Origin of the sequence: Streptomyces sp. NPDC126499, from assembly GCF_040302485.1 — a bacterium.
In the GTDB taxonomy this organism is placed as follows: domain Bacteria; phylum Actinomycetota; class Actinomycetes; order Streptomycetales; family Streptomycetaceae; genus Streptomyces.
This window is the reverse complement of sequence record NZ_JBEOUO010000028.1, coordinates 1-98806: the sequence shown is the minus strand read 5'-3', so window position 1 is coordinate 98806 and position 98806 is coordinate 1. Positions and strand designations below refer to the sequence as shown.

Genomic DNA, 98806 nt, shown 5'->3' with positions numbered 1-98806 from the left:
CCGGCCGGCCCGGCCGGCGTGGTCACGCCGTGCGCGGCGGCGCCGGCGGCCAGCGCGGGGCCCGCCGGCTCCTCGTCCTGCGCCCACCAGACGCCGCCCGCGACCAGGGACACGGTCACGACGACGGTTCTGGCGAGCCTGAGGAGCCGGCGCTGCCTGCGGGTGGTGCGGCCGCGCGGGCGGACGGGCCCGCGCGGGTGGGGCCGGCCCGGGCCCCGCTCGCCCGACGCGGACGCCGGGAGCGAGACGGGGACCCGGCCGGCGGTGGCCGTCCCGCGCGGGGAGTGGGACCTACGCGGCGCCATCGGCACGGCGGCGGCGCGAACGGCGGACGAGGATCAGACCCGCGGTGCCCGCGACACCCGCGGCGAGGGCCGATCCGATGCCGAACGCGGAACTCTCCTCGGCGGCGATGTTCTCCGCCACTCCGCCGCCGCCCGCTCCGACCGGGCCGTGCGGCGGCTTGTGGTGGCCGTTCCCGCCGCCGGGACCGCCGTTGCCGTTGCCGCCGTTGCCGTTCTCGCAGTCGACCCGGAAGACCTTGCTCTTCTTGGCGCCCAGCTGGCCCGTCCAGGTCACCTCGACCTTGTACTGGCCGTCGGGCATCGACATGTCGGGGCTGTAGCCGGTGCCGGCGCTGTTGAGCGCGATCGTGCCGGTGCGCAGCGACTCGGAGTTGGTGGGGGGCTGGTTGTAGATGTCCCACTGGATCTGCGAGCCCGGGATGTCGCGGAAGTTGAAGGCCGCGAAGTGGAACTCGCAGACCCTGGTGTGGTTGCTCTGGTCGGGCTCCTGGGTGCCCTTCCGGTGCACCTTGATGTCGCCGTCGTCGCCCGGGGCCGCGTACGCGGCGGGCGCCCCGGCCAGGGTGACGGCGCCCAGGGCGAGGCCGGCCACGAGGGTCGACAGCAGGGGACGGACGGACAGAGCGGTCATGAGGGTTCCTCCAGTCGTACAGCGATATCGGATCGATGAGGCCGATAATCTGACTATTGGTCATCACATGACTGCGGACGGTGGCACCGTGCCGTGCCACCGTCCCACTTCCACCCGTCCGGCCCTAGGGGGCCGGCTCACCCCCTAGACGATCCCGAAGAGGATCCCCGCCCCGAGCACCACCAGCGAGGTGAGGGCCGCCCACTTCACGACGAAGCGGGTGTGGTCGCCGAACTCCACCTTGGCCATGCCGACCAGCACGTACACCGCGGGAACCAGCGGGCTCGACATGTGCAGCGCCTGGCCGACGAGCGACGCGCGGGCGATCTCGAGCGGCGACACGCCGTGCGCCGCGCCGGCCTCCGCGAGGACGGGGAGCACGCCGAAGTAGAAGCCGTCGTTCGACATGAAGTAGGTGAGCGGAAGGCTCAGCAGGCCCGTGACCAGCGCCATGTGCGGGCCCATGCCCTCGGGGATGGCGCCGACGAGCCAGTCGGCCATGTGCTTGACCATGCCGGTGCCGGTGAGGACCCCGGTGAAGACGGCGGCGGCGAAGACCATGCCGGCGACGTTCAGGACGTTGTCGGCGTGGGCGGCGATGCGGGCCTTCTGGTCGGCCATCTGCGGGAAGTTGACGGTCAGCGCGAGCGCGGCGCCGAGCAGGAACAGCACCGGGATCGGCAGCAGTTCGAGGATCATCGCGGTGAGCAGGGCGACGGTCAGGCCGGCGTTGAACCAGTACAGCTTCGGCCGCAGGGTCGCGCGGTTCGGGTCGAGCCCCTGGAAGCCGTCCTCCTCGGCCGCCGGCGCGCCCTCCTCGGGCAGCCCGGCCGTGGCACCGGCACCCGAGCCGGAGCCGTCGGCGGCGCCCGTACCGGGTCCCCCGCCCGCCCCCGTACCGGCACCGCCGCCGCCCGTGGCGACCAGGACGGTCTCGGTCCGCGGCGCGAGGGCCTCGTCCAGGCTCAGATAGCCGATGCGCCGGCGCTCGCGGCGGCCGAGGACGTAGGAGAGCGCGAAGACGAAGAGCAGACCGGCCCCGAGCGCCGGGATCATCGGGACGAAGACGTCTCCCGCGTCCAGCTTGAGCGCGGTTGCGGCGCGGGCGGTGGGGCCGCCCCAGGGCAGGGTGTTCATGACGCCGTTGGCCATGGCGGCGACGCCGGTCATGACGACCAGGCTCATGCCGAGCCGCTTGTAGAGCGGGTACATCGCCGAGACCGTGATCATGAAGGTGGTCGAGCCGTCGCCGTCGAGGGACACGATCGCGGCGAGCACCGCCGTGCCGACCACCACCCGCACCGGGTCGGCCTTGCAGAAGCGCAGGATGCCGCGGACGATCGGGTCGAACAGGCCGACGTCGATCATCACGCCGAAGTAGACGATCGCGAACATCAGCATCGCGGCCGTGGGCGCCAGCTTGCCGACGCCCTCGATGACGTAGTCGCCCAGCTGGGCCCCTTGTCCGACGGCGACGCAGAACAGCGCGGGAATGAGGACGAGCGCCGCGATCGGCGACATCTTCTTCATCATGATCAGGACCAGGAAGGTCGCGATCATGGCGAAGCCGAGGACGGTCAGCATGGGAGGACACCTCACGTTCACCCTTGAACTCCCGCCAGAGCGGCGGTGCGGATGACGTTAGGTGGCCCCTTCCAGCGTCAACAAGATGTTCACGTGTGAGCAATACGAGCAAAACCCCAGGTCACAGCAGCGGTGATACGTGGACGGGGAAGCCGTTGAGGACGGCGGTGCCCGACAGGGGGTCGAGCCGCGAGCCGTCGAGCAGCTGGTTGACGTTCACTCCGGGACGGCGCGAGGCGGTCCGGAGCCGGGTGCCGGGGCGGTCGTGGCCCCAGCCGTGCGGAAGGCTGACGACGCCCGGGCGCACGGTGTCGGTGATCTCCACCTCGGCCTCCAGCTCGCCGCCCTCCCCCTTGACCCGGGCGGCGGCGCCCGCTTCGAGGCCGAGCCGGGCCGCGTCCTCCGGGTGGATCTGGAGGGTGCAGCGGTTGGTGCCGCCGGTGAGGGCGGGGATGTTGTGCAGCCAGCTGTTGTTGGAGCGCAGATGGCGCCGTCCGACGAGCCGGAGGGTGCCGGGGTCGGGTACGGAGCCGAGCGCGGCGCGCAGCCGGGGCAGGTCGGCGGCGATCGGGGCGGGCAGCAGCTCGATCCGGCCGCTGCGGGTCTTGAGGAGGCCGGGCAGGCGCGGCCGGAGGGGGCCGAGGTCGATGCCGTGCGGGGCGGCGCGCAGGGCGTCGAGGGTCAGGCCGTGGGAGCGCGCGTACGGGCCGAGGCGCAGCATCAGGTCGAGGCGCCGCTCGGGGCCGGTGGTGCCGGTGAGGCGGGCGGCGACGGCCTTGGGGTCCTCGCCGTACACGGGCGAGTGCTCCTGGGTCACGGCCTTGGCCAGGGTGCTGTCGATGGCGAGTTCGTCGACGGCCTCGGGCGGGGCGCCGTGCATGCCGGAGACGGCGAGGATCAGCCGGGCGTGGATCTCGCACTCGTCCATGCGGCCGGCGGCGAGCGGGACGGCGGGCGGGGTGTGGCGGACCTGGTTGCGGACGGCGAAGCCGTTGAAGGCGAAGTCGAAGTGGGCGCTCTGGGAGGGCGGCGGCGGGGGCAGGACGACGTCGGCGTGCCGGGTGGTCTCGCCCAGGTACGGATCGACGGCGACCATGAAGTCGAGGGAGGCGAGGGCCGCGTCGAGGCGCCGGCCGTCGGGGGCGGACAGGACGGGGTTGGCGGCGATGGTGATGACGGCCCGGATGCGCCCCTCCCCCGGGGTGTCGATCTCCTCGGCGAGGGCGGCGAGCGGCAGTTCGCCCTTGGCCTCGGGGTGACCGGAGACCCGGCTGCGCCAGCGGCCGAGGGCGAAGCCCTTGCCGGGGCCGGCCGGGCGGGGCGCGGGGGCGGTCGCGGAGAGGGGGAAGAGGGCGCCGCCGGGCCGGTCGAGGTTGCCGGTGAGGATGTTGAGGACGTCGACGAGCCAGTTGCCGAGGGTGCCGTACGCGACGGTGGAGGAGCCCATGCGTCCGTAGACGGCGGCGGTGGGGGCGGCGGCCAGTTCGCGGGCGGTGGTACGGATGGCCTCGGCGTCCAGGTCGCAGTCGGCGGCGACCGCCTCGGGGCTGAAGTCCCGTACCGCCTCGCGGACTTCGTCGACGCCCTGGACATGGGCGGCGAGGGGACCCGGGTCGGCCAGGTCCTCGGCGAAGAGGGTGTGGACGAGCGCGGCGAGGAAGAGGGCGTCGGTGCCGGGGCGCAGCGCGAGGTGGCGGTCGGCGAGCCGGGCGGTGCGGGTGCGGCGCGGGTCGACGACGGTGAGGGTGCCGCCGCGCCGGCGCAGTGCCCTCAGGCGGCCGGGGAAGTCGGGGGCGGTGCACAGACTGCCGTTGGAGTCGAGCGGGTTGGCGCCCAGCATCAGCAGGTGGTCGGTGCGGTCGAGGTCCGGCACGGGGATGGCGAAGGCGTCGCCGAAGAGCAGTCCGCTGGAGACGTGCTTGGGCATCTGGTCGACCGTGGAGGCGGTGAACAGGTTGCGGGTGCCCAGGGCACCGAGGAGCAGCGGCGGGTAGAGGGCGCCGGCGATGGTGTGGACGTTGGGGTTGCCGAGGACGACGCCGACGGCGTTCGGGCCGTGCTCCTCGATCAACGGCCGTATGCGGGCGGCGATGCGGTCGAATGCCTCGTCCCAGCCGGCCTCGCGCAGGACGCCGTTCTCGCGGACGAGCGGGCCGGTGAGCCGGTCGGGGTCGGCGTCGACCTCGGGGAAGGCGGCGCCCTTCGGGCAGATGAAGCCCTGACTGAAGACGTCGTCGCGGTCGCCGCGGGCGGCCGTGACCCGGCCGCCGTCGACGGTGAGGGTCAGTCCGCAGGTCGCTTCGCACAGGGGGCAGATGCGCAGGGCGGTGGACGGGGTGGAGGACATGCGGTCTCCCAGGGGCGGCGGCGGTGGCGCGCGGGCAAGCGCGAGCATACCGACCGGTAGGGAGGTGGGACAGGGGCTGCACGGAAGAGCCCGGCGGGGCTTACGGGAGGGGAGGGCGGGGTGCCGGGCGAGGAGGGCGGGACGGGAGGAGGCGGGCCGGGGCTTTACGAGAGCGACGCCGGGGGCTCGGGCGAGAAGGGCGAGGGCGGGGCTTACGGGACGGGACGGGACGGGAGGGCGGGGGCTCAGGCGAGGGAGGGTGCCAGGTAGGCGTGCAGGAGGGCGCGGGTCTCGGCGATGAGGGCGGGGTCGCCGGACGGGTCGGTGCGGAAGGCGAGGCGGAGCAGGGCGTCGGTGGCCTCGACGCAGACGAGGACCTTGCGGAGCAGGGTCTCGTCGACGGGCCGGCCCAGGGTCGCGGCGAGCAGGCCACAGATGCGTTCGGCGACCCGCCGGTTGGGGTCCTCCTCGCGGGTCTCGCCGGGCGGCGGGGCCTGGGCGGGGATGCCGAAGTCGACGAGGGCGAAGCCTGGCACGGTCCGCTTCATGGCGATGTACGCGTCGAGGACGGTGTCGATGGCGCCCGGGGCGTCGACGGCCGGCAGTGCGGCGAGCCCGGCGGTGATGCGGGCGGCGTAGCTGTCGAGGTTGCGGTGGGCGAGAGCGGCGGCCATGGCCCGCTTGTTGCCGAAGAAGCGGTAGACGGAGCCGATGGGTACGCCGGCGCGGGCGGCGACGGCGCGGGTGCTCAGCTGCTCGTAACCGGTCTCGTCGAGGAGTTCGGCGCAGGCGTCGAGGATGCGGGCGAGGCGTGCGGCGCTGCGCTGCTGGACGGGAGCGCGGCGGAGCAGCGGGGCCTGACCCGGGGCGGGCGAGTGCTTCGGGGTGGGCTTGGGCACGGGGCCATCATGCCGTTCCGGCGGGCGTCGGGCGACGGGCGGGCCGATGCCGCCGAGGGCGTACGCGCCGGTGAACCAGGAACGGCAGCCCGACGCTCACTTCCGGGAACCCCTCGGGCGCCGGTCCCGTCCAAGGTGCCCGGCGACGCGCGGGGTCCGGCCCCGTTGACGGGAGAGGGAGCGGAATCCTACGGTCATGCATAGGATTGTTGTGAGCGTCAGGACAGGAGCAGGCGATGAACGCGGAACAGGCGAGAAAGACGGCCGAAGCGCTGACCTACAGCACGGGTTTCGGCAACGAGCACAGCTCGGAGGCCGTCCCCGGAGCCCTCCCGGAGGGCCGCAACTCGCCGCAGCGCGCGCCGCTCGGCCTGTACGCGGAGCAGCTCAGCGGCAGTGCCTTCACGGAGCCACGGGCGCACAACCGGCGCTCGTGGCTCTACCGGATCCGCCCCTCGGCCGCGCACCCGCCGTTCGCGCGGATCGACAACGGCGCCCTGCGCGGCGCGCCTTTCACCGAGACCGTGCCCGACCCCAACCGGCTGCGCTGGAACCCGCTGCCGGAGCCGGCCCCCGGCACGGACTGGCTGGCCGGTCTGTGGACCCTCGGCGGCAACGGCGACGCCGCCCAGCGGGCCGGCATGGCCGTGCACCTCTACCACGCGAACGCGTCGATGGACCGGATCTTCAGCGACGCCGACGGCGAGCTGCTGATCGTCCCCGAGCACGGCGGCCTGCTGCTGCGCACCGAGCTCGGCAACCTGGCGGCGAACCCCGGTGACGTCGCGCTGATCCCCCGCGGTGTCCGCTTCCGCGTCGAGCTCCTGGACGAGACCGCGCGCGGCTACGTCTGCGAGAACTACGGAGCGCCGTTCCAGCTCCCCGACCTCGGCCCGATCGGCGCCAACGGTCTGGCCAACGCCCGTGACTTCCGGGCCCCCGTCGCCGCCTACGAGGACGTCGAGGGCCCGGTCGAGGTGGTCAACAAGTACTGCGGCAACCTCTGGGCGGCGATGTACGACCACTCGCCGCTGGACGTCGTGGCCTGGCACGGCAACCACACCCCGTACGTCTACGACCTGCGGCGCTTCAACGTCATCGGGACGATCTCCTACGACCACCCGGACCCGTCGATCTTCACCGTGCTCACCTCGCCGTCCGACACCCCCGGTCTCGCCGGCGTGGACTTCGTGGTCTTCGCCCCGCGCTGGCTGGTCGGCGAGGACACCTTCCGGCCGCCGTACTTCCACCGCAACGTGATGAGCGAGTACATGGGCCTGATCGAGGGCGCGTACGACGCCAAGGCGGAGGGCTTCGTGCCGGGCGGCGGCTCGCTGCACAACATGATGTCCGCGCACGGCCCCGACCGGGAGACCTTCGACAAGGCGAGCGCCGCCGAGCTGAAGCCGCAGAAGATCGACGACGGGCTGGCCTTCATGTTCGAGACCCGCTGGCCCGTCGCCGTCACCGCGCAGGCGGCGGAGGCGGACCACCTGCAGCGCGGCTACGACGACGTATGGCAGGGTCTGGAGCGCCACTTCCGGCCGTGAACAGCCGTACCATCCGGCCGGGTGTCTCATAGTCGTCGTTGGAGAGAGCCGTGACCGCCTTCGCTCCCGACTCGCTGGTCCTGAACCGGAAGCTGCCGCTCTGGTACCAGGTCTCGCAGTCGCTGCGCGCCTCCATACTGGGCCGCACCCCGGACGCCTCGCTGCGGCTGCCCACCGAGGAGCAGCTCGCCGCGCACTACGGCGTGAGCGTGCTGACCATGCGCCAGGCCCTCAAGGAGCTGGAGGAGGAGGGCCTGATCAGCAGGCACCGGCGGCGCGGCACCTTCATCGAACCGGGCGCCCGGCGCTCCACCCCGCGCCGGCTGCTGGGCTCGATCGACGCGATCGTGGCCCAGCAGTCCGGCGAGCGGACCACCGTGCTCGGCCACGGCACCGAGCCGGTCCCCGGCGAGCTCGCCGAGTACTTCCCCGGCACCGCCGAGGTCGCCGTCTTCCGCCGGCTGCGCGCCGACGGCGAGAGCGGCGAGCCGACCAACTGGGCCGAGAACGCGGTGCTCCCCGGCGTCGCGGCCGGCATCGACCCGGCCGACCTGGAGCGCTGGCCGATGACCAAGGTGCTGCGGGACGTGGTCGGGGTCCGCATCAGCCGCATCACCGACACGGTCGAAGCCCGCCTCGCCGACCCCGAGACCGCAGCCCTCCTCGACGTGCCGCTGCTGTCGCCGATCCTGCACTACACGGGCGTGACCTACGACGACGAGGGCCGCGTCGTGGACGTGGCCCGCATCCGCTACCGCGGCGACCGGTTCTCGTTCACGGTGACGGTGGAGGCGCAGTGACCGTGCGGGCGCAGTGACCGCGGGGGCGCGGAGACGGTGGAGGCGCGCTGACCGTGGAGGCACGGAGACGGCGGAGGCACGCTGACCGTGGAGGCGCGCTGACGGCGGAGCGCCACTGCCCCTGCCCCGCGAGGATGCGGGCCGGGCAGACCGGGGTCCCCGCCGGCGACAGGCGGGCGGAGCGAGAACGCTGGACCGCCGACGGCTCGCCCGGCCCCCTGCCCACCCCCGGTCGCCCGGGAGCACAGGGCGGTCCCGGGGCCGGGACAGGCCGGAACCTCATAGCATGCGGGGCATGACGGTAGCCCCCAGGCCGGATGCCCCGATGGACGACGTGCCCCTGCTGGACGACCTCATGCCCTGGTCCGTGGCGCCGCTGCGGCTGGGCCGTTCGTGGATCGTCGCCCCCGACCGGCGCACGCTCAGGGCGCGGTGGGAGCGGCTGGTGGCGGCGCGGGACGCCGAGCGGGAGGTGCTGTTCCGGTCCAGCCGGGCCCGGACGCCGTCGAGTTCGGTGGCCGCGCTGCCCGGGCAGCGCACCGGCACCGTGCGGTTCGCCCGGGAGGCCGGTCCCTGCCCCGAGCCGGTGCGGCTCGCGCACGGGCCGTTCGACGAGCAGTGGCTGCTGCCCGACCACCGGCTGATCGACACCGCGCGGCCCGAGCTGTGGCGGGTCGCCGACGGCCACCAGCTGTTCGCCGTCGAGCAGGGGTACGTGCCGGGCGCGGCCGGCCCCGCGCTGCTCGTGACGGCCGCGCTTCCCGAGGGGCGCTCCCCCGCGGGCCGTCCCGGCCGCATCCGGCCGCTGTTCCGGCGCCCCGGCGGGGTGGAGCCGAACCTCGCGCCCGGTCTGCTGCCTTTCCTGAGCCGCCGGTACGGACACGAGGTCGGCGCCCCGGACGTCCTGGCCTGGGCCGTGGCGGCGGCGCTGCCCTCCGCAGGGGGCTGCCGGGTGCCGCTGCCGGAGGATCCGGCGGTGTGGGCGCAGGGGGTGGCGCTCGGCCGGGAGCTCGTGGCGGTGCAGCTGCGCGGGGCCCGGGGCGGTGAGCGGCCCCGGCTGCCGGGCGGCCGCAGGCCCTATGTGCGGGCGGCGATCCCGGCGCGGCCGGCGACGCTCGCGTACGACCCCGAGGGCGAGGTGCTCGCGCTCGGCGAGGGCCGCGTCTCGCCGGTCCCGGCCGGGGCGTGGGAGTTCGAGGTCGGCGGGGTGCGGATCCTGGAGGAGTGGTTCGCGCGCCGGACGGCGGTCGCCGAGCCGGGCGGTCTGGAGGCGATCGGCCCGGCGGCCTGGCCGCAGGAGTGGACCTCGGAGCTGCTGGAGCTGATCACCGTCCTCGCGCTGCTCGCGGAGCGCGGCCCGGAGTGCGCGGCGCTCGCGGAGCGCGCCGGCGCGGCCGGGCTGACCCGTGCCGCGCTGCGGGAGGCGGGGGTGCTGCCGGTGCCGGACGGGGCGCGTCGGCCCGCGTCCGTACTGGACCATCAGGAGGAGGGCCCGGAGGGGCAGTTCGCCCTGCTGTAGCGGGGGCGGGGGTCAGCTCTTCACGAAGGAGTCGAGGACCCGGTCGACCGTGCGGGTGAAGACCTCCTGCGCGTCGGGCGGCGGGGCGGCCTCGGCGAAGACGGCGGTCAGGTGCGGGTAGGCGCCGGTGGCGAGGCGGCTCGCGAGATACGCCTGGCGCACGGCCTGTTCGCGCTCCTCGGACCACGGCAGGGAACGGGCCCGTTCGGCGAGGGCGAGTTCGTTGGCCACGAGCGTCATCACGGTGCCGTTGACCGTGGCGATCAGCTCCATCTTGGTGCCGCCGGGCAGGTCGAGTCCGTCGAGGCACGCCAGGCAGTGCTCCAGGAAGCGCAGGGCGTTGGGGCCGAAGGCATAGCCGGTGGTCATGAGGCGGATCACCCACGGGTGGCGGTGCAGGATCCCCCGGGCCTCGCGGGCCACGGCCCTCATGTCGGCCCGCCAGTCGCCGCTCGGACCGGCGCCGAGCTCGTACTCGCCGCTGACGCGGTCGACCATCAGCTCGTACAGGTCCTCCTTGCGCGGCACGTAGTTGTACAGCGACATGGTGCCGCAGCCGAGTTCGGCGGCGATCCGGCGCATGGAGACGGCGTCCAGGCCGTCGGCGTCGGCGATGCGGACGGCCGCGTCCGTGACGTCCCCCCGGCTGTAGGCCGGTTTCGGGCCTCGGCCCGTGCGCTCGGGGCGCGCCCAGATCACTTCGGGTTCGGCCGCTCGGCCCGCCATCTCATCACCTCGTCGTCCCCATCGTAGTGAGGACTCGGCACGGCACTCGGTTACGTACACCGTACGTAGTGCGCTAGGGTCACCGCATGACAACTACGTACGCTGTACTTAGTGAAGGTCTGCAGAAGCGGTACGGCGAGGTCCACGCGCTGCGCGGGCTCGACCTCGCCGTACCCGAGGGCACGGTCTGCGGCGTCCTCGGCCCCAACGGGGCCGGCAAGACCACCGCCGTCCGGGTGCTCACCACGCTCGTCTCCCCCGACGCGGGCAGCGCTCGGGTCGCCGGGTGCGACCTGGTCCGCGATCCGGCCGGGGTGCGCCGGCGGATCGCGGTCACCGGGCAGTACGCCTCCGTCGACGGCGACCTGACCGGCGCCGAGAACCTGCGGCTCTTCGCCCGCCTGCTGCGGGCCCCGCGCTCCCGCGCCGACGAGCTCCTCGAGCGTTTCGGGCTCACCGAGGCCGCCGGCCGGCCCGCCCGCACCTACTCCGGAGGGATGCGCCGCCGGCTCGACCTGGCCGCGAGCCTGATCGTCCGGCCGAGGGTGCTCTTCCTGGACGAGCCCACCACCGGGCTCGACCCGCGCAGCAGGAGCGAGATCTGGGACGCCGTACGGGGGTTGGCGTCCCAGGGCACCACCGTGCTGCTGACCACGCAGTACCTGGAGGAGGCCGACCAGCTCGCCGACGAGGTCGTCCTGGTCGACGAGGGCCGGGCCGCCCACCGGGGCTCTCCGGCCGAACTCAAGGCGCTGATCGGCGCTTACGCCGAGGTCGTGGTCGCCCACCCCTCGTTTCTCCCGGAGGCGGCCGCCGTGCTCGACCGGCTCACCGGCTCCGCGCCCGCCCTGGACACCGAGCGCCGCACGGTCGGCGCGGTCACCACGGACCCGGCTCTCACCCTGCCCCGGATCGTCCGGGAGGTCGACGCGGCCGGGGTCCCCCTGGTCGACGCCTCGCTGCGGCCACCCACCCTCGACGAGGTGTTCCTGCGCCTCACCGGCCGCACGCCCCGCCCCGCACCCACCCAGGAGGCCGCCGCATGAGCACCCTCGTCCACGACGGCACCGCGATCCTCGGCCGGCACCTGCGACGGATCCGGCACGCCCCGGCGATCACGGTCATGACGCAGACCATGCCGATCGTCTTCCTGCTGTTCTTCGGATACGTCTTCGGCAGCGCCCTCGCCATGCCGGGCGCCGACTACCGGGCCTTCCTGGTGCCGGGGATGCTGGTCGCTACGGCGGCGAACGGGGTGATGACGGGCATGTTCCAGGCGGCCCAGGACACCCACCGCGGCGTGACGGACCGGCTGCGGACGATGCCGGTGAGCAGGGCGGCCGTGCCACTCGGGCAGGCCCTCGCCGACCTGGTGACCAGCACGGCGGGAATGGTTCCGCTGCTGCTGGTGGGGCTCGCGATGGGCTGGCGGATCGAGGGCACGGCCCTGGAGGCGCTGGCCGCCGTGGGACTGCTGCTGCTGTTCCGCTTCGCGTGCACCTGGGTGGGCATCCTGCTGGGGCTCGCCTCGCGCAGCGAGGAGGCGGCGGGTCAGCTGGGCAGCGCCACCTTCATGCTGCCGCTGCTGTCCAACGCCTATCTCCCGGCTGACGGGCTGCCGGGCTGGCTGCGGACGGTCGCGGAGTGGAACCCGATCTCGGCGGTGACGACCGCCGTGCGGGTGCTGTTCGGGAACGCGTCCGTGCCGGCGGACGCGGCCTGGCCGGTGGCGCATCCGGTGGCGGGGGCGCTGCTGTGGTCGCTGGCGCTGATCGCGCTGTGCGCACCGGCGGCGGTGCGGCGCCACGCCCGCGCCTGACCGCTCGGCGGCGCTCCGGGCGGGCCGACAGCTCGGCGGCGGTCCGGGCGGACCGGGCAGGAAGAAGCGCCGGACGGGCGGGGACACGTCCGGCGGGCGGTCAGGAGCGGGCCGTGGGCCGATCGGGTGCGGGCGGGGGTGGTGCGTCGGGGTACGCGGGAGCCCGTCCCGGACGGCCTGTCAGCCGTGGCTGCCGAAGAGCGAGCGGCGCAGCCGGCGCAGCGGGGCGAAGAGCGAGACCCGCGAGCTGCGGCTGCGGTGGCCGTGCACCGGCACCTCGCGCGTACGCGTCGTCAGTTCGCGCATGAGCAGCGTCGCCTCGGCCGCCTCGCGCTGCGGCACGGCGGGACCGCCGAGCACCGCGAGATGGCGGTCGAGTCGCGAACTGCTCGCGCTGCTCCCGCAGGTGATGGCAGGCACACGCGGCCTGCTGCGCATCGTTATCTGTTCCATGTCACTCCCCACCCGTACGAGGGCACCCGGCCCGGGCAGGTTAACCCTATCGCTCCGCTACGACACCCGTGTATTCCGGCCGCAGGATTCACCGCTCCCGTACGGGGGTTGACGATCACTGTCCGAAACCGTCTGCTTCCACGGTGAGTTGGACAACGATCGAACACCTGTCGAACCGTCACGAACCATCCTGCACGGGCGGCCCCCACCTGCGGGGCTTCGGCCGGGTGTGATCTCCGCCACCAAAATTCCGTCGGCTCGGTTACCGTGGAGTGATGACGCTCATCGCGGGTCGTTACCGGCTGCTCGACGTGCTCGGCGAGGGCGGTATGGGCATCGTCTGGCGGGCCAGGGACGAGCTCCTGGGCCGGGACGTCGCCGTCAAGGAGGTCCGCGCCCCCGCCGGTCTGCCGGCCGAGGACCGCGAGCGGCTGTTCGCCCGGCTGGAGCGGGAGGCCAGGTCGGCCGCCCGGATCACCCACCGCAACGTCGTCACCGTCTACGACGTGGCGCTGGACGACGGCCGTCCCTGGATCGTGATGGAGCTCGTCCGGGGTCTGACCCTGGCCGAGACGCTGGAGGGGGAAGGCCCGCTGCCGCCGCGGCGGGCCGCGCAGGTGGGCGCCGAGGTGCTGGGGGCGCTGCGGGCCGCGCACGCGGCGGGGGTGCTGCACCGGGACGTCAAACCGGCCAACGTCCTGCTGTCCAACGACGGCCGGGCGGTCCTCACCGACTTCGGGATCGCGGCGGTCGCGGGGACCTCGCCGCTGACGATGACCGGCGAGCTGATCGGCTCCCCCGAGTACCTCGCGCCCGAGCGCGCGCTGGGGCGCACGCCGGGGCCCGCGGCCGACCTGTGGTCCCTCGGCGTGCTTCTGTACGCCGCCGTCGAGGGCGTCTCGCCGTTCCGCCGGGAGACCGCGCTCGACACCCTGCGGACGGTGGTGGACGAGGAGCCCGCGCCGCCGGCGCACGCCGGGCCGCTGGCCCCGGTGATCGAGGGGCTGCTGCGCAAGGATCCGGAGCAGCGGCTGCCGGCGGAGACGGCGGAGGAGCAGCTGCGGCTGATCGGAGCGGGCGGCACCCCGCGTACGGAGCGGCTGTCGGCCCCGGTCACCGCGCCCCTGCCGGCCGGCTCCTGGGACGAGGGCCCCGGCGAGCCCGTGGGTCATGGGGCGACCACCACTCCCCTGCACGGGCCGGAAACGGAGCCCGCCCGCCGGCCCCGGCGGAGGGCCGCGCTGTTCGCCGTGCTCGCCGCGCTGCTCCTGCTGGCGGGCGCTCTGACGTACGCGGCACTGCGGGACACCGGCCCGGACGGGACGCCGGTGGTGCCGCCGGCCACGACGAGCGCGACGCCGACGACGGTGCGGCCCACGACGGCCGCGCCGACGACGGCGACGACGACCGCCTCGCCGAGCCCCGCGACGACTCCGCCGGTGTCGGTGCTGCTGTTCGTGCGGGCGGTGCGGGACAGCTACGAGGGGCCGTGTCCGCCGCCGGAGGAGGAGGCGCCCGCGTTCACGGCGACGGTCACGGTGGACCGGACGCCGGCCACCGTCTCGTACCGCTGGGTCACCGAGAGCGGCGAGGGCCAGGATCCGCAGTGGCAGACGCTGGAGTTCCCCGAGGGCGGTCCGGCCGAGCAGCAGGTGCCGCGCACGCAGTCGGACTACACGGCGGGCGCGGAGGTGAGCGACCGGATCCGGATGGAGGTCCGGGAACCGGTCGGCCGGCAGTCCAACTGGGTGGCGTTCTCGCTGAGCTGTACGGAGACGGTCCCGCCGTCGACCCCGCCGTCGTCGGCGACGCCGTCGGACGGGACCGCCTCCCCGGGGGCGGGCGGTCCGGCTACGCCCCGTCGGCCGCGTTGAACGGCGGCAGGTAGCCGCCGGACTGGCCGGCCGCGGTGGGGTGGTAGGACTCGCCGATGTTGAGCCAGTTGACGCTGTGCAGCCACGCGGCGCCGGAGCAGATCTCGTGGCCGGTGAAGGCGGAGACGACGCTCGCGAAGGTGTAGCCGTGGTCGGCGGCGCGCTTGGCGGTGGCCGCGTTGAGGTAGTCGGCGGCGTCGTTGATGGCGCGCCGCTCGTTCTCGGTCATGCCGGCGACGCAGCTGCCGTCGAGCTTGTAGAAGCGGGGGTAGCCGAGGACGACGACACGGGCGTGGGGGGCCTTGGCGCGGATGGCCGAGTACACCGAGTCGAGCTTGCCGGGCAGGGTGGAGTCGACGTACGCCTTGGCCTGATTGATACGGCTGATGCAGGCGGATTCGGACTGGAGTACACAGGTGGTCATGACGTCCGCGAAACCGGCGTCGTTGCCGCCGACGGTGAGAGAGACCAGGTCGGTGGCGGTGGAGAGCGGTCCGAGCTGATTGGCCGTGACATCACCCGTTCGGGCGCCCGAGCAAGCGGTGAACGCGAAGGAGGAGGGGGCGTTCGCGTTCTTCCAGAGCACCGGGAAGGCCTTGGTGGAGCGCTTGCAGTTGCCGCTCGCGCTGTCGTAGCTGCCGGCGCCGACGCCCGACGAGTACGAGTCACCGAGCGCCACGTAGTCGAGGGCGGCGGCGTCGGCGGCCTGGGCGGCTCCCGCCCCGGTGAGGGCGAGGACGGCACCGAGGAGGAGCGAGGACGACAAGGCCGTGAATCGGGACAGTCTCATGGAACCTCCCTGTAGCAGGATCTCTGCGTTACCAGGTAGTAGCAGCGGATCCGGAGCTCTGGAAGTGTCCATGCCGAGAATCGCTTGCGTGTTCCCCTGAATTACCCTCAGAAACCGTCGAAATCAGGCCACTCGGGGCGCCACGCGTGCCGAGGTCGAAAAACCGTGCAGCCGACGGCCCCGTGCCGGATCATGGGCGCCATGTCAGCCACCCCAGAGGTACCGGCCGATCCCCTGCACGCGCTGCCGATCCGGCTCAACGTCGACGACAGCGACTCGCCGTCCGACGTCGTGGACGCGCTGTTCCTCGGCCGCTTCGCCACCGGCGAGCAGCCGCACGCGCACAGCACCAGCCTGGACCGGGTGAAGCCGTCCGCGACCCTGCTGCCCTCGGGCGCCCGGCTGGTGCGGGCCGCGAAGGACGACGACCGCAGCGCCCTCCTCGCCGAGGGCGAGGGCTGGACCCTGCTCGTCTCCCGCTGGAGCCGGGGCGCCGACGTCACCGTCACGGCCACCGACCCCGCACTCGCCGAACGGGTCCTGAAGGAGGCCACGGACGGCGCGAAGGACGAGCCGGAACCGCAGCCGGAGAACGTCACGATGGGCTTCTGGTACGTGTCGCCCCGGCGCGGCCCGCACCGCACCACCCGTCAGATCGGGGCCGGCACCTGGGAGGAGATCCGGCCCAACTACACGGCACCGGTCGCCGACGCGATGGACCGGCTGATGGCCGTCACCCCGGACGACATCACGGGCCGGCTGCTGCTGCTCCACGGCCCGCCCGGCACCGGCAAGACCTCGGCCCTGCGGACCCTCGCCCGCTCCTGGCGCGACTGGTGCCAGGTCGACTGCGTGCTCGACCCGGAGCGCCTCTTCAGCGACGTCGGCTACCTGATGGACATCGCGATCGGCGAGGACGAGGGCACGCCCCAGGGACGCTGGCGGCTGCTGCTCCTGGAGGACTGCGACGAGCTGATCCGGGGCGAGGCCAAGCACGCGGCCGGCCAGGCGCTGTCCCGGCTGCTCAACCTGACGGACGGTCTGCTCGGCCAGGGCCGCAACGTGCTCGTCGCCGTCACCACCAACGAGGACCTCGAACGCCTCCACCCCGCCGTGGTCCGCCCCGGCCGCTGCCTGGCCCGCGTCGAGGTGGGGCGGCTGACCCGGGCCGAGGCGGTGACGTGGCTGGGCCGCGAGGAGGGGGTGGGCCACGACGGCGCCACGCTGGCGGAGCTGTTCGCGCTGCGCCGCGGGACGCCGGGCGTCGAGATGCCGCACCCCCGGGCGACGGACGCGGGCCTCTACCTGTAGGGCTCTCCTTCCGGCACCTGCCGTCAGGTCTCGTACGTCGCTCTCAGCGCCTGCGCCACCGCCGCCTCCGCCGCCTCCCGCGTCAGGCCGAGCCGGCGGGCCTCCGTCGCGTACGTGGCGGCGGCGGTCGCCGCCAGACGGGAGGCGGCGTCCGAGGCGGCGGCGACGAAGGTGCCGTTGCGGCCACGGGTCTCGATCACGCCGTCCGCCTCCAGGGCCTTGTACGCCTTGGCGACCGTGTTCGCCGCGAGACCGAGCTCCTCCGCGAGGCCGCGGACCGTCGGCAGCTTGTAGCCGACGGGCAGCTCACCGGAGCGGGCGCTCTTCGAGATCTGGGCACGCAGTTGTTCGTAGGGAGCGGTGGTGGAACGGGCATCCACGCTGATTCGAAGCGTCACCGCCCGATTGTGCACCCGGCCCACGGGAAAATGGGAGGCGGTCGCGCCCGCCCGCCGCATAGCGTGCGGGCCCATGACTGTGATCGTCCGCGATGTACGGCCCGACGACCTCCGGGACGCCGAGGGCTACGCCCGGGTACGGCGCGCCGCACTGCCCTGGATGCTCGCGACCGCCCGGCAGGTCGCCCACGACTGGGCGCACGCCCATCCCGACGCGCGGGACCGGCCGCTGGTCGCCGAGGTCGGCGGCGAGATCGTCGGCACCGCCGAGGTGTCGCTCGCCCACGAGTCCCCCGAGCCGGGCAGCGGCCTCGTCAACGTCTTCGTCCACCCGGACCACACGCGCCTCGGCGCCGGCGCGCTGCTGTTGCGCGCGGCCGAGGAGCACCTCGCGCGGGCCGGGGCGACGACCTTGTACAGCTGGGTCCTGGACGAGCCGGGCTGTCGCGCCTTCGCCGAGCGGCACGGCTACCGGGGCAGCCGCTCGGCCCACTTCCTGCGGCTGGACCTGACGACGGCCGAGCTGCCGCCGCTCCAGGAGCTGCCCGCGGGGGTCGAGCTGCGTACGGCGGCCGACTTCGCCGCCGACCCGCGCCCGCTGTTCGAGCTGGACGCGGTGACCACGGCCGACGAGCCCGGTGACGTGGACGCCGTGCTCGACGACTACGCGCACTGGCTGGCGACGACCTGGAACCATCCGCTGAACGACCACGCGCTGACGACGGTCGCCGTCGCCGACGGCCGTCCGGTCGCGTTCAGCGCGGCCCGCACGGACGGCCTGGGCCGCTACGGCTCGGGCATGACCGGCACCCACCCGGCCTACCGGGGCCGTGGGCTCGCCAAGCTCGTGAAGAACGACTCGCTGCACCGGGCCCGCGCGGCAGGCTGCACCGAGGCGCTGACCGGGAACGACGCCGGGAACGGGCCGATGCTGGCCGTCAACCGGTGGTTCGGCTACGAGATCCGCGCGACGGAGGTGCGCCATGTCCGCGCCCTCGGCTGAGCCGACGCTCTGGATCAGGCTCGTCAAGGCGGGCCGGACGAAGATCCGCTATCCGGCGGAGCGCGTCGCCGACGACGGGGTGCGGCTGACGGTCCGCGCCCCGTGGGCGGCGGACGGCGTACGGGACTTCGGCTTCGTGCGCTTCGAGCCGGGCGACGTCTTCACCGAGCACTACTGGCGCGACCGGTGGTACGCGGTGAAGGAGGTCCGCTCCGGTGACGGCACGCTCAAGGGCTGGTACTGCGACGTGACCCGGCCGGCCGCCGTCGACGACACCGAGGTCGTGGTGGAGGACCTGGACCTCGACCTGTGGGTGTCGGCGGACGGCGGCGAGGTGCTGCGGCTCGACGAGGACGAGTTCGCGGCGAGCGGGCTCGCGGCGGCCGACCCGGAGGCGGCCGAGCGGGCCCGGCTCGCCCTCGACGAGCTGGCGGGCCTCGGCCGGGACGGGATCGTCCGGCTGCTCAGCCGAGCGTGACGTCCGACTCCTCGACGGCGAGGAATCCCGGCAGCGGCAGGCCCAGCGCGCCCTGGGGGGTGAGCTGCATCAGGGTGGCCTCCACCCGGGCCGCGCCGCTCCGGTAGCCCGGCTCCTTCACGACGGCGCTGTTGGTCCACCCGTGGACCACTCCGTCACAGACGGCCCGGGTGCCGCCGATGCCGGTGGAGCGGTTCCCCTGGATCAGCGTGGAGCTGACGAAGACCGGGCCGGCGCTGTCGTCCATGCAGCGGTAGGAGCCGGAGAGGGTGACCGTGCCGTCCTCGGCGACGGTGCCCTGCGGGTCGACGGACAGGCCGTCGCCCGCCCCGGCGTGGGCGGTCGGGGCGGTGGCGGCGGCGGTGGCCAGCAGGGCGCCGGCGAGGGCGAGACGAACACGCATGGCGGGGGTTCCCTTCGGGGTGGGGGTGGGGTGCTGCCCGCCAGGGATACCGGATCCGCTTGCCTTATGTCCGAAACTCACCCCCTCGGGGGCGAGTTGAGTATTTTGCGGTAATGAATACGGTCGTACGGGCCGTCCTGCCGGCGCTCGGTGACCTCGTACCCGTACCGCTCGTACAGCTTCTGGTTCTCCCACATCATCGCGTTGGTGAGCAGCCGCACCTCGGGCAGGCCGAGTGCGCGGGCCCGGGACTCCACGAAGGCCAGCAGGCGGCGGCCGAGGCCGGTGCCCTGGGCGTCGGGGTGGACGGCGATGCTGTCGAGGTACAGGTGGTCGGCCTCGGTCCTGACCACGACGAGGCCGGCCACCGGGTCCCCGGCGACGAAGACCCGGCCCGCGGCCACGTCCGCCGCGTGGTCCGCCTCCATCGGGGCCGGCACGAGGCCGATCCGTTCGATGTAGTGGTGATAGGCCGTGTCGGTCACGGCCTTCACCCGCGGGACGTCGGTGGTCACGGCGAGACGGATGTCGTGTGTCATCTCCCCACGGTACGACGGCGCTTGATCATCCTGCCGAGCAGTGGCCAGGCCAGCAGGAGCACGACCACCGCGTACACCGTCACCGAGAACGGGGTGTCGACCAGGCCCGCCGGCGAGCCGTCGCTGATCTGGAGGGCGCGGCGCAGCTGCTGCTCGGCGGCCGGGCCGAGGATGACGCCGATGACGGCGGGCAGGACGGGCAGTCCGTAGCGCCGCATGCCGAACCCGATGAGGCCGATGACCAGCAGGATCACCAGGTCGAGGGCCTCGCCGCCGACCGCGTACGCGCCCACGGCGGCGAAGAACAGGATGCCGGCGTAGAGGTACGGGCGGGGGATGCGGAGCAGCTTGGCCCACAGCGGCGCGAGCGGCAGGTTGAGCGCGAGCAGCAGCACCATGCCGACGAAGAGCGAGGCGATCAGGCCCCAGACCAGCTCGGGTTCGCGCTCGAAGAGGAGCGGGCCCGGCTGGATGCCGTACTGCTGGAAGGCGGCCAGCATCACGGCGGCGACGGCGGTCGTCGGCAGGCCGAGGGTCAGCATGGAGACGAGGGTGCCGGCGGCGGAGGCGGACGCGGCGGACTCGGGGCCCGCGACGCCTTCGATGGCGCCCTTGCCGAACTGGTCCTTGTGCTTCGACAGGCGCTTCTCGGTGACGTACGACAGGAAGGTCGGGATCTCGGCGCCGCCCGCCGGGATGGCGCCGAACGGGAACCCGATGAGCGGTCCGCGCAGCCAGGCCTTCCAGGTGCGCCGGACGTCGTCCCGGCCGAGCCAGGGCCGGCCGACCGGGATGGGCCGGGCGGCGGTGCGGCGCAGATGGGCGGCGACCCACAGGGCCTCGCCGATCGCGAACAGGCCGACCGCGACGATGACGACGTCGATGCCGTCGGCGAGCTGGAGCGAGCCGAAGGTGAGGCGCTGCTGGCCGGTCATCTGGTCGAGCCCGACGAGGCCGAGGGTGAGGCCGATGAGCAGTGAGGCGAGGCCGCGGATCCGGGAGGAGCCGAGGACCGAGGTCACCGCGATGAAGGCGAGGACCATCAGGGCGAGGTAGTCCGGCGCGCCGATGCCGACGGCGAGCGCGGCGACGGTCGGGGCGAGCGCGACGAGCAGGATCGTGCCGGCCAGGCCGCCGGCGAAGTGGCCGATGGCGGCGGCGGCGAGCGCCTGGGCGCCACGGCCGGCCTTGGCCATGGGGTTGCCCTCGAGGGCGGCGACGACCGCCGCGCTCTCGCCGGGGGTGTTGAGCAGGATGGAGGTGGTGGAGCCTCCGAACATGGCGCCGTAGTAGATGCCGGCGAACATGATGAAGGCGCCGGTCGGCTCCAGTCCGTAGGTGACGGGGAGCAGCAGGGCGACGGCCATGGCGGGGCCGATGCCGGGCAGCACGCCGATGGCGGTGCCGAGGAGGACGCCGACGGCGGCCCACAGCAGGTTCATCGGGGTGAGCGCGGTGCCGAAGCCGTCGAGCAGGGAGTTCAGCGAGTCCATGGGTCAGAGCACTCCCATCAGCGGGCCGCCGGGCAGCGGGACCCCGAGGAGGTGGTCGAAGACGACGTAGGTGACGAGGGAGAGCGCGGCGGCGATCAGCGGGTCGCGGTGGAGCCGGCGGCTGCCGAGGGCGTAGGCCGCGCCCCAGAAGAGCAGGGCGCCGGCGACGGGGAAGCCGACGGGGCCGATGAGGACGGCGAAGCCGAGGAAGACGCCGGTGAGGAGGAGGACGGTGCGCCAGTCGCCCGGCTCGGACAGGTCGACGTCCTCGCCGCCCTCGGCCTCGCCCCGGCCGCCGCGCAGCACGTCGACGGCGAGGAGGACGGCGACGACGAGCAGGCCGGAGCCGACGACGAGGGGGACGGTGCGGGGGCCGACGGGGCCGCGCTGGCCGATGTCCACGGCCATGGTGAGGGCGTCGGTGATCACGAGGACGCCGAGGAGCAGGAGGGCGGCGCTGACGCCGAGCTCGGAGTGTTCGCGCGGCCAGGACCTGCGGGTGCGGGTTTCCGCGGTGGGCGGCGTGGGCGGGGTGTGCGTGGTCACAGTCCGAGCTCCTTCAGGACGGAGGCGACCTGCTCGTTCTGCGCGGTGAGGAAGGTGCCGAACTCCTCGCCGGGCAGGAAGGCGTCGTTCCAGCCGTTCTTCTTCAGCGACTCGCGCCACTGCGGGGTGTCGTGCAGTTCGGTGACGAGGCCGACGAGCTTGTCGCGTTCGGCGTCGGTGAGGCCGGGCGGGGCGACGATGCCGCGCCAGTTGATGAACTCGGTGTCGAGTCCGGCCTCGCGCAGGGTGGGCGCGTCGAGGCCGGGGACGCGCTCGGCGCCGGTGACGGCGAGCAGCCGCAGCTCGCCGGACCTGATCTGGTCGAGGTACTCGCCGACGCCCGAGACGCCGAAGGCCACCTTGTTGCCGAGGATGGAGGCGAGCAGCTCGCCGCCGCCGTCGAACGGCACGTAGTTGACGTCCTTCGGCGCGATGCCGGCGGCGCGGGCCATCAGCATCGGGGCCAGGTGGTCGGGCCCGCCGGGCGAGGAGCCGCCGCCCACCGGCAGCTTGCCGGGGTTCTTCCGCCAGGCCGCGAGGAGGTCCTGGATGGTCTTGTACGGGGAGTCCTTGCCGACCACGACGATGTCCTGCTCCATGGTGAGCCGGGCGATCGGAGTGGTGTCGGCGAGGGTCCTCGGGGACTTGTTGGTGTGGACGGCTCCGACGACGCCGAGGCCCATGGACATCGCCAGCCTGCCGTTGCCGCGTTCGCCGACGAGCCGGGTGAGGCCGACGGTGCCGCCGGCGCCGGGCAGGTTGAAGACCTCGATGCCGGAGGTGAGCCCGGCGTCCTCGGCGTTCTTGGCGGCGGTGCGGGCGGTGATGTCGTAACCGCCGCCGGGGGTGTTGGGGACCATGAAGCGCAGGCCGGGTATCCGGGTGCCGGTGTCGGAGCCGCTGCCGGGGGTGAGCAGCGGCGGCCCCACGAGCACGAGGAGAGCCGCCCCGAGCAGGGCGAGTGGGGTGCGCAGACGCAACGGTGCCGCCTCTCGGAGGGAGGATGGGGACGGATGTGTGAAGTGGCCCACATGTTGCCTGCGCGTTAAGAAGCTGTCTCGCTTCCGCAATCAACGGACGTTGTGGTCGTTGTGGTCACGCCCTACGTTGTCGGCGTGACGAAGGTGCTGGTGGTCGACGACGACTTCATGGTGGCCAGGCTGCACTGCCGCTATGTGTCGGCGGTGCCGGGCTTCGACGTGGCCGGGGTCGCGCACAGCGGCGCCGAGGCGCTGCGGGCCGCGCACCGGCTGCGGCCGGACCTGGTGCTGCTCGACATCTTCCTGCCCGACATGGACGGGATCGCGGTGCTGCGCGAGCTGCGGGCGGCGGGGCTGTCGACGGACGCGCTGTTCATCACGGCGGCGCGGGACGTCGAGACGATCCGCTCGGCGCTGCGGGCCGGGGCCCTGCACTATCTGATCAAGCCCTTCAGCCAGGCCGCGCTGCAGGAGCAGCTGCGGCACGTGGCGTCGCTGCAGGGCCGTCTGGACGAGCTGGCGCGGACGGAGGCCCGCCAGGAGGACGTCGACCAGATCTTCGGCACCCGTCCGCGCGGCTCCCGCGAGCTCCCCAAGGGCCTGGCCGCGCACACGGCGGAGCTGGTCGACTCGGTCCTGCGGTCGCACCCGGAGGGCCTGTCGGCGACCGAGTGCGCCGAGGCCGGTTCGCTGTCCCGGGTCAGCGCGCGGCGCTATCTGGAGTACTTCGCGCAGACGGGCCGCGCGGAGGTGACGCTGCGGTACGGGGGCACGGGGCGGCCGGAGCGGCGCTACCGGCGGGTGGGCTGACGGGCGAACGGAACCGGGCCGGCGGCCCTGTCTGTGGTGCCGCTTAGAGGCTCCTTAACGCGACCATAAGGATCGCCCGGAGCCGGTCACGGGTCCCGAATGCGCCTGTTCCGAGGGCTAGTTTGCTGGGCAACCCCCCACACCCCACCCTCGTGAAGGAGTCGTTCCCCCATGACCGCACGCCGTACGACCGCCGCCGTGGCCACCGCCGGTGCCACCGCCGCCGTGCTCCTGTCCGGACTCGCCCTGGCGCCCGCCGCCGTCGCCCACGGGTCGATGACCGACCCCGTCAGCCGGGTCGCGGGCTGTTTCGCGGAGGGCCCGGAGAGCCCGGATTCGGCGGCGTGCAAGGCGGCGGTGGCGGCGAGCGGGACGCAGGCGTTCTACGACTGGAACGGGGTGAACATCGCGAACGCCGCCGGGCGGCACCGCGAGCTGATCCCGGACGGCGAGCTGTGCAGCGCCGGCAACGAGAAGTACCGGGGGCTCGACCTGGCCCGCGCGGACTGGCCGGCGAGCCGGATGAACTCCGGCCCGCGCACCTTCCGTTACAAGGGGACCGCTCCGCACCGGGGCTCGTTCGCGTTGTACGTGACGAAGGACGGCTACGACCCGTCGAAGCCGCTGGCCTGGTCGGACCTGGAGGACAAGCCGTTCGCCACGGTGACCGACCCCCGGATGGAACGGGGCGACTACGTGTTCACGGGCACGGTGCCGAAGAAGTCGGGGCGCCATCTGATCTACTCGGTCTGGCAGCGCTCCGACTCCCCCGAGGCCTTCTACACCTGCTCCGACGTGGTCTTCGGGCAGGACGGCTCGCCGACGAGGGCCCCGGAGCCGAGCGCGCCGACCCAGGCACCGTCCGGGGCCCCGGCCGCGAGCCCCGCCGAGGAGCATGCCGGGCACGGCGGCCACGGCGGGCACACCACCCCGAGCGGCGCGCCCTCCACGCCGACGACGACCGCGCCGCCGACGCCGACGACGACCGCGCCGGCCCCGGGGGTCCAGGGGGCGGGCGGCGAGGAGAAGCTGGCGGAGACCGGTGGCGACGCCGCCACGCCGTATCTGGCGATGGGCGGCGCCGCCGTGCTCGGGATCGGCGCCACCGTGCTGTTCGCGACGGCGCGCCGCAGGTCCCGCTAGCCGAGGACCGACAGGCAGGTGGTCGGGGTCGCGTGGGCCGGGTCGAGGGCGTTGGCCACCTCGTGGAAGGTGACCCGGTCCACCGTGCCGATCGCCACGTGCTCGGACAGGTCGAGCGCGCACTTGTCCTGGATGAGGACGTTGGTGACGTCCGGGCCGGACAGGAACTGCGAGCGGTACGGGGTGACGACCTGGTCGTACCGGGTCGCGATGACGTGGTAGCGGACGCCGGGCACGGTGTCGCCGCCCTCGTTGAGCCGGGTGAGGAACGCCGATCCGGCGATCTGGTCGGCGAGACCCGGGGTGTTGGCGCTGATCAGGTCCTCGACGCCGGGGAAGTGCGGCAGCAGCGCGGTGAGTCCGAGCAGGGTGGTGCCGTGGTTGTCGGGGGCGATCCCGACGAGGGTGTTCACCTTCTCGGCGCCGCCGAGGAACTTCAGGTAGTGACGGGGCATCATGCCGCCCTGCGAGTGGCCGACGAGGTCCGCCTCGCGGGCGCCGGTGGCGGCGAGGACCCGGTCGACGTAGGCGTCGAGCTGTGCGGCGGAGTCGGCGAGGGGGCCGAGGCCGTGGAAGAACGGCACGTTCGGCAACTGCCCGTAGTCCAGGGAGAAGACGCAGTAGCCCCGGTCGACCAGGTAGGGGGCGAGGCCCAGCCAGTTGTCGACGGAGTTGCCGAAGGTGCCGTGGACGAGGACCACGGGGCGGGGGTGCGCGGCGGAGGGCTTGCAGGAGAAGTCGTTCCAGCCACGGCTGGGGGCTGAACCGGCGGTGGCGGTGGTGTCGGCCTGGGCGGCGGTGGTGGGGGCGAGGGTGGCGGCGGCGGTCAGCAGGAGTACGGACAGCGCTCTGACGACGTGCTTCCAGGGGCTCCGGGGCAGCATCGGGCGATCTCCTTGCGGCTCAAGGGAATCTCAGGGGGATTCGAGGAGAGGTGCTGTACGCCCTGCGGTCCGGACCACAAGTGGGGATGCGCTTCCCGCCAAGCTACGCACGGGTAGCGTGCGGTGGGAAGTTACGCGTCGGTAAAAAGTGCCGTGCCGGGCCGACGGGCGCCCGGCGTGCGGTTCAGGCCGCCAGCGAGCCCGGCAGCACTGCCCGCGGGCCGAACTTCGCCCGTGCCCGGTCCGCGACCTCCTCGATCCGCCGGGCCTTGTCGTCCGCCGGGTCGAAGGTCAGCTGGTGCGCGGCGCCCTCGGCGGGCCCGAGCCCCTCGGCGCGCAGCGCGATCCCCCGGACCCGGGCCCGCTGGAGCCCGAAGGAGGCGTGGATCGCGTACGCGAGCGCGGTGAGTTCCGCCGTGTGGGCGGTCGGTTCGCCGAGCGTACGGGTCCGGCTGGAGGTGCTCCGGTCCGCGTAGCGCACGGTCACGGTCAGGGAGCGGCAGATCTGCCCCTCGGCGCGCATCCGGGCGCCCAGTTCCCCGGTGAGCGAGAGCAGTGCCCTGCGGTGCGCGCCGGTGTCCAGTTCGTCGTGCGGGAAGGAGCGTTCGGCGGCCAGGGACCGGGAGACCTCGCCGGGGACGACGGGGGTGCGGTCGATGCCCCGCGCCCGCTCCCACAGCTCGCGGCCGGCCTTGGCGCCGACCAGCCGCTGGAGCACGGCGAGCGGCGCGTCCGCGACCCGGCCGACGGAGTCGAGGCCGTAGCCGCAGAGGGTGCGGGCGGTGGCGCGGCCGACGCCGTCGAGGGCGACGACGGGGCGGTCGCGCAGGAAGGCCGCCGGGTCCTCGACGACCAGGGTGGCGCCGGGCCGGGCCTCGCGGGCCGCCATCCGGGCCAGCATCGGGTTGGGGCCCGCGCCGATCACGCAGTCGACCCCGTACAGGGCGAGCGCTCTGATCCGTATGACCGAGGCGAGTCCGGCCGGGCTCCAGCCGAAGTAGCGCAGCGCGCCGCGCACGTCGGCGAGCGCCTCGCCGGGCGGGGCGGCCTCGACGACCGGGGTGAACTCCCGCAGCAGGTCGAGGAGCTGAGGGAGCATCACCTCGCCCACGGGCTCCAGCCTGAACCGTACACAGAGGATCATCCCGCGCTCCCCGGACTGCTGTGCCACAGCTTCCGCGACGGTGTCGCGGCGCCTTCCCCGGCCGGCCGGAGGTCGGCCCAGGGGTTCATGGTGTAGCCGGTGGGCAGGGTGATCCGCCGTCCGGAGTCGCCCTCTTCCGGCGTCTCGTTCCCGGGCCGTTCGGCCAGTCGCTCCGAGGCCGCCTCCAGGCCGCCCTTGGCCCGCAGTTCGGCCAGTTCGGCGAGGTTCCAGGCGGCGGAGCCGACCACGCTGAGGCTGCGCGGTCCGCGCCGCTGCACCACGCCCCGGACGAGCAGCAGCCAGGAGTGGAAGACGGTGTGGGCGCAGGCCTCGTGGGAGTCGTCGAAGAAGGCGAGGTCGACCAGGCCGGTGCCGTCGTCGAGGGTGGTGAAGATGACCCGCTTGCCGGAGCGGATCGGCGGGGTCTGGGTGGCCGCCTTGGCGCCGGCGACCAGGACGGTCTGGCCGTGCCGGGCCGAGCGCAGCCGCTCGGCGGAGATCACGCCGAGTTCGCGCAGGAAGGTCTGGTGGTCGCCCATGAGGTGGCGGGAGGCGTCCATGCCGAGGATGCCGAGTTCGGCGCTGAGCCGTTCGGTCTCGTCGAGGTCGGGCAGGCCGACGGGGGCGGTCTTCCTGCCCTGGGCGAGGGGGAGCTGGCCGCCGTGGGAGGCGGCTCCGCGCTGGAGGCGGTGGAGTTCGGTCAGATGGAGCAGCAGGTCGCGCCGGTTGGCGCCGAACGCGTCGAGCGCGCCGACCTGGGCGAGCCGTTCGGCGACGGGTTTGCGCGGGCGGGCCCGCTCCCAGAAGTCGAGCAGGGAGGCGTAGGGCTGTCCGGCCTCGATGCGGACGCTCTCGGTCTCGCTGATGCCGTGGACGTCGGCGAGGCCGAGCCGGAGGCCCCATTTCTCCGCACCACCGTCGGACACCAGTTCGATACGGTGGGCGACCGCCGACCGGTTCACGTCCAGCGGCAGCACGGGCACCCCGCGCCGCCGGGCGTCCGCGAGCAGCAGCCGCTTCGGGTACATGCCGGGGTCGTGGGTGAGCAGCCCCGCGTAGAAGGCGGCCGGGTGGTGGGCCTTGAGCCAGGCCGACTGGTAGGTCGGCACGGCGAAGGCCACCGCGTGCGCCTTGCAGAAGCCGTACGAGCCGAAGGCCTCGACGATCTCCCAGGTGCGGGCGACGACCTCGTCCTCGTACCCCTTCCGCTTCGCCAGCTCGGCGAACCAGGCCTTGATCCGCCCCTGCGCCTCGGGGTGGGACAGCCCGCGGCGGGCCTGGTCGGCCTCGTCGCGTCCGCAGCCGGTCATGATGCGCACGATCTCGATGATCTGCTCGTGGAAGACCACGACGCCGTACGTCTCCTTCAGGGCCTCCTCCAGGTCGGGGTGCGGATAGCGGGCCGGGGCGCGGCCGTGCCGGGCGGCGATGAACGGGCGGACCATGTCGGCGGCGACCGGTCCCGGCCTGAAGAGCGAGATGTCGACGACGAGGTCGTGGAAGGTCTCCGGCTGGAGCCGGCCCACCAGGTCGCGCTGGCCGGGCGACTCGATCTGGAAGCAGCCGAGCGTCTCGGTGGAGCGGATGAGCCGGTAGGTGTCGGGGTCGCCCGGCGGGATGGCGTCGATGTCCGGGCGGACGCCGGTGGCGCGCCCGACCTCGGCGACGGCGTGCGCCATCGCGGACTGCATCCGCACCCCGAGGACGTCGAGCTTGAGCAGCCCGAGGTCCTCCACGTCGTCCTTGTCGAACTGCGCCATGGGAAGCCCTTCGCCGCTGGTGGGCACGACGGGGGTACGGGTGAGCAGCGAGGCGTCGGAGAGGAGCACGCCGCAGGGGTGCATGGCGATGCCGCGGGGCAGCGCGTCGAGGGCCTCGACCAGCTCCCAGAACCTCTCGCGGCCCCGGGTCTCCTCCGCGATCCCGCGCAGCTCGGGCAGTTCGGCGAGGGCGGCGCGGGCGTCCCGGGCGCGGATGTGCGGGAAGGCCTTGGCGATCCGGTCGATCTCGGCCGGGTCCATGGACAGGGCGGCGCCCACGTCCCGTACGGCGTGGCGGACCCGGTAGGTCTCGGGCATGGCGACGGTGGCGACCCGCTCGGTGCCGAAGCGGTCGATGATCGCCCGGTAGACCTCGAGGCGGCGGGCGGACTCCACGTCGATGTCGATGTCGGGCAGCTCGGTGCGGCGCTTGGACAGGAAGCGCTCCATCAGCAGGCCGTGCTCGACCGGGTCGGCGTGGGCGATGCCGAGGAGGTGGTTGACGAGGGAGCCGGCGCCGGAGCCGCGGGCGGCCACCCGGATGCCCATCTCCCGTACGTCGTCCACGACCTGGGCGACGGTGAGGAAGTAGCTGGCGAAGCCGTGGTGGGCGATGATGTCCAGCTCGTGGTGCATCCGGTCCCAGTAGGCGCGCCGGTCGGGGCGGCGGTCGTAGCCCTTCAGGACCATGCCGGCGGCGGCGCGGGAGGCCAGCACGCGCTGGGCGGTGCGGTGGGCGGCGCCGACCAGGTACGGCTCGGGGAAGTGGGCGGAGCCCATGCCGAGGTCGTCCTCGGGGTCGACCAGACAGGCGGCGGCGACGTCCTCGGTCCGCTCCAGGAGCCGGTGGGCCGCGTCCCGGCGGAAGCCCGCGGCCTCGACGACCCGCTCGGCGGCGGCCAGCATGTCGCCGGGCCCCTTGAGCCACGCCTCGCCGCTGTCGAGCCCCGCACGGGGGTCGACCGGGACGAGGCGGCGGGCGGAGTCGAGCACGTCGGCGACGGGGCCCTGGCCGGGGTCGGCGTACCGGACCTCGTTGCCGAGCACCGGGCGGACGCCCTGCTCGACGGCGAAGCCGACGGTGCGGGCGGCGAGCCGCAGCGAGCCGGGCCCGGTGCCGGTGCGCCCGTGGTGCACGACCTCCAGGCACAGGGCGTCGCCGTAGCGCTCGCGCCAGGGGGCCAGCAGCCGCGCGGCCCGGTCGGGGCGGCCGGCGGCGAGGGCGCGCCCGACGTCGGAGCCGGGCCCGAGCAGCACGAAGAGCCCCTCGCCGCGGTGGGCGTCCCAGGGCAGCACGGGCTGTCCCTCGCCGGCGTGGGCGTGGGCTGCGGTGACGAGGGCGCAGAGCTCGGCCCAGCCGGTGCGGGAGCGGGCGAGGAGGACGGCGCGGGGCGCGGACTCGTCGACGAAAGCGCCGCCGCGCACGGGCGAGCGCCGGGCGGAGGTCCGCGGGTCGCCGGAGGGGCCGGCCGCCGGCACATAGGCCAGGTCCACGCCGAACAGGGGACGGACGCCGTGGCCGGCGCACGCCTTGGCGAAGCGGACCGTGCCGGCGAGGGTGTCGCGGTCGGTCAGGGCGAGGGCGTCCATGCCGCGCTCGGCGGCGCGCTCGGCCAGGCGGGCGGGGTGGGAGGCGCCGTAGCGCAGGGAGAAGCCCGACGCGGTGTGCAGATGCGTGAACCCCGACATGCGCACCTCCCGCACTCCCGCTCGAAATCGTACGTACGTTCCACCCCCTCGGATCCAGCGTAACGCATTTCGAACGCCCGTACGATAACCGCGGCTGGTCAGCCATACGGCCCTGTCCCGCCTGCGCGGAGGGCGGCCGCCCCCGAGCGTGGGGGCATGAGTCTCGTCGACGAACTGAAGAGCGCCGTCACGCCCCGAGCAGCCCTCCTGGTCGTGGGCGTCCTCGCCCTCCAGCTGTTGTTCATCGCCTCCTACGTCGGGGCCCTGCACGCCCCGAAGCCCAAGGACGTCCCCTTCGGCGTGGTCGCGCCCCAGCAGGCCTCGGCCGCCCTCATGGGACGGCTGGAGAAGCTGCCCGGCGAGCCGCTCGCCCCCCGGACGGTCGCGGACGAGGCCGAGGCGACGCGGCAGATCAGGAACCGGGACATCGACGGGGCCCTGGTCGTCGACCCGAGGGGCCGCACCGACACCCTGCTCGTCGCCTCCGGCGGCGGCAAGGTGCTCGCCGCGACCCTGGAGACGATGTTCACCCGGCTGGAGGCGGCCGAGCGGCGCGAGCTGCGGACCGTGGACGTGGCCCCCTCCTCCGCCCATGACTTCAACGGCCTGTCCGCCTTCTACCTGGTCATCGGCTGGTGCGTGGGCGGCTACATCTGCGCCGCGATCCTCGCGATCAGCGCCGGTTCCCGGCCCGCCAACCGCGAGCGGGCGGTCATCCGGCTCGGCACGCTCGCGCTCTACTCGGTGCTCGGCGGCCTCGGCGGCGCGGTGATCGTCGGCCCGGTCCTCGGCGCCCTGCCCGGCAGCGTCGCCGCGCTGTGGGGCCTGGGCACCCTGGTGGTCTTCGCGGTCGGCGCCACCACCCTCGCCCTGCAGTCGCTCTTCGGGGTCGTCGGCATCGGCCTGGCGATCCTGATCGTCGTGGTCGCCGGCAACCCCAGCGCCGGCGGCGCCTTCCCGCTGCCGATGCTGCCACCGTTCTGGCAGGCGATCGGCCCGGCCCTGCCGCCGGGCGCGGGCACCTGGGCGGCGCGCTCGATCGCGTACTTCCGGGGCAACGACCTGACCGCCTCGCTGCTGGTCCTCTCCGCGTGGGCGGTCGTCGGCACGGCCGTCACCGTGGTGATGTCCTCGCTCCGGCGCGCGCCGGAGCCGGAGCGCGTCGCCTCCGAGGTCTGAGCCCTCCGCGGCGCGCGAAAGGTCCCCCCGGCCGGGCGACGGCCGGGGGGACCCTCACGTCAAGGGGAGTCTCCCGCCCCTCAGTGCACGCTGAGGCCGTAGGCGCGCAGCGCCTCCGTCACGGGCTGGAAGAACGTCGTGCCGCCCGAGGAGCAGTTGCCGCTGCCGCCCGAGGTGAGGCCGAGGGCCGTGCTGCCCGAGTAGAGGGCGCCGCCGGAGTCACCGGGCTCGGCGCAGATGTTCGTGCGGATCATGCCGTAGACGATGTCGCCGCCGCCGTAGTTCACGGTCGCGTTGAGGCCGGTGACGCTGCCGCAGTGGGTGCCCGTGGTGGAGCCGCGACGGCAGGCGGACTGGCCGACGGTGGGGTCGGCGGCGCGGGTGATGTCCACGGAACCCACGGTGCCGGGCTTGGCGATCGACGTGTTGGTGTAGCGGACGATGCCGTAGTCGTTGGTGGGGAAGCTGGAGCCCGAGGTGGAGCCGAGCACGGTGGTGCGGCCGGAGTTGGCGTACCAGGTGCCCGCGCCGTCGGTGCAGTGGCCGGCGGTGAGGAAGTAGTCGGCGCCCGCGCTGTTGCGGACGTTGAAGCCGAGGGAGCAGCGCCAGCTGGAGGCGTAGATGGCGTCGCCACCGGAGATGAGCTTGCTGATCCTGCCGGGCGTGCGCTCGATCTTCAGCGCGCCGGCGTGGGCACCGGCCTGGCGCTTGATCGTGGCGATCTCGGCCTGGGAGACGGTGGAGTCGACGGCGACGACCACCTTCCCGGTGGCGGCGTCGGTGTGCCAGGCGGTGCCCGGCACGTCGGCGGCGAGGACGGCGTCGCTCGCGGCGGCGAGCTGGGAGGCGCCGAACGTCCCTGTGCTCTCGGCGTTCGCGGCGGGGACGGCGAGCCCGACCGCGGCGGCGAGGCCGGCGGCGATCGCGAGCAGACGGATGTTTCTCGTGGGGGTGGTGCGCTTGGTCCTCACTTTTTCGTTCCTCCAGAGGGGAATCGGGGGCCCGCAGTGGGGTGCCGGACCCGTGAGGCGCGGCCAGGGGCCGGCGCTGTGGGGGAGTCTCGGGCCGTACGGCTTCGCGCCGCAAGGGTGCCTTTCGGCCGTACAGCCTTCAACCGAGGGGAGATACGAGGGAGTTGCGCGGACGTGCGGGCTCGCTGGACCAGGGCTTGCCGGAGCAGGCTCGCGGGACCAGGGCTCGCCGGTGCGGGGCTCGCTAGAGGAGGGTCGCCCGGTACTTGGCGAGCGCCTCGGGCACCGGCTGGTAGAAGGTGGTGCCGCCGCGCGAGCAGTCGCCGCTGCCGCCGGAGGTGATGCCGAGCGCCTTGTTGCCGTCGTAGAGGGCGCCACCGGAGTCGCCGGGCTCGGCGCAGACGTTGGTCTGGATCATGCCGCGCACGGTGCCGCCCCCGGAGTAGTGGACGGTGGCGTTCAGGCCGGTCACCGTGCCGCTGTGGGTGCCGGTGGTGGAGCCGGAGCGCTTGACCGGCTCGCCGACGTAGGCGTCGGCGGCGGTGAAGCCCCCGGTGCGGCTGAGCGAGGTGTTGTCGTAGCGGACCAGGGCGTAGTCGTTGCCGGGGAAGCTGGACCCGACGGTCGGGCCGATCAGCGTGGACTGGGCCGAGTTGGCGTACCAGGTCTTCACGACGTTGCCGCAGTGGCCGGCGGTCAGGAAGTGGGGCGTGCCGCCGCTGACCACGTTGAAGCCGAGCGAGCAGCGGTAGCCGCTGCCGTAGATGGCGTCGCCGGGGCCGAGCAGGGGCTTGAAGACGCCCGGGGTGCGCTCGACGCGCAGCGCTCCGGCGTCGGCGCCGGCGGCCTGGCGGATCTTGGCGAGACCGGCCTCGGACACGGTGGAGTCGACGGTGACGACGACTCTGCCGGCGGCCTTGTCGACGTACCAGGCGGTGCCGCCGACGTCCGCCTTCAGGACGGCGGCGTCGACTCGGGCGAGCGCCTCGGCGCTCGCCGGTCCGGGGGTGGGGGCGGCCTGGGCGCCGGGCAGACCGAGGGCGGTGGCTGCCGCGACGGCGGCGGCGACGGCGAGCAGTCGGATGCGCGTGGTCCTCACTGTTCTCCTTCGGGGTACGGCCAAGTGGCCCGTGGGTGCGGGCTCATGAGGCACCGTCAGGTGACGTGTTCCTGACATGCACCGCGAGCGATACTGGCCCCCGTGACCGGAACGCACAAGACCGCCCGCACGCACCGGTCCGCCCGCGGAGCCACTCCCGGCACCCGCGCGGGACGGTGCGGCCCTTCGCCGGCCCGCACCGTCCCCGCCCGTACTCCCGCCCGGGCTCCCGTCCGTACTCCACCCTTCCGCTCCGAGCGGAAATCCCGGCCGGACGCCCCCAGCGGACTCCCGCTCAGCCCTCGACCAGCCGCCGCTCCCCCGCCGCGACCGCCGTGTCCAGCGTGTTCCCCGGCGGTGGGAACGGGCAGATGAAGTGCGGCGCGAACGCGCACGGCGGCAGCAGCGCCCGGTTGAAGTCCACCGTCACCGTGCCGTCCGCCGCCGGCGCGGCCGGCCGCAGGAAACGGAAGCGGTAGCTGTCCCGGCCGCTGGTGGCGTCCGCGAAGACCGCCCACAGGGTGCCGTCGTCCTCCACCGCCACCTGCAGGCTGCGCTCGGCGCCGTGCAGGTCGAAGACCAGCTCCCCGGAGAGACCGAGTCCGCGCTCCCTGCCGTCCGCGTTCTCCACCCGTACGTGACGGTCCTCGGCGTACGGGCGGAACACGCCGGGCCGCACCCACTCCTCGTCGTACGGCGTGGCCACGATGCCCCGGAAGGCGCGCCGCGCCTCCGACTCGGGGTCGAAGTCCCGTACCGCCCACTCCCCTTCACGACGCAGCACGACCAGCCGCCGGCCGGCCGACTCGACCCGCGACTCGTGGATCGGCGCGTGGTCCGCGGTCAGCCGCACCGTGCCGATCAGCGGCTTGCCGTCGACCGTGATCGCGTCCTCGGCCCCCGCGGTCAGGACGACCTCGCCGCCGTCCGCCCGCCACTCCCCCGGAACGGCCGGAATTCGCCCCTCCGGGAAGTCCGAGAGCCAGTACGTGCCGGTCAGCGAGAGCGGTCCGTACGACGACGCCACCGCCGCCGTGCGCTGCTCGTGCCACTGCTGCCACTCCTCCCGGGGATCGCCGCCGCGCGCGCCCCGCTTCACGTCATCCGTGCTCATGCCGGTCACCTTTCCACACGTCGGTTCTCGGTACGGGGCAGGCCCGTCGAACGGTGCTTCGGCCAGAGCACGTGGGATCACAGCACCTTGGATCAAAGGACATCGGATCGGAGGAGCTTGGAGAGGAAGGCACGGGTGCCTTCGTGCCGCGGGCTGTCTTCTCCGCGATCTTGGACTGTGCAAGGGTGGCGGTCATGAGCGAGTGGACAGTGCACGGGTCACGCCCCGTCTACACCAGCCCCTGGGTCGGCCTCGACCTCGTCGACGTCGAGCCGCCAGGGCGCGACCGCTACGAGCACCACCTGATCAAGCTGGCCCCGGTCGCAGCCGTCGTTCTTCTCAACGACACCGACGACGTCCTGCTCATGTGGCGTCACCGCTTCGCCACCGGCAGCTGGTCCTGGGAGATCCCCAGCGGCATCGTCGACGAGGGCGAGACACCAGCCGAGGCGGCCGTCCGTGAGGTGCTGGAGGAGACCGGCTACGAGATCAAGCCCGAGAACCTGACCCCCCTCGCCTACAACGAACCGATCGGCGGCATGTGCAACGCGCGGCACCACGTCTTCCTCGGCCGAGGCGCCCAGAGGGTCGCTGACCCGGTCGACACCCACGAGGCCGACCGGATCGAGTGGCATCCCCTCGACGACGTTCAAGAGCTCCTCGACACGCGGAAGGTCGTCGCCGGTGTCGCCGTTACGGGCCTGCTACAGCTTCTGGCGCGGCGTCCGCGGTGAGCGCCGGCACCGAGCTCACCAGCTCGTGCAGCTCTCGCACGGGAGCTGAGCCGGCTGCCCGCCCGGGGATCGCCGCGAGCACTTCACGCGCCCGCGAGACCACGATGCCGGTGAGGTGCTCCCGGGGCAGCCCGAGAAGCAGACTCTCCGCCGCCCGGCAGGCGACCGACACCTCGCCGACCGCCACAAGACTCTGCGCCTCGTCCATCGCGATCAGCGCCCGGTCGAGATACTCGGTGGGTGCGTACATGTCCCGGGCCTGATGCAGCGCCGCCTGGGCACGGCGAGTGTCGCCGAGCGTGGTCCACATACTGCCGCTGTGCCAGACGAGCTGACGTTCGGTATAGCCGTAGGCGGTATCGGAGGTGTCGGCCGCACTGAGCCGGGCGAACGCCGTCTGGGCCAGCTTGAGCGCGTCCTGCGCTTCCCGGGCACGGCCCATCCGGGCCAGCGCCCGGGCCTCCAGCGCCGGGGCCCACGCCGCCGTCGCGCACACGGCCGACCCGGCGACGAGCCGGGCCCGCTCCGCCAACGCAAGCGCCGCAGCCGGCGCCCCGAAGTACAACGGGATCACCGCTTCCCTGGCGAGCAGCCACGCGCGGAGGGCGCGGTCGCCGGTCTCCTCGGCGAGGAGCTGCCCGAGGTGATACCAGGAGCGCGCCTCCCGGTGCTCGCCGAGCGCCACCAGCGCTATCCCGGTGGTGCCGGCCAACTGCGCTGCGATCCGGCAGAGGCGTACGCGGATGTCCGCGGGCTGACGTGCCGCGAGCAGCCCCTTGACGGCCTGGAAGTCGGTGACACTGCCGACCAGCAGATCGGCGGGCGGGAGGATCTGGTACTCGTGACCGTGTTCTGTGGCCCGCCGTTCCAGCTGGTCGAGTGTGGTCTCGGACACGCTGCCCGTGAGCAGGGCGGTGGTGCCGGCGCGCAGGGCTGCCAGGGATGCGGGCGGCCTGCTGGTGTCCACCGTCATGGCTTCCGGATCCGGACGGGACGGGGGCAGCTCCGCGAGCGGCTCCACCGCCGCTTCGTGGCTGGGTGTGTAGTCGTGGCCGTAACCGAGCCGGTCGGGGCGGGTGGCGTAGACGCGGCACAGCCGGTCGAGGTTCTCATCGCCAGGGCGGCTCTTCCCGTTCTCCCAGCCGGAGAGTTGTTGTACGGTGACGCGCGCCCCGACGGCCAAGAGACGGCGGCGGGCGTCATCAAGCGTCCAGCCGCGGGCCAGCCGATGCGCCTGGAGCAGGCCGCAGCCGATCTCCGCTGTGATGGTGACTGCTGTCTGCCAGGACGTCCAGCCGGCCGCTTCGGCCCTGGCCGCGATCGCTCGGGCCGCAGCCCGCTTTCCGTCACTCCGCGGCATGGGCACCTCCCCCGCCAAGGTAGTTGGAGGCGGCTGAGGAACTGAGCCGTTTTCTCATCCGCGCGACGAACAGCACGCAGGGTTCATGGTCCGGCCGTGACGGATCGCCGTTTTCATCACGAGGCGGGCATGGCACCGGAGAGCGGGCCGACGCCATGGTGCCGCCATGCGGACTCGACCGGAGAGACACTGCACGTACTGCACCCACCCCAACCCGGACTGTTGCGTGCGCGTGCAGCCGCCCGCCCACGGGGGCCGTCACATCTACGCTCACCTCGACTGCGCAGCGGTGCGCGGGGTCTGGCCGCCGCTGTACGTGTTCCTCTCCGAGGCCGAGTCGGCCGTCGCGCGGGCGGCACGATGACGGCCCCCATGGAGCCGCGGCCGCTGCCGCGCTACCAGGACCTGACTCACGGTCAGCACATGGGCTGGCACTGCATCTGGTGCGACAAGCGCATCACCACCGGCGGTACCGAAGCGGGCCGGGTCGGTACCCGCTACGGCGCACACGTCATGAGCGTCCCCGTGTACGCCGGCCCTTGCTGCACGAGGAGTCGAGCATGACCGTGAAGGCTCATCGGCCACACCGAGCTGCCGCCGGTCCGGGCAGACGCCCCGTGACCGAACCTGGCGGAAGATCCTGTACGTCCTGATCCTGCTGGCCACGCTCGCCTGCATCACCTTCGGCATCACACACAGACTCCCGCACTGAGCGGGCCGAAACGCACCGTCGGAATCCCCAGGAGGAACCATGGCCGCCTGCAAGACCGGGCCGATGAAACCGCCACCGCCCCGCCACGGCGGAGCCCCCACCACCTCGCGAGCCCTGCTCAACGACAACCAGTTCATCAACGTCCGCGCAACGATCCTCGACAACAACCCCGGCATGGACCCCGAGCTGGCCAGCCGGATCCTGGAGCAGGCTCTCGCGTTCCTCGCCGCGGCCGCGGCGAGCCCGGGGGACGGCCTCGTGCCCTCCCGCGTGGTCGACGAAGGATGGCACGCCCTCATCCTCCACACGAGCCTGTACGCCAACCTGTGCGCGGCCCTCGGCGGGTTCGTGCACCACGTACCCGAGCGCCCGGACCCCGCCCGCCGCGGCGAGGCCAGCCTCCGCCGCACGATCGCCGCCATGGAGGCCGCCGGCTACGAGGTCGACGAGCAGCTGTGGCGCGGCCCGGACGACTCCCTCGTTTCCGTGGCGGCGTCGTGCCAGCACTCGGACGACTCCGGGCCGATCGTCCTGATCCCGAAGAAGCCCACGTAGGTGCCCGTAGGCTGCCGGTCAGGAAGGAGGCCCACATGACAGAGTGGATCGATCCGCGGTACGCGGACGTGGTTGCCAGGGTGCGGAGCGCGCAGCGGCCGCCGGAGGATCCTGACCGGCGCGGGCCCAGGCCGGTACGCGGTTTCGTGGTTCAGAAGCGGCAGGCCTGAGCAAGGCCCCGACCGGCCACCCGATCCCCCTGACCGGCCGGGGCTACCGCACCACGCCCGTGGGGTAGTGACGGCGTCGGCGCCCCCGTCACGGATCTCCCCACCCGAGGTCCGGCGCCTTGGCGATGACGTCGGTCGCGGCGGTCGTCCGACGGCGGGTCAGCCGTCGCAGGGGCAGCAGCAGCCGTCACAGGGGCAGTCGCAGTGGCTGTCGCACTCCCGGCAGCAGCCCTCGCGCTTCTTCCGCGACCAGGGGCCCTCGTACTCCTTCGCACAGCAGATCTGGCAGGTGCAGAACAGCCAGGTGAACATGGCGCAGCCCGCGAGGAAGCCGCGCGGCTTGGGCCGCTGCGGACCGCCGGCGCCGAACTGCGGCGGCTGCCCGCCGGGACCACCCGGTCCGCCGGGTCCGCCCGCTCCTCCGCCGCCGTGGCCGCCCGCCCCGCCGCCGTACGCGCCTCCGCCGTGCGGACCGTACGGATTGCCGCCGCCGTACACGCCCCCGCCGTGCGGCCCGTACGGATTGCCGCCGCCGTACGGGCCGGGCGCCCCGCCCCCGTACGGGTTCCCCGGCACCGGTCCACGGCCCGGCCCCGGCGTGCCGTGGGCGCAGGTCGTCGTGCCGAAGGCGCGGTCGACCGAGGTGCGCAGCTCGTGGGCGAGGAGCAGGTGGGCGAGGCGGCCGTCGGCGAACTCGACGTCCTTCAGGGCCAGGCGGATGCCGTGCAGCGCGTCGTCGGCGAGCCGGCGGGCCTCCTCACGGGAGGTGCCGGTCGCGGTGAGCGGGTTCCAGGAGCCGGCGGCGGCGTCGGCGGCCTGGTCCTCGACGGCGTCCAGGAGGTGGGCGAGGCGGCCGAAGAGCCGGCCCGCCTCGGCGAGGGGCGCGGCGTTGCCGGGGCGGCCGGCGAGGACCGCGGTGTGGGCGAAGGCGGCCGCGGTGGCCGTCTCCGTCGGCTCGGTGACGGCGAGCAGCGGGGTGCCGGGCCCGGCGAGGGACTCGATGCCGGTCTGCCGGTCGACCGCGTCGACGAGCACCGCGGTGTCGAAGCCGAGCGCCCGCCCGGTGCGCGCGCCCGCCCGGTCCCAGGAGCGGGCGACCCGGCGGGCCGCGGCGGCGACCGGCCGCCGGGCGAGCAGGCCGTCGCGGTCGGCGACGTGGTCGCGGATCTTCGCCGAGGCGAGGACCAGCGAGACGGCGGCGGCGAGCCGGGCGCCCTCGCCGCGTGCGACGGGCGCCGTCCGCATCGCGCGGAGCGGACAGGGCCCCGCCGTGCGGCGCCCGGCCTCGGTCGGTCCGGTCTGAGCCTCCGTCAGGACCGAGACGATCAGGCCGTCGTAGTTGGTGACCACCCTGGCGAGCTGGCCGTGGTCCGAGCGAAGTGCCAGGCAGAGGCCGCAGAGATGGGCCATCCACTCCGTCTTGAGACCTTCGGTGAGCCGGTGTGTGCACGGCCGGACGATTCCGAACAAGACATTCCCCCCGTACGTTCCCCCCGTGATCGCGCGCGTCCGCTGCGCGACCCCCTCGGGCATCGTACCCAGGCGGTGGAGGAGGAATCGGTTCACCCGTACGCCCGGATCGTCACCCTTACGGCCCGACGTTCGTCATTTAAGTTGCATGGCCGGATCCGAGCCCCTGTCAGGCGCCGCATACCGCAAGATCTCTGACGAATCGCCAGTTTTCGAACCTCACGTTCTGCACCAGTACCGTCACGAATCCCCTGCGCGCCGACTATCCACTTGGCGCGCGATCCGCATCATGGACGACGATAGGGATATGCGGAACCACAAGTGACCGCGCTGAAAGGAGGCGTCCATGGGATCGGTGCGCAAGGCCAGTGCCTGGCTGGGACTCGTCGAGGACAACGACGAGCGTTACTACGACGACGAGTACGCCGACGGTGCCGAGAGCGGCGACGCCTGGGTGACGGACCCGCGGGTGCGGGTGGCGTCCGACACGGCGCAGGAGCACGGCCGTCGGATCGCCACCGTCTCCCCGGACGGCTTCCGGGACGCCCGGGGGATCGGCGAGCTGTTCCGGGACGGCGTCCCGGTGATCGTGAACCTCACGGCGATGGAGCCGAACGACGCCAAGCGCGTGGTCGACTTCGCCGCCGGCCTCGCCTTCGGCCTGCGCGGCTCGATCGAGCGGGTGGCGACGCGGGTCTTCCTGCTGACGCCGGCCGACACCCAGATCGTCAGCGGTGAGTCCGCCGGACGCTCCCAGGACGGCTTCTTCAACCAGAGCTGAGGGGGCACGCGCCCGACCGTCCGCGCGTCAGCGCCCCGGTCGCGCCGAGCCCGCCCGCTCGGCCGGGACGCGGGTGGCGGGGACGCGGACGGTGTCCTTCCCGGTCTCGGCCACCGGCAGCTCCCGGCCCGCGGACCCGGCGCCGGCGGTCTCCCGGTCGCCGTCGAGACCCCGGCCGCCCCGCCCCTCGTCGAGACCCTGACCGCCCCGCCCGTCGTCGACACCCCGCTCGTCGTCGAGGTCCTCGCGCGGCACCGGCGGGCACTCCATCACGCGCGGCAGGCGCAGCGCCATCAGCGCGCCGAGGAGCAGCAGGCCCGCGCTCACGAACAGGGTCACGTGCAGGCCGTTGACGAAGGCGTGCCGGGCCGTGTGGCGCAGCGCATCGCCGGCCGTGCCGCCGAGCTGTTCGGCGACCTTGTACGCCTCGCCGAGGGAGTTCGCGGCGGCCCGGGCCGCGCTGTCCGGCACCCCGGGGACGCCGCTCAGGCCGGGCCCGTACGCCGCGTTCATCACGCTGCCGAGGAACGCGATGCCCATGCCCGCGCCGAGCTGGTACGAGGTCTCGCCGATCGCCGCCGCCCCGCCCGCACTCTGCGGCGGGGCCTCGCTCAGCATCGACTCGTACGCCGAGAAGAGGGTGGTCTGCAGTCCGAAGCCGAGCAGCACGAAGCCGACGGTCAGCAGCAGCGGGCGGTCGTGCTGGCCCATGAGGACGAGCAGCAGCACCGCCGAGGCGGTCAGGACGAAGCCCCAGCCGACCATGCGGCGCGGGCCGAGCCTGCGCAGGGTGTACGAGCCGGTGGCGCCGGCGGCCATGGCGGCGAAGGTCAGCGGGAGGAGCCGCAGCCCGGTCTCCAGGGGGCTGAGGCCCAGGATCAGCTGGAGGTACTGGACGGCGATCAGCTGGAGGCCGACCAGGGCCAGCATGGCGAGCACGATGCAGCCGACCGAGGTGGTGAAGGCCGCCCGGGCGAACAGGCTCATGTCGATCAGCGGGTGCGCGCGCCGCTTCTGCCGCCGGACGAAGAGGACGATGAGTGCCGCTCCGGCGAGGAGCGGGCCTGCCGTGGGCAGAGCGAGCAGCGGTTCGCCGGCGCCGAGCCGCTTGACGCCGAGGACGGCGCCGAGTACTCCGGCGGCGGCCATCAGCGCGCCGAGCACGTCCCAGGGGCCGTCGCCGCCGCCCCGGGACTCGGGGAGCAGCCAGCGGCCGGCGGGCAGGATCAGCGCCATCAGCGGGATGTTGATCAGGAAGACCGAGCCCCACCAGTAGTGCTCGACCAGGAAGCCGCCGAGCACGGGCCCGGTGGCGGCGCCTATGGCGGCGGTGGCCGTCCAGATGCCGATGGCGGTGGCCCGCTCGCGCCGGTCGGGGAAGACGGCGCGGAGGATGGAGAGCGTGGCGGGCATGATCATGGCGCCGCCGACGCCGAGCAGGGCGCGGGCGCCGATCAGCACCTCGGGGACGGTGGCGAGCGCGGCGACCGCCGACGCGACGCCGAACAGCACGTAGCCGAGCAGCAGCACCCGTCTGCGGCCGACCCGGTCACCGAGGGTGCCGAAGAGGATGAGGAGCGAGGCGCAGATCAGCGGATAGGCGTCGACGATCCACAGCAGCGCGGTGGAGCTCGGGCGCAGGTCCTCGGTGAGGGAGGGGACGGCGACGTGCAGCACGGTCGCGTCCAGCGCGACCAGCAGCAGGCTGACGCACAGGACGACGAGGACGACCCAGCGGTTGGCACCGGCGTCGGTGCGGCGGCCCAGGGGACGCGGCCGTGTTCCGGCCGTGATCGTCCGCGCCATGTACGTACCTCCCAGTGAAGCCCTCGCGCTCGGCGGGCACCGGCCGGGGAGCGGCCCCGGGGCGGCCCGGCATCGACGGGCGAGTGAGCCGTCAGCGTACGCGAGTTCAAGGCCCGAGCGCGTGGTGCAGCTCTCACCCCGGCGGGCCGCGGGGTGTGGCGTACGCCACTCGGGCCGGGCCGCGCGCGGGGGGGAATTCGCCGCTCGTCGCCGTCCGTGGAATTCTCCGGACCGTCAAACACACTTACGGAATGGCCGCTCCGGCATTAGGGCGGAAGGTCATCCGATTTTCCGACGGGTGACGGGAACAAACGCCCGGCCGAGAGCGACTCCACATCACATCGTCATCACGAAGAGACCGGAACGACCAAGGTCGCTACTCACTCCCTGTAACGTCGATTGGGTGCGTACCGACATCTTTGCCCGGCTGGACCGGGAGCCGGAACCGCCGAAGATAGAGGTCCCGCGGATGACCCGCACGCGTCTCGCCCTCTTCGGCGGGACGTCGGCGTTCTATCTGGCCATCGTCGTCGCCGTACTGCTGTCGACGTGGCTGGTGACCCTCGACTGGAAGATCATGCTCTTCCGGCCCTATCAGCAGTGGCCGGAGCTGCACGCCTTCCTCGACTACTACGTCGTCCTCGGCCAGCGCGGCCCCACGGCCGTCATGGTGGCGGCCTGGCTGGGCTGGCGCTCCTGGCGCCAGCACACCCTGCGGCCGCTGCTCTCCCTCGGAGCGGCGCTGCTGCTGCTCAATGTCACGGTCGGCTCGGTCAAACTCGGTCTCGGCCGGCTCGGCCCCCACTACGCGACGCAGGTCGGCTCCGCCGAGCTCTTCGCGGGCGGCGATATATTCCCGTCCGGTCACACGGCGAACGCGGTGGTGACCTGGGGCATCCTGGCCTATCTGGCGACCACGCCGAGGGCCCGCCGCTATCTGTCGGCCCTGTCGGCCGTGGTCGCGCTCGGCGTCGGCCTGACCACCGTCTACCTCGGTACGCACTGGCTGAGCGATGTGCTGCTCGGCTGGGCCGCGGGCCTGCTGATCCTGCTCGCGCTGCCCTGGTGCGAGCCGGTCATCGCGGTGGCGGAGGCCCGGATCCTGGGCGTGCGCGACCGGCTGCGCGAGCAGCTGCGGGCCCGCCGCAGGCTCGTTCCCTCGCTGCCCGTGGCGTCCGGCGGTCCGGTGCCCGGCCTGTTCCCGCCGCGCCCCGCGGGGGCCGAGGAGCCGGTGCGGGAGACCGTGGGTGCCGGTTCCGGCCGGGGCGCCACCGGCCGGGCCCCGGGACGCCCGGCCGCCCCGCTGGCGGCTCCGCGCGCGCCCCATCCGGCGCATCACGCGCACGCCGGCCATCACGCGGTGCGTTCGGAGCGCGGCCCGGTCGGACCGGCCGGCAGCCGTCGTCCGCCGCACTCCCGCCCGGCGACGGGCGGCTGAGCCGGCAGCCCCGGCACGACGACGCACGCGAGCGGGGAGGGCCCCGGCCGGTCATCGGCCGGGGCCCTCCCCCGTATCGCGCCGCACGCCCCCAAGGCCCCGGAGTGTCCGTCCGCCGTCAGCCGAGCCAGACGCGGGTGACGACGCCGTCCTCGACCTCGAAGTTGATGCGCCCATCCAGGTACTCCATGGTGATGATCGAGCCCGGGGGCAGGGAACGGACGACGCTCCAGCCCCGGATCCGGGCGAGCCGTTCGGCGTCGTCGGCGGCGAGACCCACATACGTATCGGGTGCGTGTTCGGGTGTCATACAGCTCACGTTAGTACCCCGCCGGTCACGCTTGTGTCACAGGTTCTCGACATATGGCCGGCCCGGGCCCGGTCGCCGACAGTGGCGGTTTCCAGCCGTTTCCCCGGTAATTCCCGGCCTTCCGCGCGGGAGACCCGAAGGCCCCGGCGGAGTCCTTACGGAATTCCGTCACGGTGCCTGCGGAGGGGAATTCCGGGGACCGGGCCCCTCCGCGCGGCATTCACGATTTCCCCGCATCCCGACCACATCATCAGCCGACCGTACGATCAGTCGGCCGGCCCCGCGCGGCTCACGAGTCCGCCGCCGAAGCGGCGCCGCCCGGCCGGTCGAGGGCCCGGGACAGCAGGTCCCTGAGCGCCCGTACGCGGTCCGTCAGCTCCGGCGGGTCGATCACCTCGAACTCGAGGCCGAGCATCGACACGTGGATCACGAGCAGATCGAGGCTGTGCGCCCCGGTCGCAAGGAGGCAGGAGGCGTCGCCCTCGGCGGTCAGCACGCCGTCGGCGATGCCGACCGCGGCGGCGGCCTCGGCGAGCGGGACGTGCAGCCGGATCGTCGCCTCGGTCGCGTACGCCGCCGTGGACACGCCCTTCGCCACATAGGCGGCCAGGTCCTCGGCGGGCGGCTCGCGGGGCGGGAAGCGGGGGCCGTGCGGCGGTGTCGGCACGATCCGGTCGGCCCGGAAGGTCCGCCAGTCGGCCCGGTCCACGTCCCAGGCCACCAGGTACCAGCGGCGCTCGCTGCACACCAGCCGGTGCGGTTCGACGGTCCTGCGGGTGGCGGCCCCCTCGTGGTCGCGGTACGCGAAGCGCAGCCGCTCGGCGTCCCGGCAGGCGTTCGCCAGCTCGGTCAGCACGGCCGGGTCGACGCGGTCCAGCGGGGTGCGCAGCATCGGCACGGTGAAGGCGTTGAGGGCGCCCACCCGGCGCCGCAGCCGCCCGGGGAGCACCTGCTCCAGCTTCGCCAGGGCGCGTACGGAGCTCTCGCCGATGCCCTCGACGCCCTGCCCGGCCGCGGCCCGCAGCCCGACGGCGACCGCGACCGCCTCCTCGTCGTCGAGGAGCAGCGGCGGCAGCTCGGCGCCCGCGCCCAGCTGGTAGCCGCCGCCGGTGCCGGGCGTGGCGTTCACCGGATAGCCCAGCCGCCGCAGCCGCTCGACGTCCCGCCGCACGGTCCGGGCCGTCACGCCCAGCCGGTCGGCGAGGGCGGCCCCGGACCACTCGCGGTGGGCCTGGAGCAGGGACAGCAGACGCAGCAGCCGTGCGGAGGTCTCCCACATGGGCGCGAGTCTGCCAGGGGTCGCGGACAGCCACGGTCCTCGATCGGCCCCGAGGCGTCAGCGGAAGCGGCGGACCAGGGCTCCGGCGCGCGCCTTCGCCGAGTAGACCGCGTCGACGACCGTGCCGACGGTGCGGTGGAGGGCGGCGCGGGCGGGCGGGTGGCTGCGGGAGCGCGCGGTGCCCCGGGCGGCGAGCTCGGTCCAGATCGCCTCGTGGCGGGCGGCGATCCGGACCGGGTCGAAGCGCTCGGAGGCGGCGAGGGCCGCCTTGGCGGCGCGGGCCCGGGCCTCGTCGTCGTTGATGAGGGCGAGCAGGGCGGCGGCGACCGCCGCCGTGTCGTCGACCGGGACGAGCCGGCCGTCGACACCGTCCTCGATGATCTCGGCGGGGCCGTACGGGCAGTCGGTGGAGACCACCGGCAGCCCGCAGCGCATCGCCTCGACGATGGTCATCCCGAAGGACTCGCGCCGGGAGGTGACGGCCGCCAGCGAGCCCTTCGCCCACTCCGGCTCCATGGGGTGGGCGGTCCCCATGAGGAAGACGTGCTCGCCGAGGCCCTGCCGCTCGATCTGCCGGGCGAGCGTCTTCCTCAGGTTGTCGGAGGCGTCGCCGGTGCCGTAGATCCGCAGCTTCCAGTCGGGGCGGGCGGCGGCCACGTCGGCGAAGGCGTCGATCAGCAGGTCGTACCGCTTGACCGGGGTGAGCCGGCCGGCCGCGACGACGATCTTGGAGGCGGGGTCGGCGGGCGGCACGCCGGGCGCGGGCACGCTGTTGGGCACGGCGTCGATCCGCACCCCGGGCAGGGCGAGCTTCCGGTACGCGCGGGCGTCGGCCTCGGTGACGGTGGTGACGGCGTCCAGGAGCGCGTACTCGTGGGCGATGTCGCGGCGCAGCCGGTAGCTGTGCCCGTCGAGGATCAGATGCTCCTGGCCGACGAGGACCGGTCCGCGCGGTGCCTGCCGGGCGAGCTGCACGTTGAGACCGGGGCGGGTGGCGACCACGACGTCCGCCTCGACCGACGCCAAGTACGCCCCGATGCGGGCGTCGGTGAGGGCGCTGTACTGCTTCCAGCGGCCGTCGCCGCGCGGAAAGACCCGGGCCGGGCGGTGGAAGTCGGGGTGCTCCCCGTCGTAACCGGGGCTGTTCTTCCGGATGTCGACGAGGTGGCGCAGGGTCACTCCGGCGGGGACGCCGAGGATCGGCTCGTCGCGGTGGCGGAAGACCGAGACGATCTCGACCTCGTGACGTTCCGCCAGCTCGGCGGCGAGCGTGAAGGTCGTCCGGATGGTGCCGCCGATGTGGTAGCCGTTGTGGAGCAGGAAGGAGATGCGCATGGGCCGTTCCGGTTCCCCCCGGTGAGTTGCGTGGTCGGGGCGACTGTACTGCCCGCCTGGGCGGGGTCGTTCACGGCCGGTATCCCAGTTGCGGCACGGTGGCGCAGTTCCGCGTCATCTCGCCCTGCGAGACCCAGCCCCGGCCGTCCTGCCAGCGGGCCACGGACAGGCAGGTGAAGCGGGTCGTCGGCGGCTCGGCCAGGTGCTCGAAGCGGACGGGCAGCAGCAGTCCGCGCGCGGTGTACGGCTCCGGCCGGCCGAGGTACGCCTCGACGCAGGCCCGGGTGAGCCGGTCGCCGCAGGACCGGGCCGCGTCGGTGAACCACATGGCCGCCGCCCAGCCCTCCAGCTGCCACTGGGACAGCGGCCGGTCGCCCATCGCCGCCCGGAACTCCCGTACCGCCGGGTGCCCGGTGTCCTCGTGGTTCCGGCTGGCTCCGGTCGCGAAGAGGGCGGCCCGGCAGCCGGGCGAGCGCGCGTAGTCGCGCGGCACGGACGAGGACCAGTTCTGCACGTTGGTCACCTTGGCGGCGACCCGCACGCCCGACGTCTCCATCGCTTCGCACAGCCGGGCGTTGCCGTGGGTGTCCATCGCGTCGAAGAGGAGGTCGGCCTTCCGCGCCCGCAGGTCGGCCGCCACCGCGCGGAAGTTGGGCAGCGCGAAGTCGACCTGCTCCTCCACCACCCGGTAGCCCTCGGCCCGCAGCCCCTGGGCGACAAGGCGGGCGTACGCGGCGGAGGCGGCCTGGTTGTACGAGACGACGGCGGCGGTGCGGGCGCCGAGGTGCTCCCGGAACCAGCGGTAGACCTCGGTGCCGCCGTAGAGCACGCCGTTCCAGCCGGGTGCGTGCCCGGTGCGCGGGGCGGAGCTGCCGTAGATCCCGTAGAGATGGGGGTACGTGTCGTAGGCCGGGGTCAGCGGCTGTCCGCCGACGTCGGGGACGCCGGCCCGGGCGACGCGCGGGGCGCCCGCGTAGTCGAGGGCGGTGGTGGCGACCAGGGCGAAGACCTTGCGCTCGTCGACCAGACGGTGCACGCAGGCGTTGTTGCCGACGCCGCTGCCGCCGTCGTCGCAGGTGACGACCTCGACGCGGCGGCCGTCGAGGCCGCCGCGGGCGTTGAGCGCGTCGAAGTAGGCGCGGGCTCCGTCGCGCGGGCCGGTGAGGGCCGCTCCGCCGACGGGGCTGGTGGCGCTGGTGATGATGCCGACGCGGAGCGGCTCACCGCCGGAGGGGGTGACGGTGGGCCGCGTCTCGAAGGCGCGCTCCGGGAGCCGGCTGCCGCAGCCGGTCGCGAGCAGGGCCAGGACGGCGAGGACGGCGGTCAGGAGCAGTGCCCCGGCCGCGTCAGCAGCCCGGGACCTGTGTCGCACCGCTGAGCTGGACGAGGCCGCAGAGGGTCCGCACGGAGACCTTCCAGGTGTCGTCCTGCAGGACGGAGGTGCCCTTGGCGTCGGGCAGGGCGGGCTTGCCGCCGACGAGCAGGTCGTAGGTGACGTTGGCGTCCGAGGGCGAGGTGAACTCGATCCCCTTGACCTTCGCGGAGCTCGCGGCGGCGTTCTTGTCACCGGCGAAGGCGGCGAGGACCGGGGCCATCCGCGCGCCGTTCTCCAGGAGCCTGATCCGCTCGGCGTTCGGCGTCTTCGGATCGAAGAAGGCCGTCCAGTTCTTGGTGATCTCCGCCTTGGCCGCCGCCGGGTCCACGGGCTGGGCCGCCATGGTGGGCAGGGTCGTCGAAGGGGGCTCCGTCCTGCCTCCGTTGCCGCCGTTGTCGTCCCCGCAGCTCGCGAGGGTCGGTGTCAGGACCAGTACCGCGGCTGCCGCGAGCGCGGCGGCACGTCTCTTCAGAACCATCTGGCTCACCACCGGATGTCCGTGCAGGCCGGGCGGCCTGATGATTCCAGGGTGTGCCGGTTCGGGGCATAGTGCAAGAAAGCGAATGAAGATGACATAAAGACCGGATGGTGGTCTGGAGGCCCAGGGAGGCGCCGTGCCGTCGACACCCCGGATCCTGCTGTGGGGAGGGCTCGCCGCGGCCGCCGCGGGCGCGGTGCTGTGCGTACTGGGCTGGTACGGGATCTCGGGCGAGCGGTTCGCGGAACGGCAACTGCCCTATCTGGCCTCGTGCACCGTGCCGGGGGCGGCGCTGGTGGTGGCGGGCGCGGTGCTGTGCGCGGCGGCCGTCCTCGGGCCCGTACCGCCGTCGTCGGCACGGCCGGACGAAGGACGGGACGCGCCGGAAGAGCCGACCGTGCCCTCCTCGGAGGGGCCGGTGCTCCGGGTCCCCGGCGGGACGCTCGCGCACCGGCCGGACTGCCCGCTGGTGGCCGGACGCCCGGAGGCGAGGCCGGCGGGCGACGCCGAACTCGCCCCCTGCCCGGTGTGTGAGCCGTGGCCTCGCTGACCTACGACCTGGTCCTCGCCGGCCTCGCCGTCGGCAGCGCGGCGGCGCTCACCGGCATCGGACTGATCGTCACCTACCGGGCGACCGGCGTCCTCAACCTCGCGCACGGCGCGATCGCCATGCTCTGCGCGTACGTGCTGCGGCAGCTCGTGGTGGAGTGGGGCTGGCCGCTGCCGCTCGGGGCCGCCGTCACCCTGCTCGTCGTCGCACCGGCCGTCGGCCTGGCCCTCGACCGGGCGGTGTTCCGGCCGCTGGCCCGCGCCGGGGCGGGGCCGGCCCAGACGCTGGTGGCCTCGATCGGCGTCTTCGTGCTGCTCGTCGGCGCGGCGGCGCTGGCCTGGGGCGGCGGGGCGCGCGACGACGCGCCCGTGGTGCTCGGCGACGACCCGTGGGCGCAGCTCGCGGCGGTGGTGGCACTGGCCTGCCTGGTGGGGGCGGTGACCCGGTGGACGCGGTTCGGACGCGAGCTGCGGGCGGTGGTGGACAACCGTCCGCTGGCCGTCCTCTCCGGCATCCCCGCGGACCGGGTGGCGGCGGCGGGCTGGGCGTTCGGCGCGGTCACGGCGGGCCTGACAGGTGTACTGCTCGCGCCGTACGTACGGCTCGACCCGTACGGGATGCCGCTCCTCGTGGTCGAGGTGATCGTGGTCGCGGTGGTGGCCCGGATGCGGAGCCTGCCGGTGGCGGTCCTGACCGCGCTCGCGCTGGGCGTGACACAGGCGCAGCTGACCCGGCTGCACCCGGAGGGATGGTCGGGCGAGCTGCTGCAGGCGGTCGCGGCGAACCTCTTCGTGGTGGCGCTGCTCGTGGCGGCCCTGGTGCTGCCGGGGGTCGGCGACGGGGACGCGCTGCCGCCGCCGAGCGTCGCGCCGCGGGTGCCGGCGGGCGTGTGGCCGGTGGTGGCGGTGCTCTTCGCGCTGCCCCTGGGCTTCGCGGGCGAGGACCTTTCGACGGCGGTGCAGGTGCCGGCGCTCGCGGTGGTCCTGCTGTCGTTGGTGGTGGTCTCGGGGCGGGGCGGCCAGATCGCGCTGGGGCAGGCGGCGTACGCGGGGCTCGGCGCGCTCTTCACGGGCCTGCTCGCGGGGGCCGGCCTCCCGGAACTGGTGGCGCTCGCGGTGGCGGTGCTGTGCGTGGCGCCGCTGGGCCTGCTGACCGGCTGGCCCGCGATCCGCCGGCACGGACTCGCGCTGGCCCTGGCGACGCTCGCGGTGGGGGTGGCGGTGAGCCGCTTCGTCTTCGCGCAGCCGTACGCGACGGCGGGCGTGACCCTGGAGCGCCCGGCCGGCTTCGAACCGGACCGCCGCTACTACCTGCTCGAACTGCTCGTCCTCACCTGCTGCCTGCTCCTGGTCGGCGCCCTGCGCCGGGGCCGCACGGGCCGTGCGCTGGCCGCGCTGCGCGACCACGAGCGGGGCGCGGAGGCCGCGGGGGTCCGCGTGGCCGGCCTCAAGCTCCTCGCCTTCGTCCTGGGCGCGTCCCTGGCGGCCCTGGGCGGCGGCCTCCTCGGCATGGGCGTCCGCGCCTTCGACCCCGACGCCTTCGACCCGGTCCGCGGCCTCCTCTGGTTCGCCGCCGTCCTGGCCCTCGGCGCCGACACCCTCCTCACCCCCCTCCTCGCCGCCACCCTCCTCATCGCCCTCGACGCCGGCACCCACGCGGGCGTGGCCGCCGCCGTGATCGGCCTCCTGGCCACCTTCACGGGGCGCGTGCCGCCGCTGCTGACGGCCCTGCTGCCGGGGGGCGGTGCGGGGGCGGGTGGCGGGGGTGAGCGTGGCGGCCGGCGGCGGTGGGGCGGGGGCGGGTCTGCTGGCCGGCGGCGGTGGGGCGGGGGCGGGTCTGCGGGCCGGCGGCCGTGGCGTGGGGGCGGGTCTGCGGGCCGGCGGCCGTGGCGTGGGGGCGGGGGCGGGTCTGCCGCGGGGGCCGGGCCAGCCGACGGCCCGCCGTCCACGGCGGGACCGGGGGACGACGTCTCCTCCGCACCGGTGGTGCGGGCGGGGACTCCCGCCTCGGCGGCCGAAGGCCGGGCGCGCCCCCGGCCGCCGGGGGCCGGGGCGGTGGGCGGCCCGCCCGCGGCGCGGGCGCGGCTGGACCCGCCCGGCGGTGCGCGGCTCGTCGCGCAAGGGCTCCGGCTCACCTATCCCGGGGGGCTCACCGCTCTCGACCGGGTCGACCTCGTGCTGCGGCCGGGTGGCGTGACCGCGGTCGTCGGGCCGAACGGGGCGGGGAAGAGCACGTTGTTCGACTGTCTCGCCGGGACGGTGCGGCCCACCGCCGGGCGGGTGCTGCTCGACGGGGTGGACATCACCCGGCGGCCCGCGCACGTCCGGCACCGGCTCGGGATCGGCCGGACGTTCCAGCAGCTCGCCGTGTTCCCGTCGCTCAGCGTCGAGGAGAACGTCCGTGTCGGCGCCCGGCCCGGGACCGGGGAGGACCCGGCGGTCGAGCGGGCGCTGCGGCTCGCCGGTCTCGGCGGCGGCGTGCGGCACCGGGCGGCCGCCGGTCTGCCGACCGGGACGCTCCGCAGGGTCGAGCTCGCCCGGGCGCTCGCGGGCGACCCGCACACCCTGCTGCTCGACGAGCCCGCCGCGGGCCTCGACGCTGACGAGACCGCCGCCCTCGCCCGGGTCCTCGCCGCCCTCGCCGCCGACGGCCTCGCCGTGCTCGTGGTCGAGCACGACCCGGACCTCGTCGCCGGCATCGCCCGTACCGTCCACACCATGGAAGGCGGCCGGATCGTGTCATGACCGTCGAGATCGCCCTGCGCCGCGCCCGGGTCCGCTACGGCCCGCTGGAGGCCCTGCACGGCCTCGACCTGCTCCTGCCCGCCGCCACCGTCACGGTCCTGCTCGGCCGCAACGGCGCCGGCCGCACCACCGCCCTGCGCGCCCTCGCCGGGACGGTGCCGCTCGCCGCCGGGCGGGTGGAGTGGCGCGGTACGGACGTCACCCGGCTGCCCGCCCACGAACGGGCCCGCCGCGGCCTGTGCTTCGTACCGGACCTGCGGGCCGTGTACGCGACCCTCACCGTCGCCGAGAACCTGGACCTGTCGGCGCCCGGTCGCCGGGACGAGGCCCTCGCCGCCTACCCGGAGCTCGCGTCCCTGCTCGGCCACCGCGCCGGGACCCTCTCCGGTGGCGAGCGCCGGATGCTCGCCCTGACCCGCGCCCTGCTCTCCCCGCTTTCCCCCGTCTCCCCCGCACGCGCGCGCGTGGTCCTGGTCGACGAGCCGTCCCTCGGCATGGCGCCGGCCGTGGCCTCCCGTACGTACGGGCTGCTCGCCGCCCTCGCCCGACCGCCCCGCTCGGCCGCCGTGGTCCTGGCCGAGCAGCGCGTCCCGGACGGCCTGCCGCCCGGCTCGGTCGTGTACGAGCTGCGCCGCGGCTCCCTCGCGGGGGGCCGCGAGATCACCGCTTCGGGAACGTGAGCCTCAGCATCGTGCCGATCATCAGCCGGTTCGGGTCCGGCCCGATCGCCGCCCGGTTCGCCTCGTACAGCGCCTGCCAGCCACCCTGGATCTTGAAGCGCCGGGCGATCGAGCTGAGCGTGTCGCCGGCCTGGACGACATGGGCGCGCCCGCTCAGGCCGTACCGCCGCGAGCACACCGGCCACGCCTCCCAGCCCTGAACCCGCAGCACGTCCTCGGCGACCGTGATCTGCTGCGCCCGGGTCGCCAGGTCGGCGCGGCGGGCGTGGCGGAGCCCGCCGAACTCCTCCCAGGTGGGCTGCCAGAACTGCAGCCCGCCGTAGAAGCCGTTGCCGGTGTTGGCGTGCCAGTCGCCGCCGCTCTCGCACTCGGCGACGCAACCCCACGGCCACTGGTCCTTCACGCACGCCTCGACGGGCGTGGGAGCGGTGGCGGGGCCCGACGCCTCGGCGACCGCTGCCGGGGACAGCAGCGACGCCGCCAGGACGGCGGCGGCCGTCGCATATCGGATCTTCGACATCGGGGCAGGCTAGGCAGCCGTTCCCGCCGCCGGCGCCGTGCCGCGCGGAACAGCGTTCACATGCCACCCGGTCGGAGTCACCGGCGCCGGGCGGGTCCCCGGCCCAACTTGGCGCCGCTCCGCGCGTGACCCCGGCCGTTCGTTCCCCGTTGAACTCGGCATGAGACGACCGGGATCCGCCCGTCGTCGCACGCGAAGAGTCCAGGGAGTCCCCCGTGCCGCGCATGCTCGACGTCAGCGAGGACGTACGCGCCGAGATCGGCGACGAAGAAGCCGACCGGCTGCTCGCCGGCGACAACGCCCCGGGCAGCTACGACTGCACCTCCTGCCGCACGCCCGGCGACTCCGAGCAGGAGCGCACCAGCACGGTGCTGTTCGTCGGCGAGGAGACCGCCGTCCTCGCCTTCGCCCACGCCAGCTGCATCCCGTCCCAGGTCGTCCGGGTCGCCGAGGAGCAGCTCCAGGGGGCCGTCGCCTCCATCACCGCCGCCGACGCCGCCGACTCCCTGTCCGCCGCGCACCCCCGGCAGGCGGTCCTCGGCGTCACCAGCGGCCTGGTCCTGATCGAGGGCGAGCTGCACCCGGCGCTCGTGGTGGAGCCGACCGCGCCGGTCGCCCGCCCCGGCTCGGACGGTCTGACCGACGAGTTCCTGCCGCTCCTGGTCGAGCAGGGCTTCCAGCCGGTCGCCGACGTCAACGTCAAGCCGGCCCCGCTGCCCGGCTGGTCGGTCCTGGTCGCCATGGGCCAGCTGCACTCCGTCCTCCAGCCCGGCGCGGGCGGCGTGGGGCAGGCCGCCTGGTGGCAGGCGCACCAGCCGCTCCAGGTGACCGAGGGCTGGCGGGCCGCGGCCAACAAGTCGCACACGGTGCTGGTCTTCGCCGCCCCGGTCGGCTCGATCGGCCAGCAGCCGCGCGAGGACCTGCTGCGCGACGCCCTGGAGAAGGCCGCGGCCAACGGGCGCCTGGTGGCCGCCGCGATGCCGCTGGCCGGTACGTGATGGAGGACGCGCGACCGGGCATAGGGCCGGCCCGCGTCCCGGGGGTGCCGACGGTCCCCCGGCCCCGGCGGGCTCCTCTTTCCGAGGGCCGCCCGCATCTCACGGACGCCGGGGTCGTTGGCAGATACGTGCACCCATACGACCCCTTCCGCGAGCAGTATCCGAGTCCGATCCCGTCCATGCGTCCGGCGCAGGACCTTCCGGCGGGCCGATCGTCGACGCCGATCTACGACGCCCTGTACTCCGAGTACCGCCGGACCTTCCGTACGCTGCCGGGTGACCGCAGCGGCGAGGAGGAGCTGAGCTTCCGGGCCTTCGGCACGGGGGCGGCGACCGGGCACCGGCAGCATGCGGGCTGGTCGGCGTACGCGCTCCCGCCGGGCCCACGGAGCGGCGTGTAGCGGCGCAGCGGACGCGAACGCGCGTACGGACGCGGACACGGACCCCCGTAGGGACCCGCATACGGACGCGGACACGGACCCGCACAGGGACCCGCATACGGCTGAGGGCCGGGGCTCATCGCCCCGGCCCTCAGCCGTTCGTCACGTGACTCGGTGACTCCGTGACTCCGTCACTCGGTCACTTCTTCTTGCCGCGCTTTTCGCGCACCCGCACCGAGATGTGGATCGGGGTGCCCTCGAAACCGAACTCCTCGCGCAGCCGGCGCTCGACGAAGCGGCGGTAGCCGGCCTCCAGGAAGCCGGAGGCGAAGAGCACGAACCGCGGCGGCTTGGTGCCCGCCTGCGTGCCGAAGAGGATGCGGGGCTGCTTGCCGCCGCGGATCGGGTGCGGGTGGGCGGCCACGAGCTCGCCGAGGAAGGCGTTGAGCCGGCCGGTGGGGACGCGGGTCTCCCAGCCGGCGAGGGCCGTCTCGATGGCCGGGACCAGCTTCTCCATGTGGCGGCCGGTCTTGGCGGAGACGTTGACCCGCGGCGCCCAGGAGACCTGCTGCATCTCGGTCTCGATCTCGCGCTCCAGGTAGTAGCGGCGCTCCTGGTCGAGCTCGTCCCACTTGTTGTAGGCGATGACGATGGCGCGGCCGGACTCGACCGCCATCGTGATGATGCGCTGGTCCTGGACCGAGATGTGGTCGGTGGTGTCGATGAGGATGACGGCCACCTCCGCCTTCTCGACGGCGGCCGCGGTCCGCAGGGAGGCGTAGTAGTCCGCGCCCTCCTGGAGGTGGACCTTCTTGCGGATGCCCGCGGTGTCGACGAACTTCCAGGTCTTGCCGCCCAGCTCGATCAGCTCGTCGACCGGGTCGCGGGTGGTGCCGGCCAGCTCGTTGACGACGACCCGCTCCTCGCCGGCGACCTTGTTGAGGAGGGAGGACTTGCCGACGTTCGGGCGGCCGATGAGGGCGATGCGGCGCGGGCCGCCGACGGCGTTGCCGAAGCGCTGCTCGGGGGCGTCGGGCAGCGCCTTGAGGACCTCGTCGAGGAGGTCGCCGGTGCCGCGGCCGTGCAGGGAGGAGACGGGGAACGGCTCGCCGAGGCCGAGGGACCACAGCGTGGCGGCGTCGGCCTCGCCGGAGGGGCCGTCGACCTTGTTGGCGGCGAGGACGACCGGCTTGCCGGCCCGGCGCAGCAGCTTGACGACGGCCTCGTCGGTGTCGGTGGCGCCGACGGTCGCGTCCACGACGAAGAGGCAGGCGTCGGCGGCTTCGATGGCGTACTCGGCCTGGGCGGCGACGGAGGCGTCGATGCCGAGGACGTCCTGCTCCCAGCCGCCGGTGTCGACGACCTTGAAGCGGCGGCCGGCCCACTCCGCCTCGTAGGTGACGCGGTCACGGGTGACGCCCGGCCGGTCCTCGACGACGGCCTCGCGGCGGCCGATGATCCGGTTCACCAGGGTCGACTTGCCGACATTGGGACGGCCGACGACGGCGAGGACGGGGAGCGGGCCGTGCCCGGCCTCCTCGATCGCGCCTTCGACGTCCTCGATGTCGAAGCCCTCTTCCGCGGCGAGCTCCATGAACTCCGCGTACTCGGCGTCGCCAAGTGCCCCGTGGTCGTGCTGGTCGTTCATGAAGTCCGTTCCTTGATCATTCGTGGTCGGTGGGTCCCGTCACCGGGCCCACTACTGAGAGTGTCGCTCAGCGCCCGGTGAGACGCCTGGCGTTTTCGAGGTGATCGGTGAGCCGTTCCTGGATGCGGAAGGTCGCCTCGTCCAGTGCCTTGCGGGTGCGCCGGCCGCTGCCGTCGCCCGCGTCGAAGGGATCGCCGAAGACGATGTCGACGCGGCTGCGCAGCGGGGGCAGCGCCTTGATCAACCGTCCGGGCCGCTCGGAACTTCCCAGTACGGCGACGGGGACGATCGGCGCGCCGCTGCGGACCGCGAAGTAGGCGAGACCGGCCCGCAGGGAGGCGAAGTCGCCCTCGCCGCGGGTGCCCTCCGGGAAGATCCCGAGGACGCCGCCGTGGTCCAGGACCGCGAGGGCGTTGGATATCGCCGTGCGGTCGGTGCTGTCGCGGTCGACCTTGAGCTGCCCGATGCCGGTGAGGAAGCCGCCGAGCGGGCCGACGAACGCTTCCTTCTTGACGAGGAAGTGCACGGGCCGCGGGGCGGTGCCCATGAGCATGGGGCCGTCGATGTTGTGCGCGTGGTTGACGGCGAGGATGACGGGGCCGGAGGCCGGCACCCGCCAGGCGCCGAGGACGCGCGGCTTCCACAGGCCGTACATCAGCCCGATGCCGATGCCCCGGCCGACGGCGGCGCCCTTCTGGGAGGGCTGGGTCACAGGGCGGCCGCCCGCTTCTGGCCCCGCTTCTCCTCCACCAGGGTCACCACGCACTCGATGACCTGGTCGAGGGTGAGGTCGGTGGTGTCCACCTCGACGGCGTCGTCGGCCTTGGCGAGCGGGGAGGTCTTACGGCTGGAGTCGGCCGCGTCCCGCTTGATCAGGGCCTGCTTGGTGGCGTGCACGTCGGCGCCCTTGAGCTCGCCGGAGCGGCGGGCGGCGCGGGCCTCGGGCGAGGCGGTGAGGAAGATCTTGAGGTCGGCGTCGGGCAGGACGGTGGTGCCGATGTCCCGGCCCTCGACGACGATGCCGCCCTCGGCGCCCTTGGCGATGGAGCGCTGGAGCTCGGTGATCAGGGTGCGCACCTCGGGGACGGCGCTGACGGCGCTGACCTTGGAGGTGACCTCCTCGGTGCGGATGGGTCCGGCGGCGTCCACCCCGTCGACGGTGATGGTGGGCTTGGCCGGGTCGGTGCCGGAGACGATGACGGGCTTGCCGGCGGCGTTGGCGATCGCGTCGGCGTCGTGGACGTCGACGCCGTTGCTGATCATCCACCAGGTGATGGCCCGGTACTGGGCCCCGGTGTCGAGATAGCTCAGGCCCAGCTTGGCGGCAACCGCCTTCGAGGTGCTCGACTTGCCCGTGCCGGAGGGGCCGTCGATGGCGACGATCACGCTTTCCACGGTGGGGAACGCCTTCCTGGGTGAGCGACTGCCCCCGTCGTACGTGCGGGGGACCCCCACAAGGTTACCGAGTCCCCCGCACCCGTTCGGCCCAGCGGGCGGGCGGACGGTCCTCAGCCCGTCCGCAGCGCCCAGCCCCGTTCCTGCAGCGCGGCTCCCAGGACCGGGGCCGCGGAAGGGGTCACCATCAGCTGGACCAGGCCGGCCTGCTGGCCCGTCGCGTGTTCGATGCGGACGTCCTCGATGTTGACTCCCGCCCGGCCCGCGTCGGCGAAGATGCGGGCGAGTTCGCCGGGCTGGTCGCTGATGAGGACGGCGACGGTCTCGTAGACGGCGGGGGCGGCGCCGTGCTTGCCGGGGACGCGGGCGCGGCCGGCGTTGCCGCGGCGCAGGACGTCCTCCACGCCCGAGGCGCCGGCGCGGCGCTTGGCCTCGTCGCCGGATTCGAGGGCGCGCAGGGCTCGTACCGTCTCGTCGAGGTCCGCCGCGACGCCCGCGAGGACGTCGGCGACGGGCCCGGGGTTAGCGGAGAGGATCTCGACCCACATGCGGGGGTCGGAGGCGGCGATCCGGGTCACGTCACGGATGCCCTGCCCGCACAGCCGTACCGCCGTCTCGTCGGCCTCCTCCAGGCGGGCCGCCACCATCGACGACACCAGCTGCGGGGTGTGCGAGACCAGCGCGACGGCGCGGTCGTGGGCGTCGGCGTCCATGACGACGGGGACGGCCCGGCACAGGGCGACCAGTTCGAGGGCGAGGTTGAGGACCTCGGTGTCGGTGTCGCGGGTGGGCGTGAGCACCCAGGGCCGGCCCTCGAAGAGGTCGGCGGTGGCGGCCAGCGGCCCGGAGCGCTCCTTGCCGGACATCGGGTGGGTTCCGATGTACGCGGTCAGGTCCAGGCCCAGTTCCTCCAGCTCCCGCTTGGGCCCGCCCTTCACGCTCGCCACGTCGAGGTAGCCGCGGCCGAGACCGGCCCGGATCGCGTCGGCGAGGGTGCCGGCGACGTGCGCGGGCGGTACGGCGACCAGGACCAGGTCCACCGGCCCCTCGGGCGCCTCGTCGGTGCCGGCGCCGAGCGCGGCGGCCGTACGGGCCCTGGCCGGGTCGTGGTCGCGCAGGTGGACGGTGACGCCCCGGCCGGCGAGGGCCAGCGCGGCGGAGGTGCCGATCAGGCCGGTTCCGATGACGAGCGCGGTTCTCACTGGGCGATGTCCTTGCGCAGGGCGGCCGCGGCGCCGAGGTAGACGTGCGCGATCCGGGACTTGGGCAGATCCGACTCGACGTGCGCGAGGAGCCGGACGACCCTCGGCATCGCGCCCTCGATGTCGAGCTCCTGGGCGCAGATGAGGGGGACGTCCACGATGCCGATGCGGCGGGCCGCCGCGGCCGGGAAGTCGCTGTGCAGGTCGGGGGTGGCGGTGAACCAGATGCTGATCAGGTCGTCCGCGGTCAGGCCGTTGCGTTCGAGCACGGCGGTGAGCAGCTCCTCGACCTGCTCGTGCATGTGTCCGGCCTCGTCCCGCTCCAGCTGGACGGCGCCTCGGACGGCTCGTACCGCCACCTCGTACTCCTTCGCCTGCGTCAGTGCTCCGACCAGCCTAGTCAGCCGGGCGGAGGGGCGGTCGCGGCGCCCGCCCTCCGAGACGGCGGGCCGTGCGGGCGATGCCCGCGGGGCAGAGCGAGCCGTGCGGGCGATGTCCGCAGGGTAGAACTGTCGGCATGCTGCTGCACGTCGTCCCGCTGGACGCATGGTCCGCCCGCCCCGACCTCCCCTACGCCCCGGCGTCCCTCGCCGCCGAGGGTTTCGTCCACTGCTCCCCGGACGAGACCTCCGCCCTCGCGATCGCCGACGCCCACTACCGGGACGTGGCCGGGCCGCTGCTGGTCCTGGTGATCGACGAGACCCGGCTGGGCGGCGAGGTCCGCTGGGAGGGAGCGGGGGGTGCCGAGGGCTCGAAGGGCACGCTCTTCCCGCATGTGTACGGGCCGGTCGAGCGGTCCGCGGTCACGGCGGTCCTGGAGGTGCGGCGGGACGCGGACGGCCGTGCGAGGGAGCTGGCACCCCGGGCGTAGGCGTGTTGCGGCACGCGCGCGGGGCGCACGGCCAAGCTGGTCGGCATGACGACTGCTGACGCCCTGCCCCGCCGTACGGCACTCCTCGCCGGTGCGGTCCTGGTGACCGGCTGCGGATCGAACGGATCGGACGGATCGGACGGTCCGAAGGAGGAGCCCGCGGCCTCGACGCCGGCCGGGCCCACGTCACCCGCCTCCCCCGGCCGCGCCCTCGCCCGCACGTCGGAGATCCCGGTCGGCGGCGGCAAGGTCTTCAAGGAGGAGAAGGTGGTGGTCACCCAGCCGTCGGCGGGCGACTTCAAGGCCTTCTCGGCGGTCTGCACCCATCAGGGCTGCATCGTGGGCAAGGTCGCCGACGGCACGATCGACTGCCCCTGCCACGGCTCGCGGTTCCGTGTGGCGGACGGTTCGGTCGCCGCCGGTCCGGCGACCCGGCCGCTGCCCACCGAGACGATCAATGTGTCGGCGGACACGATCACTCTGGCCTAGCCTGTCGCGCATGACTCCCGAGGAACTGGTGCGCGACCACACGATCTACTCCTGTGTCATGGGGTCGCGCGCGTTCGGTCTGGCCACCGAGGACAGCGACACCGACCGCAGGGGCGTGTACCTCGCCCCCACCCCGCTGTTCTGGCGCTTCGACAAGCCGCCCGCCCATGTGGAGGGCCCGGCCCCCGAGCAGTTCAGCTGGGAGCTGGAACGCTTCTGCGAGCTCGCCCTGCGCAACAACCCGAACGTCCTGGAGTGCCTGCACTCCCCCGTCGTCGAGCACGCCGACGCGACCGGCGGCGAACTGCTGTCCCTGCGCGGGGCGTTCCTCTCCCGCCGGTCGCACGCCACCTTCGTGCGGTACGCGGCCGGCCAGCGCCGCAAGCTCGACGCCGACGTCCGCCAGTACGGCGCCCCGCGCTGGAAGCACGCCATGCATCTGCTGCGCCTGCTCACCAGCTGCCGTGACCTGCTGCGCAGCGGTGAACTCCGGGTCGACGTGGGCGAGGACCGCGAGCGTCTGCTCGCGGTCAAGCGGGGCGAGGTGTCCTGGCCGGAGGTGGAGTCCTGGATGAACCGCCTCCAGGACGAGGCCGACCACGCCCACACCACCAGCCCCCTCCCCGAGGCCCCGGACACCGCCCGCGTCGAGGACTTCCTGACCCGCGCCCGCCGCGCCTCAGCCCTGCGCGTGCTCGACGCGCACCCGCACGACGAGCTCGTGCAGCGCGCCGAGGGCGCCGGACTCGCCTCGGAGACCTGAGTCGGCCTGCGCGGCGTCGAGTACGGCGTGCAGCCGTTCCACCTCGGCCCGTACGTCCTCCGTCGCGACCGGCGCCGCCCCGTGCTCGGCGGCCGCCTTGACCTCGACGAGGTCGGGCAGCCGTGCGGGCGCCTCGGGTACCTCGGCGACGAGCGTGGGCAGGTGCGCCTGGATCTCGCCCGACCGCATGAGGTGGATGCCGGTCAGCAGCGCCCGGTAGGTGTAGAGCAGTAGAGGTGGGCGCCGGACACGGTGGCGAAGAGCAGCGGGTCGGGCTGCTCGGCCACGACCGCGGACAGGCCCAGACCGGGCAGCCGGGCGCGGGCCAGACCGGCCTCGGCCGTGCGGACCTTCGAGTGCGTCATGGGCTCAAGCGTCCCAGAGCGCGCCGAACGCCAGCAGCTCGTCCCGGTACTCCACCCGCTCCGCCCATTCCCTCGGCCACGCGTCCGCGCCCAGGTGCGCGCCGGCGAAGGCGCCCGTGAGGGCGGCGATGGAGTCGGAGTCGCCGCGGGTGCAGGCGGCCCGGCGCAGGGCGGTGAGGGGCTCGTCGGGGAAGAGCAGGAAGCAGAGCAGGCCGGTGGCCAGCGCCTCTTCGGCGATCCAGGCGTCACCGGTGTACGTGCAGGGGTCGATCTCCGGGTCGGCGGTGCGCTGGACGGCGTCCAGCCGCTCCAGGACGGCCAGGCACTCGTCCCAGCCGCGCCGGATGAAGTGCAGGGCGCTGGGGTCCTGGGAGCGGGTCCACAGGTCGCCGAGCCAGCGCTCGTCGTAGCGGGAGCGGTTCTCCAAGGCGTACGAACGGAGCTGCCCGACGAGGCCGGTGGGGTCCACGCCCCGCGCGAGCAGGTGCACGGCCCGTGCGGTCAGGTCGGAGGCGGCCAGGGCGGTGGGGTGACCGTGGGTGAGGGCGGACTGGAGCTGGGCGGCGCCGGCCCGCTGCTCGTCGCTCAGGCCCGGCACGAGCCCGATGGGCGCGACCCGCATGTTGGCGCCGCAGCCCTTGGAGCCGACCTGGCTGGCGTCCTGCCAGAGCCGGTCGGTGGACAGCAACTGGCAGGCGACCATGCAGGTGCGGCCGGGGGCCCGGTTGTTCTCGGGCGACCTGTGCCACTCGACGTACTCCTCACGGAGCGGGCGGGTGAGGCGCAGCGGCGTGAGCGGTCCCCGCTCCATGGCGGTGCGGATGCCCCGCGCGAAGGCGAGGGTCATCTGGGTGTCGTCGGTGACCCTGCCCTTCTCGGGGAGCGCGAGCTCCCGCCAGGGCCCGTACCAGCTCATGATCCTGGGTACGTCGATGAACTCCGTGGGCAGCCCCAGCGCGTCCCCCAGCGCCAGCCCGATCAGCGCCCCCGTCGCCGCCCGCTTCGTCGTCGTCATGCCGTCCGTCCTTCCGGTCGCAGCAAGGGCGGGTGGAGCGCCGTGGCCTCTCCCGCCCGGTAGAGAGCGGCCGGTTTCCCCCGTCCGCCGGTGCGGCGCGGCGGTGCCTCGACGGGCCGGACGAAGCCGGGGGTGGCGAGGACCTTGCGCCGGAAGTTGGGGCGGTCGAGTGGGACGCCCCAGACCGTCTCGTACACCTGCCGCAGCTCGCCGAGGGTGAACTCGGCCGGGCAGAAGGCGGTGGCGAGACAGGTGTACTCGAGTTTGGCGCCGACCCGTTCGCGGGCGTCGGCGAGGATGCGGTCGTGGTCGAAGGCGAGGTCGTGGACGTCCTCGTAGGGCAGCCAGCGGGCCTGTGCCGCGTCGCCGCCGCCGCGTGGTTCGGGCAGGTCGGGGACGAGCGCGGTGAAGGCGACGGAGACCACCCGCATCCTGGGGTCGCGGTCGGGCTCGCTGTAGGTGCGCAGCTGTTCCAGGTGGAGCCGGGCGGCGTTGGCCTCGGACAGGCCGGTCTCCTCGGCCAGTTCGCGGCGCGCGGCCTGCTCGGCGGACTCGTCGGGCAGGACGAAGCCGCCGGGCAGGGCCCAGGCTCCGGCGTAGGGCTCCTGGCCACGCTGGACGAGCAGGACGTGCAGGCGTTCCTGGCGGACGGTGAAGACGGCGAGGTCGGCGGTGAGGGCGAACGGTTCGAAGGCGTACTTGTCGTAGGCCCCGGGTGCGGAGGGGCGTTCTGTGGTCATCGGCGTTCCGGGAGCGGGTCGGTGAAGTGCCAGCCCTCGGCGAGCAGCGCGTCCACGGCGGCGACGGCGGTCGCGAGGCGTTCCTCGTGGGGGCCGGTGAGCAGGACGGTGCGGCGGCCGGTGTGGGCGAGCTGGGCGAGGAAGCGCGCGGTCATCCAGGGCCGGAGGTGTTCGCCGTCGCGCAGCCCGTCGTCCTCGAAGTCGACGCCCCGGTGGTCGGTGAGCAGCCACAGGTGCTGCCGGCCGCGGGCGGCGATCTCGCCGGTGCCGGGGCTGGTGGTGCCCATGTACCGCTCGTGCCAGATGGTGGTGGCGAAGGCGTCGGTGTCGCAGAAGAGGACGGGCGAGCCGTCGCGGGCGGCCTCCTCCTCCAGTTCGGCCTGGCGCAGGGCGATGACGGGGAAGTCGGCGGAGTGGAAGGTGACGTCGGACCAGCCGGCGCCCGGCCGCTCGGCGCGCAGTTCGGCGAGTTTGAGCTCGCTGTAGGCGCGTCCGTACTCGGGGACGCACCGGGTGCGGGCCCATACGCCGCCGCGCCGCCGGTAGTGGTCGGCGAGGGCGAGCGCCATGGTGGTGGTGCCGGTGGACTCGGCGCCGAGGACGACGACCCGGCGGGTGAGGGCGGCCCGTACGGGGGCCTCCAGCTGGTCCCAGTGGGCGACCGGGTCGGCGCGCACGGCGGTGCCGGAGACGGGGTGGCGGAGCCGTTCGGGGTCGACGCAGACGGCGGCGGCGCCGAAGCGGCGGCCGAGCTCCTCCCCGTACGGCTCCGAGGTGAAGACGGCGTCGACGGTCTCGGGCACCGCGGTCCGGAAGACCGCCATGTGGGCGTCCCACACATCGGGGTCGTGGAGGTCGACGGGGTGGTCGTCCATGGCCCCCACGACGAGCGCGTCGGGGTGGATCTCGCGCATCCAGGCGACCCGCTCGGCGAGGGGGACGGACTCGACCGAGGAGGCGCAGACGAGCACGGTCAGGCGCTCGCAGCTCTCGCGCGCGGTGCGGACGAGGTGGTGGTGGCCGGCGTGCGGCGGATAGAACTTGCCGAGGACGAGGCCGTGGCCGTAGCGCTTCATGCCGCCGCCTCCACGGGGAGGGCGCGCCGGGCGGTGAGGTCGCGCCGCCAGTCGCGCAGGCCGAGCACGCAGAGCGTCATGAAGCCGACGTACAGCACCGAGGTGAGGTAGAGCTCCTTGTACGCGTACAGGGGCACGTAGACGACGTCGGCGGCGATCCAGAGCCACCAGGACTCCAGTCGCTTTCGGCACTGGCCGTAGGTGGCCATCAGGGACAGCGCGGTCGTCAGGGCGTCCCAGAAGGGGACGGTCGAGTCGGTGGCCCGGTCGAGGAGCAGGGTGAGGGCGAGGGTCCCCACCGCCCCCGCCGCGACGAGCCAGGTCCACTCGGTGCGGCTGGTGCGCCGTACCGGGAGGGTCCGGGTGACGGAGCCTGGTCCACCCCCGTGGGTCCAGGTCCACCAGCCGTACGCGGCGAGGGCGATGAAGACGATCTGGAGGCCGGCGTCGGCGTACAGCCCGCTCTGGGAGAAGAGCAGGACGAAGAAGACGTTGTTGGCCATGCCGATGGGCCAGTTGGCGATGTGCTGACGGGCGACGAGCCAGACGCAGAGCGCCCCGCTCCCGAAGCCCAGCACCTCGGTCCAGGAGACCGGGGTGTCGAGGAGCGTGAAGAGCGGCTGCTGGAGCGGGTCCAGGACGTGTCCGAGACTCATGCTCGCCTCCCGTTGAGCCCTTAAAAGTCAGCCTGACTATAAATGGTGGCCGCACTCGACCACAAGTACGAAAAGGGCCCGTGACCGCCGGGATGGCGGTCACGGGCCCTTCCCCGTGGTCAGAAGGTGGCTCCGTCAGAAGCGGCTTACAGGCCGACTTCCTTCATCAGCATGCCGACCTCGGTGTTGCTCAGGCGGCGCAGCCAGCCCGACTTCTGGTCGCCCAGGGTGATCGGGCCGAAGGCGGTGCGGACCAGCTTCTCGACCGGGAAGCCCGCCTCGGCGAGCATGCGGCGCACGATGTGCTTGCGGCCCTCGTGCAGCACGACCTCGACGAGGTAGTTCTTGCCGGTCTGCTCGACGACCCGGAAGTGGTCGGCGCGGGCGTAGCCGTCCTCCAGCTGGATGCCGTCCTTGAGCCGCTTGCCGACCTCGCGGGGCAGCGGGCCGGTGATGGCGGCCAGGTAGGTCTTCTTCACGCCGTACTTGGGGTGGGTGAGACGGTGGGCCAGCTCGCCGTGGTTGGTGAGCAGGATGATGCCCTCGGTCTCGGTGTCGAGACGGCCGACGTGGAAGAGCCGGGTCTCGCGGTTGGTGACGTAGTCGCCGAGGCACTGGCGGCCGTCCGGGTCCTCCATGGTGGACACGACACCGGCCGGCTTGTTCAGCGCGAAGAACTGGTACGACTGGGTGGCGACGGTCAGGCCGTCCACCTTGATCTCGTCCTTCTCCGGGTCGACGCGCAGGCCCTGCTCGACCACGATGCTGCCGTTGACCTCGACGCGGGACTGCTCGATGAGCTCCTCGCAGGCGCGGCGCGAGCCGTAACCGGCGCGCGCGAGCACCTTCTGCAGGCGCTCGCCCTCCTGCTCGGCGCCCGGGAAGGTCTTCGGGGTCTTGATCTCGGGCTTGTTGGCGTACCGCTCCCGGTTGCGCTCCTCCGCGCGGGCGTCGTACTCGCGCGAGCGGGCCGGGGCCGTACGGCCGCCGCCGCGCTTGGGCGACTGCTTGGGGCCGCCCTTCGCGCCGCCGCGGGCCGCGTCGCCGCGCCCCCGCTTCGGGCCGTCGGAGGGACGCCCGGCCCGCCCGTCGACGTCGTAGGAGCGCTCCTCGGGCCGGGGCCGGCGCGGGCGGCCGGCGCTCTGGCCCCGGTCGTCGCGGTTGTTCCCGGCTCCCCGGTAGTTGCCGCGGCCGCCGCTCTTGGCACCACGGCTCCCGCCGTTGTTTCCGCTGTTCCTGCCGCTGCTGCTTCGCATCAAACTTCCGTCGTCTACTCGTTCTCGTCCGCGTCCGGCTCTCTTGCGTCCGGATCGAACGACGGAACACCCTCCAGGGAGTCCGGCTCGACCGCTTCCGCCTCGGGCAGGAAGGGGGCGAGCTCGGGGAGCTCGTCCAGGCCGCGCAGGCCCATGCGCTCCAGGAAGTAGTTCGTCGTCCTGTACAGGATCGCACCTGTTTCGGGTTCCGCGCCCGCCTCCTCCACCAGACCGCGCTGGAGGAGGGTGCGCATGACCCCGTCGCAGTTCACTCCGCGCACGGCGGAGACCCGGGAGCGGCTGACCGGCTGGCGGTACGCGACGACCGCCAGGGTCTCCAGGGCCGCCTGGGTGAGCCGGGCCTGCTGGCCGTCCAGGACGAAGGCCTCGACGGCGGGGGCGTACTCGGCGCGGGTGTAGAACCGCCAGCCGCCGGCGACCAGGCGGAGCTCGAAGCCGCGGCCCTGGGCGGTGTACTCGCCGGCGAGCTCGCGCAGGGCGTCGCCCACCTCGCGCGGGGTGCGGTCGAGGACCTTGGCGAGGTGGGCCTCGGTGGCGGGCTCGTCGACGACCATGAGGACGGCTTCGAGGGCGGGCTTGAGATCGCTCACGGGGCGGCCTCCTCGGGCGCTCGGGGTTCCTGGTCGAACTCGTCGGTGACGGCGGTGGCCGCGGCGTCGGTCTCGCCGCCCGTCCAGGAGACGGTGAGGTCTCCGAGCGGGGTCTCCTGGTCGAGGGCGACGGCCTTCTCGCGGTAGAGCTCCAGGAGGGCGAGGAAGCGGGCGACGACGGTGAGGGTGTCGTCGGCGTCCGCCACGAGCTCCCGGAAGCCGAGGGTGCCGCGCTCGCGCAGCAGGGCGACCACGACGGCGGCCTGTTCGCGCACGCTGACCAGCGGGGCGTGGATGTGGTCGACGTACACCTGCGGCTTGGCCCTCGGCTGCATGGCCTTGACGGCGAGCTTCGCGAAGCCCTCGGCGCCGATGGAGATGACGACCTCGGGGAGCAGCTCGGCGTGGTGCGGTTCGAGGCCGACGGTCCGGGGATGGCGGCGGCCCTCCGCCTCCCAGCGCTCGCCGAAGATCTCGGCGACCTGCTTGTACGCGCGGTACTGCAGCAGCCGCGCGAACAGCAGGTCCCGTGCCTCGAGCAGGGCCAGGTCCGCCTCGTCCTCCACCTCGGCGGCCGGCAGCAGCCGCGCGGCCTTCAGGTCGAGCAGCGTCGCCGCGACCACCAGGAACTCGGTGGTCTGATCGAGGTCCCACTCGGGCCCCATGGCCCGGATGTGCCCCATGAACTCGTCGGTGACCTTGGAGAGGGCGACTTCGGTGACGTCCAGCTTGTGCTTGGAGATCAGCTGCAACAGCAGATCGAACGGCCCCTCGAAGTTCGCCAGCCGCACGGTGAACCGCCCGTCGCGGGCGTCACCCGGTCGCTCGGCCCCGCCCTCGGCCCCGCCCTCGGCGGACCCGCCCGCGGCGCCGCCGAGGCTCGCCGGAGTGCCGGACCCGTCCGCGGGCGGCACAGACCCGTCCGTAGGCGGCACGGAGCCGTCCCTGGGCGGCACAGACCCGTCCATAGGCCGCACCGACCCGTCCCGTACGGTCCGGGGCCGGCTCGTCGGCTCGTCGGCCTCCACCCGCCCCGCAGGCCGGTCGGGCGCCTCCGAGGCGTCCGGGGTCTGCTCCGCGTCTACGGCCTGCTCCGCTTCCGGACCGCGGGCCCGGATCGCCTCGTCGGGGCCCTCCGGCTCCGCCCGGCCGTCGTCCGGCACCGCCTCGCCCATCCGGGCCGCCGGCGCGGCCCCCACGGCCTCCCGCCGCTCCCCCGCCTCCCCCGCCTCCTCCGGCGTGGGCTGCGGCGACGTCCCCGGGCCGCGGCCCAGGGGGCGGCGGCGGGGGGACGTTTCGGCAGGGGGTGGGGGCATGGGGGTGGTCCTGGTGGAGCGGGGGTGCGGGAGCCCGCAGGGTACCGTCAGCGGCCGCGCAGGCGGCGTACGAGGATGCTCGCGTCGCCGCGGGACTCCAGGTCCGCCAGGACCACGGCGACCGCCTCGCGGACGATCCGGCCGCGGTCGACGGCGAGGCCGTGCTCGCCGCGCAGCACCAGGCGGGCGTGCTCCAGGTCCATCAGCTCCTCGGCGGAGACGTAGACCGTGATCTTCTCGTCGTGGCGCTCGCGCCCGCTGGGGCGCCGGTTGGTGGTGCGGCCGCCCCGTCGCCGGGCGGCGGCGGCCGGGGCCGCGGCCTTGGCGGCCTCCGGCTCCGGCGTCCGGGCGCGCGGCTCCGCCGCCTCCGAGTCCGCCGCGGCGTGCTCGGCCGTGCCCGTGCCCTCCGCTCCCGCCGCCGCGGCCGAGTCGCTCTCCCCCGCGGGTGCCGGAACGGTCCGGCGCGGCGAGGACGCCTGGAGCGGCGTCCCACCGGTCGTACGGAACAGTTCGTCGGCGCCGGGGAGACTCACTCGGCGTGACACCGGGCGAGCACCTCCCTGGCGAGCTGACGGTAGGCGGCGGCGCCCACGGAGTTGGAGGCGTACGTGGTGATGGGCTCGCCGGCGACCGTGGTCTCCGGGAAGCGCACGGTCCGGCCGATCACCGTGTGGTAGACGTGGTCGTCGAAGGCCTCGACGACGCGCGCGAGCACCTCGCGCGAGTGCACCGTCCGCGAGTCGTACATCGTGGCGAGGATGCCGTCGAGCTCCAGCTCGGGGTTGAGCCGCTCCTGGACCTTCTCGATGGTCTCCGTCAGCAGGGCCACTCCGCGCAGCGCGAAGAACTCGCATTCCAGCGGCACGATGACCTTGTGAGCGGCCGTCAGGGCGTTCACGGTCAGCAGGCCGAGCGAGGGCTGACAGTCGATCACGATGTAGTCGTAGTCGTTCATCAGCGGCTTCAGCGCCCGCTGCAGCGTGGACTCGCGCGCGACCTCGCTGACCAGCTGCACCTCGGCGGCCGAGAGGTCGATGTTGCTCGGCAGCAGGTCCATGTTGGGCACGGCGGTCTTGAGCAGCACCTCGTCGGCCGACATGCCCCGCTCCATGAGCAGGTTGTAGACGGTGAGGTCGAGCTCCATCGGGTTCACGCCGAGACCGACCGACAGGGCGCCCTGCGGGTCGAAGTCGACGAGCAGCACCCTTCGTCCGTACTCCGCGAGCGCCGCGCCCAGGTTGATGGTCGACGTGGTCTTGCCGACGCCGCCCTTCTGGTTGCACATCGCGATGATCTTCGCGGGGCCGTGGTCGGTCAGCGGGCCCGGGATCGGGAAGTACGGCAGGGGCCGTCCCGTGGGGCCGATCCGCTCGCGACGCTGGCGGGCGGCGTCGGGGGCGAGGGTGGCCGCGTACTCGGGGTCGGGCTCGTACTCGGCGTCAGGGTCGTAGAAGTGCCCCTCGGGCACCTCGTCATAGGCGGCGAAGTGGGTGGACTCTCGGCCCATCTCGTTGCCGGCCGTGGCGTTCACGTGTAGGCCGTCCGTCATCTTCATCGTATGGGCTGGCGTCATGGGCTGGTGCGTCGCGAAGGTCCGCACCGCGACGGAGCCGATCGGGGCTCCTGGCTCCCCACCCCCGGGAGTAAATGTCGACTCATTCACAAGTCGTCTTACCTCCTTGGATGTGACCAGGAACATTTATCGATAGGTCAGCGTGGCACCATGCCGACGGTTGGCGACTCTATGGCGTGTCACCGCTCCGCAGCAACACAATCCGCCGTACCCGGCCCGATGTGTCGGCAACCGAACACCTCTCTGTCAAGGGTGCACCGGCGGGTAACCGCACGTTTCACGGGGGCGCGAAACGGTTAAAGAGTTACGTTCGAGGCGAGTTGACCAGGCGTCGGAACGTGGCCGGACACACATCGGGCCGGACCTTGCGTGACAAGGTCCGGCCCGGTGCGTGAGGTTGACGGTGCGGGTTGACCGACCGTTTCTGCGGCCGTGCCGCAAGCCTCGTGAGGTCAGCCCAGCAGGCTGTTCAGCTCGACGTGGTCGTAGCCGTGAGCCTCGGCGACCTCCTTGTAGACGACCTTGCCGTCATGGGTGTTGAGACCCTTGGCGAGGGCGGCGTCGCGGCGCAGCGCCTCGGCCCAGCCGTTGTTCGCCAGCGACACGATGTAGGGCAGCGTGGCGTTGGTGAGGGCGTAGGTGGAGGTGTTCGGGACCGCGCCCGGCATGTTGGCGACGCAGTAGAAGACCGAGTTGTGGACCTGGAAGGTCGGCTCGGCGTGGGTGGTCGGGTGGGAGTCCTCGAAGCAGCCGCCCTGGTCGATGGCAATGTCGACAAGGACACTTCCGGGCTTCATCTTGGCGACGAGCTCGTTGGTGACCAGCTTCGGGGCCTTGGCACCCGGGATGAGGACGGCGCCGATGACGAGGTCGGCCTCGACGACGGCCTTCTCCAGCTCGAAGGCGTTGGAGACGATCGTCTTCACCTTGGTGCCGAAGATCTTGTCGGCCTCGCGGAGCTTGTTGATGTCACGGTCGAGCAGGGTCACGTGGAAGCCCATGCCGACGGCGATCTGGGTGGCGTTCCAGCCGGAGACGCCGCCGCCGATGACGACGCACTCGCCGGCGTGGGTGCCGGGGACGCCGCCGGGGAGCACGCCGCGGCCGCCGACCGAGCGCATCAGGTGGTAGGCGCCGACCTGCGGGGCCAGGCGGCCCGCGACCTCGGACATCGGGGCGAGCAGCGGGAGCGCGCGGTTCGCGGTCTCGACGGTCTCGTACGCGATGGCGGTGGTGCCGGACTCCAGGAGGGCGTCCGTGCACTCCTTCGAAGCGGCGAGGTGCAGGTAGGTGAAGAGCGTCTGGTCCTTGCGGAGGCGGTGGTACTCCTCCGCGATCGGCTCCTTGACCTTCAGGAGCAGGTCGGCGGTGGCCCAGACCTCGTCCGCGGTGGGGAGGATCTCGGCACCGGCGGCGACGTACTCCTCGTCGGTGATCGAGGATCCGACACCGGCGTTCTGCTCGATGAAGACCTGGTGGCCGTTGCGGACGAGCTCGTGGACACCGGCAGGGGTGATGGCCACGCGGTACTCGTTGTTCTTGACCTCGCGGGGGATGCCGACCTTCATCGTCGATCACGGTCCTTGATTCAGGGGGGACAAACGGGGGGTGCTGCGGTGTGGCGGTGCCAGAAGCCCTGACAAAGCCATACATACCCGGAAGCACTGCGGCGCACCGGGACAGACCGCGATCGAACGCGGCGCACCCAGTCTAATGAAGGAGTTCCCCCTGTCTAGCCTTTCAAAGTATTAATCTTCGGCGAACCCACTGCGGATTTCGTAGGCGGAGGGGTCGCTTCCGAGGAGCCTTTCCGCAGCGGACCGGTGCAGCCGCGCGGCCGCCGGGTCGCCGAGCCGGTCCAGCGTGTCGGCGAGCCTGAGCTGCAGCGCCGCCTGGAGCCGTACGTCCCCGGCCCTGCGGGCCCATTCCACCGCTTCCTCGCAGGTCCGCAGGCACTCGTCGGGCCGGCCCGCGTACTCCTGGACCCGGGCCGCCTCGCTCAACGCCCGTGCGTAGCCCGGGAGATCGGCGAGCCGCCGGTAGCCCGCGGCGGCGGCCCGCCAGTTGCGCAGCGCCTCTCCGTAGCGGCCGGCATAGGTGTGCACCGCTCCGAGCCGGCCGTAGAGCCGGGCCTGGTCGGCGCGCTCGTCACGGGCGAGGCGCTGGGCCAGGGCGCGTCCGTACCAGTCGCCGGCCCGGTGCCAGTCCCCGAGCTCCTGATAGGTCCCGCCTACGGATTCCATCGCCCGACCGATGGCGTACGGATCATTTGCTTCCCTCCCGGCGTCCAAGGCCGACCGATATCGCAGCAAAGCGTCCTGAGTGCGACCGGTCCGCGCGTCGAGGTCGGCCAGGTTGAGCAGGGCCGCGGCCCGCTCCCGGTGCAGCCCGCGCCGCTCGGCGACGTCCAGGACCAGCCGGTGCAGCCCGTAGAGGTCCGGGGCGGCGGCCTCGGCGCCCCGGTGCGCGGCAAGGGCCCGGACCAGGGCCGCGATCAGCCGGCGGGCCAGGGTGTCGAGTTCCCCGTCGGCGACGGCGAGCCGGGCCGAGGCGAGCAGTACGGGCCTGCGGCTGTCGAGCCAGGCGCCGGCGGTGGCGGCGTCGGGGAAGCGCAGGGCGCGGGGCAGCCCGGCGAGGCGGCGCCGGGCCGGCGAGCCCTCCGGTTCGGTGACCGCACGCCCGGACTGCAGCAGCCGTACGGTCCGCTCCAGCATCCGGGCCCGGGCCAGCTGCACCTCGGCGGGCCGGTCGCGCTCCTCCAGCTCGGCCCGCAGCAGCGGCATCAGATGCCCCGGCACCTCGTACTGACCGTCGCCGCCGGGGACCTCCCGTACGAGACGGAGCGCGGCGAAGTCGGCGAGGGTGGTCGCCGCGGCGGAGACGGAGCAGCCGGCCAGGGCGGAGGCGGTGTGGGCGTCGGCCCGGCCGAGGGGGGCCAGGGCGAGGTGGCGCAGTATCCGGGCGGCGGGCTGCGGCAGGGACGCGTGGACGAGGGCGAAGGCGCGGGTGAGCGGGTCGCCGGTCAGGGCGCGCAGCCGTTTGGTGAGGTCGGCCACCGAGGCCTTGGGGTGGGCGGCCAGCCATCCGCCGGCGAGGACGAGCGCGCCGGGCAGTCCGCCGCACTCCTCTGCCAGGCTCTCGGCGGCCTGCGGGTCGACGGTGACGCGGACGGAGCCGGTGAAGCCGGTGAGCAGTTCGATGGCCGACTTGGGGTCGAGGCCGCCGACGGTGCAGGGCCGCACGTCCGGGATGCCGGTGAGCGGGCCGCGGGCGACGCCGACGACCAGTGTCTCGGGGTTGTCGGGCAGCAGCGGGTCGACCTGCTCGGCGTCGACGGCGTCGTCGAGGAGCAGCAGCGCCTTGCGGTCGGCGAAGGCCTCGCGGACCAGGGCGGTGAGCTCGTCCTCCGCGGCGCCGGGCGGCTCGGCGACGCCGAGCGCGGCGAGGAGGTCCTGGGCGGCGCGGGCGGTGGGGACCGGCTCGCCGCCGGGCTCGGTGAGCCGGGTGCGGAAGACTCCGCCGCGGTAGCCGTCGGCGAGCGCGGCGATCAGCTCCTCGGCGAGCGCGGTCCGGCCGGAGCCGGGCTTGCCCGCGATGAGCAGGACCCGGGCGCGGGGGGCCTTGCGGCCGGTCAGGGTGTCGAGACCGGTGCGCGCGATGTCCGCCCGCAGGGCCTTCAGTTCCCGCTGGCGGCCGTAGAACTGCGAGGCGCCGACTGCTGCCACCGCCTGATCCGTCACGGGCCACGCTCCCGTCCACCTGCGCACGACGATCCCGCGGGGGGCTCCGCACGGGCGATCACGAGCGTAGTTCAGCGGGCGGCGCGGACCCGGCGGAGCGCGGCGGACAGATCGCCCGATCGGATCAGTGGATTGTCGGACCGGCCGTGCCCGGTGCCGGTCCCGCGCCGGTCCCGCACCGGTCCTGCGCCGGCGGGGCTCGGCCCGGTGCCGGTCCCGCGCCGGTCCCGCGCCGGCCCTGCGTCGGCGGGGCTCGGCCCCGCGCCGGTCCCGCGCCTGTCCCGCACCGGCCTTGCGTCGGCGGGGCTCGGCCCGGTGCCGGGGCCCGCCTCGAAGGCGGGGACCCTACGCCTCGAAGGGCCGCGCCGGCCAGGGCGCCTCCGCCGGGCGCAGCGCGTCCAGACCGTCGCCGGTGCGCGCGGCCATCAGCGACAGCACGCCCACCACCAGGCAGTTGTTGTGCAGCTCGCCGGCGAGGACCCCGCGGACCAGGTCCGTGAGCGGCACCCGGGCCAGCTCCATGTCGGCCTCCTCCTCGGCGACCTCGAACCGGTCGCCCTCCGCCTCGGACAGCTCGCGGGCCAGGAAGATCCGTACGGCCTCGTCGCAGCCGCCGGGCGTGGTGTACACGTCGGTGAGCACCCGCCAGTCCTCGGCCTTGACGTGCGCCTCCTCGTACAGCTCGCGCTGCGCGGCGTGCAGCGGGTTCTCGCCGGGCACGTCGAGCAGACCGGCCGGGATCTCCCAGAGCTTCTGCCGCACCGGGTGGCGGTACTGCTTGAGCAGCACGACCCGGTCCTGCTCGTCGAGGGCGACGACGGCGACCGAGCCGGGGTGGACCTGGTAGTCGCGGCGGACGACCGAGCCGTCCGGCATCACCACGTCGTCCGTGCGGACACTCGTCTTGTTGCCCGTGAAGGGGGTGGTGGTGGCGACGACCCGCCACTCCTCCGGGGTGTCCTGCACCTGCATCGCTCGTCCTCCCACACACGAAACCGGGGTACGCGTCCCGGACGGGACCCGTACCCCGGCAACGTTAACAAGGAGCGTTACTTGGCGAGCTTGCGCTCGACGGCGGCCTTCACCAGGCCCGCGAACAGCGGGTGCGGGCGGGTCGGGCGGGACTTGAGCTCCGGGTGCGCCTGGGTGGCGACCAGGTAGGGGTGGACCTCGCGCGGGTACTCGACGAACTCGACGAGCTTGTTGTCCGGGGAGGTGCCGGAGAAGACCAGGCCGGCCTTCTTCTCCAGCTCGGCGCGGTAGGCGTTGTTCACCTCGTAGCGGTGACGGTGGCGCTCCTCGACGTACGGCTGGTCGCCGTAGACCTCGCGGACGACCGAGCCCTCGGCGAGCTTGGCCGGGTAGAGGCCGAGGCGCATCGTTCCGCCCAGGTCGCCGGCGCCCTCGACGTACGCCAGCTGCTCCTCCATCGTCGAGACGACGGGGTGCGCGGTGGCGGGGTCGAACTCGGTGGAGTTGGCCTCGGGGATGTCGGCCAGGTTGCGGGCGGCCTCGATCACGATGCACTGCAGGCCGAGGCAGATGCCGAGCAGCGGCACCTTGTTCTCGCGGGCGTAGCGGATCGCGCCGACCTTGCCGGAGACACCGCGGTCGCCGAAGCCGCCGGGGATCAGGATCGCGTCGCAGTCACCGAGCTGCTTCTCGGCGCCGGCCGGGGTCTTGCAGTCGTCGGAGGTGACCCACTTGACCTTGACCCGGGCCTTGTTCGCGAAGCCGCCGGCGCGCATGGCCTCGGTCACCGACAGGTAGGCGTCGGGCAGGTCGATGTACTTGCCGACCAGCGCGACGGTGACCTCGTGCTCGGGGTTGTGGACGCGGTCCAGGAGGTCCTCCCAGACGGTCCAGTCCACGTCGCGGAAGGGCAGGTCGAGCTTGCGGACGACGTAGGCGTCCAGGCCCTCGGTGTGCAGCACCTTCGGGATGTCGTAGATCGACTTGGCGTCGATGGCGGCCACGACGGCGGCCTCGTCCACGTCGCACATCAGCGAGATCTTGCGCTTGATGGCGGTGGGGACGTCACGGTCGGCGCGCAGCACGATGGCGTCCGGCTGGATGCCGATGTTGCGCAGGGCGGCGACCGAGTGCTGGGTCGGCTTGGTCTTCAGCTCGCCGGAGGGGCCGATGTAGGGCAGCAGCGAGATGTGCACGACGAAGACGTTGTCGCGGCCGACCTCGTGGCGGACCTGGCGGACGGTCTCCAGGAAGGGCAGCGACTCGATGTCGCCGACGGTGCCGCCGACCTCGGTGATGACGACGTCGACGTCGTCGGTGGCCATGCGGCGGATGCGGGACTTGATCTCGTTGGTGATGTGCGGGATGACCTGGACGGTGTCGCCGAGGTACTCGCCGCGCCGCTCCTTGGCGATCACCTGGGAGTAGACCTGGCCGGTGGTGACGTTGGCCGAGCCGTCGAGGTCGACGTCGAGGAAGCGCTCGTAGTGGCCGATGTCCAGGTCGGTCTCGGCGCCGTCGTTGGTGACGAACACCTCGCCGTGCTGGAAGGGGTTCATGGTGCCGGGGTCGACGTTCAGGTACGGGTCGAGCTTCTGCATCGTGACCCGAAGACCCCGGGCCTTGAGGAGCGCACCCAGGCTGGAGGCGGTCAGGCCCTTGCCGAGGGAGGAGGCGACACCCCCGGTGACGAAGATGTGCTTGGTCGTCGTGGTGTTGGGCGGCATCGCCAAGAGGGGGCTCCCGTGGTCGCGTTCTGGAGGTGCGTTCCGGCTGCCCCTCGGCAAGAATCGGGGGGTGCCGTCGCTGCGGTTGCGGGGTCCTCGGCTCTCGCCGTTTCCCACCGGTCCACGGGGTACCAGGGTATCAGCGACAACGGGAGACCGCTTCCGGCCACACGGGGCAGTCGGGTGCGTACGCACCGCGACACGCCGGGTCGGGAACGCCTCCCGCGGGGACCGTGACCGGGGCGCCGGCCGGCACCGAGGCCGGTGCCGGCGCCACGGCCTGGGCTCCGTGCCGCGCAGGTCAAGACCCGTTCACCCGAAAGGGGCAGCGTCGTTACAAGATCGGCTCCACCGGTCCCCGGGGTGCGTCGTATCCTGCTCGGACACACGCGCTGCCGAGCCGGACCGGCACGGCACCACCCCCGCCCGTCAACCGGACCAAGAGCTCGTCAACGATCCCTTGACCGCTGACCTGTAGGAAACGCCCCGCGGGGCGGACGTGGCCGTTCGATCTGGAGTGAAGCACGTGGCCGGGCGCATCGAGGATTACGCACTCATCGGAGACATGCAGACCGCTGCCCTGGTCTGCCGGGACGGCAGTGTCGACTGGCTCTGCCTGCCCCGCTTCGATTCGCACGCCGTCTTCGCCGGACTGCTCGGCACCGAGGAGCACGGCTTCTGGAGAGTCGGACCGGCCGGACCCGACGGCGCCCCGGCGGCCCCGGCCGACCGGCGCCGCTACCTGGGCGACTCGCTCGTCCTGGAATCCGAGTGGGACACCCCGCGCGGCACGGTCCGGGTGACCGACTTCATGCCGCCGCGCGACGGGGCGCCGCAGCTGATCCGCATCGTGGAAGGCGTCAGCGGCCGGGTGCCGATGCGCTCCGCGCTGCGGATGCGCTTCAGCTACGGCCGGATCGTGCCCTGGGTGCACAAGGTCGGCGACCGCACGGTCGCCGTCGCCGGGCCGGACTCGGTGTGGCTGGACACCGACGCCGAGACGCACGGTGAGCACCTGACCACGTACTCCGAGTTCACCGTCTCCCCCGGCGACCGGATCACCTTCACGCTGTCCTGGCAGCCCTCGCACAAGGAGCCGCCGCCGCTGCCGGACCCGGAGGGCTCCCTGGTGGCGACCACCGACTTCTGGCGCGACTGGGTCGAGCACTGCACGTACCACGGCCCCTACCGCGAGGCGGTGGTCCGCTCCCTGATCACCCTGAAGGCGCTCACCTACGCGCCGACCGGCGGCATCGTGGCCGCGCCCACGACCTCGCTGCCGGAGGAGATCGGCGGCGTCCGCAACTGGGACTACCGTTACACCTGGCTCCGCGACGCGGCGATCACCCTGTCCTCGATGCTGCGCACCGGCTACCGCGAGGAGGCCCGCGCCTGGCGGGACTGGCTGCTGCGCGCGGTCGCCGGCGACCCGGAGAACCTGCAGATCATGTACGGCATCGCCGGCGAGCGCGAGCTCGGCGAGGCGGAGCTGGACTGGCTGCCGGGTTACGAGAACTCCGGCCCCGTCCGGGTCGGCAACGGGGCCGCCAACCAGCTCCAGCTGGACGTGTACGGCGAGGTCACCGAGGCCCTGCACCTGGCCCACATGACGGGCCTGTCCCGCAACGACTACGCCTCGCTGCTCCAGATCAAGCTGATCAACTACCTGGAGACCCACTGGGACCAGCCCGACGAGGGCATCTGGGAGGTCCGCGGTCCGCGCCGGCACTTCGTGCACTCCAAGGTGATGGCCTGGGTGGCGGTCGACCGCACGATCAAGCTGATCGAGTCCGGGGACGCCGACGGCCCGCTGGAGCGCTGGAAGGACCTCCGCGACCAGATCCACCGGGACGTCTGCGAGAAGGGGTACGACAAGGAGCGCAACACCTTCACGCAGTCCTACGGCTCCCAGGAGCTGGACGCCTCGCTGCTGCTGATCCCGCAGATGGGCTTCCTGCCGCCGGACGACAAGCGGGTGATCGGCACGATCGAGGCGATCCAGCGGGAGCTGTCCACGGAGGACGGCTTCGTGCTGCGCTACCCGACCGCCGGCGAGGAGGCGGGCGTGGACGGCCTGGAGGGCGACGAGGGCGCGTTCCTGGCCTGCTCGTTCTGGCTGGCGGACGACCTGGCGATGATCGGCCGGGTCGACGAGGCCCGTCGGCTCTTCGAGAAGCTGCTCTCCCTCCGCAACGACCTGGGGCTGCTCGCGGAGGAGTGGGACCCGAGGCTCCAGCGGCAGGTGGGCAACTTCCCGCAGGCGTTCAGCCACGTTCCGCTGATCGACACGGCGCTGCGGCTGACCGCCTCGGGCGCGTACGGCGGCTGACGCTCCGGGCGGCGGGGCCGGGGGGCCGGACCTAGGATGAAGGTGTCCGTTCCCCCCTGGCGTACGAAAGGGGGGCACCGCCATGGCTCCCCCGACCACCACCGTTCCGGACGACGCCCTGGCCGGTCTGCGCGAGGACCTGGCGGGCGAGGTGTTCGTGCCGGGAGATCCCGGGTACGAGGACGCGCGGGCGATCCACAACGGCATGATCGACCGCCGTCCCGCCGTGATCGCCCAGTGCGCGACCCCGGCCGACGTGTCCAACGCGATCCTGTTCGGCCGTGGGGCGGGGCTGCCGATCGCCGTGCGCGGCGGCGGCCACAGCGTGGCCGGGACCTGTGTGATCGACGGCGCCCTCGTCGTCGACCTGCGCCGGATGCACGCCGTCGTCGCCGATCCGGAGAACATGACCGTACGGGTCGAGGGCGGGGCGACGATGGGGCACCTGGACCACGCCTGTCAGCCGTTCCACGTGGCGACCACGGGCGGACGGGTCTCCACCACCGGCGTGGGCGGCTTCGTCCTGGGCGGCGGCTCCGGCTGGCTGGAGCGGAAGTTCGGGCTCGCCAGCGACAATCTGCTCGCCGCCGACCTGATCACCGCCGAGGGCAAGCACGTCCGCGCGGACGCGGACGAGAACCCGGACCTGTTCTGGGCGCTGCACGGCGGCGGCGGCAACTTCGGGGTGGCGACCTCCCTCACTCTGCGGCTGCACGCGCTGCCGCGCATGAGCATGGCGATGCTGTTCTTCCCGCCGGACGGCGCACCGGAGGTCGTGCGCGCCTTCCGGGAGATCGCGGCGGACGCGCCGGACGAGGTGGGCGGCGGCGCGATCTACATGCCGGCGCCGCCGGAGCCGTTCGTTCCTAAGGAGCTGGTCGGCAGGCTGCTGTGCGGGACGCTGTTCACGTACGCCGGTCCGGTCACGGAGCTCCGCGAGCTGGCCGCGCCGCTGCTGGCGCGGAAGCCGGTGATCGAGGTCGTCACGGACATCGCCTACGCGGACCTCCAGTCGATGATGGACGACCCGCCGGGGCTGCGGAACTACTGGTCGGCCGAGTATCTGACGGAGCTTCCGGACGAGGCCGTGGACGCCTTCTGCGAGCGTGGCGCGCTGATCCCGGAGGGGACGGCCATCCAGCAGGTGCTGTTCATGATGGGCGGGGCGGTGGCGGCGGGGCCGGGCACGTACCCGCAGCCGTGGCGCACCGCGCCCTGGGTGATGCACCCGTTTGCGACCTGGGAGGACCCGGCGGACGACGAGCGCGCGCAGAGCTGGGTCAGGGACGTGCGGGCGGACGCGCGGCCGTGGGCCCTCGACGCCACGTATCTGAACTTCGTGGGCGCCGAGGGCCGGCAGCGGATCGTCTCCTCGTTCGGTGAGGAGAACTACCGGCGGCTGGCCGCCGTCAAGGCCGCGTACGACCCCGACAACGTCTTCCGCTTCAACCACAACATCGAGCCGGCCGCCTGACCGCGCGGGTCAGCGGAGGGCGGATCAGCGGAGGGCGGATCAGCGGAGGGCGGATCAGCGGAGGGCGGCGATCACCTCCTTCGCGGCCCGCTCGCCCTCGGTGGCGCCGCCTTCCATGAAGCCCTGGAAGTCGTAGCTGCAGTGCTCGCCGCCGATGTGGACGTTGCCCTGGGCGGTGCCCTCGTAGCCGGCGTAGCGGTGGAGGTAGCCGACCGGCCAGCAGGAGTAGGCGCCCAGCGTGTACGGGTTCTCGTGCCAGGCGGAGAGCTGGGCGCGGCCCGTGTACGCCTTGGAGGTGCCGGGGAAGAAGGCGTCGATGCCCTTCAGGTAGCGGGTGACCAGGTCGCGTACGTACGGGTCGGACTCGGTGGAGAAGGGTCCGGCCGGGTTGAGGGCCCGGGCGAGGCTGCCGCCGTTGTACTGGATGAGGATGCCGCCGGTGCCGCCCTGGATCTTGGTGGTGTCCCAGGTCTGCTGGACCTCGGTGTCGGTGAAGCAGTCGCCGGCGGAGACGCCGGGCCAGGGGCCGGTGCCGCGCCAGGGGCGGGTGGCGAACTGCATGTTGAGCTTGGTGCAGTGGCCCATCCGCGCGTCGCGCAGCAGGTTGGTCATGAGCGGGTCGAAGCCGGCCCGGCTGACGTCGAGCCGCTTCAGGATCGGCAGCGGGACGCACAGGACGGTGTGGTCGGCGGTGACGGTCCGGGTGGTGCCGGCCTCGGTGAAGGTGAGCGTCTGGGTGCCGTCGGCGTTGGCCCGTACGGCCTCCAGCGACCAGCCCATGCGCAGGGTGCCGGGCCTGAGGGCCCCGGCGATGGCGTTCGGGAGCCGGTCGTTGCCGCCGACGACGTGGTAGCGCTCGTTGGACAGGCCCCAGACGTTGAAGTTGCCCGGATTGGTCTGATAGCCCATCAGCAGGACCAGGGCGAGGGAGGACTGCTCGGTGGTGTCGGCCCCGTACTCCACGTTGTAGGCCACGTCGATGAAGCGGCCGAGCGGTGAGGAGTGGCCGCCGGGGACGCGGCTCTCGATCCACTCGTATATCGACATGTTGTCGAGGGCGGTGCCGGTGGGGGTGGTCTGGTTCCACTTCACCTCGCCCGCCTCGATCAGGTCGCGGTGGAGCTGCTGGTAGACGGCGTTGAAGTCCTCGTCGGCCTGGTGGCGGGGGTAGTAGGCGCCGTTGAACCAGAGCACTTCCTCGGCACCGTTGGGTCCGCCGCCGAGGAAGTCCTCGACGGGCAGGTCGAAGCGGCGGCACAGCTCCAGGATCTTCTTGTGGCTGGTGTCGATCAGCTCGCCGCCGATCTCGGAGGTCTGGCCGTAGGCCCAGTGGGAGCGCTGGGTCCACATCCGGCCGCCGACCCGGGAGGGGTTGGCCTCGTACAGGGCGGGGCTGAGGCCGGCGTCCTGGAGGGTGAGGGCCGCGGTGAGGCCGGAGATGCCGGCTCCGACGACGGCGACCCGGGCGGGGGTGACGGCGCGGGCGGCCGCGGGCGCGGCGACGGCCGTGCCGGCGGAGACCGCGACCCCGGCCGCGGCGGCGTACTTGAGGAGGGTCCGGCGGCCGAGGGCGTCGGCGCGCATGTCGCGCAGCTCCGCGACGGGGAGGTTCAGCCGTCGGGCGTCGGCGTGCTCGGCGGCCAGTCGCTTCAGGAGGTGCATCGGGTTGGTGCGTGCCATGGGGCGCTCCTGGGGGAGGAAGGGGGATCAGTTCTGGGGTACGGCGGCGGGGGCGGGCTCGCTGTGGTCGTCGGTGCCGTCGGCGCTGTCGGCGCTGTCGCCGTCGGTGCCGTCGGCGTCGGTGCGCTCGGTGGCGTCCTCCAGGACGATCCGGCCGATGATCTCGTAGCGCTCGGGGCGGCGAGCCCTGAGGTAGAGGCCGAGGCCGAGGCCGCCGAAGAAGACGACGCCGACGATCCACGGAATGGCCTTGAAGAAGAGGGAGTCGGCGGCGAGCCCGGCCGCGGTCTCCATGTTCATGATCAGCAGCACGACCACGGCGGTCATGCCGAGGCCGCCGAGGAGCGGCGCGGTCAGGGTCCTGAACCAGTGCCGGTCCTCGGGGTGGTTCTTGCGGAAGTAGCCGATGACGGCGAAGGAGCAGAGGGTCTGCACGATGAGGATCGCCATCGTGCCGAGGATCGCGAGCAGGGTGTAGAGGTGGATGTACGGGTCCTGGCCGGTGAGCCAGAAGGCACCGACCAGGGCCACCGCGATGGCGCTCTGCGCGAAGGAGGCGATGTACGGCGAGCCGTGCTTCGGGTGGGTGCGGCCGAGCGCCGGGTGGAGGAATCCCTCCCGGCCGATGGCGTAGAGGTAGCGGGCGGCGCACTGGTGGAAGGCCATGCCGCAGGCGAAGGAGCCGGTCAGCAGCAGCCACTGGAAGGCGTCCACGGCCCAGGCGCCGATGTAGGACTGCGTGGGTGCGAAGAACAGGTCGAGGGGGCTGGCCGAGGAGGACAGCTTCACCGATCCGGCCAGGCCGTTGCCGGCGATCGTCATCCACGACACGTAGATGTAGAAGAGTCCGACGCCGATGACGGAGACGAGGGTGGCGCGCGGGATGACCCGCTTGGGGTCGCGGGACTCCTCCCCGTACATCGCGGTCGACTCGAATCCGACCCACGACCAGAAGGCGAAGAAGAGGCCGAGGCCGGCGGAGGTGCCGGTGAAGGCGTTCGCGGGGTTGATCGGCTCGGTCGGGATGCCGTCGGGGCCGCCGCCGGAGATCAGGACGGCGGTGGCGACCGCGAACAGCACCGCTATCTCGGCGATCAGCATCACGCCGAGCGCCTTCGCGGTGAGGTTGATGTCGAAGTAGGACAGGACGGCGGTGACCGCGAGCATGGCGGCCGCGTACAGGACCCACGGCAGATCCACACCGAGCTGATCGGCGACGGTCGTCTTGGTGAAGTAGGCGAAGACGCCGACGATCGAGGCCTCGAAGACGATGTACGCGAGGACGGCGAGCATTCCGGAGGCCATGCCGGCGATCCGGCCGAGACCGTGCGAGATGTAGCCGTAGAAGGCGCCGGCGGCGGTGATCCGCTTGGCCATGGCGACGTAACCGACCGAGAAGACCGTCAGGACGACGGTCGCGAAGAGGTAACCGGCGGGTGCCCCGGTGCCGTTGCCGAAGCCGACGGCGATGGGGAGGTTGCCGGTCATGGCGGTGATCGGCGCGGCCGTGGCGACGGCCATGAAGACGACGCCGACCAGACCGACCGAGTTCGCCTTGAGGCGCTGGACCTGGGGGGCCTGCCGGCCCGATGGGGTGGGGTTCTCTGCCATGGCGCCAGAGCATCCTCCGGAGTGACGTAGGCCACAATCGACATGCGGTCGCACAATTCGCGCCACGGGGCGACGAGTTGTCGCCCTGGTGTACGAACTGTCCGGCCCGGTGACGCCCCGGTGATGTTCCGGGGGCGCGGGCGGCGGGTAGCGTCCGGCTCCATGGACAGTCAGGGCGGGATCACCGTGCAGCGGGCACTCGAACTTCCGGGACTGCGCGGCGGGCTCCCGGAGGTCGTCGCCGGCGCGGACCGGCTGCACCGCACCGTGCGCTGGGTGCACGCGGGCGAGGTGCCGAACATCGCGTCGCTGCTCAAGGGCGGCGAGCTGCTGCTGACCACGGGCCTCGGGCTCGGGACCCGGCCGGCGGAGCAGCGCGCGTTCGTCCGGCGGCTCGCGGACCGGGGCATCGCGGCGCTCGTGGTGGAGCTCGGCCCGCGGTTCGCGCGGCTTCCGGCCACCATCGTGGAGACCGCCCGGTCGGCCGGTCTGCCGCTGGTGCAGCTCCACCGTGAGGTGCCGTTCGTCGCCGTCACGGAGGAGATCCACACCGAGATCGTCAACGGGCACTACGCGCTGCTGCGGCAGGCGGAGGAGGTGCACCGGCAGTGCACCGAGGCGCTGCTGGGCGGCGGCGGGGTGCCGCAGGTGCTGCGGATCCTCGCGGACTTCTCGCAGAACCCGGTCTTCCTGGAGACCGCCGACGGTCAGCTCCTGTACGCGGCGGGTGCCGAGCCCGCGCCCGCCGACCCGCTCCAGGTGTGGGACGGGCTGCGCGGGCAGCGGGCGGCGCGCGAGTCGGGCCCGCCGACGGGCGCGGTCCTGGTCGACGTCCCCGGCGGCGGCCCCGGCACCTCGTCCGTACGGGCCCGCCTGGCCCTCCTCGCGGTCTCCTCGCCCCTGTCCCCGGTGCACCGGATGGCGGCGGAACGGGCGGCGGGGCTGCTGGCGGTGGTCCTGATGCAGGCCCGGCAGGAGGAGGAGCTGGCCGCGCGCGGCCGCGGCGACTTCCTGACGGATCTGGCGGAGGGCCGGATCACGGCGGAGGACGCGCCGGCGCAGGCCCGCGTCCTCGGTTTCAAGCCGGGCGACGGCCCGCTGCTGCCCGTCGTCATGCGCCTCGCCTCCGAGCTGTCCCCGTCGGGCAACTGGGCGCTGCTCGCCCGTGCCGTCCTGGAGGAGCTGGCCTCCGTCGGGGTCCCCGTCCTGCTGGGCGTCCGCCCGGTGGAGGGCCGGGTGCCGCTGCTCCTCGGCCTGCGTTCGGAGTCCGAGCGCACGGCGGTCGCGGACCGGGTCGCGGCGGCGCTGCGGGCCGGCGTGGAGCGGGCCGGCCTGGAACGCGCGGGCGCCCACCCGCCGGTCGTCGTGGTGGGCGTCGCGGGCGGCTGGGCGGCGGCCTCGGCGGGCCTGCGGCACGCGGCGGAGACGGCGACGGCGGCGCAGGGCCTGAGCGAACTCCCCTGGTACGACGCCCGCCGCCTCGACACGGACCTGCTCCTCTGGCGCCTGCGCGACCACCCCGACCTGGCCGCCTTCGTCGACCGCGCGATCGGCCCCCTCCGCGACCACGACCGCACCTCCCGCCCGCCCCTCCTGCCGACCCTGGAGACCTACCTGGCCCACGCGGGCCGCAAGGCGGAAACCGCCCGCGAACTCCACCTCAACCGCCAGACCCTCTACAACCGCCTGGCCCGCATCTCCGAACTCCTCGGCACGGACCTGGACGACCCGCAGACGGTGCTGGCACTGTCCTTGGCGCTGCGGGCGCGACGGCATACGGGGTAGGCGGCGGGCGCGTGCGGGGCCCGGCTGGGGGACGGCGGCCGGCGGGAGCCGCATGGGGCGCGGCCCCGGTCTCGTGGACCCCAGGGCCGACCACCCCCGTCGGCGGCTCCGCCGCCGGTACGCGCCCGTGGGGCGCGGCCCCGGTCTCGTCAGAGTTTCGGGAAGGGGCGGGGTGGGGGGACTTCACGGCCCCGCCCGGCCCCGCACCGGGTCAGCGGCGGTCCGCCAGTTCGTCGTACACGCTCAGCACGTGGGCGATGGTCTCGTCCTCCGTCGGCCAGGTGCCCGCCTGCACGCGGCCCGCCGCCGCCAGGTCCATGCGGCGGTCGGCGTCGGCGAGGAGGGTCCGGACGGCGCCGGCGAGCGCGTCGGGGTCGCCGTACGGGACGAGTTCCGCCGCGTCGCCGACGAGTTCCGGGACGCCGCCCACCGCCGTCGCGACGAGCGGCACGCCGAGCCGCAGGGCCTCCTGGGCGAGCAGGGAGCGGGCCTCCCAGCGTGAGGAGAGGACGGCGATGTCCGCCGCGGCGAGCAGCTCCGCCACGTCGTCCCGGCGCCCGATGAGCCGCACCGCGAGCCGCTCCGTCTCGATGCGCCGCTGGAGCGCGGCCCGTTCGGGGCCCTCCCCCGCGATCACCAGGAGCGGCGGCGGGTCGAGGTCCCGCCACACCCGGGCCGCGTCCAGCAGCGTCCGGTATCCGCGCCCGGGTTCCAGCGCACCGACCGCCATCAGCAAGGGCCGGTCCACGGCGCCGAGTTCCGCCCGCGCCTTGCCGTCGTGGAGGCAGACCGGCGCCCGCGAGGCCGGTACGGTCACGGGTGCGAGCCGCGCGTCGCGGGCGCCGCGCCGGCGGGCCCGGTCGACCAGTTCGGAGGAGGTGGCCAGGACGACGGCCGCCGCCCGCACGGTCCTGCGCTCCAGGAGCCGTACGAGCCCGGCGCGCGCCCCCGCCACCTGGCTGCGGGTGTGCCAGGTGGTGACGAGCGGGGTGCGCGGCGCGGGACCGCCCGACAGCGCAAGCGAGGCCCGCACCGAGGCGTCGAGACCGTGCGCGTGCACGACGTCCGCTCCGATGCAGGCGTTGCGGAGCGCGGCGACGGTCGCGGGCCCGCCCCGGCGCGGCACGGCCACGACCTGCGCGCCGGCGCCTCCGAAGTCGTAGACGTGGTCGAGTTCGGGCGGGGCGCACACGGTCACCCGCACGCCCCTTGCCACGAGCCCCGCGGCAAGCGATCTGACGTGCGCGCTGCTTCCCGCGCTGCCGCCGCCCAGCACTTGGACCGTACGGAGCTGTGTCACGCGCCAAGGATGCCAGCCCGTACGGACGTTCCGGCACCGAAGTCGCGTCGTTGTTGTGTCGTACGTCCTAACTTACCGACGGGAATCACCCACACGAGTGAGCGCACGGGCTCGCCGTGCACGCCTTCAGAGCGACGGGCCTCCGCCGCCCTGTCCCCGTACGCCGCCACGACGGTCGTCGTACGCCCCGAAGGCCGCCGCCGCGACGAGCACCGCCGCGCGCGCGGCCGACCCGAGCCGCCCGATGCCGGCGGCGAGGGCACCGGGGCCGGGCCAGGGCGTGGTGGCCCACCTGCGATGCCCCCGGACCGGCACAAGGGCCAGGCCAATGACCGGGGCCAGGAGCAGGAGCGGGACCAGGACGAGCTCGACCGGCCGTGAGGGCGCTGGGCGGCCCGGAGGCCGCCGGCGTCGTCAGCCGTCGGCCCGTGCCGTCGCCAGCAGCTCCTCCGCGTGCGCCCGCGCGGTCTCCGAGTCCTCCTGGCCCGCGAGCATCCGGGAGAGCTCGCGGACCCGGTCCTCGCCCTCCAGGACGGTCACACCGGATCGGGTGACCGAGCCGTCGTTGGTCTTCTCCACGAGCAGCTGGCGGTCGGCGAAGGCCGCCACCTGCGGCAGGTGGGTCACCACGACGACCTGCGCGGTCTTGGCGAGCTTGGCGAGCCGGCGGCCGATCTCGACCGCCGCCTTGCCGCCGACGCCCGCGTCGACCTCGTCGAAGAGATACGTCGGCACCGGGTCCGTACCGGCGAAGACGACCTCGACCGCGAGCATCACCCGGGACAGCTCACCGCCGGACGCCCCCTTGGCGATGGGCCGCGGCGGGGCGCCCGGGTGCGGGGCGAGGAGCAGTTCGACCTCGTCGGCGCCGGACGGCCCGTACGCCACCCGCCGGCCGCCGACCTCCACGCCGTCGGGGTCCTCGGTCTGCCGGATCGCGAACGACACGCGGGCGTGCGGCATCGCCAGCGAGGCCAGCTCGGCGGTGACGGCGTCGGCGAACCGGTCGGCGGCCTCCGTACGGGCGTCGGTGAGCCGCTGGGCCAGGACCGACAGCTCGTCGCGCAGCCGGTCGCGCTCGGCGGTCAGCTCCCCGATGCGCTCGTCGTCGCCGTCGAGCTCGGTGAGCCGGGTGGCGCTCTGCTCGGCCCAGGCGAGGACGGCGGTGATGTCCTCGCCGTACTTGCGGGTGAGCTGGGTCAGCGCGGCGCGCCGCTCCTCGACGGCGGCGAGCCGCAGCGGGTCGGCGTCGAGGTCGTCGGCGTATCCGGCGAGCTCCCCGGCCACGTCGGCGAGGAGGATGGAGATCTCCCCGATGCGGTCGGCGAGCGCGGCGAGCGCCGGGTCGTGCGCCCGTACGGCCTCCAGGGCCCGGCCCGCGCCGGCGACGAGGGTCGTCGCGTCGACGGCCTCGGGGTCCTCGGGCTGTCCGGCCAGCGCGGCGTGGGCGAGCGCGGCGGCGGAGGCGAGGGACTCGGCGTGTCCGAGCCGCTCCGCCTCGGCGGCGAGCTCGACGTCCTCGCCCGGCCTCGGCTCCACGGCCTCGATCTCGCCGAGCCCGAAGCGCAGCAGATCGGCCTCCTGGGCCCGTTCCCTGGCCCGGGTGGTGATCTCCTCCAGCTCGGCGGTGACGGCCCGCAGCCGCTGGTACGCCTCCCCGTACGCGGCCAGCGGCACGGCGACCGCCTCGCCCGCGTACCGGTCGAGCGCCCCGCGCTGCCGGGCCGGCTTGAGCAGGCCCTGCTGGTCGGTCTGGCCGTGCACGGCGACGAGTTCGTCGGCGAGTTCGGCGAGCAGCCCGACGGGCACCGAGCGGCCGCCGAGGTGGGCGCGGGAGCGCCCTTCGGCGGAGACGGTACGGCTGACGAGCAGGGCGCCGTCGTCGAGCTCCGCGCCCGCCTCCTCGGCGCGCGCGGCCACCGGCGCGCCCGGGGGCAGCGCGATCCGGCCCTCGACGACGGCCGAGCCCGCTCCGATCCGTACCAGGGCGGGGTCGGCGCGCCCGCCGAGCAGCAGCCCGAGGCTGGTCACGACCATGGTCTTGCCCGCGCCCGTCTCACCCGTCACCGCGGTGAAGCCGGGCGACAGCTCGACCACCGCGTCGTCGATGACACCGAGCGACCGTATCCGCATCTCCTCAAGCACGGAGAAGACCATACGAGGTCCGGACGCCCCCGTGCGACGGACCCTGCCGACCGGGGGCGAATCCCCAGGTCGGCGCGGTCCTCTGTCACCCGCTCGTGGAGCCCGGTCAGTGGGGCCCGGCTCGTAGGGCCCGGCGAGTGGGGCCCGGCCAGCGGTGCCCGGCTCGTAGGGCGCGGCCAGCGGGCTCGACTCGTGGAGCCCGGTCAGTTGGGGGCCCGGCTAGTGGGGCGCCCCGCGCCAGCCCGACACCGGCAGCGCGAACTTCGCCACCAGCCGGTCGGTGAAGGACGCGTGGTGCAGCCGGGCGAGACGGACCGGCACGGCGCCGCGCCGCACCTCCACCCGGGCGCCGGCCGGCAGCTCCACCGTGCGGCGCCCGTCGCACCACAGCACCCCGTGCGGGGTGTGCGGCTCGACCTCGACGGCGAGGACGGAATCCTTCGTCGTCACCAGCGGCTTGGCGAACAGCGCGTGCGCCCCGATCGGGACCATGAGCAACGCCTCGACCTCGGGCCAGATCACCGGCCCGCCGGCCGAGAAGGCGTACGCGGTCGATCCGGTCGGTGTCGCGCAGATCACGCCGTCGCAGCCGAAGCCGGTCACCGGCCGCCCGTCGATGGCGAGGACGACCTCCAGCATCCGCTCGGGCGACACCTTCTGGACGGCGGCCTCGTTGAGCGCCCAGTCCCGGTGCAGCACGTCCCCGTTCTGGTACACGGTCACGTCGAGGGTCATCCGCTCCTCGACCTCGTACGCGCGGGTGACGACCCGGTCGACGACCTTGTCGAGGTCGTCGCGTTCGGCCTCGGCGAGGAAGCCGACCCGGCCCAGGTTGACGCCGAGCATCGGCACGCCGGAGGCGCGGGAGAACTCGGAGCCGCGCAGCAGGGTGCCGTCGCCGCCGAGGACGACGAGGAGTTCACAGCCGTCGAGGGCGTCGGAGCACGCCTCCGGCACCTTCTCGACGGACGGCGGCAGCGGCAGATCGGCCGCCTCCGCCTCCAGGACGCGCACCCCGATGCCGCTGCGCAGCAGCCCGAGGACGACGAGTTCGGCGCTGCGCACGGCGGCCGGCCGGCCGGTGTGCGCGAGCAGGAAGACGGTGCGCCCGCCTTCGGTGGTCGTGCTGCCTTCGGTGGTCGTGCTGCTGTCGGTGGTCGTGCTCGGCCCAGTGCTCAACGAGGTCCTTCCGCCACGGCGCGGTCGACTTCCGCGGGATCGAGGGCGGGCGCGCCCGCCCGCAGCCACAGAAAGTACTCGACGTTGCCGGACGGTCCGGGCAGCGGGCTGGCCGTGACGCCGAGTACCCCGAGCCCGAGCTCGCCCGCCCGCCGGGCGACGTTCTTCACCGCGTCGGCGCGGAGTTCGGCGCTCCGCACCACTCCGCCGGCGCCGAGCCGTTCCTTGCCGACCTCGAACTGCGGCTTGACCATGAGGACCAGGTCGGCGTCCGGCGCGGTGCAGGCCACCAGGGCGGGCAGCACGAGCCCGAGCGGGATGAAGGACAGGTCGCCGACGACGAGGTCGACCGGGATGCCGTCGATGGACTCGAGGGTCATCTCGCGTACGTTCGTACGGTCCTTGACGGTGACGCGCTCGTCGCTCTGCAGCGACCAGGCGAGCTGCCCGTAGCCGACGTCGACGGCGACGACGTGGGCGGCGCCGGCGCGCAGCAGGACGTCGGTGAAGCCGCCGGTGGACGCGCCCGCGTCGAGTGCGCGCCGGCCTTCGACGCGCAGGCCCCGGGGCACGAACGCGGCGAGGGCGCCGGCCAGCTTGTGGCCGCCGCGCGAGACGTAGTCGGGGTCGCTGTCGTCCTGGGCGACGACGATGGCCGCGGCGGTCTCGACCTGGGTGGCGGGCTTGGTGGCGACGGTCTTGCCGACCGTCACCCGGCCCGCGGCGATCAGCTGGCTGGCGTGCTCGCGCGAGCGCGCGAGCTTGCGCCGTACCAGCTCGGCGTCGAGACGGCGGCGTGCCGGTCCTGCCACGTTCGGTTCAGCTCCTGTTGTCGTACGGACGGGGTCCGGGCCGCTCGTCGAGCGCGGTCAGCTCGGCGCGCAGCCCCTGGTGTACATCCTCGTACACGTCGAGGTGTCCGTCGGCCGTGAGGTGGTCGGCGTCGCCGAGCCGGTCCAGGAGCGCGTCGACGGCGGGCCGCCCGGTCGGGGTCCGGACGACACCGAGCGGAGCGGGCCCGGCGGCCGGGTCGGGGGGCGGGGTTTCGTCGCCGTGAGGAGGTCCCGCGGGCGGGTCCGTGGACGGGGTTTCGTCGCCGTGAGGGGGTCCCGCGGGCGGGTCCGTGGACGGGGCCTGGTCGGCGTGAACGGGTCCGGCGGCCGGGCCCTGGTGCGGGCCCTCGTCGGCGTGAACGGGTCCGGCGGCCGGGTCCTGGTGCCGGGTCTCGTCGGCGGCCTCGGTCTCTCCCGGGCCGGTGGAGGGGCGCGGGGGCACGGCGCTCGGGGCCGCCAGCGGGTCGGGACCCGGCGGGGGGTGCGGGACTTCCTGGCCGGGGCCCGGCGCCGGGCCGTGACCGGCCCGGGGGCCCGCGGAGGCGTTCCGATACGCGTCGCTCATGCCCCGACGCTACCGCGCGGCCCTGGGGTACGGTCGACCCGATGGCGACGATCACGGAGTGCCGCGAGGCGCTGAGACGGCTTTCCGACAACCTGGCCCACGCGGACGGCGAGGTGCGGGGCGCCGCCGCGCTCGACCGCACGCTCAGTTGTCACCTCACCGACCTCGACACGACCTTCACCGGCCGCCTGGCCGACGGCCGCATCGACGACCTCGACAACCACCCGGGCCCGCCCCCGGGCAAGGCGCAGATCCGCCTGCGCATGACCGGCGACGACCTCCTGGCCCTGGTCGACGGCCGACTCAACTTCGCCAAGGCCTGGGCGTCGGGCCGCGTGGGCCTGGAGGCCGGCTTCCGCGACCTGCTGCGGCTGCGGTCGCTGTTGTAGGCCGCCGGCCCGCCCCCGTACAGCCAGGGGCGCGGCAGGAGCGCCGGCGCACGCGGGGGCGCACGACGAGACGCAGTGACGGGTGGGCCGCGGGGCCGTGGCGCTGCGGGTCGTGAGGCCGTGGCGCTGCGGGCCGGGGACAGTGGGTGGCCGCTACGGCCCGGGCCGCACGTCAGGCCCGGACGCCCGCCCGCCGACCGACACCGCCAGGTCCCGCCCCCTCGCCTCCTTGAGTGCCGCCCCCTACGCCACCGGCGCCGGCCTGCGGGACTTCCGGCCCGCGGGGACGACCAGGGGCGTGCCGGTTTCCGGGTCGTCGATGACCTGGCAGCGAAGGCCGAAGACGCGCTCGACCAGCTCGGCCGTGACGACCTCGCTCGGCGGGCCCTCGGCGACGACCTCGCCGTCGCGGCAGGCGATGAGGTGGGTGGCGTACCGCGCCGCGTGGTTGAGGTCGTGGAGGACCGCGACGAGGGTGCGGCCCTGCGTCTCGTGGAGCTCGGCGCACAGGTCGAGGACGTCGATCTGGTGCTGGATGTCGAGGAAGGTCGTCGGCTCGTCGAGCAGCAGCAGCGGGGTCTGCTGCGCGAGGGCCATCGCGATCCAGACCCGCTGGCGCTGGCCGCCGGACAGCTCGTCGACGTACCGCTCCGCCAGTTCGGCGACCCCGGTCGCGGCCATGGACTCCTGCACGATCCGCTCGTCCTCGGGCGACCACTGCCGCAGCAACCCCTGGTGGGGGTAGCGGCCGCGGGCGACCAGGTCGGCGACGGTGATCCCGTCGGGCGCGATGGAGGACTGCGGCAGCAGCCCGAGCGTCCGGGCGACCTTCTTCGCGGGCATCGAGTGGATCGCCTGCCCGTCGAGCAGCACCCGGCCCTGCGTCGGCTTGAGCATCCGGGACAGCGCCCGCAGCAGCGTCGACTTGCCGCAGGCGTTGGGGCCGACGATGACGGTGAAGGAGTTGTCGGGGATCGCGACGCTCAGGTCGCGGGCGATGATCCGCTCGTCGTAGGCGAGCGTGACCGACTCGGCGCTCAGCCGCTGGGGCTGCTGCCCGTTCATACCCTTGCTCCTGATCTTGTCGTTCGTGTGCGCGGTCGTCATATCCGGCCCGCCTTGCGCTCGCTGACGAGCAGCCACAGCAGGTAGCAGCCGCCGAGGACGGCGGTGACGACGCCCACCGGCAGCTGGCGCTCGCCGAAGGCGTTGGTGGCGGTCCAGTCCGCCACGAGCAGCAGGGCGGTGCCCATGAGCGCGGAGGCGGCGAGGTTCGGGCCCGGCGAGCGGGTGAGCCGGCGGGCCAGCTGGGGCGCGCTGAGGGAGACGAAGACGATGGGGCCCGCGGCGGCGGTGGCGACGGCCACGAGCAGCACGGCGGAGCCCATGAGGACGATCCGGGTCCGCTCGACCTTGACGCCGAGCGCGTACGCGGCGTCGTCGCCCATCTCCAGCATCCGCAGCGCCCGCCCGTGGCCGAGGACCAGCGGCAGCAGCACGCAGCAGACGGCGAACAGCGGCCAGAACTGGGCCCAGTCCCGCCCTTCCAGCGAGCCGGTCATCCAGACCGTCGCCCGGGTCGCGTCGACGAGCTGCGCCTTGGTGAGGAGATAGTGGATGCCGGCCGTGAGCATGGCGGCGGCGCCGATGCCGACGAGCACGAGCCGGTAGCCGTGCACGCCGCGCTTCCAGGCGAGCAGGTAGATCGCCGCGCCGGTGACGAGGCCGACGACGACGGCGCCGCCGGCCGCGGCCGTCGAACCGCCCTGGAAGAGGACGATGACCGTGAGCGCGCCGACGGTGGAGCCCTGGCCGAAGCCGATGACGTCGGGGCTGCCCAGCGGGTTGCGGGACACCGACTGGAACACGGCGCCGCCGATGCCGAGCGCCGCGCCGACGAACACGGCCACGAGGACGCGCGGCAGCCGCAGGTCCATGACGGCGAACTCCTGTACGGGGGTGCCGTCGCCGAGCAGGGTGGCGACGACGTCGCCGGGCGCGATGGGGAAGTCGCCGCTGCCGATGAGGACGACGGCCGCGGCGAGCGCGACGGCCAGCAGCCCGAGGACGGCGACGACGGCGCGCGGCTCGTAGCGTACGGAGAGGCCGCCGCCGGTCCGCAGGGTCTTGGTGCTCACAGCTTGGCCATCCTCTTGCGGCGGACGAGACGGATGAAGACCGGCCCGCCGACGAGCGCGGTCACGATGCCGACCTGGAGTTCGGCGGGCCGGGCGACGACCCGGCCGATGACGTCGGAACCCAGCAGGAGGACGGGCGAGAGCACGGCCGCGTACGGCAGGATCCAGCGCATGTCGGGGCCGGTGATCGACCGCACGATGTACGGGACCATCAGGCCGATGAAGACGATCGGCCCGCAGGCGGCGGTCGCCGCACCGCACATCAGGGTCACGGACGCCATCGCGATGATCCGGGTCCGGTTGAGGTGGGCGCCGAGGGCGCGGGCGGTGTCCTCGCCCATCTCCATGGCGTTCAGCGGCCGGGCGATGAGCAGCGCGAGCACGGCTCCGACGAGGATGAAGGGGGCGACGCGGCGGACGGTGTCCATGTTCGCGTCGGCGAGCGAGCCGACGGTCCAGAAGCGCAGCCGGTCAAGGGCTGCCGAGTCGAGGAGCTGTACGGCGTTGACGTACCCGTACAGGGCGACGGTGGCCGCGGTCCCGGCGAGCGCGAGCCGCACCGGGGTGGCGCTGCGGCTGCCGCCGAGGACGTACACGACGACGGAGACGACGGCCGCGCCGACGAAGGCGAACCACACGTAGGCGGAGGTGTCGGTGACGCCGAGGAAGGCGATGGCGGACACGACGGCCGCGGCGGCGCCGGCGTTGACGCCGAGGAGCCCGGGTTCGGCGAGCGGATTGCGGGTGAGTCCCTGCATGACGGCGCCGGCGAGGCCGAGGGCCAGGCCGACCAGCAGTCCGAGGAGGGTGCGCGGGACGCGGACGTCGTGGACGATGACGTCGTTGCGGATGCCGCTGTTCTGGAACAGGCCGTGCCAGACATCGCCGAGCGGCACCGGCTTGGCACCGATCATGATGCTCAGGACACAGATCAGCAGCAGGACTCCGAGGGCCGCGACCAGTCCGACGGCGCGCAGGGAGTTCCGGCGCGTCGGCTTCTGGGCAGGGCCGACCGGCTCCGCGCTTGCACGGGAGGGACTCTCGACCAACACGAGGTTAGGTTAGCCTACCCTGCCATCGGTGATCGATCCCGTGTACGAACGGGGAAACCGGCCCCCGTCGCAGGACCAGCGCCTTCACCGACCCAGCCGCTGGGCCCTGTCACCGACCCAGCCGCTCAGACCTGCCACCGACCCAGCGCCGACCGGGATCTCGCCCCAACCACAGCGTCGACCGGGATCTCGCACCACCACAGCGCCGACCGGATGTCGCACCACCCCAGCGCCGACCGGGGCCTGTCACAGCCCCAGCCGCTCCAGCGCCTTCCCCGCGTCGAGACCGCACGCCCCCTCCCCCGCGTCCGTCCACGCGGCCGCGCACAACGCCCGTACCCCGTCGACGGGATCGAGCGCGTCCCCCTCCCCGCCGCGCGTGCCGTCGAGCAGCAGCGCCCCACCGCTCACCGACGCCGTCCACCCGCCGCACCGGAACGCGCCGTCCCCGGCGTCGACGACCTCCGGCTGGGCCGCGAGCAGACCCCGCAGGTCCGCCGCCACATACGTCGGCCGGTGCTCCGGCACCGCCGCGAGCAGCCGCGCCGCGTCCGTCACCCCGGTCAGCACCAGCAGCGAGTCGACATCCCCGTTGAACGCCCCCTCGATGTCCGTGTCCAGCCGGTCGCCCACCACCAGGGGCCGTTCGGCACCGGTCCGCAGCACGGTCTCCCGGTGCATCGGCGGCAACGGCTTGCCCGCCACCTTCGGCTCGGCCCCCGTCGCGATCCGCACGACCTCCACCGCCGCGCCGTTCCCCGGCCCGATGCCCCGCGCGCTCGGAATCGTCAGGTCCGTGTTCGACGCGTACCACGGCAGCCCGCGCCCGACCGCGTAACTCGCCTCCGCCAGCCGCCCCCAGGGCAGCTCCGGCCCCCCGTACCCCTGCACCACCGCCACAGGATCGTCGTCCGCCGACTCCACCGGCACGAGCCCCCGCTCGCGCAGCGCCACCCGCAGCCCCTCACCACCGATCACGAGGACCCGCGAACCGGGTGGCACCTCGTCGGCGATCAGCCGCGCCACGGCCTGCGCCGAGGTGATCACATCGTCCGCCGCCGCCGGCACCCCGATCCGCGTCAGGTGCTGCGCCACGGCGTCCGGCGTCCGCAGCGCGTTGTTGGTGACGTAGGCCAGATGCATCCCGCCCGACCGGGCCGCCTCCAGCGCCTCCACAGCGTACGGAATGGCGTCCCCGCCCGCGTAGTAGACGACTCCGTCCAGGTCGAGGAGGGCCGTGTCGTACGCCTCGCTCAGCGCGCGCGCACTCCCACCGGGCCGCTTCCTGCCCCGTCCCTGGCCGATTTCCGTCATGCCACGCACTCCTCACGTCATCGGTGTGACATTCTCCCGCTCCCCCGATCATCTCCCATGGTCAGCCCCACATACGATGACGAGATGAACACCTCAGGTCACGCGGCCGACGACGTCCGCGCCTCCGGTCTCCGCCTGGCCCCCTTCCGGGGCCTTCGGTACGTACCCGAACGGGTCGGCAGCCTGGCCGCCGTGACCTCACCGCCGTACGACGTCGTCGTACGGCCCGACGGACTGCACCACCTCGAGTCCGCCGACCCGCACAACATCGTGCGGCTGATCCTCCCGCAGGCCGTCTCCGCCGGCACCCGTCACCGCAAGGCCGCCGTCACCCTCGACCGCTGGCTCGCCGACGGCATCCTCGCCCCGGACCCCGAGCCGGCCCTCTACGTCTACGAGCAGCGCGGCGACGGCATCCTCCAGCGCGGCCTCATCGGCGCCCTGGAACTCTCCACCCCCGCCGAGGGCATCGTGCTCCCCCACGAGGACGTCATGCCGCACGTCGTCGAGGACCGCGCCGCCCTCATGCGCACCACCGCCGCCAATCTGGAGCCGCTGCTCCTCACCTACCGCGGCGACGGCGACGGAGCGGCCGCCGTCATCGACCGTGTCGTCGCCGGCGAACCGCTGCTGTCCACCACCACCGAGGACGGCTTCCACCACCGCCTGTGGTCGGTGACCGATCCGGCCGACCTCGCGGCCGTCGCCGGTGAACTGAGCCGCCACCAGGCCCTCATCGCCGACGGCCACCACCGCTGGGCCACCTACCTGCGGCTGCGCGAGGAGCACGCGGCGCCCGGACCCTGGAACTACGGCCTGGTCCTGCTGATCGACACCGCCCGATACCCGCTGCGGGTCCGCGCCATCCACCGCCTCCTCAACCGCCTCCCCGTCGCCGACGCGCTCGCCGCCCTGGCCGCCCTCGGCGACGGCTTCCGCGTCACCCGCGTCGACGGCCCGCTCTCCGCCGCCCAGGAGGTCCTCGCCGCCGCGTGCGCCGAGGGCAACGCCTTCCTCCTCGCCGGCGACGGTTCCTTCCATCTCGTCGACCGCCCCGACCCGGCCCTGCTGGCCCGCACCGTCCGCGGTGACCGCCCGGAGGCCTGGCGCACCCTCGACGCCACGGTCCTGCACTCCACCCTCCTCGACCACGTCTGGCACATCCCGGACGCCCCCGAGGACATCAGCTACATCCACGACACCGAGGCCGCCGTCGAGCAGGCCGAACGCCGCGGCGGTACGGCGGTCCTGATGCACCCGGTGAAGGAGGAGGTCGTACGGGACCTGGCCCGGCAGGGCGTCACGATGCCCCGCAAGTCGACCTCCTTCGGCCCGAAGCCGGCGACGGGCCTGGTGCTGCGGAGCCTGGCGCTCGACTGACCGGCCGACCGGCAGACGGTGCCCCCGCCGAAGGCGACCGCTAGCGAAGGCAGCCGCCGCCGAAAACGCCGAAGGGCGGAACCCCGTGGGGTTCCGCCCTTCGTCTCGTACGGACGTCAGCGCCTCAAGGCGTCAGCTGTCGTCGCGGTCATCGCGGTCGCGGTCGTCGTCCTCACGGCCCTCGCCGTGCTCCTCGTCGTCGGAGTCGTCGAACGCGTCGACGAACTCGACCCCGTCCAGCTCGGCGAGCCGGTCGGAGGCGTCCGTCGAGCCGTCCTTGTCGGCCTCCAGCGCCTTCGCGAACCACTCGCGCGCCTCGCGCTCACGGCCGGCGGCGAGCAGCGCGTCGGCGTACGCGTACCGCAGCCGCGCGGTCCACGGGTGGTTGGCGCTGGACGCCAGCTCGGGGCTCTGCAGGGTCACGATGGCGGCGTCGAGCTGCCCCATGTCCCGGCGGGCACCGGCGGCCACGAGCCGCATCTCGACCTGCCCGGCCTTGTCCAGCTTCTGCACCTCGGGCTCACCGGCCATGGCCAGCGCCCGCTCGGGACGGCCGAGCCCGCGCTCGCAGTCCGCCATGACGGGCCACAGCTCCACGCTGCCGGTCATGCGCCGCGCGGCCCGGAACTCCGCCAGCGCCTCCGAGTACTTCTGCGTGGCGTACGCGGCGAAGCCGGCCGCCTCACGCACGGCGGCCACGCGGGAGGCGAGCCGCAGCGCGATCCTGGAGTACTCGTACGCCTTCTCCGGGTCCTCGTCGATGAGCTGGGCGACCATGACGAGGTTACGGGCGACGTCCTCGGCCAGCCCCTTGGGCAGGCTCATCAGCTCCTGGCGCACGTCCTGGTCGATCTCGTCACCGGTGACGTCGTCCGGGATCGGCAGGCGCTTGATGGGCGCCCGGTCCGGACGGTCCCGGTCACGGTCGTCCCGACGGCCGTAGCCACCCCGGTCGTCACGGCCGCGGTAGCCACCCCGGCTGTCGTCCCGGCGGTCGTCACGACGGAACGCGGGACGGTCGCCCCCGCGGTCGTCGCGGCGGTAACCGCCACCACGGTTGTCATCCCGGCGGTCGTCGCGCCGGTCGTCCCGACGGAAGGCCGGCCGCTCGCCACCACGGTCGTCACGACGGAACGACGGACGGTCATCGCGACGGAAACCGCCGCCACCGCCACGGTTGTCGTCGCGGCGATCGTCACGACGGTAGCCACCACCACGGCTGTCATCACGGCGATCGTCACGGCGGTCATCACGGCGGTCATCGCGACGGAAGGGCGGCCGCTCGCCACCACGGTCGTCGCGACGGAAGCCACCACCACGGCTGTCATCACGGCGATCGTCACGGCGGTCGTCGCGCCTGTCATCGCGCCGGAAGGCCGGTCGCTCGCCACCACGGTCGTCACGACGGAACGACGGACGGTCGTCCCGACGGAAACCGCCACTGCGGTTGTCGCCGCCACGGTCGTCACGACGGAAACCACCACCACGGTTGTCGCCACCGCGATCGTCACGACGGTCATCCCGGCGGTCATCGCGACGGAAGCCGCCGCCACGGTTGTCGCCGCCACGGTCGTCGCGGCGGAAGCCGCCGCCACCGCCGCGGTTGTCATCCCGCCGGTCGTCGCGACGGAACGCGGGGCGGTCGCCACCACGGTCGTCACGACGGAAACCGCCACCACGGTTGTCCCCGCCACGGTCATCGCGCCGGTCGTCACGACGGAAGGGCGGCCGCTCGCCACCACGGTCGTCACGGCGGAAACCGCCGCCACGGTTGTCCCCGCCACGGTCGTCACGGCGGAAACCGCTGCCACCGCCACGGTTGTCATCACGGCGGTCATCGCGACGGAACGCGGGGCGGTCGCCACCACGGTCGTCACGACGGAAACCGCCGCCACCGCCACGGTTGTCCCCGCCACGGTCATCGCGGCGGAAACCGCCGCCACCTCGGTTGTCGCCACGGCTGTCGTCACGACGCGGCCCACGGAAGCCGCCCCGGTCGCCACCGTCCCGTCGGCGCGGCTCGCGCTCCGGACGATCGTCGGGAGAGTTGGTGGACATCGACGTGACTCCTGTCTTCGGGTACTGCAGTCATTCTCGCGCAGCCGGCACCGCACCGCGCTTCCAGAGAATCCAAGGAAAAACAAAAAGGACCCCTGGTCCCAGCATGAACGCTGGGACCAGGGGTCCTGAAATATTGTTCGGCGGTGTCCTACTCTCCCACAGGGTCCCCCCTGCAGTACCATCGGCGCTGAAAGGCTTAGCTTCCGGGTTCGGAATGTAACCGGGCGTTTCCCTAACGCT

General features: G+C 73.6%; 90 protein-coding genes, 1 rRNA gene and 1 pseudogene. 30 read left to right on the top strand and 62 right to left on the bottom strand.

Translation table 11 applies throughout. The annotated features are described in order from the left end of the window. Nucleotides 1-291: 291 nt before the first annotated feature. The 4 genes from ABTZ91_RS30210 to ABTZ91_RS30195 form a co-directional block, all read right to left on the bottom strand. Nucleotides 292-936 carry a hypothetical protein gene (locus tag ABTZ91_RS30210; RefSeq protein WP_352080397.1) on the bottom strand — a complete coding sequence of 215 codons (645 nt, stop codon included), beginning with the start codon at nt 934-936 and terminating at the stop codon, nt 292-294. A gap of 144 nt (nt 937-1080) precedes the next feature. Further along, nucleotides 1081-2520: a citrate:proton symporter gene (locus ABTZ91_RS30205; protein WP_352080396.1), complete on the bottom strand. Its 1440-nt coding sequence runs from the start codon at nt 2518-2520 to the stop codon at nt 1081-1083. A gap of 121 nt (nt 2521-2641) precedes the next feature. Next, nucleotides 2642-4867, bottom strand: a complete 2226-nt coding sequence (locus ABTZ91_RS30200) for a molybdopterin oxidoreductase family protein (RefSeq protein ID WP_352080395.1) — start codon at nt 4865-4867, stop codon at nt 2642-2644. A 245-nt stretch (nt 4868-5112) separates the two neighbouring features. After that, a complete protein-coding gene (locus ABTZ91_RS30195; RefSeq protein ID WP_352080394.1) occupies nt 5113-5766 on the bottom strand; it encodes a TetR/AcrR family transcriptional regulator in 654 nt (217 codons plus the stop codon). A gap of 236 nt (nt 5767-6002) precedes the next feature. Here ABTZ91_RS30195 and hmgA point away from each other — a divergent pair, with 236 nt between their 5' ends. The 3 genes from hmgA (at nt 6003) to ABTZ91_RS30180 (ending at nt 9635) form a co-directional block, all read left to right on the top strand. Then, the gene (hmgA, locus tag ABTZ91_RS30190) at nt 6003-7316 is read left to right on the top strand and encodes a homogentisate 1,2-dioxygenase (protein ID WP_352080393.1); all 1314 of its coding nucleotides are present in this window, start codon (nt 6003-6005) and stop codon (nt 7314-7316) included. Nucleotides 7317-7366: 50 nt separating this feature from the next. After that, nucleotides 7367-8116 (top strand): GntR family transcriptional regulator, encoded by a 750-nt coding sequence (locus ABTZ91_RS30185; protein ID WP_352080392.1) that lies wholly within the window; start codon nt 7367-7369, stop codon nt 8114-8116. 286 nt (nt 8117-8402) lie between these two features. Beyond that, the gene (locus ABTZ91_RS30180) at nt 8403-9635 is read left to right on the top strand and encodes a type ISP restriction/modification enzyme (RefSeq protein WP_352080391.1); all 1233 of its coding nucleotides are present in this window, start codon (nt 8403-8405) and stop codon (nt 9633-9635) included. Nucleotides 9636-9647: 12 nt separating this feature from the next. On the opposite strand, the gene ABTZ91_RS30175 is transcribed toward ABTZ91_RS30180, so the two are convergent. Beyond that, a complete protein-coding gene (locus ABTZ91_RS30175; RefSeq protein WP_352080390.1) occupies nt 9648-10361 on the bottom strand; it encodes a TetR/AcrR family transcriptional regulator in 714 nt (237 codons plus the stop codon). An 86-nt stretch (nt 10362-10447) separates the two neighbouring features. On the opposite strand from ABTZ91_RS30175, the gene ABTZ91_RS30170 reads away from it, so the two are divergent. Further along, nucleotides 10448-11407: an ATP-binding cassette domain-containing protein gene (locus tag ABTZ91_RS30170; protein ID WP_352080389.1), complete on the top strand. Its 960-nt coding sequence runs from the start codon at nt 10448-10450 to the stop codon at nt 11405-11407. Then, the gene (locus ABTZ91_RS30165) at nt 11404-12180 is read left to right on the top strand and encodes an ABC transporter permease (RefSeq protein WP_352080388.1); all 777 of its coding nucleotides are present in this window, start codon (nt 11404-11406) and stop codon (nt 12178-12180) included. Before ABTZ91_RS30170 ends, ABTZ91_RS30165 begins: the two co-directional genes overlap by 4 nt. 180 nt (nt 12181-12360) lie before the next feature. Here ABTZ91_RS30165 and ABTZ91_RS30160 read toward each other — a convergent pair whose 3' ends face one another. Beyond that, complete coding sequence (locus ABTZ91_RS30160; RefSeq protein ID WP_352080387.1) at nt 12361-12633, bottom strand: hypothetical protein; 273 nt, start codon at nt 12631-12633, stop codon at nt 12361-12363. Nucleotides 12634-12908: 275 nt separating this feature from the next. On the opposite strand from ABTZ91_RS30160, the gene ABTZ91_RS30155 reads away from it, so the two are divergent. Beyond that, nucleotides 12909-14507 (top strand): serine/threonine-protein kinase, encoded by a 1599-nt coding sequence (locus tag ABTZ91_RS30155; RefSeq protein ID WP_352080386.1) that lies wholly within the window; start codon nt 12909-12911, stop codon nt 14505-14507. Here the strand turns inward: ABTZ91_RS30155 and ABTZ91_RS30150 are convergent. After that, nucleotides 14485-15297, bottom strand: coding sequence for an SGNH/GDSL hydrolase family protein (locus tag ABTZ91_RS30150; RefSeq protein ID WP_352080385.1), 813 nt, complete (start codon nt 15295-15297; stop codon nt 14485-14487). The genes ABTZ91_RS30155 and ABTZ91_RS30150 overlap by 23 nt on opposite strands. A 192-nt stretch (nt 15298-15489) precedes the next feature. Between ABTZ91_RS30150 and ABTZ91_RS30145 the strand changes: the two genes are divergently transcribed. Beyond that, a complete protein-coding gene (locus tag ABTZ91_RS30145; protein ID WP_352080403.1) occupies nt 15490-16608 on the top strand; it encodes a DUF5925 domain-containing protein in 1119 nt (372 codons plus the stop codon). A gap of 23 nt (nt 16609-16631) precedes the next feature. Here ABTZ91_RS30145 and ABTZ91_RS30140 read toward each other — a convergent pair whose 3' ends face one another. Continuing rightward, nucleotides 16632-17006, bottom strand: coding sequence for a GntR family transcriptional regulator (locus tag ABTZ91_RS30140; protein ID WP_352080384.1), 375 nt, complete (start codon nt 17004-17006; stop codon nt 16632-16634). Nucleotides 17007-17079: 73 nt separating this feature from the next. On the opposite strand from ABTZ91_RS30140, the gene ABTZ91_RS30135 reads away from it, so the two are divergent. Continuing rightward, the gene (locus ABTZ91_RS30135; protein WP_352080383.1) at nt 17080-18009 is read left to right on the top strand and encodes a GNAT family N-acetyltransferase; all 930 of its coding nucleotides are present in this window, start codon (nt 17080-17082) and stop codon (nt 18007-18009) included. Beyond that, nucleotides 17990-18487, top strand: a complete 498-nt coding sequence (locus ABTZ91_RS30130) for a DUF402 domain-containing protein (protein ID WP_352080382.1) — start codon at nt 17990-17992, stop codon at nt 18485-18487. Before ABTZ91_RS30135 ends, ABTZ91_RS30130 begins: the two co-directional genes overlap by 20 nt. Here the strand turns inward: ABTZ91_RS30130 and ABTZ91_RS30125 are convergent. The 5 genes from ABTZ91_RS30125 to ABTZ91_RS30105 form a co-directional block, all read right to left on the bottom strand. Next, nucleotides 18474-18890 carry a DUF6299 family protein gene (locus ABTZ91_RS30125; protein WP_352080381.1) on the bottom strand — a complete coding sequence of 139 codons (417 nt, stop codon included), beginning with the start codon at nt 18888-18890 and terminating at the stop codon, nt 18474-18476. The genes ABTZ91_RS30130 and ABTZ91_RS30125 overlap by 14 nt on opposite strands. A 77-nt stretch (nt 18891-18967) precedes the next feature. After that, the gene (locus tag ABTZ91_RS30120) at nt 18968-19429 is read right to left on the bottom strand and encodes a GNAT family N-acetyltransferase (protein ID WP_352080380.1); all 462 of its coding nucleotides are present in this window, start codon (nt 19427-19429) and stop codon (nt 18968-18970) included. After that, nucleotides 19426-20922 carry a tripartite tricarboxylate transporter permease gene (locus ABTZ91_RS30115; RefSeq protein WP_352080379.1) on the bottom strand — a complete coding sequence of 499 codons (1497 nt, stop codon included), beginning with the start codon at nt 20920-20922 and terminating at the stop codon, nt 19426-19428. The genes ABTZ91_RS30120 and ABTZ91_RS30115 overlap by 4 nt, the downstream gene beginning before the upstream one ends. 3 nt (nt 20923-20925) lie before the next feature. Next, nucleotides 20926-21468, bottom strand: a complete 543-nt coding sequence (locus tag ABTZ91_RS30110; RefSeq protein ID WP_352080378.1) for a tripartite tricarboxylate transporter TctB family protein — start codon at nt 21466-21468, stop codon at nt 20926-20928. Further along, nucleotides 21465-22448, bottom strand: a complete 984-nt coding sequence (locus ABTZ91_RS30105) for a tripartite tricarboxylate transporter substrate binding protein (protein ID WP_352080377.1) — start codon at nt 22446-22448, stop codon at nt 21465-21467. The genes ABTZ91_RS30110 and ABTZ91_RS30105 overlap by 4 nt, the downstream gene beginning before the upstream one ends. A gap of 135 nt (nt 22449-22583) precedes the next feature. Here ABTZ91_RS30105 and ABTZ91_RS30100 point away from each other — a divergent pair, with 135 nt between their 5' ends. Then, nucleotides 22584-23258: a response regulator gene (locus tag ABTZ91_RS30100; protein ID WP_352080376.1), complete on the top strand. Its 675-nt coding sequence runs from the start codon at nt 22584-22586 to the stop codon at nt 23256-23258. 171 nt (nt 23259-23429) lie between these two features. Next, nucleotides 23430-24401, top strand: coding sequence for a lytic polysaccharide monooxygenase (locus ABTZ91_RS30095; RefSeq protein ID WP_352080375.1), 972 nt, complete (start codon nt 23430-23432; stop codon nt 24399-24401). Here ABTZ91_RS30095 and ABTZ91_RS30090 read toward each other — a convergent pair. From ABTZ91_RS30090 to ABTZ91_RS30080, 3 genes are all read right to left on the bottom strand, one after another. Further along, on the bottom strand, nt 24398-25285 hold the full coding sequence (locus ABTZ91_RS30090; protein WP_352080374.1) for an alpha/beta fold hydrolase: 888 nt from the start codon (nt 25283-25285) through the stop codon (nt 24398-24400). The two genes, ABTZ91_RS30095 and ABTZ91_RS30090, sit on opposite strands and share 4 nt — an antisense overlap. Before the next feature lie 184 nt (nt 25286-25469). Then, nucleotides 25470-26429, bottom strand: a complete 960-nt coding sequence (locus ABTZ91_RS30085) for a DNA polymerase thumb domain-containing protein (protein ID WP_352080373.1) — start codon at nt 26427-26429, stop codon at nt 25470-25472. Beyond that, nucleotides 26426-29878 carry a DNA polymerase III subunit alpha gene (locus ABTZ91_RS30080; RefSeq protein ID WP_352080372.1) on the bottom strand — a complete coding sequence of 1151 codons (3453 nt, stop codon included), beginning with the start codon at nt 29876-29878 and terminating at the stop codon, nt 26426-26428. The genes ABTZ91_RS30085 and ABTZ91_RS30080 overlap by 4 nt, the downstream gene beginning before the upstream one ends. 156 nt (nt 29879-30034) lie before the next feature. Between ABTZ91_RS30080 and ABTZ91_RS30075 the strand changes: the two genes are divergently transcribed. Beyond that, the gene (locus tag ABTZ91_RS30075) at nt 30035-31057 is read left to right on the top strand and encodes a DUF3533 domain-containing protein (RefSeq protein WP_352080371.1); all 1023 of its coding nucleotides are present in this window, start codon (nt 30035-30037) and stop codon (nt 31055-31057) included. An 80-nt stretch (nt 31058-31137) separates the two neighbouring features. On the opposite strand, the gene ABTZ91_RS30070 is transcribed toward ABTZ91_RS30075, so the two are convergent. The 3 genes from ABTZ91_RS30070 to ABTZ91_RS30060 form a co-directional block, all read right to left on the bottom strand. Further along, the gene (locus ABTZ91_RS30070) at nt 31138-32028 is read right to left on the bottom strand and encodes a S1 family peptidase (protein WP_352080370.1); all 891 of its coding nucleotides are present in this window, start codon (nt 32026-32028) and stop codon (nt 31138-31140) included. Nucleotides 32029-32272: 244 nt separating this feature from the next. Next, entirely contained in the window at nt 32273-33127 is an 855-nt protein-coding gene (locus ABTZ91_RS30065; protein WP_352080369.1) for a S1 family peptidase, read from the bottom strand. A gap of 295 nt (nt 33128-33422) precedes the next feature. Then, nucleotides 33423-34241, bottom strand: a complete 819-nt coding sequence (locus ABTZ91_RS30060; protein ID WP_352080368.1) for a DUF1684 domain-containing protein — start codon at nt 34239-34241, stop codon at nt 33423-33425. A gap of 194 nt (nt 34242-34435) precedes the next feature. On the opposite strand from ABTZ91_RS30060, the gene ABTZ91_RS30055 reads away from it, so the two are divergent. Beyond that, entirely contained in the window at nt 34436-34975 is a 540-nt protein-coding gene (locus tag ABTZ91_RS30055; protein ID WP_352080367.1) for an NUDIX hydrolase, read from the top strand. On the opposite strand, the gene ABTZ91_RS30050 is transcribed toward ABTZ91_RS30055, so the two are convergent. After that, nucleotides 34935-36335, bottom strand: a complete 1401-nt coding sequence (locus ABTZ91_RS30050; protein ID WP_352080366.1) for a helix-turn-helix transcriptional regulator — start codon at nt 36333-36335, stop codon at nt 34935-34937. The two genes, ABTZ91_RS30055 and ABTZ91_RS30050, sit on opposite strands and share 41 nt — an antisense overlap. Nucleotides 36336-36501: 166 nt before the next feature. Between ABTZ91_RS30050 and ABTZ91_RS30045 the strand changes: the two genes are divergently transcribed. Both ABTZ91_RS30045 and ABTZ91_RS30040 read left to right on the top strand, forming a co-directional pair. Then, nucleotides 36502-36699 (top strand): hypothetical protein, encoded by a 198-nt coding sequence (locus ABTZ91_RS30045; protein WP_352080365.1) that lies wholly within the window; start codon nt 36502-36504, stop codon nt 36697-36699. A gap of 387 nt (nt 36700-37086) precedes the next feature. Further along, nucleotides 37087-37602: a hypothetical protein gene (locus ABTZ91_RS30040; protein WP_352080364.1), complete on the top strand. Its 516-nt coding sequence runs from the start codon at nt 37087-37089 to the stop codon at nt 37600-37602. Between the two features lie 329 nt (nt 37603-37931). Here ABTZ91_RS30040 and ABTZ91_RS30035 read toward each other — a convergent pair whose 3' ends face one another. Then, entirely contained in the window at nt 37932-39242 is a 1311-nt protein-coding gene (locus tag ABTZ91_RS30035) for a DUF5685 family protein (RefSeq protein WP_352080363.1), read from the bottom strand. Between the two features lie 346 nt (nt 39243-39588). On the opposite strand from ABTZ91_RS30035, the gene ABTZ91_RS30030 reads away from it, so the two are divergent. Then, nucleotides 39589-40023, top strand: coding sequence for a cell division protein SepF (locus ABTZ91_RS30030; protein WP_352080362.1), 435 nt, complete (start codon nt 39589-39591; stop codon nt 40021-40023). A gap of 27 nt (nt 40024-40050) precedes the next feature. Here the strand turns inward: ABTZ91_RS30030 and ABTZ91_RS30025 are convergent, their stop codons facing one another. Further along, on the bottom strand, nt 40051-41829 hold the full coding sequence (locus tag ABTZ91_RS30025) for an MFS transporter (protein ID WP_352080361.1): 1779 nt from the start codon (nt 41827-41829) through the stop codon (nt 40051-40053). Between the two features lie 403 nt (nt 41830-42232). Here ABTZ91_RS30025 and ABTZ91_RS30020 point away from each other — a divergent pair, with 403 nt between their 5' ends. Beyond that, nucleotides 42233-43267 carry a phosphatase PAP2 family protein gene (locus ABTZ91_RS30020; protein ID WP_352080360.1) on the top strand — a complete coding sequence of 345 codons (1035 nt, stop codon included), beginning with the start codon at nt 42233-42235 and terminating at the stop codon, nt 43265-43267. 118 nt (nt 43268-43385) lie between these two features. Here the strand turns inward: ABTZ91_RS30020 and ABTZ91_RS30015 are convergent, their stop codons facing one another. The 5 genes from ABTZ91_RS30015 to ABTZ91_RS29995 all read right to left on the bottom strand — a co-directional run bounded on the left by ABTZ91_RS30015 (nt 43386) and on the right by ABTZ91_RS29995 (nt 48044). Continuing rightward, complete coding sequence (locus ABTZ91_RS30015; RefSeq protein WP_352080359.1) at nt 43386-43577, bottom strand: I78 family peptidase inhibitor; 192 nt, start codon at nt 43575-43577, stop codon at nt 43386-43388. Between the two features lie 289 nt (nt 43578-43866). Further along, the gene (locus ABTZ91_RS30010; RefSeq protein WP_352080358.1) at nt 43867-44856 is read right to left on the bottom strand and encodes a YafY family protein; all 990 of its coding nucleotides are present in this window, start codon (nt 44854-44856) and stop codon (nt 43867-43869) included. Between the two features lie 57 nt (nt 44857-44913). Next, nucleotides 44914-46191 (bottom strand): glycosyltransferase, encoded by a 1278-nt coding sequence (locus ABTZ91_RS30005; RefSeq protein WP_352080357.1) that lies wholly within the window; start codon nt 46189-46191, stop codon nt 44914-44916. Between the two features lie 70 nt (nt 46192-46261). Then, complete coding sequence (locus ABTZ91_RS30000) at nt 46262-47563, bottom strand: ABC transporter substrate-binding protein (RefSeq protein ID WP_352080356.1); 1302 nt, start codon at nt 47561-47563, stop codon at nt 46262-46264. Further along, a complete protein-coding gene (locus tag ABTZ91_RS29995; RefSeq protein ID WP_352080355.1) occupies nt 47538-48044 on the bottom strand; it encodes a hypothetical protein in 507 nt (168 codons plus the stop codon). Before ABTZ91_RS29995 ends, ABTZ91_RS30000 begins: the two co-directional genes overlap by 26 nt. A gap of 136 nt (nt 48045-48180) precedes the next feature. On the opposite strand from ABTZ91_RS29995, the gene ABTZ91_RS29990 reads away from it, so the two are divergent. The 3 genes from ABTZ91_RS29990 to ABTZ91_RS29980 are packed head-to-tail and all read left to right on the top strand — an operon-like array spanning nt 48181 to nt 52018. After that, the gene (locus ABTZ91_RS29990) at nt 48181-48594 is read left to right on the top strand and encodes a hypothetical protein (RefSeq protein ID WP_352080354.1); all 414 of its coding nucleotides are present in this window, start codon (nt 48181-48183) and stop codon (nt 48592-48594) included. Continuing rightward, the gene (locus tag ABTZ91_RS29985) at nt 48582-51338 is read left to right on the top strand and encodes an ABC transporter permease subunit (protein ID WP_352080353.1); all 2757 of its coding nucleotides are present in this window, start codon (nt 48582-48584) and stop codon (nt 51336-51338) included. The genes ABTZ91_RS29990 and ABTZ91_RS29985 overlap by 13 nt, the downstream gene beginning before the upstream one ends. After that, a complete protein-coding gene (locus tag ABTZ91_RS29980) occupies nt 51335-52018 on the top strand; it encodes an ATP-binding cassette domain-containing protein (RefSeq protein ID WP_352080352.1) in 684 nt (227 codons plus the stop codon). Before ABTZ91_RS29985 ends, ABTZ91_RS29980 begins: the two co-directional genes overlap by 4 nt. Here the strand turns inward: ABTZ91_RS29980 and ABTZ91_RS29975 are convergent. Further along, nucleotides 51999-52538, bottom strand: coding sequence for a transglycosylase family protein (locus tag ABTZ91_RS29975; RefSeq protein ID WP_352080351.1), 540 nt, complete (start codon nt 52536-52538; stop codon nt 51999-52001). The two genes, ABTZ91_RS29980 and ABTZ91_RS29975, sit on opposite strands and share 20 nt — an antisense overlap. 215 nt (nt 52539-52753) lie before the next feature. On the opposite strand from ABTZ91_RS29975, the gene ABTZ91_RS29970 reads away from it, so the two are divergent. Both ABTZ91_RS29970 and ABTZ91_RS29965 read left to right on the top strand, forming a co-directional pair. Then, on the top strand, nt 52754-53536 hold the full coding sequence (locus ABTZ91_RS29970; protein ID WP_352080350.1) for a hypothetical protein: 783 nt from the start codon (nt 52754-52756) through the stop codon (nt 53534-53536). Nucleotides 53537-53715: 179 nt separating this feature from the next. Next, entirely contained in the window at nt 53716-53937 is a 222-nt protein-coding gene (locus tag ABTZ91_RS29965) for a hypothetical protein (RefSeq protein WP_352080349.1), read from the top strand. A gap of 178 nt (nt 53938-54115) precedes the next feature. On the opposite strand, the gene der is transcribed toward ABTZ91_RS29965, so the two are convergent. The 5 genes from der to aroH all read right to left on the bottom strand — a co-directional run bounded on the left by der (nt 54116) and on the right by aroH (nt 58520). Then, nucleotides 54116-55564, bottom strand: a complete 1449-nt coding sequence (gene der, locus ABTZ91_RS29960) for a ribosome biogenesis GTPase Der (protein WP_352080348.1) — start codon at nt 55562-55564, stop codon at nt 54116-54118. Between the two features lie 67 nt (nt 55565-55631). After that, the gene (locus ABTZ91_RS29955) at nt 55632-56219 is read right to left on the bottom strand and encodes a lysophospholipid acyltransferase family protein (RefSeq protein WP_352080402.1); all 588 of its coding nucleotides are present in this window, start codon (nt 56217-56219) and stop codon (nt 55632-55634) included. A 53-nt stretch (nt 56220-56272) separates the two neighbouring features. Next, nucleotides 56273-56950 (bottom strand): (d)CMP kinase, encoded by a 678-nt coding sequence (cmk, locus tag ABTZ91_RS29950; protein ID WP_407078060.1) that lies wholly within the window; start codon nt 56948-56950, stop codon nt 56273-56275. A 122-nt stretch (nt 56951-57072) separates the two neighbouring features. Continuing rightward, entirely contained in the window at nt 57073-58161 is a 1089-nt protein-coding gene (locus tag ABTZ91_RS29945; protein ID WP_352080346.1) for a prephenate dehydrogenase, read from the bottom strand. After that, nucleotides 58158-58520, bottom strand: coding sequence for a chorismate mutase (aroH, locus tag ABTZ91_RS29940; protein WP_352080345.1), 363 nt, complete (start codon nt 58518-58520; stop codon nt 58158-58160). Before aroH ends, ABTZ91_RS29945 begins: the two co-directional genes overlap by 4 nt. A 158-nt stretch (nt 58521-58678) precedes the next feature. Here aroH and ABTZ91_RS29935 point away from each other — a divergent pair, with 158 nt between their 5' ends. The 3 genes from ABTZ91_RS29935 to ABTZ91_RS29925 are packed head-to-tail and all read left to right on the top strand — an operon-like array spanning nt 58679 to nt 60284. Beyond that, a complete protein-coding gene (locus ABTZ91_RS29935) occupies nt 58679-59032 on the top strand; it encodes a DUF952 domain-containing protein (protein ID WP_352080344.1) in 354 nt (117 codons plus the stop codon). A 45-nt stretch (nt 59033-59077) separates the two neighbouring features. Continuing rightward, the gene (locus ABTZ91_RS29930; protein WP_352080343.1) at nt 59078-59521 is read left to right on the top strand and encodes a Rieske (2Fe-2S) protein; all 444 of its coding nucleotides are present in this window, start codon (nt 59078-59080) and stop codon (nt 59519-59521) included. A 10-nt stretch (nt 59522-59531) separates the two neighbouring features. Next, nucleotides 59532-60284: a DNA polymerase beta superfamily protein gene (locus ABTZ91_RS29925; RefSeq protein ID WP_352080342.1), complete on the top strand. Its 753-nt coding sequence runs from the start codon at nt 59532-59534 to the stop codon at nt 60282-60284. Here the strand turns inward: ABTZ91_RS29925 and ABTZ91_RS29920 are convergent. The 15 genes and pseudogenes from ABTZ91_RS29920 to ABTZ91_RS29850 all read right to left on the bottom strand — a co-directional run. Further along, nucleotides 60201-60515, bottom strand: a pseudogene (locus tag ABTZ91_RS29920) (DNA polymerase beta superfamily protein); the annotation flags it as partial. The gene ABTZ91_RS29925 and the pseudogene ABTZ91_RS29920 overlap by 84 nt on opposite strands. Further along, nucleotides 60488-60649, bottom strand: a complete 162-nt coding sequence (locus tag ABTZ91_RS29915) for a hypothetical protein (RefSeq protein ID WP_352080341.1) — start codon at nt 60647-60649, stop codon at nt 60488-60490. The pseudogene ABTZ91_RS29920 and the gene ABTZ91_RS29915, both read right to left, overlap by 28 nt. Nucleotides 60650-60653: 4 nt before the next feature. Next, nucleotides 60654-61664 (bottom strand): ADP-ribosylglycohydrolase family protein, encoded by a 1011-nt coding sequence (locus tag ABTZ91_RS29910; protein WP_352080340.1) that lies wholly within the window; start codon nt 61662-61664, stop codon nt 60654-60656. Beyond that, nucleotides 61661-62404 carry an NUDIX domain-containing protein gene (locus tag ABTZ91_RS29905; protein ID WP_352080339.1) on the bottom strand — a complete coding sequence of 248 codons (744 nt, stop codon included), beginning with the start codon at nt 62402-62404 and terminating at the stop codon, nt 61661-61663. The genes ABTZ91_RS29910 and ABTZ91_RS29905 overlap by 4 nt, the downstream gene beginning before the upstream one ends. After that, nucleotides 62401-63480: an AAA family ATPase gene (locus ABTZ91_RS29900; protein ID WP_352080338.1), complete on the bottom strand. Its 1080-nt coding sequence runs from the start codon at nt 63478-63480 to the stop codon at nt 62401-62403. Before ABTZ91_RS29900 ends, ABTZ91_RS29905 begins: the two co-directional genes overlap by 4 nt. Further along, nucleotides 63477-64136 (bottom strand): nicotinamide riboside transporter PnuC, encoded by a 660-nt coding sequence (gene pnuC / locus ABTZ91_RS29895; protein WP_352080337.1) that lies wholly within the window; start codon nt 64134-64136, stop codon nt 63477-63479. The genes ABTZ91_RS29900 and pnuC overlap by 4 nt, the downstream gene beginning before the upstream one ends. A 146-nt stretch (nt 64137-64282) precedes the next feature. Then, nucleotides 64283-65392 carry a pseudouridine synthase gene (locus tag ABTZ91_RS29890; RefSeq protein WP_352080336.1) on the bottom strand — a complete coding sequence of 370 codons (1110 nt, stop codon included), beginning with the start codon at nt 65390-65392 and terminating at the stop codon, nt 64283-64285. 14 nt (nt 65393-65406) lie between these two features. Beyond that, on the bottom strand, nt 65407-65967 hold the full coding sequence (gene scpB, locus ABTZ91_RS29885) for an SMC-Scp complex subunit ScpB (RefSeq protein WP_352080401.1): 561 nt from the start codon (nt 65965-65967) through the stop codon (nt 65407-65409). Between the two features lie 32 nt (nt 65968-65999). Next, nucleotides 66000-67319 (bottom strand): segregation/condensation protein A, encoded by a 1320-nt coding sequence (locus tag ABTZ91_RS29880; protein ID WP_352080335.1) that lies wholly within the window; start codon nt 67317-67319, stop codon nt 66000-66002. A gap of 47 nt (nt 67320-67366) precedes the next feature. Further along, the gene (locus tag ABTZ91_RS29875; RefSeq protein ID WP_352080334.1) at nt 67367-67864 is read right to left on the bottom strand and encodes a hypothetical protein; all 498 of its coding nucleotides are present in this window, start codon (nt 67862-67864) and stop codon (nt 67367-67369) included. Next, nucleotides 67849-68874: a ParA family protein gene (locus ABTZ91_RS29870; RefSeq protein ID WP_345492490.1), complete on the bottom strand. Its 1026-nt coding sequence runs from the start codon at nt 68872-68874 to the stop codon at nt 67849-67851. The genes ABTZ91_RS29875 and ABTZ91_RS29870 overlap by 16 nt, the downstream gene beginning before the upstream one ends. A gap of 470 nt (nt 68875-69344) precedes the next feature. Continuing rightward, nucleotides 69345-70460: an alanine dehydrogenase gene (gene ald / locus ABTZ91_RS29865; protein WP_352080333.1), complete on the bottom strand. Its 1116-nt coding sequence runs from the start codon at nt 70458-70460 to the stop codon at nt 69345-69347. Nucleotides 70461-70640: 180 nt separating this feature from the next. Then, nucleotides 70641-72632, bottom strand: a complete 1992-nt coding sequence (locus tag ABTZ91_RS29860; RefSeq protein ID WP_407078059.1) for a tetratricopeptide repeat protein — start codon at nt 72630-72632, stop codon at nt 70641-70643. Nucleotides 72633-72977: 345 nt separating this feature from the next. Further along, entirely contained in the window at nt 72978-73604 is a 627-nt protein-coding gene (locus ABTZ91_RS29855; protein WP_352080331.1) for an NUDIX hydrolase, read from the bottom strand. 77 nt (nt 73605-73681) lie between these two features. Next, nucleotides 73682-75331 carry a CTP synthase gene (locus ABTZ91_RS29850; RefSeq protein WP_352080330.1) on the bottom strand — a complete coding sequence of 550 codons (1650 nt, stop codon included), beginning with the start codon at nt 75329-75331 and terminating at the stop codon, nt 73682-73684. A 526-nt stretch (nt 75332-75857) separates the two neighbouring features. On the opposite strand from ABTZ91_RS29850, the gene ABTZ91_RS29845 reads away from it, so the two are divergent. Then, nucleotides 75858-77660, top strand: coding sequence for a glycoside hydrolase family 15 protein (locus tag ABTZ91_RS29845; RefSeq protein WP_345489787.1), 1803 nt, complete (start codon nt 75858-75860; stop codon nt 77658-77660). A gap of 82 nt (nt 77661-77742) precedes the next feature. Next, the gene (locus ABTZ91_RS29840; RefSeq protein WP_352080329.1) at nt 77743-79134 is read left to right on the top strand and encodes an FAD-binding oxidoreductase; all 1392 of its coding nucleotides are present in this window, start codon (nt 77743-77745) and stop codon (nt 79132-79134) included. A gap of 54 nt (nt 79135-79188) precedes the next feature. On the opposite strand, the gene ABTZ91_RS29835 is transcribed toward ABTZ91_RS29840, so the two are convergent. Both ABTZ91_RS29835 and ABTZ91_RS29830 read right to left on the bottom strand, forming a co-directional pair. Continuing rightward, entirely contained in the window at nt 79189-80814 is a 1626-nt protein-coding gene (locus ABTZ91_RS29835; RefSeq protein WP_352080328.1) for an NAD(P)/FAD-dependent oxidoreductase, read from the bottom strand. Between the two features lie 27 nt (nt 80815-80841). Beyond that, complete coding sequence (locus ABTZ91_RS29830; RefSeq protein WP_352080327.1) at nt 80842-82425, bottom strand: APC family permease; 1584 nt, start codon at nt 82423-82425, stop codon at nt 80842-80844. Between the two features lie 162 nt (nt 82426-82587). Between ABTZ91_RS29830 and ABTZ91_RS29825 the strand changes: the two genes are divergently transcribed. Continuing rightward, nucleotides 82588-84210, top strand: a complete 1623-nt coding sequence (locus ABTZ91_RS29825; RefSeq protein WP_352080326.1) for a PucR family transcriptional regulator — start codon at nt 82588-82590, stop codon at nt 84208-84210. Nucleotides 84211-84421: 211 nt separating this feature from the next. On the opposite strand, the gene ABTZ91_RS29820 is transcribed toward ABTZ91_RS29825, so the two are convergent. The 5 genes from ABTZ91_RS29820 to ABTZ91_RS34195 form a co-directional block, all read right to left on the bottom strand. Beyond that, a complete protein-coding gene (locus tag ABTZ91_RS29820) occupies nt 84422-85510 on the bottom strand; it encodes a glycosyltransferase family 4 protein (RefSeq protein ID WP_352080325.1) in 1089 nt (362 codons plus the stop codon). 414 nt (nt 85511-85924) lie between these two features. Continuing rightward, nucleotides 85925-87667 carry a DNA repair protein RecN gene (gene recN / locus ABTZ91_RS29815; RefSeq protein ID WP_352080324.1) on the bottom strand — a complete coding sequence of 581 codons (1743 nt, stop codon included), beginning with the start codon at nt 87665-87667 and terminating at the stop codon, nt 85925-85927. A 207-nt stretch (nt 87668-87874) separates the two neighbouring features. Beyond that, a complete protein-coding gene (locus ABTZ91_RS29810) occupies nt 87875-88834 on the bottom strand; it encodes an NAD kinase (RefSeq protein ID WP_352080323.1) in 960 nt (319 codons plus the stop codon). Then, nucleotides 88831-89646: a TlyA family RNA methyltransferase gene (locus ABTZ91_RS29805; protein WP_352080322.1), complete on the bottom strand. Its 816-nt coding sequence runs from the start codon at nt 89644-89646 to the stop codon at nt 88831-88833. The genes ABTZ91_RS29810 and ABTZ91_RS29805 overlap by 4 nt, the downstream gene beginning before the upstream one ends. Nucleotides 89647-89653: 7 nt before the next feature. Next, complete coding sequence (locus ABTZ91_RS34195) at nt 89654-90232, bottom strand: hypothetical protein (RefSeq protein WP_407078058.1); 579 nt, start codon at nt 90230-90232, stop codon at nt 89654-89656. Between the two features lie 41 nt (nt 90233-90273). On the opposite strand from ABTZ91_RS34195, the gene ABTZ91_RS29795 reads away from it, so the two are divergent. After that, nucleotides 90274-90621 carry an SCP2 sterol-binding domain-containing protein gene (locus ABTZ91_RS29795; RefSeq protein ID WP_352080321.1) on the top strand — a complete coding sequence of 116 codons (348 nt, stop codon included), beginning with the start codon at nt 90274-90276 and terminating at the stop codon, nt 90619-90621. Nucleotides 90622-90864: 243 nt separating this feature from the next. Here the strand turns inward: ABTZ91_RS29795 and ABTZ91_RS29790 are convergent, their stop codons facing one another. From ABTZ91_RS29790 to ABTZ91_RS29775, 4 genes are all read right to left on the bottom strand, one after another. After that, on the bottom strand, nt 90865-91686 hold the full coding sequence (locus tag ABTZ91_RS29790; protein ID WP_352080400.1) for an ABC transporter ATP-binding protein: 822 nt from the start codon (nt 91684-91686) through the stop codon (nt 90865-90867). A 38-nt stretch (nt 91687-91724) separates the two neighbouring features. Further along, entirely contained in the window at nt 91725-92759 is a 1035-nt protein-coding gene (locus ABTZ91_RS29785) for an iron chelate uptake ABC transporter family permease subunit (protein ID WP_352080320.1), read from the bottom strand. Continuing rightward, nucleotides 92756-93811: a FecCD family ABC transporter permease gene (locus ABTZ91_RS29780; protein ID WP_407078057.1), complete on the bottom strand. Its 1056-nt coding sequence runs from the start codon at nt 93809-93811 to the stop codon at nt 92756-92758. Before ABTZ91_RS29780 ends, ABTZ91_RS29785 begins: the two co-directional genes overlap by 4 nt. A 246-nt stretch (nt 93812-94057) precedes the next feature. Then, nucleotides 94058-95125, bottom strand: a complete 1068-nt coding sequence (locus tag ABTZ91_RS29775; protein WP_352080319.1) for an HAD hydrolase-like protein — start codon at nt 95123-95125, stop codon at nt 94058-94060. Between the two features lie 84 nt (nt 95126-95209). On the opposite strand from ABTZ91_RS29775, the gene ABTZ91_RS29770 reads away from it, so the two are divergent. Next, entirely contained in the window at nt 95210-96505 is a 1296-nt protein-coding gene (locus ABTZ91_RS29770; RefSeq protein WP_352080318.1) for a DUF1015 domain-containing protein, read from the top strand. A 132-nt stretch (nt 96506-96637) separates the two neighbouring features. On the opposite strand, the gene ABTZ91_RS29765 is transcribed toward ABTZ91_RS29770, so the two are convergent. From ABTZ91_RS29765 to rrf, 3 genes are all read right to left on the bottom strand, one after another. Beyond that, entirely contained in the window at nt 96638-97390 is a 753-nt protein-coding gene (locus tag ABTZ91_RS29765; protein ID WP_352080398.1) for a tetratricopeptide repeat protein, read from the bottom strand. Then, on the bottom strand, nt 97330-98475 hold the full coding sequence (locus tag ABTZ91_RS29760; RefSeq protein WP_352080404.1) for a hypothetical protein: 1146 nt from the start codon (nt 98473-98475) through the stop codon (nt 97330-97332). Before ABTZ91_RS29760 ends, ABTZ91_RS29765 begins: the two co-directional genes overlap by 61 nt. Nucleotides 98476-98701: 226 nt before the next feature. Then, a 5S ribosomal RNA gene (rrf, locus tag ABTZ91_RS29755) occupies nt 98702-98806 on the bottom strand; the annotation flags it as partial.

Coding starts and splice junctions, on each gene's coding strand:
- ABTZ91_RS29790 (WP_352080400.1), bottom strand. CDS start 91,686: ATGAACGGGCAGCAGCCCCAGCGGCTGAGCGCCGAGTCGGTCACGCTC.
- ABTZ91_RS30055 (WP_352080367.1), top strand. CDS start 34,436: ATGAGCGAGTGGACAGTGCACGGGTCACGCCCCGTCTACACCAGCCCC.
- ABTZ91_RS29880 (WP_352080335.1), bottom strand. CDS start 67,319: ATGCCCCCACCCCCTGCCGAAACGTCCCCCCGCCGCCGCCCCCTGGGC.
- ABTZ91_RS34195 (WP_407078058.1), bottom strand. CDS start 90,232: ATGAGCGACGCGTATCGGAACGCCTCCGCGGGCCCCCGGGCCGGTCAC.
- ABTZ91_RS29830 (WP_352080327.1), bottom strand. CDS start 82,425: ATGGCAGAGAACCCCACCCCATCGGGCCGGCAGGCCCCCCAGGTCCAG.
- ABTZ91_RS30210 (WP_352080397.1), bottom strand. CDS start 936: ATGACCGCTCTGTCCGTCCGTCCCCTGCTGTCGACCCTCGTGGCCGGC.
- ABTZ91_RS30085 (WP_352080373.1), bottom strand. CDS start 26,429: ATGATCCTCTGTGTACGGTTCAGGCTGGAGCCCGTGGGCGAGGTGATG.
- der (WP_352080348.1), bottom strand. CDS start 55,564: ATGAACGACCAGCACGACCACGGGGCACTTGGCGACGCCGAGTACGCG.
- ABTZ91_RS29835 (WP_352080328.1), bottom strand. CDS start 80,814: ATGGCACGCACCAACCCGATGCACCTCCTGAAGCGACTGGCCGCCGAG.
- ABTZ91_RS30120 (WP_352080380.1), bottom strand. CDS start 19,429: ATGACACACGACATCCGTCTCGCCGTGACCACCGACGTCCCGCGGGTG.
- ABTZ91_RS30040 (WP_352080364.1), top strand. CDS start 37,087: ATGGCCGCCTGCAAGACCGGGCCGATGAAACCGCCACCGCCCCGCCAC.
- recN (WP_352080324.1), bottom strand. CDS start 87,667: ATGGTCTTCTCCGTGCTTGAGGAGATGCGGATACGGTCGCTCGGTGTC.
- ABTZ91_RS29995 (WP_352080355.1), bottom strand. CDS start 48,044: ATGGTTCTGAAGAGACGTGCCGCCGCGCTCGCGGCAGCCGCGGTACTG.
- ABTZ91_RS30015 (WP_352080359.1), bottom strand. CDS start 43,577: ATGACACCCGAACACGCACCCGATACGTATGTGGGTCTCGCCGCCGAC.
- ABTZ91_RS30045 (WP_352080365.1), top strand. CDS start 36,502: ATGCGGACTCGACCGGAGAGACACTGCACGTACTGCACCCACCCCAAC.
- ABTZ91_RS29975 (WP_352080351.1), bottom strand. CDS start 52,538: ATGTCGAAGATCCGATATGCGACGGCCGCCGCCGTCCTGGCGGCGTCG.
- ABTZ91_RS30095 (WP_352080375.1), top strand. CDS start 23,430: ATGACCGCACGCCGTACGACCGCCGCCGTGGCCACCGCCGGTGCCACC.
- ABTZ91_RS29905 (WP_352080339.1), bottom strand. CDS start 62,404: ATGACCACAGAACGCCCCTCCGCACCCGGGGCCTACGACAAGTACGCC.
- ABTZ91_RS30145 (WP_352080403.1), top strand. CDS start 15,490: ATGGGCGCCATGTCAGCCACCCCAGAGGTACCGGCCGATCCCCTGCAC.
- ABTZ91_RS30135 (WP_352080383.1), top strand. CDS start 17,080: ATGACTGTGATCGTCCGCGATGTACGGCCCGACGACCTCCGGGACGCC.
- ABTZ91_RS29955 (WP_352080402.1), bottom strand. CDS start 56,219: ATGTACGGCCTGTGGAAGCCGCGCGTCCTCGGCGCCTGGCGGGTGCCG.
- ABTZ91_RS30030 (WP_352080362.1), top strand. CDS start 39,589: ATGGGATCGGTGCGCAAGGCCAGTGCCTGGCTGGGACTCGTCGAGGAC.
- ABTZ91_RS30060 (WP_352080368.1), bottom strand. CDS start 34,241: ATGAGCACGGATGACGTGAAGCGGGGCGCGCGCGGCGGCGATCCCCGG.
- pnuC (WP_352080337.1), bottom strand. CDS start 64,136: ATGAGTCTCGGACACGTCCTGGACCCGCTCCAGCAGCCGCTCTTCACG.
- ABTZ91_RS30090 (WP_352080374.1), bottom strand. CDS start 25,285: ATGCTGCCCCGGAGCCCCTGGAAGCACGTCGTCAGAGCGCTGTCCGTA.
- ABTZ91_RS29915 (WP_352080341.1), bottom strand. CDS start 60,649: ATGACGCACTCGAAGGTCCGCACGGCCGAGGCCGGTCTGGCCCGCGCC.
- ABTZ91_RS30025 (WP_352080361.1), bottom strand. CDS start 41,829: ATGGCGCGGACGATCACGGCCGGAACACGGCCGCGTCCCCTGGGCCGC.
- ABTZ91_RS30160 (WP_352080387.1), bottom strand. CDS start 12,633: ATGGAACAGATAACGATGCGCAGCAGGCCGCGTGTGCCTGCCATCACC.
- ald (WP_352080333.1), bottom strand. CDS start 70,460: ATGAAGGTCGGCATCCCCCGCGAGGTCAAGAACAACGAGTACCGCGTG.
- ABTZ91_RS29795 (WP_352080321.1), top strand. CDS start 90,274: ATGGCGACGATCACGGAGTGCCGCGAGGCGCTGAGACGGCTTTCCGAC.
- ABTZ91_RS30165 (WP_352080388.1), top strand. CDS start 11,404: ATGAGCACCCTCGTCCACGACGGCACCGCGATCCTCGGCCGGCACCTG.
- ABTZ91_RS29855 (WP_352080331.1), bottom strand. CDS start 73,604: ATGCAGGTGCAGGACACCCCGGAGGAGTGGCGGGTCGTCGCCACCACC.
- ABTZ91_RS29930 (WP_352080343.1), top strand. CDS start 59,078: ATGACGACTGCTGACGCCCTGCCCCGCCGTACGGCACTCCTCGCCGGT.
- ABTZ91_RS29825 (WP_352080326.1), top strand. CDS start 82,588: ATGGACAGTCAGGGCGGGATCACCGTGCAGCGGGCACTCGAACTTCCG.
- ABTZ91_RS30155 (WP_352080386.1), top strand. CDS start 12,909: ATGACGCTCATCGCGGGTCGTTACCGGCTGCTCGACGTGCTCGGCGAG.
- ABTZ91_RS29775 (WP_352080319.1), bottom strand. CDS start 95,125: ATGACGGAAATCGGCCAGGGACGGGGCAGGAAGCGGCCCGGTGGGAGT.
- ABTZ91_RS29850 (WP_352080330.1), bottom strand. CDS start 75,331: ATGCCGCCCAACACCACGACGACCAAGCACATCTTCGTCACCGGGGGT.
- ABTZ91_RS29900 (WP_352080338.1), bottom strand. CDS start 63,480: ATGAAGCGCTACGGCCACGGCCTCGTCCTCGGCAAGTTCTATCCGCCG.
- ABTZ91_RS29840 (WP_352080329.1), top strand. CDS start 77,743: ATGGCTCCCCCGACCACCACCGTTCCGGACGACGCCCTGGCCGGTCTG.
- ABTZ91_RS30080 (WP_352080372.1), bottom strand. CDS start 29,878: ATGTCGGGGTTCACGCATCTGCACACCGCGTCGGGCTTCTCCCTGCGC.
- ABTZ91_RS30005 (WP_352080357.1), bottom strand. CDS start 46,191: ATGCGCATCTCCTTCCTGCTCCACAACGGCTACCACATCGGCGGCACC.
- ABTZ91_RS29910 (WP_352080340.1), bottom strand. CDS start 61,664: ATGACGACGACGAAGCGGGCGGCGACGGGGGCGCTGATCGGGCTGGCG.
- ABTZ91_RS30125 (WP_352080381.1), bottom strand. CDS start 18,890: ATGCGTGTTCGTCTCGCCCTCGCCGGCGCCCTGCTGGCCACCGCCGCC.
- ABTZ91_RS30200 (WP_352080395.1), bottom strand. CDS start 4,867: ATGTCCTCCACCCCGTCCACCGCCCTGCGCATCTGCCCCCTGTGCGAA.
- ABTZ91_RS29890 (WP_352080336.1), bottom strand. CDS start 65,392: ATGCGAAGCAGCAGCGGCAGGAACAGCGGAAACAACGGCGGGAGCCGT.
- ABTZ91_RS30205 (WP_352080396.1), bottom strand. CDS start 2,520: ATGCTGACCGTCCTCGGCTTCGCCATGATCGCGACCTTCCTGGTCCTG.
- scpB (WP_352080401.1), bottom strand. CDS start 65,967: ATGGTCGTCGACGAGCCCGCCACCGAGGCCCACCTCGCCAAGGTCCTC.
- ABTZ91_RS29870 (WP_345492490.1), bottom strand. CDS start 68,874: ATGAAGATGACGGACGGCCTACACGTGAACGCCACGGCCGGCAACGAG.
- ABTZ91_RS30175 (WP_352080390.1), bottom strand. CDS start 10,361: ATGGCGGGCCGAGCGGCCGAACCCGAAGTGATCTGGGCGCGCCCCGAG.
- ABTZ91_RS30075 (WP_352080371.1), top strand. CDS start 30,035: ATGAGTCTCGTCGACGAACTGAAGAGCGCCGTCACGCCCCGAGCAGCC.
- ABTZ91_RS30010 (WP_352080358.1), bottom strand. CDS start 44,856: ATGTGGGAGACCTCCGCACGGCTGCTGCGTCTGCTGTCCCTGCTCCAG.
- ABTZ91_RS30115 (WP_352080379.1), bottom strand. CDS start 20,922: ATGGACTCGCTGAACTCCCTGCTCGACGGCTTCGGCACCGCGCTCACC.
- hmgA (WP_352080393.1), top strand. CDS start 6,003: ATGAACGCGGAACAGGCGAGAAAGACGGCCGAAGCGCTGACCTACAGC.
- ABTZ91_RS30180 (WP_352080391.1), top strand. CDS start 8,403: ATGCGGGGCATGACGGTAGCCCCCAGGCCGGATGCCCCGATGGACGAC.
- ABTZ91_RS29965 (WP_352080349.1), top strand. CDS start 53,716: ATGCGTCCGGCGCAGGACCTTCCGGCGGGCCGATCGTCGACGCCGATC.
- ABTZ91_RS30050 (WP_352080366.1), bottom strand. CDS start 36,335: ATGCCGCGGAGTGACGGAAAGCGGGCTGCGGCCCGAGCGATCGCGGCC.
- ABTZ91_RS29770 (WP_352080318.1), top strand. CDS start 95,210: ATGAACACCTCAGGTCACGCGGCCGACGACGTCCGCGCCTCCGGTCTC.
- ABTZ91_RS30170 (WP_352080389.1), top strand. CDS start 10,448: ATGACAACTACGTACGCTGTACTTAGTGAAGGTCTGCAGAAGCGGTAC.
- ABTZ91_RS29935 (WP_352080344.1), top strand. CDS start 58,679: ATGCTGCTGCACGTCGTCCCGCTGGACGCATGGTCCGCCCGCCCCGAC.
- ABTZ91_RS29925 (WP_352080342.1), top strand. CDS start 59,532: ATGACTCCCGAGGAACTGGTGCGCGACCACACGATCTACTCCTGTGTC.
- ABTZ91_RS29980 (WP_352080352.1), top strand. CDS start 51,335: ATGACCGTCGAGATCGCCCTGCGCCGCGCCCGGGTCCGCTACGGCCCG.
- ABTZ91_RS30130 (WP_352080382.1), top strand. CDS start 17,990: ATGTCCGCGCCCTCGGCTGAGCCGACGCTCTGGATCAGGCTCGTCAAG.
- ABTZ91_RS30150 (WP_352080385.1), bottom strand. CDS start 15,297: ATGAGACTGTCCCGATTCACGGCCTTGTCGTCCTCGCTCCTCCTCGGT.